At 61.6% G+C, this 114,298-nt stretch carries 107 protein-coding genes and 1 riboswitch (1 of these 108 cut by a window edge); of the genes, 81 read left to right on the top strand and 26 right to left on the bottom strand.

Translation table 11 applies throughout. The annotated features are described in order from the left end of the window. Positions 1-856, bottom strand: partial view of a bifunctional UDP-N-acetylglucosamine diphosphorylase/glucosamine-1-phosphate N-acetyltransferase GlmU gene (glmU, locus tag BW967_RS13525; RefSeq protein ID WP_076485625.1) — the 5' portion only. Its footprint begins 482 nt before the window's first position; the window shows 856 of its 1,338 coding nt (coding positions 1-856); the start codon lies at positions 854-856; the stop codon falls past the left edge of the window. 93 nt (positions 857-949) lie between these two features. Here glmU and BW967_RS13520 point away from each other — a divergent pair, with 93 nt between their 5' ends. The 3 genes from BW967_RS13520 to BW967_RS13510 are packed head-to-tail and all read left to right on the top strand — an operon-like array spanning position 950 to position 4,035. Beyond that, positions 950-1,624 (top strand): HAD-IA family hydrolase, encoded by a 675-nt coding sequence (locus BW967_RS13520; RefSeq protein WP_245826549.1) that lies wholly within the window; start codon positions 950-952, stop codon positions 1,622-1,624. Next, a complete protein-coding gene (locus BW967_RS13515; protein ID WP_076485624.1) occupies positions 1,617-2,849 on the top strand; it encodes an MFS transporter in 1,233 nt (410 codons plus the stop codon). Before BW967_RS13520 ends, BW967_RS13515 begins: the two co-directional genes overlap by 8 nt. Beyond that, a complete protein-coding gene (locus BW967_RS13510; RefSeq protein ID WP_076485623.1) occupies positions 2,842-4,035 on the top strand; it encodes a DegT/DnrJ/EryC1/StrS family aminotransferase in 1,194 nt (397 codons plus the stop codon). The genes BW967_RS13515 and BW967_RS13510 overlap by 8 nt, the downstream gene beginning before the upstream one ends. On the opposite strand, the gene BW967_RS13505 is transcribed toward BW967_RS13510, so the two are convergent. The 3 genes from BW967_RS13505 to BW967_RS13495 form a co-directional block, all read right to left on the bottom strand. After that, the gene (locus BW967_RS13505) at positions 4,032-4,820 is read right to left on the bottom strand and encodes a hypothetical protein (protein ID WP_076485622.1); all 789 of its coding nucleotides are present in this window, start codon (positions 4,818-4,820) and stop codon (positions 4,032-4,034) included. The genes BW967_RS13510 and BW967_RS13505 overlap by 4 nt on opposite strands. A gap of 137 nt (positions 4,821-4,957) precedes the next feature. Further along, the gene (locus BW967_RS13500) at positions 4,958-7,912 is read right to left on the bottom strand and encodes an ATP-binding protein (RefSeq protein WP_076485621.1); all 2,955 of its coding nucleotides are present in this window, start codon (positions 7,910-7,912) and stop codon (positions 4,958-4,960) included. 60 nt (positions 7,913-7,972) lie between these two features. Further along, positions 7,973-8,587, bottom strand: coding sequence for a putative pterin-binding protein (locus tag BW967_RS13495; RefSeq protein WP_139327839.1), 615 nt, complete (start codon positions 8,585-8,587; stop codon positions 7,973-7,975). Between the two features lie 279 nt (positions 8,588-8,866). Here BW967_RS13495 and BW967_RS13490 point away from each other — a divergent pair, with 279 nt between their 5' ends. Then, on the top strand, positions 8,867-9,469 hold the full coding sequence (locus BW967_RS13490) for a response regulator transcription factor (RefSeq protein WP_076485735.1): 603 nt from the start codon (positions 8,867-8,869) through the stop codon (positions 9,467-9,469). 140 nt (positions 9,470-9,609) lie between these two features. Here the strand turns inward: BW967_RS13490 and BW967_RS13485 are convergent, their stop codons facing one another. Then, entirely contained in the window at positions 9,610-9,837 is a 228-nt protein-coding gene (locus BW967_RS13485; protein ID WP_139327838.1) for a hypothetical protein, read from the bottom strand. 233 nt (positions 9,838-10,070) lie between these two features. On the opposite strand from BW967_RS13485, the gene BW967_RS13480 reads away from it, so the two are divergent. The 32 genes from BW967_RS13480 to BW967_RS13325 all read left to right on the top strand — a co-directional run bounded on the left by BW967_RS13480 (position 10,071) and on the right by BW967_RS13325 (position 39,792). After that, positions 10,071-11,231 carry an acyl-CoA dehydrogenase family protein gene (locus BW967_RS13480; RefSeq protein ID WP_076485619.1) on the top strand — a complete coding sequence of 387 codons (1,161 nt, stop codon included), beginning with the start codon at positions 10,071-10,073 and terminating at the stop codon, positions 11,229-11,231. Further along, positions 11,231-11,746, top strand: coding sequence for a lysozyme inhibitor LprI family protein (locus BW967_RS13475; RefSeq protein WP_076485618.1), 516 nt, complete (start codon positions 11,231-11,233; stop codon positions 11,744-11,746). Before BW967_RS13480 ends, BW967_RS13475 begins: the two co-directional genes overlap by 1 nt. A 3-nt stretch (positions 11,747-11,749) precedes the next feature. Beyond that, the gene (locus tag BW967_RS13470) at positions 11,750-13,354 is read left to right on the top strand and encodes a carboxyl transferase domain-containing protein (protein ID WP_076485617.1); all 1,605 of its coding nucleotides are present in this window, start codon (positions 11,750-11,752) and stop codon (positions 13,352-13,354) included. Positions 13,355-13,470: 116 nt separating this feature from the next. Continuing rightward, positions 13,471-15,396, top strand: a complete 1,926-nt coding sequence (locus BW967_RS13465; protein WP_076485616.1) for an acetyl-CoA carboxylase biotin carboxylase subunit — start codon at positions 13,471-13,473, stop codon at positions 15,394-15,396. Next, positions 15,393-16,040: a glutathione S-transferase family protein gene (locus tag BW967_RS13460; RefSeq protein WP_076485615.1), complete on the top strand. Its 648-nt coding sequence runs from the start codon at positions 15,393-15,395 to the stop codon at positions 16,038-16,040. Before BW967_RS13465 ends, BW967_RS13460 begins: the two co-directional genes overlap by 4 nt. Next, positions 16,033-16,893, top strand: coding sequence for a hydroxymethylglutaryl-CoA lyase (locus tag BW967_RS13455; protein ID WP_076485614.1), 861 nt, complete (start codon positions 16,033-16,035; stop codon positions 16,891-16,893). Before BW967_RS13460 ends, BW967_RS13455 begins: the two co-directional genes overlap by 8 nt. Beyond that, positions 16,890-17,672: a crotonase/enoyl-CoA hydratase family protein gene (locus BW967_RS13450; protein ID WP_076485613.1), complete on the top strand. Its 783-nt coding sequence runs from the start codon at positions 16,890-16,892 to the stop codon at positions 17,670-17,672. Before BW967_RS13455 ends, BW967_RS13450 begins: the two co-directional genes overlap by 4 nt. Positions 17,673-17,962: 290 nt before the next feature. Beyond that, positions 17,963-18,328 (top strand): NADH-quinone oxidoreductase subunit A, encoded by a 366-nt coding sequence (locus BW967_RS13445; RefSeq protein ID WP_076485734.1) that lies wholly within the window; start codon positions 17,963-17,965, stop codon positions 18,326-18,328. Beyond that, positions 18,319-18,852, top strand: a complete 534-nt coding sequence (locus BW967_RS13440; RefSeq protein WP_076485612.1) for a NuoB/complex I 20 kDa subunit family protein — start codon at positions 18,319-18,321, stop codon at positions 18,850-18,852. The genes BW967_RS13445 and BW967_RS13440 overlap by 10 nt, the downstream gene beginning before the upstream one ends. Before the next feature lie 12 nt (positions 18,853-18,864). Continuing rightward, complete coding sequence (locus BW967_RS13435) at positions 18,865-19,464, top strand: NADH-quinone oxidoreductase subunit C (protein ID WP_076485611.1); 600 nt, start codon at positions 18,865-18,867, stop codon at positions 19,462-19,464. 44 nt (positions 19,465-19,508) lie between these two features. Next, positions 19,509-20,750: an NADH-quinone oxidoreductase subunit D gene (locus tag BW967_RS13430; protein WP_076485610.1), complete on the top strand. Its 1,242-nt coding sequence runs from the start codon at positions 19,509-19,511 to the stop codon at positions 20,748-20,750. Further along, the gene (locus BW967_RS13425; protein WP_076485609.1) at positions 20,750-22,015 is read left to right on the top strand and encodes an NADH-quinone oxidoreductase subunit E; all 1,266 of its coding nucleotides are present in this window, start codon (positions 20,750-20,752) and stop codon (positions 22,013-22,015) included. Before BW967_RS13430 ends, BW967_RS13425 begins: the two co-directional genes overlap by 1 nt. Positions 22,016-22,120: 105 nt before the next feature. Continuing rightward, positions 22,121-22,753 (top strand): hypothetical protein, encoded by a 633-nt coding sequence (locus tag BW967_RS13420; protein ID WP_076485608.1) that lies wholly within the window; start codon positions 22,121-22,123, stop codon positions 22,751-22,753. A 175-nt stretch (positions 22,754-22,928) separates the two neighbouring features. Further along, positions 22,929-24,224 carry an NADH-quinone oxidoreductase subunit NuoF gene (gene nuoF, locus BW967_RS13415; RefSeq protein WP_076485607.1) on the top strand — a complete coding sequence of 432 codons (1,296 nt, stop codon included), beginning with the start codon at positions 22,929-22,931 and terminating at the stop codon, positions 24,222-24,224. A gap of 5 nt (positions 24,225-24,229) precedes the next feature. Continuing rightward, positions 24,230-24,601, top strand: a complete 372-nt coding sequence (locus BW967_RS13410; RefSeq protein WP_139327837.1) for a hypothetical protein — start codon at positions 24,230-24,232, stop codon at positions 24,599-24,601. A gap of 3 nt (positions 24,602-24,604) precedes the next feature. Further along, positions 24,605-25,015 carry a hypothetical protein gene (locus BW967_RS13405; RefSeq protein ID WP_076485605.1) on the top strand — a complete coding sequence of 137 codons (411 nt, stop codon included), beginning with the start codon at positions 24,605-24,607 and terminating at the stop codon, positions 25,013-25,015. Continuing rightward, a complete protein-coding gene (locus BW967_RS13400; RefSeq protein WP_076485604.1) occupies positions 25,015-25,464 on the top strand; it encodes a hypothetical protein in 450 nt (149 codons plus the stop codon). Before BW967_RS13405 ends, BW967_RS13400 begins: the two co-directional genes overlap by 1 nt. Further along, a complete protein-coding gene (locus BW967_RS13395) occupies positions 25,464-25,736 on the top strand; it encodes a hypothetical protein (RefSeq protein WP_076485603.1) in 273 nt (90 codons plus the stop codon). Before BW967_RS13400 ends, BW967_RS13395 begins: the two co-directional genes overlap by 1 nt. A gap of 61 nt (positions 25,737-25,797) precedes the next feature. After that, entirely contained in the window at positions 25,798-27,798 is a 2,001-nt protein-coding gene (gene nuoG / locus BW967_RS13390; RefSeq protein WP_076485602.1) for an NADH-quinone oxidoreductase subunit NuoG, read from the top strand. A gap of 3 nt (positions 27,799-27,801) precedes the next feature. Beyond that, positions 27,802-28,197, top strand: coding sequence for a hypothetical protein (locus BW967_RS13385; protein ID WP_076485601.1), 396 nt, complete (start codon positions 27,802-27,804; stop codon positions 28,195-28,197). A gap of 32 nt (positions 28,198-28,229) precedes the next feature. Next, entirely contained in the window at positions 28,230-29,267 is a 1,038-nt protein-coding gene (gene nuoH / locus BW967_RS13380; protein ID WP_076485600.1) for an NADH-quinone oxidoreductase subunit NuoH, read from the top strand. A 1-nt stretch (position 29,268) separates the two neighbouring features. Then, on the top strand, positions 29,269-29,532 hold the full coding sequence (locus tag BW967_RS13375) for a hypothetical protein (protein ID WP_076485599.1): 264 nt from the start codon (positions 29,269-29,271) through the stop codon (positions 29,530-29,532). Further along, the gene (gene nuoI, locus BW967_RS13370; protein ID WP_076485598.1) at positions 29,532-30,023 is read left to right on the top strand and encodes an NADH-quinone oxidoreductase subunit NuoI; all 492 of its coding nucleotides are present in this window, start codon (positions 29,532-29,534) and stop codon (positions 30,021-30,023) included. The genes BW967_RS13375 and nuoI overlap by 1 nt, the downstream gene beginning before the upstream one ends. Beyond that, positions 30,020-30,430 carry a carboxymuconolactone decarboxylase family protein gene (locus BW967_RS13365; RefSeq protein WP_076485597.1) on the top strand — a complete coding sequence of 137 codons (411 nt, stop codon included), beginning with the start codon at positions 30,020-30,022 and terminating at the stop codon, positions 30,428-30,430. Before nuoI ends, BW967_RS13365 begins: the two co-directional genes overlap by 4 nt. Next, complete coding sequence (locus tag BW967_RS13360) at positions 30,427-31,035, top strand: NADH-quinone oxidoreductase subunit J (protein WP_076485596.1); 609 nt, start codon at positions 30,427-30,429, stop codon at positions 31,033-31,035. Before BW967_RS13365 ends, BW967_RS13360 begins: the two co-directional genes overlap by 4 nt. Before the next feature lie 43 nt (positions 31,036-31,078). Then, on the top strand, positions 31,079-31,387 hold the full coding sequence (gene nuoK, locus BW967_RS13355; protein WP_076485595.1) for an NADH-quinone oxidoreductase subunit NuoK: 309 nt from the start codon (positions 31,079-31,081) through the stop codon (positions 31,385-31,387). A gap of 3 nt (positions 31,388-31,390) precedes the next feature. Further along, entirely contained in the window at positions 31,391-33,601 is a 2,211-nt protein-coding gene (gene nuoL / locus BW967_RS13350; protein WP_076485594.1) for an NADH-quinone oxidoreductase subunit L, read from the top strand. After that, a complete protein-coding gene (locus BW967_RS13345; protein ID WP_076485593.1) occupies positions 33,601-35,133 on the top strand; it encodes an NADH-quinone oxidoreductase subunit M in 1,533 nt (510 codons plus the stop codon). The genes nuoL and BW967_RS13345 overlap by 1 nt, the downstream gene beginning before the upstream one ends. Before the next feature lie 12 nt (positions 35,134-35,145). Next, the gene (nuoN, locus tag BW967_RS13340; RefSeq protein WP_076485592.1) at positions 35,146-36,585 is read left to right on the top strand and encodes an NADH-quinone oxidoreductase subunit NuoN; all 1,440 of its coding nucleotides are present in this window, start codon (positions 35,146-35,148) and stop codon (positions 36,583-36,585) included. Next, positions 36,575-37,330, top strand: coding sequence for a biotin--[acetyl-CoA-carboxylase] ligase (locus tag BW967_RS13335; protein ID WP_076485591.1), 756 nt, complete (start codon positions 36,575-36,577; stop codon positions 37,328-37,330). The genes nuoN and BW967_RS13335 overlap by 11 nt, the downstream gene beginning before the upstream one ends. A 9-nt stretch (positions 37,331-37,339) precedes the next feature. Beyond that, the gene (locus BW967_RS13330; RefSeq protein ID WP_076485590.1) at positions 37,340-38,119 is read left to right on the top strand and encodes a type III pantothenate kinase; all 780 of its coding nucleotides are present in this window, start codon (positions 37,340-37,342) and stop codon (positions 38,117-38,119) included. A 47-nt stretch (positions 38,120-38,166) separates the two neighbouring features. After that, on the top strand, positions 38,167-39,792 hold the full coding sequence (locus BW967_RS13325) for a ribonuclease J (protein WP_108188582.1): 1,626 nt from the start codon (positions 38,167-38,169) through the stop codon (positions 39,790-39,792). 85 nt (positions 39,793-39,877) lie between these two features. Here BW967_RS13325 and BW967_RS13320 read toward each other — a convergent pair whose 3' ends face one another. The 4 genes from BW967_RS13320 to metZ all read right to left on the bottom strand — a co-directional run bounded on the left by BW967_RS13320 (position 39,878) and on the right by metZ (position 45,550). After that, positions 39,878-42,235: an ATP-dependent helicase gene (locus BW967_RS13320; protein WP_076485588.1), complete on the bottom strand. Its 2,358-nt coding sequence runs from the start codon at positions 42,233-42,235 to the stop codon at positions 39,878-39,880. A 105-nt stretch (positions 42,236-42,340) separates the two neighbouring features. Then, positions 42,341-43,432 carry a GTP cyclohydrolase FolE2 gene (folE2, locus tag BW967_RS13315; protein WP_076485587.1) on the bottom strand — a complete coding sequence of 364 codons (1,092 nt, stop codon included), beginning with the start codon at positions 43,430-43,432 and terminating at the stop codon, positions 42,341-42,343. Positions 43,433-43,555: 123 nt separating this feature from the next. After that, positions 43,556-44,269 (bottom strand): hypothetical protein, encoded by a 714-nt coding sequence (locus tag BW967_RS13310; RefSeq protein ID WP_108188573.1) that lies wholly within the window; start codon positions 44,267-44,269, stop codon positions 43,556-43,558. Between the two features lie 105 nt (positions 44,270-44,374). After that, complete coding sequence (metZ, locus tag BW967_RS13305) at positions 44,375-45,550, bottom strand: O-succinylhomoserine sulfhydrylase (protein WP_076485585.1); 1,176 nt, start codon at positions 45,548-45,550, stop codon at positions 44,375-44,377. A gap of 156 nt (positions 45,551-45,706) precedes the next feature. Between metZ and BW967_RS13300 the strand changes: the two genes are divergently transcribed. The 15 genes from BW967_RS13300 (at position 45,707) to BW967_RS13230 (ending at position 61,713) form a co-directional block, all read left to right on the top strand. After that, positions 45,707-47,587 (top strand): elongation factor G, encoded by a 1,881-nt coding sequence (locus BW967_RS13300; RefSeq protein ID WP_076485584.1) that lies wholly within the window; start codon positions 45,707-45,709, stop codon positions 47,585-47,587. A gap of 248 nt (positions 47,588-47,835) precedes the next feature. Beyond that, a complete protein-coding gene (locus tag BW967_RS13295; protein WP_076485583.1) occupies positions 47,836-49,434 on the top strand; it encodes an ABC transporter substrate-binding protein in 1,599 nt (532 codons plus the stop codon). Between the two features lie 50 nt (positions 49,435-49,484). Beyond that, on the top strand, positions 49,485-50,552 hold the full coding sequence (locus tag BW967_RS13290) for an ABC transporter permease (protein WP_076485582.1): 1,068 nt from the start codon (positions 49,485-49,487) through the stop codon (positions 50,550-50,552). Further along, positions 50,549-51,457 (top strand): nickel transporter permease, encoded by a 909-nt coding sequence (gene nikC / locus BW967_RS13285; RefSeq protein WP_076485581.1) that lies wholly within the window; start codon positions 50,549-50,551, stop codon positions 51,455-51,457. The genes BW967_RS13290 and nikC overlap by 4 nt, the downstream gene beginning before the upstream one ends. Next, entirely contained in the window at positions 51,454-52,287 is an 834-nt protein-coding gene (locus BW967_RS13280) for an ABC transporter ATP-binding protein (RefSeq protein ID WP_076485580.1), read from the top strand. The genes nikC and BW967_RS13280 overlap by 4 nt, the downstream gene beginning before the upstream one ends. After that, positions 52,280-53,059 carry an ABC transporter ATP-binding protein gene (locus BW967_RS13275; RefSeq protein ID WP_076485579.1) on the top strand — a complete coding sequence of 260 codons (780 nt, stop codon included), beginning with the start codon at positions 52,280-52,282 and terminating at the stop codon, positions 53,057-53,059. Before BW967_RS13280 ends, BW967_RS13275 begins: the two co-directional genes overlap by 8 nt. Beyond that, a complete protein-coding gene (locus tag BW967_RS13270; RefSeq protein ID WP_076485578.1) occupies positions 53,056-54,114 on the top strand; it encodes a dipeptidase in 1,059 nt (352 codons plus the stop codon). The genes BW967_RS13275 and BW967_RS13270 overlap by 4 nt, the downstream gene beginning before the upstream one ends. Further along, positions 54,114-55,049 carry an NAD(P)-dependent oxidoreductase gene (locus BW967_RS13265; protein WP_083952239.1) on the top strand — a complete coding sequence of 312 codons (936 nt, stop codon included), beginning with the start codon at positions 54,114-54,116 and terminating at the stop codon, positions 55,047-55,049. Before BW967_RS13270 ends, BW967_RS13265 begins: the two co-directional genes overlap by 1 nt. A 26-nt stretch (positions 55,050-55,075) precedes the next feature. Then, a riboswitch (cobalamin riboswitch) is annotated at positions 55,076-55,269 on the top strand. Between the two features lie 146 nt (positions 55,270-55,415). After that, entirely contained in the window at positions 55,416-57,257 is a 1,842-nt protein-coding gene (locus BW967_RS13260) for a TonB-dependent receptor plug domain-containing protein (protein WP_076485576.1), read from the top strand. Positions 57,258-57,267: 10 nt separating this feature from the next. Beyond that, positions 57,268-58,074 (top strand): ABC transporter substrate-binding protein, encoded by an 807-nt coding sequence (locus BW967_RS13255; protein ID WP_245826551.1) that lies wholly within the window; start codon positions 57,268-57,270, stop codon positions 58,072-58,074. After that, a complete protein-coding gene (locus BW967_RS13250) occupies positions 58,071-59,054 on the top strand; it encodes a FecCD family ABC transporter permease (RefSeq protein WP_076485574.1) in 984 nt (327 codons plus the stop codon). Before BW967_RS13255 ends, BW967_RS13250 begins: the two co-directional genes overlap by 4 nt. Continuing rightward, the gene (locus BW967_RS13245) at positions 59,051-59,815 is read left to right on the top strand and encodes an ABC transporter ATP-binding protein (protein WP_076485573.1); all 765 of its coding nucleotides are present in this window, start codon (positions 59,051-59,053) and stop codon (positions 59,813-59,815) included. Before BW967_RS13250 ends, BW967_RS13245 begins: the two co-directional genes overlap by 4 nt. Continuing rightward, on the top strand, positions 59,805-60,581 hold the full coding sequence (gene exbB, locus BW967_RS13240; RefSeq protein WP_076485572.1) for a tonB-system energizer ExbB: 777 nt from the start codon (positions 59,805-59,807) through the stop codon (positions 60,579-60,581). Before BW967_RS13245 ends, exbB begins: the two co-directional genes overlap by 11 nt. Next, positions 60,581-60,979, top strand: a complete 399-nt coding sequence (locus BW967_RS13235) for a biopolymer transporter ExbD (protein WP_076485571.1) — start codon at positions 60,581-60,583, stop codon at positions 60,977-60,979. The genes exbB and BW967_RS13235 overlap by 1 nt, the downstream gene beginning before the upstream one ends. Then, positions 60,976-61,713 carry an energy transducer TonB gene (locus tag BW967_RS13230; protein WP_139327836.1) on the top strand — a complete coding sequence of 246 codons (738 nt, stop codon included), beginning with the start codon at positions 60,976-60,978 and terminating at the stop codon, positions 61,711-61,713. Before BW967_RS13235 ends, BW967_RS13230 begins: the two co-directional genes overlap by 4 nt. A 44-nt stretch (positions 61,714-61,757) precedes the next feature. Here BW967_RS13230 and BW967_RS13225 read toward each other — a convergent pair whose 3' ends face one another. After that, positions 61,758-62,180, bottom strand: a complete 423-nt coding sequence (locus tag BW967_RS13225) for a tellurite resistance TerB family protein (RefSeq protein ID WP_076485569.1) — start codon at positions 62,178-62,180, stop codon at positions 61,758-61,760. 103 nt (positions 62,181-62,283) lie between these two features. On the opposite strand from BW967_RS13225, the gene BW967_RS13220 reads away from it, so the two are divergent. Next, on the top strand, positions 62,284-63,891 hold the full coding sequence (locus BW967_RS13220; RefSeq protein ID WP_076485568.1) for a lysine--tRNA ligase: 1,608 nt from the start codon (positions 62,284-62,286) through the stop codon (positions 63,889-63,891). Here BW967_RS13220 and BW967_RS13215 read toward each other — a convergent pair whose 3' ends face one another. Beyond that, positions 63,892-64,764, bottom strand: a complete 873-nt coding sequence (locus BW967_RS13215; RefSeq protein ID WP_076485567.1) for a CHAD domain-containing protein — start codon at positions 64,762-64,764, stop codon at positions 63,892-63,894. 265 nt (positions 64,765-65,029) lie between these two features. Between BW967_RS13215 and BW967_RS13210 the strand changes: the two genes are divergently transcribed. The 10 genes from BW967_RS13210 (at position 65,030) to BW967_RS13165 (ending at position 79,109) form a co-directional block, all read left to right on the top strand. After that, the gene (locus BW967_RS13210; protein ID WP_076485566.1) at positions 65,030-67,321 is read left to right on the top strand and encodes a glycosyl hydrolase family 28-related protein; all 2,292 of its coding nucleotides are present in this window, start codon (positions 65,030-65,032) and stop codon (positions 67,319-67,321) included. Between the two features lie 95 nt (positions 67,322-67,416). Then, positions 67,417-69,063: a SulP family inorganic anion transporter gene (locus tag BW967_RS13205; protein WP_076485565.1), complete on the top strand. Its 1,647-nt coding sequence runs from the start codon at positions 67,417-67,419 to the stop codon at positions 69,061-69,063. Positions 69,064-69,427: 364 nt separating this feature from the next. Next, positions 69,428-71,398 (top strand): acetate--CoA ligase, encoded by a 1,971-nt coding sequence (gene acs, locus BW967_RS13200; protein ID WP_108188572.1) that lies wholly within the window; start codon positions 69,428-69,430, stop codon positions 71,396-71,398. 4 nt (positions 71,399-71,402) lie between these two features. Next, positions 71,403-72,086 (top strand): adenylate kinase, encoded by a 684-nt coding sequence (locus BW967_RS13195; protein ID WP_076485564.1) that lies wholly within the window; start codon positions 71,403-71,405, stop codon positions 72,084-72,086. A 64-nt stretch (positions 72,087-72,150) separates the two neighbouring features. Further along, positions 72,151-72,408 (top strand): DUF4212 domain-containing protein, encoded by a 258-nt coding sequence (locus BW967_RS13190; protein WP_076485563.1) that lies wholly within the window; start codon positions 72,151-72,153, stop codon positions 72,406-72,408. A 15-nt stretch (positions 72,409-72,423) separates the two neighbouring features. Then, positions 72,424-74,181, top strand: coding sequence for a sodium:solute symporter family protein (locus tag BW967_RS13185; protein WP_076485562.1), 1,758 nt, complete (start codon positions 72,424-72,426; stop codon positions 74,179-74,181). A gap of 74 nt (positions 74,182-74,255) precedes the next feature. After that, complete coding sequence (locus BW967_RS13180) at positions 74,256-76,082, top strand: DUF294 nucleotidyltransferase-like domain-containing protein (RefSeq protein WP_076485561.1); 1,827 nt, start codon at positions 74,256-74,258, stop codon at positions 76,080-76,082. A 1-nt stretch (position 76,083) separates the two neighbouring features. Beyond that, positions 76,084-76,611 carry a hypothetical protein gene (locus BW967_RS13175; protein WP_076485560.1) on the top strand — a complete coding sequence of 176 codons (528 nt, stop codon included), beginning with the start codon at positions 76,084-76,086 and terminating at the stop codon, positions 76,609-76,611. Between the two features lies 1 nt (position 76,612). After that, positions 76,613-77,005, top strand: coding sequence for a response regulator transcription factor (locus BW967_RS13170; RefSeq protein WP_076485559.1), 393 nt, complete (start codon positions 76,613-76,615; stop codon positions 77,003-77,005). Between the two features lies 1 nt (position 77,006). Continuing rightward, a complete protein-coding gene (locus BW967_RS13165) occupies positions 77,007-79,109 on the top strand; it encodes a 3'-5' exonuclease (RefSeq protein ID WP_076485558.1) in 2,103 nt (700 codons plus the stop codon). Positions 79,110-79,121: 12 nt separating this feature from the next. On the opposite strand, the gene BW967_RS13160 is transcribed toward BW967_RS13165, so the two are convergent. Both BW967_RS13160 and BW967_RS13155 read right to left on the bottom strand, forming a co-directional pair. Continuing rightward, complete coding sequence (locus BW967_RS13160) at positions 79,122-80,180, bottom strand: quinone-dependent dihydroorotate dehydrogenase (RefSeq protein ID WP_076485557.1); 1,059 nt, start codon at positions 80,178-80,180, stop codon at positions 79,122-79,124. Beyond that, positions 80,177-80,515 carry a DUF952 domain-containing protein gene (locus BW967_RS13155; RefSeq protein ID WP_076485556.1) on the bottom strand — a complete coding sequence of 113 codons (339 nt, stop codon included), beginning with the start codon at positions 80,513-80,515 and terminating at the stop codon, positions 80,177-80,179. Before BW967_RS13155 ends, BW967_RS13160 begins: the two co-directional genes overlap by 4 nt. Positions 80,516-80,662: 147 nt before the next feature. Between BW967_RS13155 and BW967_RS13150 the strand changes: the two genes are divergently transcribed. Both BW967_RS13150 and BW967_RS13145 read left to right on the top strand, forming a co-directional pair. Next, a complete protein-coding gene (locus tag BW967_RS13150; RefSeq protein ID WP_076485555.1) occupies positions 80,663-82,231 on the top strand; it encodes a bifunctional metallophosphatase/5'-nucleotidase in 1,569 nt (522 codons plus the stop codon). 94 nt (positions 82,232-82,325) lie between these two features. Beyond that, a complete protein-coding gene (locus tag BW967_RS13145) occupies positions 82,326-83,012 on the top strand; it encodes a D-lyxose/D-mannose family sugar isomerase (protein WP_076485554.1) in 687 nt (228 codons plus the stop codon). Between the two features lie 39 nt (positions 83,013-83,051). Here BW967_RS13145 and BW967_RS13140 read toward each other — a convergent pair whose 3' ends face one another. Beyond that, positions 83,052-83,882 (bottom strand): bifunctional allantoicase/(S)-ureidoglycine aminohydrolase, encoded by an 831-nt coding sequence (locus tag BW967_RS13140; protein ID WP_076485553.1) that lies wholly within the window; start codon positions 83,880-83,882, stop codon positions 83,052-83,054. Beyond that, a complete protein-coding gene (puuE, locus tag BW967_RS13135) occupies positions 83,879-85,294 on the bottom strand; it encodes an allantoinase PuuE (RefSeq protein ID WP_076485552.1) in 1,416 nt (471 codons plus the stop codon). Before puuE ends, BW967_RS13140 begins: the two co-directional genes overlap by 4 nt. A gap of 97 nt (positions 85,295-85,391) precedes the next feature. On the opposite strand from puuE, the gene uraH reads away from it, so the two are divergent. Beyond that, complete coding sequence (uraH, locus tag BW967_RS13130; protein ID WP_076485551.1) at positions 85,392-85,748, top strand: hydroxyisourate hydrolase; 357 nt, start codon at positions 85,392-85,394, stop codon at positions 85,746-85,748. Between the two features lie 6 nt (positions 85,749-85,754). Here the strand turns inward: uraH and BW967_RS13125 are convergent, their stop codons facing one another. After that, on the bottom strand, positions 85,755-88,367 hold the full coding sequence (locus BW967_RS13125; protein WP_076485550.1) for a methyl-accepting chemotaxis protein: 2,613 nt from the start codon (positions 88,365-88,367) through the stop codon (positions 85,755-85,757). Positions 88,368-88,386: 19 nt separating this feature from the next. Further along, positions 88,387-88,956, bottom strand: coding sequence for a hypothetical protein (locus tag BW967_RS13120; protein WP_076485549.1), 570 nt, complete (start codon positions 88,954-88,956; stop codon positions 88,387-88,389). A 219-nt stretch (positions 88,957-89,175) separates the two neighbouring features. On the opposite strand from BW967_RS13120, the gene BW967_RS13115 reads away from it, so the two are divergent. The 5 genes from BW967_RS13115 (at position 89,176) to BW967_RS13095 (ending at position 92,528) form a co-directional block, all read left to right on the top strand. Continuing rightward, positions 89,176-89,805 (top strand): ATP-dependent Clp protease proteolytic subunit, encoded by a 630-nt coding sequence (locus BW967_RS13115; RefSeq protein WP_076485548.1) that lies wholly within the window; start codon positions 89,176-89,178, stop codon positions 89,803-89,805. Positions 89,806-89,922: 117 nt separating this feature from the next. Then, positions 89,923-91,194, top strand: coding sequence for an ATP-dependent Clp protease ATP-binding subunit ClpX (gene clpX, locus BW967_RS13110; RefSeq protein WP_076485547.1), 1,272 nt, complete (start codon positions 89,923-89,925; stop codon positions 91,192-91,194). A gap of 117 nt (positions 91,195-91,311) precedes the next feature. Then, positions 91,312-91,686 (top strand): NADH:ubiquinone oxidoreductase subunit NDUFA12, encoded by a 375-nt coding sequence (locus BW967_RS13105; protein WP_076485546.1) that lies wholly within the window; start codon positions 91,312-91,314, stop codon positions 91,684-91,686. A 21-nt stretch (positions 91,687-91,707) separates the two neighbouring features. Continuing rightward, the gene (gene mlaD / locus BW967_RS13100) at positions 91,708-92,163 is read left to right on the top strand and encodes an outer membrane lipid asymmetry maintenance protein MlaD (RefSeq protein ID WP_076485545.1); all 456 of its coding nucleotides are present in this window, start codon (positions 91,708-91,710) and stop codon (positions 92,161-92,163) included. Next, entirely contained in the window at positions 92,160-92,528 is a 369-nt protein-coding gene (locus BW967_RS13095) for a DUF2155 domain-containing protein (RefSeq protein ID WP_076485544.1), read from the top strand. Before mlaD ends, BW967_RS13095 begins: the two co-directional genes overlap by 4 nt. On the opposite strand, the gene aat is transcribed toward BW967_RS13095, so the two are convergent. After that, a complete protein-coding gene (aat, locus tag BW967_RS13090; protein ID WP_108188571.1) occupies positions 92,492-93,130 on the bottom strand; it encodes a leucyl/phenylalanyl-tRNA--protein transferase in 639 nt (212 codons plus the stop codon). The genes BW967_RS13095 and aat overlap by 37 nt on opposite strands. Positions 93,131-93,194: 64 nt before the next feature. Between aat and BW967_RS13085 the strand changes: the two genes are divergently transcribed. Beyond that, complete coding sequence (locus BW967_RS13085) at positions 93,195-93,902, top strand: class I SAM-dependent methyltransferase (protein ID WP_076485543.1); 708 nt, start codon at positions 93,195-93,197, stop codon at positions 93,900-93,902. A gap of 30 nt (positions 93,903-93,932) precedes the next feature. Here BW967_RS13085 and accC read toward each other — a convergent pair whose 3' ends face one another. The 3 genes from accC to BW967_RS13070 all read right to left on the bottom strand — a co-directional run bounded on the left by accC (position 93,933) and on the right by BW967_RS13070 (position 96,658). Continuing rightward, positions 93,933-95,279 (bottom strand): acetyl-CoA carboxylase biotin carboxylase subunit, encoded by a 1,347-nt coding sequence (gene accC / locus BW967_RS13080; protein ID WP_076485542.1) that lies wholly within the window; start codon positions 95,277-95,279, stop codon positions 93,933-93,935. 7 nt (positions 95,280-95,286) lie between these two features. Continuing rightward, complete coding sequence (gene accB, locus BW967_RS13075; RefSeq protein WP_076485541.1) at positions 95,287-95,787, bottom strand: acetyl-CoA carboxylase biotin carboxyl carrier protein; 501 nt, start codon at positions 95,785-95,787, stop codon at positions 95,287-95,289. 346 nt (positions 95,788-96,133) lie between these two features. Beyond that, positions 96,134-96,658 carry a hypothetical protein gene (locus BW967_RS13070; RefSeq protein WP_076485540.1) on the bottom strand — a complete coding sequence of 175 codons (525 nt, stop codon included), beginning with the start codon at positions 96,656-96,658 and terminating at the stop codon, positions 96,134-96,136. Positions 96,659-96,827: 169 nt separating this feature from the next. Here BW967_RS13070 and BW967_RS13065 point away from each other — a divergent pair, with 169 nt between their 5' ends. The 4 genes from BW967_RS13065 to BW967_RS13050 all read left to right on the top strand — a co-directional run bounded on the left by BW967_RS13065 (position 96,828) and on the right by BW967_RS13050 (position 101,454). Next, the gene (locus BW967_RS13065) at positions 96,828-97,478 is read left to right on the top strand and encodes an ABC transporter ATP-binding protein (protein ID WP_083952235.1); all 651 of its coding nucleotides are present in this window, start codon (positions 96,828-96,830) and stop codon (positions 97,476-97,478) included. Further along, positions 97,475-99,874, top strand: coding sequence for an ABC transporter permease (locus BW967_RS13060; protein WP_076485539.1), 2,400 nt, complete (start codon positions 97,475-97,477; stop codon positions 99,872-99,874). Before BW967_RS13065 ends, BW967_RS13060 begins: the two co-directional genes overlap by 4 nt. Next, complete coding sequence (locus BW967_RS13055) at positions 99,864-100,913, top strand: lipocalin-like domain-containing protein (RefSeq protein WP_076485538.1); 1,050 nt, start codon at positions 99,864-99,866, stop codon at positions 100,911-100,913. The genes BW967_RS13060 and BW967_RS13055 overlap by 11 nt, the downstream gene beginning before the upstream one ends. A 145-nt stretch (positions 100,914-101,058) precedes the next feature. Then, on the top strand, positions 101,059-101,454 hold the full coding sequence (locus BW967_RS13050; RefSeq protein WP_076485537.1) for a hypothetical protein: 396 nt from the start codon (positions 101,059-101,061) through the stop codon (positions 101,452-101,454). A 24-nt stretch (positions 101,455-101,478) separates the two neighbouring features. On the opposite strand, the gene BW967_RS13045 is transcribed toward BW967_RS13050, so the two are convergent. From BW967_RS13045 to BW967_RS13020, 5 genes are all read right to left on the bottom strand, one after another. After that, positions 101,479-102,204: an NAD(P)-binding domain-containing protein gene (locus tag BW967_RS13045; protein WP_076485536.1), complete on the bottom strand. Its 726-nt coding sequence runs from the start codon at positions 102,202-102,204 to the stop codon at positions 101,479-101,481. 25 nt (positions 102,205-102,229) lie between these two features. Continuing rightward, positions 102,230-104,308, bottom strand: coding sequence for a TRAP transporter permease (locus BW967_RS13040; protein ID WP_076485535.1), 2,079 nt, complete (start codon positions 104,306-104,308; stop codon positions 102,230-102,232). 84 nt (positions 104,309-104,392) lie between these two features. Further along, complete coding sequence (locus BW967_RS13035; protein ID WP_076485534.1) at positions 104,393-105,397, bottom strand: TAXI family TRAP transporter solute-binding subunit; 1,005 nt, start codon at positions 105,395-105,397, stop codon at positions 104,393-104,395. A gap of 217 nt (positions 105,398-105,614) precedes the next feature. Then, the gene (lsrK, locus tag BW967_RS13025; RefSeq protein ID WP_076485532.1) at positions 105,615-107,180 is read right to left on the bottom strand and encodes an autoinducer-2 kinase; all 1,566 of its coding nucleotides are present in this window, start codon (positions 107,178-107,180) and stop codon (positions 105,615-105,617) included. Then, the gene (locus BW967_RS13020; protein WP_076485531.1) at positions 107,180-108,136 is read right to left on the bottom strand and encodes a sugar-binding transcriptional regulator; all 957 of its coding nucleotides are present in this window, start codon (positions 108,134-108,136) and stop codon (positions 107,180-107,182) included. Before BW967_RS13020 ends, lsrK begins: the two co-directional genes overlap by 1 nt. Positions 108,137-108,400: 264 nt before the next feature. Here BW967_RS13020 and BW967_RS13015 point away from each other — a divergent pair, with 264 nt between their 5' ends. The 6 genes from BW967_RS13015 (at position 108,401) to lsrB (ending at position 114,119) form a co-directional block, all read left to right on the top strand. Continuing rightward, positions 108,401-108,718, top strand: coding sequence for an antibiotic biosynthesis monooxygenase (locus tag BW967_RS13015; RefSeq protein WP_076485530.1), 318 nt, complete (start codon positions 108,401-108,403; stop codon positions 108,716-108,718). 5 nt (positions 108,719-108,723) lie between these two features. Beyond that, a complete protein-coding gene (locus BW967_RS13010) occupies positions 108,724-109,446 on the top strand; it encodes a beta/alpha barrel domain-containing protein (protein WP_076485529.1) in 723 nt (240 codons plus the stop codon). Next, the gene (locus tag BW967_RS13005; protein WP_076485528.1) at positions 109,439-110,935 is read left to right on the top strand and encodes a sugar ABC transporter ATP-binding protein; all 1,497 of its coding nucleotides are present in this window, start codon (positions 109,439-109,441) and stop codon (positions 110,933-110,935) included. Before BW967_RS13010 ends, BW967_RS13005 begins: the two co-directional genes overlap by 8 nt. Next, positions 110,932-111,963: an ABC transporter permease subunit gene (locus BW967_RS13000; protein WP_076485527.1), complete on the top strand. Its 1,032-nt coding sequence runs from the start codon at positions 110,932-110,934 to the stop codon at positions 111,961-111,963. The genes BW967_RS13005 and BW967_RS13000 overlap by 4 nt, the downstream gene beginning before the upstream one ends. After that, the gene (locus BW967_RS12995; protein ID WP_097081856.1) at positions 111,960-113,009 is read left to right on the top strand and encodes an ABC transporter permease subunit; all 1,050 of its coding nucleotides are present in this window, start codon (positions 111,960-111,962) and stop codon (positions 113,007-113,009) included. Before BW967_RS13000 ends, BW967_RS12995 begins: the two co-directional genes overlap by 4 nt. A gap of 75 nt (positions 113,010-113,084) precedes the next feature. Next, a complete protein-coding gene (gene lsrB / locus BW967_RS12990) occupies positions 113,085-114,119 on the top strand; it encodes an autoinducer 2 ABC transporter substrate-binding protein LsrB (RefSeq protein ID WP_076485526.1) in 1,035 nt (344 codons plus the stop codon). Positions 114,120-114,298 lie beyond the last annotated feature (179 nt).

The raw sequence follows: 114,298 nt of genomic DNA, 5'->3' as shown, positions 1-114,298 counted from the left end.
CGCTTTCCACCGTTACGCCGGGGCCAAAAACCACATTCGGCCCCACCGTCACATCGCGCCCAAGCCAAGTATCCAGCGCGAAATAGACCGTCTCCGGGTCCACCATGCTGACGCCGTTTTCCAGCGCCTCGGCCCGCGCGCGGGTTTGAAAAAGCGCCTCGGCCCGCGCCAGTTCGGCGCGGGTGTTGATGCCAAGCGTTTCCTCTTCGGGGCAGCGTACCACCTCGGCCACAAGACCTTTGGACCGCGCGCCTTCGATGATATCGGTCAGGTAATATTCCCCCGCCGCATTGTCATTTTTCAACTCTCGCACCAAAAGGGCGAGCAGCGAGGCATCGCAACAGATCACACCCGAATTGCACAAGGTAATCGCGCGCTCTTCTTCGCTCGCGTCTTTAAATTCAACGATTTTTTCAAGCCGATCGCCTTCCACCACAAGCCGCCCATAGCGGCCCGGATCAGCGGCTTCAAAGCCCAAAACCACCACATCAGCGGTGCTTTTCACAAGCGCCTCAAGGGTTTCTGGGCGAATAAAGGGGGTGTCGCCGTAAAGAACGAGAACCTTCCCCTCAAAACTGGAAATTTGCAACAAAGCCTGCGCCACGGCATGGCCGGTGCCAAGCTGTTCGGGTTGATAGGCAATCTCTGCCTCGGGGTCGAATTTGCCCACCGCTTTCGCCACGGCTTCGGCCCCATGGCCGACCACCACCACCGATTTCTCGGGCGCAAGCCGTTGGCCGGCCGCCAAAGCATGCGCCACCAGCGGCGCGCCACCAATTTGGTGCAGCACTTTGGGGAGGTCGGAATTCATACGGGTTCCTTGACCTGCGGCCAGGATCACGAGGGCAAGTGCCATAGGGGTGCCTTTTCTTCTGCTCCAGCCTGTTTTACCGATACCATATCTTCTCGCAAGAGGGCGGGCATCACACAATCTTTCGGGGGCGTAACAGTGCAAACCGTGGTTTTCGATCTTGATGGCACATTGGTGGACACAGCCGCCGATTTGGTGGCGGCGGCCAATGCGTGTTTTCGTGCGCGCGACATGGGGAATTTGTTAGACCCGGCGGCGGATGCGCGCACGGCCTTCCATGGGGGGCGCGCGATGCTCGCTTTGGGCCACGCGCGCGCGGGGACAGCGGATGCCGCGCAATTGATTGAGGAAGATTATCTGCGCCTTTTGGGGCATTACGCAGATCATATCTGTGTGCATTCAAGGCTTTACCCCGGGGCTGCGGGCGCGGTTGCGGCGTTGCGCACGGCAGGGTATCGCACCGCGATTTGCACCAATAAGCCCGAGGGGCTGGCGCGCAATCTGCTCGATAAACTAGGGGTGACGGGGCTCTTTGATGCGCTGATTGGGGCAGATACCCTGCCCACCCGCAAGCCTGACCCGGCGCCCTATCATGCGGCAGTGGAACGGGCAGGGGGCGCGGTTGCGCGGTCGCTTTTGATTGGGGACACAAAAACAGACCGAGAGACGGCTTTGGCCGTGGGTGTGCCCTGCGTTTTGGTCAGTTTTGGCCCCGAGGGGCGCGATATCGCGCGCCTTGACCCCGAGGCGATGCTCGACAGCTATGCCGATTTAAGCGCGCTGATCGCGCGTTTCCTGCCGCTTCATGTCTGAAATCACGGACCCTCAGCGCAGCAACCGCCGCGCCACCGCCTTTATTTTGGCGGTGGTGTTTTTAGACATGGCGGGGCTGGGGCTGATCGTGCCGGTGCTGCCGCGCCTGATTGAAGAGGTTGGCGGAATTGCGCTTTCTGAGGCGGTGCAGGTCGGCAGCTGGCTTTATGCGAGCTATGCGCTGGCGCAGTTTTTGGCCGCCCCTTTGATGGGCGCGCTCTCTGATCGCTTTGGCCGCCGCCCGCTGCTGTTGCTCGCGCTGGCGGGCCTTTGCGTGGACTATTTGCTTTATGCGCTGGCGCCGAGCCTTGCTTGGCTTTTTGCCGCGCGGATCACGGCGGGGATTTGCGGTGCGACCCCGGTGATTGCCAATGCCTATATCGCCGATATCACGGTGCCCGCGCAGCGCGCCCGCGCCTTTGGCTGGCTCGGCGCGGCCTTGGGGCTTGGCTTTGTCATGGGGCCCGCCTTGGGCGGCTTGCTGGGCGCGCTGGGGCCGCGTGTGCCATTTTGGGTGGCCGCCGGCCTTGCGGGCGCGAACCTAATTTGGGGCTTTTTCTTTTTGCCAGAAACGCTTGCACGCTCCAAACGCCGCGCGATTGTGTGGCGCGAGGCCAACCCCTTTGGCGTGTTTGCCGTTTTTCGCCGCGCAAAAGGTGTCACGCGGTTGATCGTCGTTTTGGGGATCTATGCCTTTGGTTCCGCCGTTTACCCGGCAATTTGGCCGTTTTGGGGGATCGCCAAATTCGGCTGGTCAGAGGCGGTGATCGGCCTTTCACTCGCTGCTTTCGGGCTTGTCTGGGCATTCTTTCAAGGCGTGCTCACCGGCCCGACGGTCGCTTGGCTTGGGGAGCGACGCGCAGCGCTGTTGGGGCTCACCATCTCCTTCGTCGCGGCAGCGGGCTATGGCTTTGCAGGCGGCATTGGCGCGGTGATCTTGCTCTTGATCTTCCACGGCCCCGAAGGTTTCGCCCAACCCACGTTGATCGCAATGATGTCGCGCGCAGTGCCGGAGGAAGAACAAGGCGCGTTGCAAGGCGGTATCGGCGCGCTCGAAAGCCTTGCGATGTTGGTGGGCACGCTGTTCTTCGCCCAAGTCTTCGGCTATTTCCTCACCGATGCCGCCCCGGTGCAAAGCCCCGATGCGGCCTATTTCATTGCCGCACTGGTGTTGGCTTTGGCTTGCGCGCTGTTTGCCCTGAATAAGGATAAGACCGATGGATGAGATCGAGGTTTTCACCGGCAATTTCACCCAGCAAGAGCCGATTTCAGAGGCTGGGATCGCCGCAGCCCTGGCGGTTTTGCAATCGGGACGCTTGCACAGATACAACGTCGCGCCGGGTGAAATGGGCGAAACAGCGGCGCTAGAAGTTGATTTTGCAACATATACCGGCGCGGCTTACTGTTTGGCCGTGGCCTCGGGCGGATATGCGATGGGCTGTGCGTTGCGCGCCCTTGGCGTGGCACCGGGCGACCGGGTTTTGACCAATGCCTTCACGCTCGCCCCGGTGCCGGGCGCGATTGCAGCACTGGGGGCCGAGCCTGTTTTCGTTGAGGTGACCGAGGATCTGGTGATCGACCTAGATGATCTGGCGGACAAAGCCACCAGTGCGGGCGCCAAGGTGCTGCTGCTGTCGCATATGCGCGGGCATGTCTGTGACATGGATCGGCTGATGGACATCGCCGAAGGGGCCGGGCTCAAGGTGATTGAGGATTGCGCGCATACGATGGGCGCGGCGTGGTGCGGTGTGCCCTCTGGTCGCCATGGGGTGGTGGGCTGCTATTCGACCCAGACCTACAAGCATATGAACTCGGGTGAAGGCGGGCTGTTGATCTCAGATGACCCGGTGGTGATGGCGAAAATGATCCTGCTGTCGGGCAGTTACATGCTCTATGATCGCCACCGCGCCGCCCCCCCGCCGGAGGTGTTTGAGGGGCTGAAATACCACACGCCCAATGTCTCTGGCCGTATGGACAATCTGCGCGCGGCGATCTTGCGCCCGCAAATTGCCGAACTGCCGCAAAAGATTACCCGCTGGAATGCGCTCTACCGGGCGCTGGAAGCGGGACTTTCTGCCACGCCGGGGCTGCGGATCATCCCGCGTCCCCAAGAAGAGGCCTTTGTGGGCTCTTCTTTCCAGTTTTTGCTGCCCGATTGGACAGAGCCGCGCATTCTGTCGCTTATGGCACGCTGCGCTGCCCGTGGGGTCGAGCTGAAATGGTTCGGGGCGGAAGAGCCCGTCGCCTTCACCTCGCGTCACGAAAGCTGGCGCTACGTGCCTGCGCAACTTCTGCCGCGCACCGATCGCATTCTTGCGGGACTGCTCGATCTGCGTCTGCCGCTCACCTTCTCTGAGGTGGATGCGGCGACGATCGCCCGTATTCTGGATCAGGAAATCCGGCGCGCTTAATTGCCCGAGGCCATGCTGGCTTCGGCCATACGCTCTTGCCAGATGGCGTTGTTGATCGGCGCTTCGGCCAGCGCGAATTCGAAGCTCGCGAAAGCACAGGGCAGGCGCAGCGTGATATCGGCGAGCGCCAGACGCTCCAGACCGAAATCATGGCCCGCGACTTCCTCAGACAGAAGCACGATCGAAATGTCGGGGCGGCCTTCGCGCAGCCGCATCAGGCTTTCGGCCATCACCGCCACGCCACCCAGCGTATCAAGGTCCACCAACAGCAGCGCCCCATGCGGCGCCGACCAGATCGGCGAGGTGGGCTGCAGCGCGGCGATCCGGCGGAACGGCAGGCCATGTTCCGAAATCCACTCGATGCAGGGCAATTCAGAGCCCGCGCGCCGCGACAGAAGCAGAACAAGAGAAATTTCATCCGCATCCACGGCGTGGAATTTCGGCGCCGCCCGGACAGACGACGCCGAAGCCAGTTGGGTGGTGCTGCTCGTCGCGGAGAACTCGGCGGTGGGGGCCGCCTCGGGGGAATGCTCGGAGGAGAGTTCCGCGATATTTGCCGGGGCCGAGGGCATCGGCAACCGGCTCAGGGGGGCAACACGGGTGAAGCCCGCGCTGAACCCTTCGCTAAACCCCCGATTGTAGGCGGCGCGCTCTGCATGCGTGCGGCCAGCCGGGGGCGCGGAGGTCGAGAAGGGGGCGCGCAGACGCGCGATCACACGGCCGAGCCACGGACCGAGCGCAGAACCGTTTTGCGCGGGGTGCGGGGTGATATGGAGCCAGACCATGGGAATTTCCTTCCTTAACCTCTGTGCAAGGTTAACTGGCGTTAGGGAAATTCAACAATGTGTCGGAGGTGTGGCGATACACTCATAAGTATAGTTTCACACGGCTAAAGGTAGAAAATCAGCTTTAATCCCTTCGTTTATGCCTCTGCCCCAGCTTGATTTTCTCTTTGTGGTGGGATTTTCGCACTTTGGATAGGCGCAACCCGGGCGCGAGTGGTGGACCAGACCGCTGGCAAAGCGATCAGCGCAGCCACCACCGGGTCGGGGGGCGTCGCACCGGGCACAGCGTGGCGCAGCGGTGTGTCGATGGCCTTAAGCGTGCGGTGGAGACGCTCAGCGCCCATCAACGCGGCGGAGCCTGCGAGTTTATGCGCAAGCGCGGCCGTCGCGGCAGGTTCGGCCTGTGCCGCAGCAATGGTAAGGCGCGGCAACATCGTCTCCGCCTCACTGAGGAATTGGCGCAGGGTTTGCGCCATCAGCTCTTCACCCAAAGATTGTGCCAGATCGGTATGGGTTTCGATGTTGAGAAGCGGCGCATCGGCGGCAGGCGCCTTCGCGGGGGAGCCTCCGGCGGGGCTGCGGCCGGGCGCAATGCGCGGCGGGGCGGCTTTGGGGGCGGCGGGCGCGGGGCTGAGCGGGCGCAGCGTTAGCGGCTCTGCTGCGGTCGCGGGGGGCGTGGCTGTGGCTGGCGCGGGGGCAGGGACGGGTTGCGCGGCCATCGCCATCCGGCTTTCGCACAGCTCATCCGACAGAACTTGCTCAAGAATTTTGCGCGTGATCGGTTTGGAGATCACCCGGCAGACCCCGGCAGCCTCAAGCCGCGCTCGCGCCTCGGGCAGAACGTTGGCGGTCACCGCAATCACCGGCGTGTGCTTGTTCGGGCCATTGCCCGCACGGATCGCCTCGGTCGCTTCAATCCCGTTCATGCGCGGCATATTGAGGTCGATCAAGATCACGTCAAAGCGATGTTTCTCTGCGGCCTCAACACCTTCGCGCCCGTCGCGGGCTTCGTCAAACTTGTGGCCCCCCCGGCGCAGCATTTCGCAAAGCACGACGCGGTTGATGTCATTGTCTTCCACCACCAACACTTCGACCGGGCCTTGCAGATGCGGTTTGCCATCGGTGCCCATGCTGCAGGGGGGCACGGCAGCGGCATCGGGCGGCGGCAGGGGGCGGCGCGGTTTGAGCACCAGCGGCGCATCCGCCGAAACATGGATCGTCGGTTCCGGCTCATCACCCCATTTGAGCGGGGCCTGCGGGCGCGGCGGCACCGTGAGGTCCAGATCTCTGGGCGGGTGCGTCAGCTCTTCGGGCATCGACAAAACCACCGGGACGGGGACGGTAATCCAGAAGGCAGAGCCTTTGCCCTCTTCGCTTTCAACGCCAATTTCGCCGCGCATCGCCCGCACAAGACGGCGCGCAATCGAAAGCCCCAAGCCGGTGCCTGTCGCCTCGCGCGACAATTCCGGGTCGAGCGTCACGAAGTCATCGAAAATCCGCTCGGTCTGGTCGGGCGGAATACCAACGCCGGTGTCGATCACCCGATATTCCAAAAGCCCCTGATCGCGATGATATTCCACCTCGATCGAGACGGTGCCGTTTTCGGTGAATTTGATCGCATTGCCGACGAGGTTGATCAGCACCTGCCGGATGCGCAGTGCATCGCCCTCAACCGCGGTGGGCAGATCACCTTCGACATGGGCGATCAACTGGTTGCCGCGCGCGGCTGCCGTGCCCGATTGCATCTGCACCACCTCATCTGCGAGTGCGATGGGCGCAAAGGGCGCGCGCGTGAGCGAGAATTTCCCGGCATCGAGCCGTTCCACATCAAGCGTGTTGTTGACGTGGCTCAGCAGGATTTCCCCGGCCTTTTGCATCGAATCCACAAAGCGGCGCTGGGTATCGTCAAGCTCGGTTTCGCTCAACAAATCGACGGTGCCCAAAAGCCCGTTGAGCGGGTTGCGCATTTCATGGCTCATCACCGCCACGAATTCCGATTGCGCCCGCTCGCCCGCCATTGCTTGGTCGCGCGCGTCGATCAATTCTTGCTCTGCGGCCACCCGGTCGGTGATGTCGCGCAGATAGCCCACGAAAATCTCGTGTTTGCCGATCCGTGTCGCGGTGACAGACAGCTCTGCCGGGAACAGATCGCCGTTCTTGCGGCGCGCTTGCAACCCGATCAGCCCATGGCCCGCAATCCGCGGCACGCCGCCCGCACGGTAGCGTTTGAACCCGGCATCATGCGCCGTTTTCATATGATGCGGCACAATCAGATCGGTCATCGGCGCGCCGATGGCCTCGTTCCGGCTGTAGCCAAAGACCTTTTCCGCCGCGCCGTTAAACTCCACGACGCGGGCTTCTTGGTCGACCACGATCACCGCGTCAATCGAGGTGGAAATCACGGCTTCAAGCCGTGCTTTCGCGAAATAAAGCGAGCGGGTCTGGTTGCGGCCATAGCGCCAAAGCCACCATGTCGCGACAAAGCCCCCCGACAGCGTCACGAGTAGCGCGGCGGTCAGGCTCGCGAGCCGGATCAGCGAGGCGAAAACCTGTTCGCGCTGCGCCATCGAGCGTTCGGCAAAGGCGCGCACACCGCCGAGCGAGAGGTCCCGCACGATCGGCATGATCTCGTCCGTCGCGTCGCGCAGCGTGGGCAGGGCTTCTGTCAGCGCTTCGGGGCCAGCATCGAAAATCTTTGCGGTCGTATCGGTATAGGTCGCAATCCGGGTGATCGCAGTGATCGCAGGCGCCGAGGTCAGAACCTCGCGGAACCCTTTGCCCTCTCTGATCGTATTCACGCGGGCATAGAAAATATCGAAATCCCGCGAAAGATCGCTTAGCGTTTTCGGCACTGCCGGATCGGCGCGCGTCATCGCCGCCTCAAGGTGAAAATACTCGACCTCAAGCTGCGCCAGCGTCCATTGCAAACTATCGGAATTGGCGATGGCGAGCGTGTCAATCTCACTGCGCACCGAAACGCCGTAGCGGTAGAGCCCCGCCACAGCGCCAAAAATCAACACCACAAGACCCGCGAACAGGAGATTGCGCCAAACCTGCGGGCGTTCGCGAAAAGGGTTTGAGGTGTCGGACATCAGACTTCGGCCAAGCCTTGGTTGAAGGGGCGGTGGAACAGCGCGCGTGCGCCGGGCACTCTAAGGGAGAACCTCGATACGGTCCACCTGCCACACAGAGCGCGCATAGGCCACCTCATTGCGATACTCTGGCAAGCTATCATAAGGATAGACCAACCAAAGTGGCCCCTTTTCCCGGATCGACATTGGCTGGCCATCGCGCCGGTCCGCCAAAAGCGGGCTGCCGGGGCGCAATTCGTCCACGGGAATCTCTGCGATGTAGTCATTGATGGCGCGAATGCGCAGCCGCCCCTCGGTCACGCCGAGCCGGTTCATCAGGGTGAGCAAATCGACCCCTTCAAACTCAATCACGCCGCGGGTCCAGATCGTCGAGGTAGAAAAGCTGTTGCGCGGCATTTCAGCGAGCATCTGGTCATCAAATCGGGCTTGCCGCAGCGGGGGGGCATCGCCAACCGAGGAGGCCACGGCATTGCTGACGGCCAGCGCGCCTTGCACGGTCAAAAGCACCGGGCCTTGCGGTTGCATCAGCGGTGCCAGTGCCGCGTCGCTGCCAATATCTTGGGGCAAGGCGGTTTGCGCGCGTGCAACTGTTGCGGGCAAGGGCAGACCCAGCCCTGTACCAACCAACAAACACACAAAAGCGATGGTAAACGCCCAAATTTTCAAACTGCGCACTCTTCTCCCCCCTCGAACACGCATGATCGCAGGAGTCTTACACAGAGCCTTTGATGCACCACCTAGGAAAAAGAATAAAGACTTATGCCAAAGTATGGCGTTTCTTCTACCTTGGGTGGTATATCTGGTGATTAGGGCGAGAATGCGCAAAACAGTCCCAGCGTTCGCTTGCAATGGCTCTAGTTCTTTAAGAATACGAAAAGGATGGCTGGGGGCCATGGGTAGGGTAAACGTCGCAATCGTGGCCGGGGGGCTGAAGAAAAAATATCGGAGGTGGGCGTGAAACTGTTGATTGCCGACGACCATGACCTTGTGCGCGACGCCATTGCTGCGCTGCTGCGGTCCGGCGGATGCGAAGAAGTCGATGTGGCCGGGAACCTTTCGGAGGCGCTTGAAGAGGTGGCGGCCCGTGGGCCCTTTGATCTTGTGCTGCTCGATTATGATATGCCCGGAATGGATGGGCTGCGGGGCCTGACCGAAATGAAACGTCAATACCCCGATCAGGCGGTGGCGATCATTTCCGGCGTGGCGCGGCCCGCTGCGGCGCGTGAGGCGCTGGATGAAGGCGCGATTGGCTTTGTGCCGAAGGCTCTGCCCGCGCGCTCGATCATTGGGGCGGTGACGCTGATGGCCTCTGGCTCCGTCTTCGCGCCCTTCGATTTCCTCAAGCAAGATGATGCGCCCACGATGGGCGGCTTGTCGCCGCGTGAAACCGAGGTGTTGCGGGGCATTTGTGCGGGCCGCACCAATAAAGAAATCGCGCGCGAAATGGATCTTCAGGAAGTCACCGTGAAGCTGCATGTGCGCACACTGACCCGCAAGATCGGGGCGCGTAACCGCACCCATGCCGCGATGATCGCGCGGGAACATCACTGGTTCTGATTTTCCGTTTTTTGGTGTGATTGCGCATTCGCGAAAATTAGCGGAGGCGGTGCCTGGGACACCGCCTCCTGCCGCCGGATCGAGTTTATCGGCGGGTTCCCGGACCTCTGGTTGGGACGGCGAGAGCCGGAAATTCGGTTTCAGCGGGGCGAGGGGAAACTCACCACTTCGGCAGAGCGTACAGGGGTGCACTCCGCCAACGTCCGGCCCAGAGAAATACGGGGAAACACCACCGGCTCCATCCGTTCGATGGCTTGTTGGAGCGAAGCTGCCACTTCTTCCAGGCCCTCGTTGCGGCAATAATCATTCATTTCGATGAGCACGGCATACATCCAAGCGTGCTGACTGGCTTTGGCGATCGTGCTCACGGCGTCCTCGGTCGTCGGAATGTCCCTTTTATCGTTATTTACCAAAAATTTCTGGGCCTTCCTTGAATCGAGAGGGTAGCCTGTTAACGCAAAAGTGCACGACCTATCCAAAAGGCGTGTGACGTACCGTCAATTTCCCTTGCCCCTTTGCCGTGCTTGACGGAATCGGTTTCCCCTTCCCATAAATGAACATTCGTTCAGTAATGGCGGTTCATAGCTCTGGGGAGGAGAGGATGTTCGCAGGATCGATGCGGTTTGATCTGGGGGAAGACATTGGTGCGCTGCGCGATATGGTGCAGGGCTGGGCGCGTGACCGGCTGGCCCCGATTGCCGCAAAAGTGGACAAAGACAACCTCTTCCCCAATGAACTTTGGGCAGAAATGGGTGAATTAGGCCTTTTGGGGGTCACTGTTCCCGAAGACTACGGCGGTTCTGGCATGGGCTATCTGGCGCATGTGGTGGCGACCGAAGAAATCGCCCGCGTCTCTGCCAGCATTTCGCTATCTTATGGTGCTCATTCAAACCTTTGCGTCAATCAGTTGAAGCTGAATGGCAGCGCGGCGCAAAAGCAAAAATACCTCCCCGATCTGGTGACGGGGGCCAAAATCGGTGCGCTGGCAATGAGCGAAAGCGGCGCGGGCTCCGATGTGGTGGGTATGAAGTTGCGCGCCGAAAAGCGCGGCGATGTCTACATTCTCAACGGCCATAAATACTGGATCACCAATGGCTGCGACGCCGATACTTTGGTGGTTTATGCCAAGACCGACCCCGAGGCGGGCTCCAAAGGCATCACCGCTTTCATCGTTGAAAAGGGGATGGCCGGATTTTCCACTTCGCAACATTTTGACAAGCTCGGGATGCGCGGATCGAACACAGCGCAGCTCTTTTTCGACAATTGCGAAGTGCCTGCGGAAAACGTGCTCGGCCAAGAGGGCAAGGGCGTGCGGGTGCTAATGTCGGGGCTCGACTATGAGCGCGTCGTGCTGTCGGGCATCGGCACGGGCATCATGATGGCCTGCCTTGATGAGGTCGTTCCTTACGCGAAAGAGCGGCACCAATTCGGCCAGCCGATTGGCAATTTCCAACTTATGCAGGCGAAGATCGCCGATATGTATGTCGCGACCAACACCGCGCGCGCTTACACCTATGAGGTGGCCAAGGCCTGTGATCGGGGCGAGGTCACCCGCCAAGACGCGGCCGCAACGGTGCTTTACGCCTCTGAACAGGCGATGGTGCAGGCGCATCAGGCGGTGCAGGCGCTTGGCGGCGCCGGGTTCTTGAATGACACCGTGGTTTCACGGCTTTTCCGCGATGCGAAATTGATGGAGATCGGCGCAGGCACGAGCGAAATTCGGCGTATGCTCATCGGACGCGAACTCATAGGAGCGATCTGATGTATAAGTCATTTTTCTGCGCCGTCCTTGCGGCTTTTCCCCTGACCGCCCAAGCCGATGAGGCTTTCCCGATCCATTACGACGGTCAAGTGCTTGACAGGTGTTTGGCGAATACGGTCCCCGAGGCGCGGCGCGACTGTATCGGGAAGGCGGCTGATGCCTGCATGCAGGCCACGCCCGAAGGCGCCTCCAATGCCGGGATGGGCCTTTGCGCCGGGTTCGAGCATGATGATTGGGATGCGCGGCTCAACGCGGCCTATCAATCCTTGATGGCGGTCGAAAAGGCGCAAGATGCCGACATGGCCGATCTGGGCAGTTCGGTGCCGCAAATGGCGCCTGCACTGCAAGAGATGCAGCGCGCATGGATCGCCTATCGCGATGCGGCTTGCACCTATGAGGTGAGCCAATGGGGCGGTGGCACCGGCAGTGGCCCGGCTTGGGCGTTTTGCACGATGCAAATGACGGGCGAGCAGACGCTCGTGTTGCTGGCGCGTCTGGCAGATAAGGGGCAATAGGGCATGAAGCTTGGCTCGTCTTATATGGCGGGGTCCGAGGCGGCGCAAAAGAACCGCGCCGCCCACCTCGAGATGCTCGCCGTCGCGCGAGAGGCGGCGGAATGGGCCGCCGCAGGGGGCGGGGCCGAGGCGACGGCGCGCCATGTTGCGCGCGGCAAGATGGCCCCGCGTGAACGGGTTGCGGCTTTGCTCGACCCCGGCAGCCCATTTCTGGAGGTGGGCGCCACCGCCGCGCATGGGCTTTATGACGGCGCGGCCCCTTGCGCCGGGGTGATTGCGGGCATCGGCCAGGTGATGGGCCAAGAGGTGATGGTGGTCGCCAATGATGCCACCGTGAAGGGCGGCACCTATTACCCGATGACGGTGAAAAAACACCTGCGCGCGCAAGAGATTGCCGAGGAATGCGCGCTGCCCTGCCTCTATCTGGTTGATAGCGGTGGCGCGAACCTGCCCAACCAAGATGAGGTCTTTCCCGATCGCGATCACTTTGGCCGCATCTTCTACAATCAGGCGCGGATGTCGGCCAAAGGTATTGCGCAAATCGCTGTGGTGATGGGGTCTTGTACGGCGGGCGGGGCTTATGTGCCCGCCATGTCGGATGTGACGATCATCGTGCGCGACCAAGGCACGATCTTTCTGGCGGGGCCCCCTTTGGTGAAGGCGGCGACGGGCGAGGTGGTCACGGCCGAAGACCTTGGCGGCGGCGATGTGCATACGCGGCTTTCGGGCGTCGCGGATTATTTGGCCGAAGATGATGCCCATGCGCTTGCGCTCGCGCGGCGCGCGGTGGGCAACCTTAACCGCACCAAACCCGCAACGGTCGCATGGCAAAGCCCCGAAGAGCCCGCCTATGACCCCGAAGAGATTTTGGGCGTGGTGCCTGCCGATCTGCGCACCCCCTATGACATCCGCGAGGTCATTGCCCGCGTGGTGGATGGCTCGCGGTTTGACGAGTTCAAAGCCCGCTTTGGCGAAACCATCGTCACCGGTTTTGCCCATGTGATGGGTTGCCCGGTCGGCATTGTGGCGAACAATGGCGTTCTGTTCTCGGAAGCCGCGCAAAAGGCCGCGCATTTCATCGAGCTGTGCTCCACACGCTCTATCCCCCTCGTATTTTTGCAAAATATCACCGGCTTCATGGTCGGGCGCAAATATGAAAACGAGGGCATCGCGCGGCATGGGGCAAAAATGGTGACCGCCGTTGCAACGACGTCGGTGCCGAAAATCACCATGCTGGTGGGCGGGTCCTTTGGCGCGGGCAATTACGGTATGGCCGGGCGCGCCTATGGGCCGCGCTTTCTCTGGACATGGCCGAATTCGCGCATTTCGGTCATGGGCGGCGAGCAGGCGGCGGGCGTGCTGGCCACCGTGCGGCGCGATGGGATCGAGCGCAAGGGCGGCACGTGGTCGGCAGGAGATGAGGCCGAGTTTAAACGCCCGACGATCGAGATGTTCGAGCGCCAAAGCCATCCGCTTTATGCCTCTTCCCGGCTTTGGGATGATGGCATCATCGACCCGCGCAAAACCCGGCAGGTGCTGGCGCTGAGCCTTTCTGCAAGCCTGAATGCACCAATAGAGCCAACGAAGTTCGGTCTGTTCCGAATGTAACGAATGCAACTTTCTACCGGGTCTTTTGCGCAAGATGGGGCCAATACCTTTCATCTTGCGACAAATATCCCGGGGGAGCGGGGGCAGAGCCCCCGTCATGGCCAAGGGAGAGCGCCATGTTTTCCAAGATACTGATCGCCAACCGTGGCGAGATCGCTTGCCGGGTGATCGACACTGCCCGCAGCTTGGGCGTGGCGACGGTGGCGGTTTATTCCGAAGCCGATGCAGCTGCGCGCCATGTGGCACTGGCCGATGAGGCGGTGGCCATCGGTGGCCCGCGCCCGGCGAACAGCTACCTTCGGGGCGATGTGATCATTCAAGCTGCCCTGCAAACCGGCGCGCAGGCGATCCATCCGGGCTATGGGTTTCTGAGTGAAAACCCGGAGTTTGTCGAAGCGGTAGAAGCCGCAGGGCTGACCTTCATCGGCCCCTCGGCCAAAGCGATCCGCGCGATGGGGCTCAAAGATGCCGCAAAGGCGCTGATGGCCAAGGCGGGCGTGCCGGTGGTGCCGGGCTATCACGGCGAAAACCAAGACCCCGAGCATTTGGCGGGCGCGGCAGAGGCCGTGGGGTACCCGGTACTGATCAAGGCGGTGGCGGGCGGCGGCGGCAAGGGGATGCGGCGGGTCGAGCGGGCACAAGATTTCATGGAGGCGCTTCAAAGTGCGCAGGGAGAGGCGCAAACCGCCTTTGGAAACCCCGCCGTTCTCATTGAAAAATATATCGAAATGCCGCGCCATATCGAGGTTCAGGTGTTTGGCGATGGCACCCACGCGGTGCATCTTTTTGAACGCGATTGCTCGTTGCAACGCCGCCATCAAAAGGTGATCGAAGAGGCGCCCGCACCGGGCATGACCGAGGAAATGCGCGCCGCGATGGGGCAGGCTGCCGTGCGTGCTGCTGAGGCGATTGGCTACAGCGGCGCAGGCACGGTCGAATTTATCGTCGATGGGGCCGAGGGGCTGCGCCCGGATCGGTTTTGGTTCATGGAAATGAACACCCGCCTGCAGGTCGAACATCCGGTGACCGAGGCGATCACCGGCATAGATCTGGTGGAATGGCAATTGCGGGTGGCCAGTGGCGAGCCGTTGCCTGCGCGCCAAGACACTATTCAAATTCAAGGCCATGCTTTTGAAGCGCGGCTTTATGCCGAGGATGTGCCCGCCGGGTTTTTGCCCGCCACGGGGCAGTTGGCGCATCTTGCCTTTGCGCCGGGTGTGCGGGTGGAAACGGGCGTGCGGCCGGGCGATGTGATCAGCCCGTGGTATGACCCGATGATTGCCAAAATCGTCACCCATGCGCCCACCCGCGCGGCGGCGCTCAACCGTTTGGCAGTCGCGCTTGAGGCGACCGAAGTGGCTGGAACAACGACCAATCTTGCCTTTTTGGCCAGGCTTGCGCGGCATCCCGGCTTTGGCGCGGGGCAGGTGGACACCGGCTTGATTGGGCGCGAGATCGCGGCGCTTTCTGCGCCTGCCGAGGTGCCACCGCAAGCGCGAGCCTTGGCGGTGATTGCGGCGGCCGGGTTGCACGAAATGCCAACCGCGGGGTTCACCCTTTGGGCACCGCTGCGCCGCGCGGTGGCCTTTGAAGACCCCGCCTTTGTACAGGTCACCGGGCCGAACCGGATCACCGTAGAGGTTGGCGGCGGCAGTTATGATTGCGCGCTGCACCCCGATGGCTGGTGGGTGGGGGGCGTTAAAACCAAGGCGCGGTTCCATGTGGGGCCTGATGCCGTGACTGTGTTCATGCGCGGCGCGCATGTGTTCGCGCGGCCCGATCCGCTGGATCGTCAAGCGCATGGTCCGGCCTCAGATCTGACATTGGCGCCGATGCCGGGATTGGTGAAGGCGGTCTTCGTGGCGCCGGGGCAAAGGGTGGAACCGGGCGACCGCTTGGCGGTGCTGGAAGCGATGAAAATGGAGCATACGCTCTGCGCAGCGCGGGCAGGTGAGGTTGCACAAGTGCTGGTTTCGCCCGGCGCGCAGGTGGAGGCAGGCGCGCCCCTTATTCAACTGGCCGAAGAGGAGGCAGCGGCATGACCATCTTGCATCACGTGCCCGGATCGCGCTCGCATCGGGTGCTTTGGCTTTTAGAAGAGCTGGGGGAACCGGTCGATCTGCGCCTTTGGTCCTTGACCGGGGCCGATCTGCGCAGCCCCGAATTTCGCGCGCTCTCCCCCGCGGGGCGCATTCCGGCGCTGGAAATTGACGGGCAGGTGATCTTCGAATCCGGTGCCATCGTGCAATACCTGACCGAGAGCCGTGGGCGCTTTGCCCCCGCGCCGGGCGCGGCGGAGCGGCTGGCCTATCTCGAATGGCTGAACTTCGCCGAAACGCAAGCCAACATCCTGCAAGCGCTCAACATTCACCACATCTTTTTGCGCCCGGATGCGGCGCGCTCTGTGCCGTTGATGAAGCTTGATACCAAACGCTTGGCCGTCACCATGCAGGCCCTTGAAACGCATCTGACGGGGCGGGAGTGGCTCTTGTCTGAGTTTTCGGCCGCCGATTGCATGTTTGGTTTCAATATTGATGCGATGTTCCGCTTCGTGCCGCGCGACGGTTTTCCAGCGCTGGGCGCTTGGGTGGCACGGGCGCAGGCGCGGCCCGCCTATCAGCGCGCCGTCGAAAAGGGCGGGGCGAGCCTTTACGCGCAGGACTTTTACGAGCTGCCCGATGCGTGAGCGTGTGGAAATCGTCGAAATGGCGCCGCGCGACGGGTTGCAAAATGAAAAGCGGCTGATCGCGACGGCGGATAAGATCGCGCTCGTCGATGCGCTTTCCCAAGTGGGGTTTCAGCGGATCGAGGTCGCCTCTTTCGTCAGCCCCAAATGGGTGCCGCAAATGGCCGATGCGGCAGAGGTTCTAGCGGGCATTACCCGTGTGCCGGGGGTGCGCTACAGCGCGCTGACGCCCAATATGAAAGGGCTTGAAGGTGCGATGGCCGCGCGGGTCGATGGCGTTGCGGTGTTTGCCTCAGCCTCCGAGGGGTTCTCACAAGCCAACCTGAATTGTTCGATTGCGGAAAGTTTGGAACGGTTTCGCCCGGTGGTGGAGGCCGCAAAGGCTGCAAATCTGCCAGTTCGCGGCTATGTCTCAATGGTGACCGATTGCCCCTTTGATGGGCCGACGCCGCCCGCAAAAGTCGCACGGGTGGTGGCGCATTTGCGGGTGATGGGCTGCGATGAGGTCAGCCTTGGCGATACCGTGGGCCAAGCGCGCCCCGAAAGTATCACCGCGATGCTGGAGGCGGTGCTGCAAGAGATGGAGCCTTCACAATTGGCCGGGCATTTCCATGACACGGCGGGCCGCGCATTGGAAAATATCGCGGCGAGTTTGGCGCTGGGCCTGCGTGTCTTTGATGCGGCGGCGGGTGGGTTGGGGGGCTGCCCCTATGCGCCGGGGGCTGCGGGCAATGTCGCCACCGAAGCGGTGGCCAATCATCTGGCGTGGCTTGGCTATGACACCGGGCTTGACCGTGAAAAGCTCACCGAAGCCGCCGCGCTTGCGCGGGCGATCAAGGGAGGAAAGGCATGACCGAAACGATCCGGCTGGAACGCGATGCGCGCGGCGTGGTGACCCTGTGGCTTACCCGCGCGCAAAAGCACAATGCGCTTGATGCGCAGATGATTTCGGAAATCACGCAAGTGATCCGACATTTGGGCCATGATGCGAGCGTGCGCGTGCTGGTGCTGGCGGCAGAGGGCAAGAGCTTTTGCGCGGGCGGCGATCTGCGCTGGATGCAGGCCAATATGACCGCGAGCCCCGAAGAACGCGGCGCTTCCGCTCGTGCTTTGGCGGAAATGCTTGAGGCGGTGGACATTTGCCCCAAGCCCGTGATCGGGCGCGTGCATGGCAATGCCTTTGGCGGCGGCGTGGGGATGATTTCGGTGTGCGATGTCGCGGTCGGGGTGCAGGGGGCGCGCTTTGGGCTGACCGAAACCAAGCTCGGCCTGACGCCAGCAACGATCTCGCCTTACGTTGTGGCGCGGATGGGCGCAGCGAAGGCGCGGCGTGTTTTTATGTCGTCACGGCTTTTTGAGGCAGAGGAGGCGGTGGCGCTCAATCTGCTCGCCAAAGTGGTGCCTGAAGCGGATCTGGATGCTGCCGTAGAGGCCGAAGTGGTGCCCTATTTGGCCTGTGCGCCCGGCGCGGTGGCCGAGGCAAAAGCGCTTATTCGGATGCTTGGGGGGCGGTCCGACTCATCTCAGCAAGACGCGACCATCGCCGCACTGGTCAAAAGGTGGGAAGATGAGGAAGCAAAAGCAGGAATCGCCGCCTTTTTTGCCAAGGAACCGCCGCCATGGGCACTATGACCTTGTGAAGTGACGGAATCACAATACACTTTCACCAAGACGCTGATTCTCGACCTTTTCCTGCCTTTTGCGGGGGTGAGACTTGATGCCGCATTGCAGAATTCAGATGCTGCGGTTGCGACGGGCGCAAAAAACAGTGTGCATCGGTATACAAATTGTGCTTTACCCCCCGAAACTGGGCTGCGCTCGGTTGACCGGCATGGGGGGGGAGGCTATTCCTCGCATCAATCGGAAGCCGCACAAGCTGTGGCGGTACGCGACAAGGAGGGGGTCATATGCCAGAGGTGTTGATGCAAGGAATGTTGCGGGAATACCTGCCAATCCTCGTGCTTCTTGCAATGGCGATCGCATTGGGTCTGGTTTTGATCCTTGCAGCCGCAGTGATTGCCGTGCGCAACCCTGACCCGGAAAAGGTCTCGGCCTATGAATGCGGCTTCAACGCGTTTGACGACGCGCGCATGAAATTCGACGTGCGGTTCTACCTTGTGTCGATCCTGTTCATCATCTTCGATCTGGAAGTGGCCTTCTTGTTCCCTTGGGCGGTATCGTTCGGAGAAATCTCGATGACGGCCTTTTGGTCGATGATGGTGTTCTTGGGCGTGCTGACCGTCGGCTTTGCCTATGAATGGAAGAAGGGGGCGCTGGAATGGGCGTGATGACCGGGCCGAACACGGCCGCCGCCGATATGGATGTGGCGGCAGCCGCGCTCAACCGCGACCTGCAAGATAAGGGCTTCTTGCTCACCACCGCCGAAGACATCATCAACTGGGCGCGCAACGGCTCGCTGCACTGGATGACCTTTGGTCTGGCCTGTTGCGCGGTGGAAATGATGCATACCGCGATGCCGCGCTATGACGTGGAACGCTACGGGTTCGCGCCGCGCGCCTCGCCGCGCCAATCTGACGTGATGATCGTCGCGGGCACGCTGACCAACAAAATGGCCCCGGCGCTGCGCAAGGTCTACGACCAGATGCCCGAGCCGCGTTACGTGATCTCGATGGGGTCTTGTGCGAATGGCGGCGGGTATTACCACTACAGCTATTCGGTGGTGCGTGGCTGCGACCGCATCGTTCCGGTGGATATCTACGTTCCCGGTTGCCCGCCCTCGGCAGAGGCGCTGATGTATGGTATCTTGCAATTGCAGCGCAAGATCCGCCGCACCGGCACGCTGGTGCGCTGAGGAGGGCAGAGGATGAGCGAACTGCTGCAAGAACTGGCTGCGCATATCGAATTGAAGCGCGCCGATGATGTTGTCTCGACCAAGGTCGAGTTTGACGAACTGACTGTCACCGTCACGCCGGCGGGGATTTTGCGCTTTATCGAATTTCTGCGCGATGATCCGACCTGCAAGTTTTCGACGTTGATTGACATCACCGCGGTGGACTGGCCCGAGCGTCAGGCCCGGTTTGAGGTGGTGTGGCACTTCCTGTCGATGTGGCGCAACCAGCGCATCCGCGTGAAGGCGAGCGTGCGCGAAGACGAGATGTGCCCCTCGATCGTCGATGCTTTCCCGGTGGCCAACTGGTACGAGCGCGAAATCTTCGACATGTTCGGCGTGATGTTCTCGGGCCACCCCGATCTGCGCCGCTTGCTGACGGATTATGGCTTCCGCGGCCATCCGCTGCGCAAAGACTTCCCGACCACGGGCTATGTTGAGCTGCGCTATGATGAAGTGCTCAAACGTGTGGTCTATGAGCCGGTCAAGCTGACGCAAGAATATCGGCAATTCGATTTCCTGAGCCCCTGGGAAGGCGCGCATTATGTGCTTCCCGGTGACGAGAAACAGGGCTGAGCCGTGGCGAAGGCCCTGGCGGTGACGGAAGAAAGGTGAGGAGCATGGACGGCGACATCCGGCAGAATACCTATGACGACGGTTCGCACGATGTGCTGACTGGCGAGCAAAGCATTCGCAACTTCAACATCAACTTCGGCCCGCAGCACCCTGCGGCGCACGGCGTGCTGCGGATGGTGCTGGAGCTTGATGGCGAGATCGTCGAACGGGCGGACCCGCATATCGGGCTTTTGCATCGCGGCACCGAAAAGCTGATGGAAAGCCGCACCTATCTGCAAAACACGCCCTATTTCGACCGGCTCGATTATGTGGCACCGATGAACCAGGAGCATGCTTGGTGCTTGGCGATTGAGCGGCTGACGGGCACTGTGGTGCCGCGTCGCGCCTCGCTCATCCGCGTGCTGTTTTCGGAAATTGGCCGCGTTTTGAACCACCTTCTCAACGTCACTACACAAGCGATGGACGTGGGCGCGCTGACGCCGCCGGTCTGGGGCTTTGAAGAACGCGAGAAGCTGATGATCTTCTACGAGCGGGCCTGTGGGGCGCGTCTGCACGCGAACTACTTCCGCCCCGGTGGCGTGCACCAAGATCTGCCGCCCGCGCTGATTGATGACATCGAGCAATGGGCGCATGAATTCCCGCAAAAGCTTGATGATATCGAAGGGTTGTTGACCGAGAACCGGATCTTCAAGCAGCGCAACGCCGATATCTGCATCATCACCGAAAAAGAGATCACCCAATGGGGCTATTCGGGTGTGATGGTGCGCGGTTCGGGGCTGGCGTGGGATTTGCGTCGTTCGCAACCCTATGAATGCTATGATGAATTCGACTTCAAAGTGGCCGTCGGCAAAAACGGCGACTGCTATGATCGCTATCTTGTCCGCATGGCCGAGATGCGCGAGTCGACCAAGATCATCTTGCAAGCCGTTGAGAAACTGCGCGCGCCGGAAGGGCAGGGCGATATCTTGGCCCGTGGGAAAATGACGCCGCCGAAACGGGGTGACATGAAAACCTCGATGGAATCGCTGATCCACCACTTCAAGCTTTACACCGAGGGCTTCAAAGTGCCCGCGGGTGAGGTTTACGCCGCCGTTGAGGCGCCGAAGGGCGAATTTGGCGTCTATCTGGTGGCCGATGGCACCAACAAGCCCTACCGGGCGAAGATCCGGGCACCGGGCTATGCCCATCTTCACTCGATGGATGCCGTGGCCAAGGGCCACCAACTGGCCGACGTTTCGGCCATCATCGGCACGATGGATATCGTGTTCGGGGAGGTCGACCGCTAATGCTGCGCCGCTTGCATCATGAACAACCCGAAAGCTTTGCTTTCACGCCCGCGAACTTGGCTTGGGCCGAAGCGCAGATGACGAAATATCCCGAGGGCCGTCAGGCCTCGGCGATCATTCCGCTGCTGTTCCGCGCGCAAGAGCAAGAAGGCTGGCTGTCGAAACCGGCGATTGAATATGTCGCCGATATGCTGGGCCTGCCCTATATCCGCGCGTTGGAAGTGGCGACTTTCTACTTCATGTTCCAACTGCAACCCGTTGGTTCGGTGGCGCATATCCAGATTTGTGGCACGACCTCGTGTATGATCTGCGGTGCCGAAGACCTGATGGCGGTGTGCAAAAGCAAGATTGCCGCGCATCCGTTTGAACTGTCGGAAGATGGCAAGTTCTCGTGGGAAGAGGTCGAGTGCCTTGGCGCCTGCGCGAACGCGCCGATGGCGCAAATCGGCAAGGATTACTACGAAGATCTGACCGAAGAGAGCCTTGCTGGGCTTCTTGATGCGCTGGCCAAAGGGGAAACCCCGCGCGCGGGCTCGCAAACCGGGCGCTTCTCCTCGGAACCGGCGGGCGGTTTGACTGCTTGCATGGAAACCGCAGGCGAGAAAGAGGCGACGAACGGCTCTGTGACGCGTGCACTGTCGATTGGCGATGGCGTGAAGCGGATTGATGGCACCGAAGTGCCGCTGTCCGCACCGTGGCAAGCCGGTGGCCAGCTTGGTCCCATTGGCATGATGACCGCGCGTCCGAAAACGGCGGCGCAGCAGGCCGAAGAAAAGGCGAAAGCCGAAGCGGCGCCCGCCCCGAAGGCCGCGGCCCCCGCGCCGAAAGCGGCGCCGGAGCCGGTGGTGCATGTGGCCAAGGAAGAGGCGCCGAAACCGGTCGCCCCCAAGGCCGAAGAGCCGAAGGTGGAACCGACCCCGGAACCCACCCCCGCAAAGGCGAAAAAAGGGCCGGTGGTGCTGGAAGTCGACGCTGGTGAAGGTGTGCAGCCGCAAGGGCTTGATGCGCCGCGCGGCGACAAAGCCGATGATCTGAAAACGATCGAAGGCATTGGCCCGGTGCTGGAAGCTTTGTGCAATGACCTTGGCATCTATCACTTCGATCAGATCGCCAAATGGGGGGCCGATGAGATTGCTTGGATGGACAGCAACCTCAAAGGCTTCAAGGGCCGTGTGACCCGCGACAAATGGGTGGCTCAAGCCAAAATCATTACAGAGGAAGGCGTTGCGCGCTTCCTCGAACGCGCCAAGACCAACGATTACTAAGACGGAAGACTGAACTGACGAAAGACTTGGAAGACTAAATCAAACCACAAGAGCGGGGGCGAGACGTCCGCCCCAGCGCTCAGGAAGAGGGAAAGGAAAGGCAAAATGTCGATGAACGACGCTGAATGCCAAACTAATGCCCGGAAATTTGGGGGTGTCGTCGGTGCCATTATTTTTGTGGCGCTGTGGCAACTCGGCTCCAACTCGGTCGGCGCCGCCTTCGTGGCTGGCGTGGCCTCTGCGCTGATTGTTGCGCGCACCACCTGCTTCATCATGGGCTGCCTGCCCAAGAAAACCGAAATGACCCCGGACGAGGTGGCCGCCCTGCGCCGCTCGACCCCGGCGCCTGTTGCTGCCGCTGCCACGGCCCCGAAACCCGCCGCGCCCGCGAAACCGGCGGCGCCCGCCCCGAAACCTGCGCCTGTGGCTGAAAAGCCAGCGCCGGCGCCGAAGCCCGCTCCGAAACCGGAAGCCGCGCCGGCCCCGATGGCCAAGGCCGCGCCCGAGCCTGCAAAACCGGCGCCGCAACCCGCGCCCGCGCCGAATCCTGCGCCCGCAGCGGTGAAACCGGCAGCGCCCGCGGCTCAACCGGCACCGAAGCCCGCGCCTGCGGTGGCCGCAAAGCCCGCTTCGGCGCAACCCGCCAAGCCGGTTGAACCGGTTGGTGCGACGCCCGCGCCTGCGCCGAAATCGCCCCCGGCGGGTGGCGGTGCCAAGCGCAAGGGCCGCAAACGCTGACGCGCCAAGCTGCAGCGTAAGATAGCGCCGCTTGCGCCCCTCGGGGCGTGGCGGCACCCCGGGCAGGCGCCCGGTTCCGATCGGGCTTCGGCCCGGAACGGAGAGAGACATTCGCATCGGGCAACCGGTGCGGCGATGGCCGGACCCCGGCCGCGCGTTAATCGAGGGAACAGACATGCTGAAAGATCAGGACCGGATCTTCACCAACATCTACGGGATGCACGACCGCTCCTTGAAGGGCGCGATGGCGCGTGGGCACTGGGATGGCACGGCGGCGATTTTGGCCAATGGTCGGGACTGGATCATCGAGCAGGTCAAGGCCTCGGGGCTGCGTGGCCGCGGCGGTGCGGGCTTCCCCACCGGGTTGAAATGGTCCTTCATGCCCAAGCAATCGGATGGCCGCCCGGCCTATCTGGTGATCAACGCCGACGAATCCGAGCCCGGCACCTGCAAAGACCGTGAGGTCATGCGCCACGATCCGCATACGCTGATTGAAGGCGCGCTGATTGCGGGTTTCGCGATGGGGGCTTGTGCGGCTTACATCTACATTCGTGGCGAATATGTGCGCGAGAAAGAAGCGCTCCAAGCCGCGATTGACGAATGCTATGACGCTGGGCTGATTGGCAAAAACGCTTGCAAATCGGGCTATGACTTTAACGTCTATCTGGCGCATGGGGCCGGGGCCTATATCTGCGGCGAAGAAACGGCCCTTTTGGAAAGCCTTGAGGGCAAAAAGGGCATGCCGCGGATGAAACCGCCGTTCCCGGCGGGTTCGGGCCTTTATGGCTGCCCGACCACGGTGAACAACGTTGAATCGATTGCCGTTGTGCCGACGATCCTGCGCCGCGGCGCGGATTGGTACGCTTCGTTTGGCCGCCCCAACAACACCGGCGTCAAACTCTTTGCCATGTCTGGCCATGTGAACACGCCCTGCGTGATCGAAGAAAGCATGTCGATCTCGATGAAAGAACTGATCGAGAAACACGGCGGCGGCGTGCGTGGCGGCTGGTCGAACCTGAAAGCGGTCATCCCCGGCGGCGCGTCCTGCCCGGTGATCCCGGCGCATCTGTGTGAAGATGCGATCATGGATTACGACGGGATGCGCGAGCTGCAATCGAGCTTTGGCACGGCTTGCCTGATCGTCATGGATCAGCAGACTGACATCATCAAAGCGATCTGGCGGCTGTCGAAATTCTTCAAACACGAAAGCTGCGGCCAGTGCACGCCCTGCCGCGAAGGCACTTCGTGGATGATGCGGGTGATGGATCGTTTGGTGCGCGGCGAGGCCGAGATCGAAGAGATCGACATGCTGTTTGACGTGACCAAACAGGTGGAAGGCCACACGATCTGTGCGCTTGGCGACGCGGCGGCTTGGCCGATCCAAGGCCTGATCCGGCATTACCGCGAAGAGATCGAAGACCGTATCAAAGCCCGCAAAACGGGCCGTATGGGCGCGATGGCGGCGGAGTGATGCGGATGCGGGCCCTCATAACGGCAGCCTTGGTTGCCCTTGCCAGCCCCGCAGCAGCGGGTGTCGATGTGGTGTCGGTCGGTTTTGGCTTCTTCCCGAAGGGGACGAGCTGCCAGGTGTTCAACACCTCGGGCAAGGTCACGATGCGCGAGGGCCGCGACATCAAGTTTAAGATCAAAGGGGATACGGCGCGGCTGGCGTTTCGTTGCACGCAGCCCGATGGGCGCAGCTTTGAGGTGAACGTGGGGCGGTTGTTGCCGCAGGGCAATCATCGGCGTGTTTCTATGCAGATCAATCAAGACAATCACGCGCATGTGTTTTGGGATGACGGCGGCCTTCGCAAGTCGCTCGTTCCGGGCATTTTGGTTTGGAGATAAGCGATGACGTTCGGGGTCGGCATCACAGCAGGGATCGGGGGCGCGGCTTTGGCCGCTGCGCTCGCATGCCCCGCTTTGGCCGGTGCCGATCTGCGCGAGGGCGAATATTTCTTTGCCAACGGCCAATCTTACGTGGTGGCCGCGCAGCAAGAAGAAGACCAGGTTGAGGTGGTTGAGCGCTCTTCCAACGGTTTGTTCGCGGGGCCGGTGACGGTCTTTGTAACCCGTGGCAATGGCGGCTTTTTCACCGAAGCCGACCGGGCCGAGGCGCTGGCCGTGGCAAAACTTTACTGTGCGCGCAACGGACTTGGCATCTCGGATACACCCGAAGAGATCGTGATGAAGCGCGCCACCGCGCATGACAAGCCGGCCTTTGGCATGGTGGGTCTGTGCACTTGGGAAGGGGGGAATTGATGCGTTTTCCTTCTGCCCTGATGGCTCCCGTGCTGGTTGCCGCGCTCGCCACCCCGGCGGTGGCGGAGTACCACCCGCAAAGCGAGGGCGCGCGCGGCCATGAACCCGCGCTCAACCGTCATATCCGTATGAAGGAAGGCGCGACCGGGGCGCAGGTGCAGTATTTCAACAATATCATCACTGGCGGGATGGAGTGCCCAGAAGGCTCCACCAATGATGAAGGCTGCATCTACTGGGACGGTTGGCGCAACGTGTTTGAAGTGACGCTGGAAGGCGTGACCGAAACCGATGAGACCGAGCTGAAACTGGGTGTGATTTCCGCCATCGGCGCGGCCTGTCCCGGTGCCGAGGGTTTCTTGGCCGATGCCGCGCATGTGCAGGTGTTTGACGGGCATTTCTACACGCTGGAAGCCAATTGCCCGAAGATCGACGCAAAGGGGGGCAACTGATGCGCGCCCTTGCTTTGACCTTGCCGCTTGCCGCCTGCGCGCTGCCCGTCGGGCCCGATAGCATCGGGCCTTTGGCGGCGGTTGAGGGCTACACCGGGGCGATTATGGCGGACCATGCTTTGGTGGTCAGCCGCACCGCCCAGCCCTTTGGCTATGACGAAGGGGCCGAGGCGAAACGCGCTGCCAATGCGCTTTGCCGCGGTGCCGTGGCCTCTGGGCCCGAAGATAATTTCAGAGAGGGTCAATGGATCTTCCCGAGGGGCTGCGCATGAGCACCCAAAACGCCATTCACCGCGCGGCCCGCCGCGCCCAAGCCAAGTGACGGACGAGACCATGTCGAACACGCGCAAGATCATCATCGACGGTATCGAGGTCGAGGTCGATCGCAGCCTGACGATCATTCAGGCCTGTGAGCAGGCGGGCATTGAGGTGCCGCGTTTTTGCTACCACGAACGGCTGTCGATCGCGGGCAACTGCCGGATGTGCCTTGTCGAAGTGGTGGGCGGCCCGCCCAAGCCCACGGCCTCTTGTGCAATGCAGATCAAAGACCTGCGTCCCGGCCCCGATGGTGCGCCGAGCGTGATCAAGACCAATTCGCCGATGGTGAAAAAGGCCCGCGAAGGGGTGATGGAGTTTCTGCTCATCAACCACCCGCTCGATTGCCCGATTTGCGACCAAGGCGGCGAATGCGATTTGCAAGACCAAGCCGTGGCCTACGGGGCGGATTTCTCGCGCTACCGCGAGCCGAAGCGCGCGTCGGAAGACCTCAACCTCGGGCCGCTTGTGTCCACCTGCATGACGCGTTGCATCTCCTGCACCCGTTGCGTGCGCTTCACCACCGAGGTGGCGGGGATCACGCAAATGGGCCAAACCGGGCGCGGCAATGACAGCGAGATCACCAGCTATCTGAACTGCACGCTCGACAGCAACTTGCAGGGCAACATCATTGACCTGTGCCCAGTGGGCGCGCTGACCTCGAAACCCTATGCCTTCACCGCACGACCTTGGGAGCTGACCAAGACCGAAAGCATTGATGTGATGGACGCGCTTGGCTCCAACATCCGCATTGATGCCAAAGGCCGCGAAGTGAAGCGGATCGTGCCGCGCAACCATGATGGCGTGAACGAGGAATGGCTGAGCGACAAAGGCCGTTTCATTTGGGACGGTCTGCGCCGCCAGCGTTTGGACACGCCTTACATCCGTGAAAACGGCAAGCTGCGCAAAGCGAGCTGGGGCGAGGCGCTCGCCGCCGCCGCCGCCGCCATGAAGGGCAAGAAGGTTCTGGGTCTGGTCGGCGATCTGGTCTCCACCGAAGCCGCGTTCAGCCTGAAAACCCTGATCGAAAGCCTTGGGGGCAAGGTCGAATGCCGCACCGATGGCGCGCGTCTTCCGGTGGGCAACCGCTCGGCCTATGTGGGCAATGTGGCGATTGAAGACCTTGATGACGCCGAAGAGATCATTTTGATCGGCACCGATCCGCGCGTCGAAGCGCCAGTGCTCAATGCCCGCATCCGCAAGGCTTGGGCGAAGGGCGCGCAGGTTCGCGTGATCGGCCCCGCCGTTGATCTGACCTACGATTACGAACACGTCGGCACCGATCGCGCCGCGCTGGCGGGGCTGAAAGCCGCGCCGGGGGCGATTGTGATTGTGGGCCAAGGCGCTGTCTCGGAAGCCGATGGCGAGGCGGTGATCGCCAATGCGATGGCGCTTTCGGGCAAAATGCTGATGCTGCACACCGCAGCGAGCCGTGTTGGCGCGCTGGATGTGGGCGCGGTGACCGAAGGCGGGCTTCTCGCCGCGCTCGAAGGCGGTGTTGAGGTCATTTACAACATGGGCGCCGACGAGGTGGAAATCACCCCGGCCTCCGAAGGTGGCCCCTTCGTGATCTACCAAGGCAGCCACGGTGACCGGGGCGCTTCGCGCGCCGATGTGATTTTGCCGGGCGCGGCTTACACCGAAGAGCACGGGCTGTTTGTGAACACCGAAGGCCGCCCGCAACTCGCCTTCCGCGCGACCTTCGCGCCGGGCGAGGCGAAAGAAAACTGGGCGATCTTGCGGGCGCTTTCCGCCGAACTCGGCGCGAAACAGCCGTGGGACAGCCTTGCTGGCCTGCGCCGCGCGATGCTTGAGGCGGTGCCGCATCTGGGCCAAGTGGATCAGGTGATCGCCAATGATTGGACCCCGCTGGAGCGGCGCGACATGGGCAAGGCGAGCTTCCGGCTCGCTTTGGGCGATTACTACTTCACCAACCCGATCGCGCGCGCCTCTGTGGTGATGGCCGAATGTTCGGCGCTTGCCAAATCGCGTGGCACCGAAGCGGTGGCGGCGGAGTAAAGCATGAGCCGTTCGCCCCTGATCCTCGCGGCACTGCTTCCCGGCCTTCTGGCCGGGCTGAGCGCCTGCGCGGCAACCGGGGAGGGCGCGACAATCACCTATGAGGGGGTCGAGACGCGTTTGCTCGACAACGACCTTGTGGGGTTTGAGGTGGCGCTTTCGGGCACCACCAACCGGGCAAAGGCCACCGCCTATGCCACCTGTGCCGCCGCGCAATATGCGCAAATCCGCGGCTATGGGTTCGCGCGCCATGTGCGCACGACGGTGCAAAAGCGCGGCAACGGCCTAAGCGCCGACGCCGTATACCTAATTTCGGACGCAATCCCGCGGGGGCTGCGCACGATCGACGCGGAAGTGACGCTCGCCGATTGCGTTGAGCGCGGCATTCCGACGGTTTGAAACGATGAAAGCAAGACGGGCTGAGGGACAACATGGCTGAGTTTTTCGCAACACCGCTGGGCACGGCCTTGTTGATGGTCTTGCAGGGGCTGGGGATCATCGCCTTCGTGATGATTGGCCTTCTTTTCCTTGTCTGGGGCGACCGCAAGATTTGGGCCGCCGTGCAGATGCGCCGGGGGCCGAACGTGGTGGGGGCCTTTGGCCTTCTGCAATCGGTGGCCGACGCCGCGAAATATGTGTTCAAGGAAATCGTCGTGCCCGCAGGCTCGGACAAGGCGGTTTACTTCCTCGCGCCGATGCTCAGCCTGGTGCTGGCGATGGTCGCTTGGGTGGTGATCCCGTTCAACGAAGGCTGGGTGATGGCGGATATCAACGTCGCCGTGCTCTTTGTCTTCGCCGCTTCCTCGCTTGAGGTTTACGGCGTGATCATGGGCGGCTGGGCCTCGAACTCGAAATACCCGTTCTTGGGCTCGCTGCGCTCCGCCGCGCAGATGATCTCCTATGAGGTCTCGATGGGCCTGATCATCATCGGGGTGATCTTGTCCACGGGCTCGATGAACCTTTCGGCCATTGTCGAAGCGCAGCGCGGCTCGTTTGGGTTCCTGAACTGGTACTGGCTGCCGCATCTGCCGATGGTGTTCTTGTTCTTCATCTCGGCTTTGGCAGAAACCAACCGCCCGCCGTTTGACCTTCCCGAAGCGGAATCCGAACTCGTTGCGGGCTTCATGGTTGAATATTCCTCGACCCCCTATCTGCTTTTCATGGCGGGCGAATATATCGCTGTGTGGCTGATGTGCGCGCTCACCTCGATTCTGTTCTTCGGGGGCTGGCTCTCGCCCATTCCGGGCATCCCGGATGGCGCGCTGTGGATGTTCATCAAGATGGTGCTGGTGTTCTTCGCCTTCGCCATGGTGAAGGCCATCGTGCCGCGCTACCGCTACGACCAGCTGATGCGGATCGGTTGGAAAGTGTTCTTGCCGCTCTCGCTCGGCTGGGTCGTGATCGTGGCCTTCTTGGCGAAGTTTGAAGTGTTGGGTGGTCTGTGGGCCCGTTGGGCGATTGGAGGCTGATATGGAAGACAATCGCGTAACCCTGAGCCTGAAGCTCGACGACCGCGAGGTCCGGCTCGTTCCCGTGATCATCGAAGGCTACCAGCTTGAGATTGATGGCAAAAATGTAACCTCCTTTCTGTCGCATGATCCGCCGCTGATGCGGGCTGTGGCTGCGCTTGAAGCGCGTGGCGATTTCGGCGTGGGGGATTTGGAGACCGCCTCTGAACGGGGCAAATGGAAAGTGTCCGGCAACGGCCAGACCGAACCGGCGGAGAACGACTGATGGCTTTCGATTACGTTCGCGCAGCGAAATATTTCGTCCTGTGGGACTTCATCAAAGGCTTTGGGCTGGGTCTGCGGTATTTCGTTGGGCCGAAGCCGACGCTGAACTACCCGCATGAAAAGGGCCCGTTGTCTCCGCGTTTCCGCGGTGAGCACGCGCTGCGCCGCTACCCCAATGGAGAAGAGCGTTGCATTGCGTGCAAGCTGTGCGAAGCGATCTGCCCGGCGCAGGCGATCACCATCGACGCCGAGCCGCGCGATGATGGAAGCCGCCGCACCACGCGCTACGACATCGACATGACCAAATGCATCTTCTGCGGCTACTGCCAAGAAGCCTGCCCGGTCGATGCGATCGTCGAAGGTCCGAACTTTGAATATGCCACCGAGACGCGCGAAGAGCTGTTCTATACCAAGGAAAAACTCCTTGAGAACGGCGCGCGCTGGGAGGCCGAGATCGCCCGTAACATCGAATTGGATGCGCCTTACAGATGACCACGGAGTTTCAGAAGCTTCTCGCGGCGATGATGGAGCAGGGGACCGAGATGGCCCGCCTGTTCAACCCCGCGTTGGAAAGCTTCAACCCCAAGGCCTTTGAGAAGATGTTCCCGACCATGCCGGCAGACATGCTGGAAATGTGGTTTGGCAAGACCTTCAACCGCGATGGGCTGGATGCCCGGACTCGGTTGTTGGTCACGCTGGCAGGGCAGGTGACGCTGGGCGCGCAGGCAGAGGCGGCCTTGCGGCTCACCATCCGCCACGCGCTGGAGGCCGGGGCAACCGAGCGGGAGATCGCCGAGGTGATCTTTCAGATGAGCATGTTCGGCGGCGTGCCCGCCATGACCAAGGCGCTGGAACTGGCGCGCGAGGTCTTCGACGAGAAATCGGGAGAAAACACATGACGGTGTTCGTATTCGCCTTCTACCTCTTTGCCGTGGTGGCAGCGGTGGCCGGGCTCATGGTGGTTCTCTCGAAGAACCCGGTGCACTCGGTGCTCTGGCTGATTTTGACCTTCCTCACGGCGGCGGGGCTGTTCGTGCTGATGGGGGCGGAATTCGTCGCCATGCTGCTGATCATCGTCTATGTCGGCGCGGTCGCGGTGCTGTTCCTCTTTGTGGTGATGATGCTCGATGTCGATTTCGCCGCGCTGCGGGGCCAGATGGCGCGCTACGCGCCGATTGGTGGGCTGATCGCGGTCGTGATGCTCGCCGAACTCGCCACCGGCTTCATGGCCTGGCAATCGGCTGAAGGTGCGGCGGCGCTCCATGCCCTGCCGATGTCGGCTGAGGTCGAAAACAGCCGGGCGCTGGGGCTGATCCTTTACGACAAATACCTCTACCTCTTCCAAGGCGCGGGTCTGGTGCTGTTGGTGGCGATGATCGGGGCCATCTTGCTGACGCTGCGCCACCGCACCGATGTGAAACGGCAAAATGTGATTGCCCAGATGCACCGCGACCCGGCGAAGGCGCTGGAGATGATCGACGTCAAACCGGGGCAGGGGCTGTGAGACAAGAAAAAGCGAAAACGGGGTCGGGCCCGGAGGGAAAGCGATGACGATCGGACTTGAACATTACCTTGCTGTGGCGGCGATCTTGTTCGTCACCGGCATTTTCGGGATCTTCGTGAACCGCAAGAACGTGATCGTCATCCTGATGTCGATCGAACTGATGCTGCTCGCGGTGAATATCAACATGGTCGCCTTCTCCACCCATATGGGCGACCTTGTGGGACAGGTTTTCACCATGTTCGTGCTGACCGTGGCAGCGGCTGAAGCGGCCATTGGTCTGGCGATCCTCGTCGTGTTCTTCCGCAACCGCGGCTCGATCGCGGTGGACGATGTCAACGTGATGAAGGGGTAAGCCATGACGACGATCATCCTTCTGGCGCCTCTGATTGGCGCGATCATCGGCGGCTTCGGCTGGCGTTACATTGGCGAGAAGGGCGCGATGGTGCTGACCACCGGCCTTCTGTTCCTGTCCTTCCTGCTGAGCTGGATTGTGTTCCTGACGCTTGATGGCGACACGCAGCACATCCACCTTCTGAACTGGATCCAGTCGGGCACGCTCGACACCGCTTGGTCGATCCGGCTCGACCGTCTGACCGCGATCATGCTGATTGTGGTCACCACGGTCTCGGCCTTCGTGCACCTGTATTCGTTTGGCTACATGGCGCATGACGACAACTGGACCCATGACGAAAGCTATAAGGCGCGCTTCTTCGCCTATCTTTCGTTCTTCACCTTCGCCATGCTGATGCTGGTCACCGCCGATAACCTCGTGCAGATGTTCTTTGGTTGGGAAGGCGTAGGCGTTGCCTCTTATTTGCTGATCGGCTTCTACTACAAGAAACCCTCGGCCAACGCGGCGGCGATCAAAGCTTTCGTGGTCAACCGGGTTGGTGACTTTGGCTTCTCGCTCGGCATCTTCGCGCTCTTTTTCTTGGCGGGCTCGATCAAGATGGACGACGTCTTCGCCTATGCGCCGACGCTCGCCGATACCCAGCTTCATTTCCTGTGGACCGAGTGGAACGCGGCCAACCTGATTGCGGTGCTGTTGTTCATCGGCGCGATGGGTAAATCGGCGCAGCTTTTCTTGCACACTTGGCTTCCCGACGCGATGGAAGGCCCGACGCCGGTTTCCGCCCTCATCCACGCCGCCACCATGGTGACCGCGGGTGTGTTCTTGGTCTGCCGGATGTCGCCGCTCTTTGAATATGCGCCCGAAGCGAAGATGTTCGTGGTCTATATTGGTGCTGCGACGGCGTTCTTTGCCGCCACCGTGGGCCTTGTGCAAAACGACATCAAGCGCGTGATCGCCTATTCGACCTGTTCGCAGCTGGGCTATATGTTCGTGGCCGCGGGCGTGGGCGTTTACTCTGCGGCGATGTTCCACCTGCTGACGCACGCCTTCTTCAAAGCGATGCTCTTCCTTGGCGCGGGCTCGGTGATCCATGCGATGCACCACGAGCAAGACATGCGCAACTATGGCGCGCTGCGGAAGAAAATCCCCTTCACCTTCTGGATCATGATGATCGGCACCTTCGCCATCACCGGCGTGGGTATCCCCTTCGTGACGCTGTTTGGCATTCCGGTCGGCTTTGCGGGCTATCTGTCGAAAGATGCGATCATCGAAAGCGCTTTTGCCTCGGGCAGCGGTTTTGCCTTCTGGTCGCTGGTGATCGCGGCGGGTATGACCTCGTTCTACTCGTGGCGCCTGATCTTCATGACCTTCTTTGGCAAGGAACGTGGCGATCATCATGCGCATGACCACGCGCATGAAAGCCCGCGCGTGATGCTGATCCCGCTTGGTGCGCTTGCGGTTGGCGCGGTGCTTTCGGGCATGGTGTTCTACCCCTCGTTCTTTGGCGATCGGGTGAACAGCTTCTTCAACATGCCGGAAACGGCGGCGGCGCATGGCACCGAACACGGGACCGAGCACGCCACCGACGCGGTGGAACATGCGGCGGTGGAGCCCACCGAGGCGATGGAAAACCACGAAGCCGCGATGGCAGGCACCATGGCCGAGGAAGGTCATGAAGCGGATGCCGCGCGGATTGCAGAAGCCGATCATGGCGCGGTGGAAAACACCGAAGCTGGGCATGAAGCGGTTGTTGCCGTCGCCCCGCAAGGCGCGATCTTCATGGCGGAAACCAACCACGTTCTGCATGAAGCCCACCTTGTGCCGGCTTGGGTGAAAATCTCGCCCTTCATCGCGATGATCACCGGCTTTGTGCTGGCCTGGGTCTACTACATCGCCGTGCCGCGTCTGCCGGCCATGACCGCGAATGCGATGCCTTGGGCGCATCGGTTCTTGCTCAACAAATGGTACTTCGACGAGCTTTACGACATGATCTTCGTGAACCCCGCCAAGGCGCTTGGCCGGATGCTGTGGAAGGGCGGTGACGGTGCCGTCATCGACGGGGCGATCAATGGCCTTGCTTTGGGCTGGATCCCCTTCTTCACCCGTGTCGCTGCACGCCTGCAATCGGGCTATCTCTTCCACTACGCCTTCGCCATGGTGATTGGCATCGTCGGCCTCATGTTCTGGGTCATGCAGGTCGGGGGGACGAACTGATGAACAACCTCCTTTCCATCATCACCTTCATGCCGCTGGCGGCGGCTGCGATCCTTGCGGTCGTCTCGCGCTCGGGCACGGAGGCGGCGGACCGCAATGCCAAATGGCTGGCGCTCACCGCCACCACGGTGACCTTTCTGGTGTCGCTCTTCTTGCTGGCGGGCTTTGACCGCCACGATACGGCGATGCAATTCGTGGAAGACCGCGAATGGATCATGGGTCTGCGCTACAAATTGGGCGTCGATGGGATCTCGATCCTGTTTGTGCTGCTGACCACCTTCTTGATGCCGATCACCATTGCCAGCGCTTGGCATGTGAAAAGCCGCGTCAAGGAATACATGATCGCCTTCTTGGTGCTTGAAACGCTGATGATCGGCGTCTTCGTGGCGCTCGATCTTGTGCTCTTTTACCTGTTCTTTGAAGCGGGCCTCATTCCGATGTTCCTGATCATCGGCATCTGGGGCGGCAAAGATCGCATCTATGCCAGCTTTAAGTTCTTCCTCTACACCTTCCTTGGCTCGGTGCTGATGCTGGTGGCGATGGTTGCGATGTATATGATGGCGGGCACCACCGACATCGTGCAGTTGATGGTATTTGACTTCCCGCACCAAGACCTGCCCTATCTACGCTATGTGCTGCCGGGCGGGGTGCAAACGCTGCTGTTCCTTGCGTTCTTCGCCTCTTTCGCGGTGAAAATGCCGATGTGGCCGGTGCACACTTGGTTGCCCGATGCCCACGTGCAGGCCCCCACCGCAGGTTCGGTCGTGCTGGCGGCGGTGCTGTTGAAAATGGGCGGTTACGGTTTCCTGCGCTTCAGCTTGCCGATGTTCCCGGTGGGCTCGGAAGCGATGACGGGCTTTGTCTTCACGCTTTCGGCCATTGCGATCGTTTACACCTCGCTGGTGGCGCTGGCGCAGGCCGATATGAAGAAGCTGATCGCTTATTCCTCGGTCGCGCACATGGGCTATGTGACGATGGGGATTTTTGCCGCGAACCAACAAGGGATCGATGGCGCGATCTTCCAGATGCTGAGCCACGGCTTCATCTCGGGCGCGCTCTTCCTTTGCGTTGGCGTCATTTATGACCGGATGCACACCCGCGAGATCGAGGCCTACGGCGGCCTTGTGAACCGGATGCCCGCTTACGCGCTGATCTTCATGTTCTTCACCATGGCGAACGTCGGCCTTCCGGGTACCTCGGGCTTCATTGGCGAGTTCTTGACCTTGGTCGGTATCTTCCAAGTCAACACTTGGGTGGCGGCTGTGGCGACCTCGGGCGTGATCTTGTCGGCGGCCTATGCGCTTTGGCTTTACCGCCGCGTTGTCTTTGGCGAGTTGGTCAAAGAAAGCCTGAAAACGATCACAGATATGACCACCCGTGAAAAAGCGATCTTCGCGCCGCTTGTCGCCATGACGCTGATCTTGGGCATCTATCCGAGCCTTGTGACCGGGCTGATCGGGCCTTCGGTGAAAAGCCTTGTGACCACCTATCATGCCGACATCGCCGCTGCGGCGATGGTTGCGGGCAACTGAGGAGAAACACCGATGACGTCTTCTGATTTCTCCATTGTTTTGCCCGAGTTCCTGCTTGCGGCCTTTGCAATGGCCGCGCTGCTCGGCGGGGTTTGGACGGGCAAAGACAAGGTCGCCAAGCCGATCTTGTGGCTCTCCACCGCGGTCATGCTGATCTTGGGCCTGACCATCGCCGTCGCGGGCGGCGGGGCGGACAACGCCTTTGATGGGCTGTTCATCTCCGATGGCTTCGCGCGCTTTGCCAAGGTGATCATTCTGGTTTCGGCGGCTGCCGTCTTGGCGATGAGCGCCGATTACCTCGACCGTCGCGGCTTGCTGCGGTTTGAGTTCCCGGTGCTGATCGTGCTTGCGGTCACCGGCATGATGATGATGGTTTCGGCCAATGATCTGATGTCGCTTTACATCGGGCTCGAGCTGCAATCGCTCGCGCTTTATGTGGTCGCCGCGCTGCGCCGCGACTCCGCGCGCTCCTCGGAAGCGGGTCTGAAGTATTTCGTGCTCGGCTCGCTCTCCTCGGGTCTGCTGCTCTACGGGGCATCGCTCGTCTACGGCTTCGCGGGTACGACCTCGTTTGCGGGCATCATCACCGTGGTGGAACAAGGGCATCTGCCGATTGGCCTGCTGTTCGGTCTGGTGTTCTTGCTGGCCGGTCTTGCCTTCAAAGTCTCTGCCGTGCCGTTCCATATGTGGACGCCCGATGTTTACGAAGGCTCGCCCACCCCGGTGACCGCTTTCTTTGCCACCGCGCCGAAACTGGCCGCGATGGCGCTGATTGCGCGGGTTGTGCATGACGCCTTTGGCCAAGTGCCGGGCGAATGGGGCCAAGTGCTGGCCGCGCTCGCGCTCGCCTCGATGTATCTGGGCTCGATTGCCGGTATTGGGCAAACCAACATCAAGCGCCTGATGGCCTATTCCTCCATCGCGCATATGGGCTTTGCGCTCATGGGCTTGATGGCGGGCACTGTGGCGGGTGTGGAAGCGATGCTGCTTTACATGACGATTTACATCGTGATGAACATCGGCACCTTTGCTTTCATCTTGTCGATGGAGCGCGATGGCGCCCCGGTGACCGATATTGCCGCGCTCAACCTGCTGTCCAAATCTGAACCGCTCAAAGCGGCGGCGCTGATGGTGCTGATGTTCAGCTTGGCCGGTGTGCCGCCGATGCTGGGCTTCTGGGCCAAGTTTTCGGTGCTGAAAGCGGCTGTGGATGCGGGCTTTGTTTGGGTGGCCGTGGGCGCGGTGATCGCCTCGGTGATCGGTGCCTTCTACTACCTGCGCATCGTCTACTACATGTATTTCGGCACCGAGACCGATCCGCTCGACCGCCGCATGCCGTTCGTGCAACTGGCAATGCTGGTTTGTGCGGCGCTGATCATGGTGGTGGGCTCGATCTCGATGTTCGGGCTTGAGGGTGCGGCCACGGCGGCGGCAGTGTCTCTTGTCAACTGAGCCTGATTGGCCCGAGGGGGTGGCGCGCCACGTCCTTGGGCAAACCGACAGCACAATGTCTGAAGCTTCCCGACTGGCTCCGCATCTTGCGGGGCCAGCTTGGGTTTTTGCGCATCGCCAAACGGCGGGCCGGGGGCGGCGTGGGCGCGATTGGCTCGCGCCAGAGGGCAATTTTGCCGCCACTTGCGTGTTTCGCCCGGCTGTGAGCCCCCCCATTGCCGCGCTCTATTCCTTTGTCGCGGCGCTGGCGCTTTATGACGCGCTGGCCGAGGTCGCGCCGGGGGCGGATTTGGCGATCAAATGGCCCAATGATGTGCTTCTGAGCGGCGCGAAGGTCGCGGGGATCTTGCTCGAAAGCGTCTCCTCTGGGGCTTCGGTCAGCCATTTGGCGATTGGCATTGGCGTGAACCTTGCCGCCGCGCCACCTGTGGAAGCATTGGAAGAGGGGGCGCTTCGCCCCGTCTCGCTGCGCGGTGAAACTGGGCAGGTGATCGCGCCGCTCGATTTCCTCTTCCCGCTTGCGCGCGCTTTTGCGTGCCATGCCGCGACCTTTGAACGCGACGGATTTGCCCCCATTCGGGCTGCATGGCTTGCCCGCGCCGCGCGGATCGGGCAAAGGGTGACCGCCCGCACCGGAACCGAAACCCGCACGGGCCTATTTGAAACGATCGACGAGACCGGCGCGCTGATCTTGAACACCGGAGAGACGCGCCTGCCGATCGCGGCGGCGGATATCTTCTTTTAAGGGGGCGACATGCTTCTGTGCATCGACTGCGGCAACACCAATACGGTCTTTTCCGTCTGGGACGGGGCCGCGTTTCGCGCCACATGGCGGATTGCCACCGATGCGCGGCGCACGGCGGATGAATATTTCGTCTGGCTCTCCACGCTGATGGGCCTCAAGGGACTGACCATCGACGCGATCCATGAGGCGATCATTTCCTCCACCGCGCCGCGCGTCGTGTTCAATTTGCGGGTGCTGTGCAACCGCTATTTTGACTGCCGCCCGCTCGTCGTGGGCAAGCCCGATTGCGAATTGCCCGTGGCCCCGCGCGTGGATGTGGGCACGACCGTTGGGCCGGACCGCTTGGTCAACACCGTTGCGGGCTATGACCGCCACGGCGGTGATTTGATCGTGGTGGATTTTGGCACCGCGACCACCTTTGACGTGGTCGCCCCCGATGGCGCCTATATCGGCGGGGTGATTGCGCCGGGTGTCGCGCTCAGCCTTGAGGCGCTGCATATGTCGGCAGCAGCGCTGCCGCATGTCGATGTAACCAAACCGCAAGGTGTCATTGGCACGAATACGGTGGCCTGTATACAATCGGGGGTGTATTGGGGCTATATCGGCCTTGTCGAAGGCATCGTGCGGCAAATTCGGATGGAACGAGACCGCCCGATGAAGGTGATTGCAACGGGTGGGCTTGCCTCGCTCTTCGATCTGGGGTTCGATCTATTCGATAAGGTCGAAGACGACCTGACCATGCATGGGCTGCGTCTGATCTTCGATTATAACAAGGGGCTTGAGGCGTGAGCGACAGACTGATCTATCTTCCCTTGGGGGGTGCCGGCGAAATCGGCATGAACACCTATGTCTACGGCTATGGGCCGGAAGGGAAGGAGCGGCTGATCGTCGTCGATCTGGGGGTGACCTTCCCGGATATGGAAAGTTCGCCCGGTGTGGACCTTATTATGGCCGATGCGGCTTGGCTTGAGGCCAATGTGAACCGCATCGACGCGATTTTCCTCACCCACGGCCATGAAGACCACATCGGCGCAATGGCCCATCTGTGGCCGAAGCTGAAAGCGCCGGTTTACGCGCGCCGCTTCACCGCGCATCTGGTGCAGTTGAAGATGGAAGAGGCGGGGCTGCCTTCGGATATGATCCGCATCGTCGAGCCGCGCCCGAAAGCGGTGGAAATCGGCCCGTTCACGGTGCAATTCGTCCCCGTCAGCCACTCGATCCCGGAAAGCTCGGCTTTGGTGATTGATACGCCCGCGGGCCGCGTTGTGCATACGGGCGATTTCAAGCTTGATGGCAACCCGGTGGTGGGCGAGGCGTTTGACCCGCTTGAGTGGCACGAGATCGCGCATGAAGGCGCGGGGATCAAAGCGCTGATCTGCGATTCCACAAACGTCTTCACGCAAACGGCGGGGCGCTCTGAATCCACGCTGGTCTCGCCGCTGAAAGATCTAATTTCGGAGCAAAAAGGGATGGTGGTCGCCACCACCTTCGCTTCCAACGTCGCACGTCTGAAAACGCTGGCCGAGGCCGGGCGTGAGGCAGGGCGTTCGGTGTGCCTCTTGGGCCGCGCGATGCGCAAAATGGTGCATGTGGCCGAAGAGACCGGGGTTTTGAAAAACTTCCCCAATGTGCTTAGCCCTGAAGATGCGGTTGAGGTTGGCCGGGACAATCTGATGCTGATCGTCACCGGCAGCCAAGGCGAGCGCCGCGCCGCGACCGCGCAGCTTAGCCGTGGCAAATATCTGGGCTTTGAGATGAAGGACGGGGATACGTTCCTGTTTTCATCGAAAACCATTCCGGGCAATGAACGCTCGGTCATTCGCATCATGAACGCGCTTTCAGAAATGGGCGTGGATGTGGTGGATGACAAAGGCGGGCTCTATCACGTTTCGGGCCACGCGAACCGCCCCGATCTTGAGGCGGTGCACGACCTTCTGCGCCCGCAAATGCTGATCCCGATGCATGGCGAACACCGCCATCTGCGCGAACATGCGAAGATTGCTGCCGCCAAGGGCATTGCCACCGAAGTGGCGACCAATGGCACGATGATCGACCTCACCGGCGTGGTGCCGAAAGTGGTCGAATACATCGAAACCGGGCGACATTATCTCGATGGCACGGTGCTGATTGGCGCGCTGGATGGCGTGGTGCGTGAGCGGATCCGCATGGCGCTGAACGGCCATGTGCTGATCACCGTAATCATCGACGAAGATGATGTGCCGCTGGGCGATGCTTGGGTCGAGGTGATGGGCCTGCCCGAGCGTGGCAAATCGGGCGGCGATATGGTGCGGATCGTTGAAGACGAGCTTTCCGCCTTCCTCGAAAGCGCGCCCGATAAGGTCGTGCGCAACGATGACAAGCTTGATGAAGCGCTGCGCCGCATCGCGCGGCAGGTGGCGATGGAAGAAGTGGGCAAAAAGCCCGAGGTCACCGTGGTCGTCAGCCGCTTGATGGCGGAATAAGGAGCGCCCCGTTGGGGACCCAAACGCCTAGAAGATTTGCACTCAGTCGAAGGGGCCCGCGATGGGCCCCTTTATCGTTTGCGGCTTAAAACGGCACGTCATCCGCCGCATTGGCGGGTTTCAAAAAGCCCGCTTTGACGTGCTTAGAGCCCGCCTTTTCAAATTCGACCATCGCCGTATCGCCCTCAAGGTCGATCACTTCGCCATAGCCGAATTTGACATGAAACACCCGGTCGCCCACGCCAAAGGCGACAGAATCCACCGTGGTGACGGTGCGCGCCTTGGGTTTGGGGGCGCCTGTGGCGCGGCTTTCCATCCGCTTCCAGCCCGGCGAATTGTAAACATCGGCCCGCGCGGCGCGGTTTTCTAGGCTGCCAAAACCGGTGACCGGTGCCGCCGCCCCCGCGCCGCCACCGTAAAGGCCGGGGGGGGTGAGCACTTCCACATGGCGCGCGGGCAATTCATCAATGAAACGCGAGGGGAGTTGGCTTTGCCATTGCCCATAGACGCGGCGGTTGCCGGCAAAAGAAATGGTGCAAATTTCCTCCGCGCGGGTGATGCCGACATAGGCGAGCCGCCGCTCTTCCTCCAAGGCACGTTGGCCGCTTTCATCCAACGCACGCTGGCTCGGAAACAGCCCCTCTTCCCAGCCGGGCAGGAAGACGGCAGGAAACTCCAAACCCTTGGCGGCATGAAGCGTCATGATCGAGACTTTGTCTTCCGATTCAGACTTATCATTGTCCATGATCAGCGCGACATGTTCGAGAAACCCTTGCAGGTTTTCAAACTGTTCGAGCGCTTTGACCAGTTCCTTGAGGTTTTCCAGTCGTCCGGGTGCTTCGGGCGTTTTGTCGTTGAGCCACATCTCGGTGTAGCCCGATTCCTCCAAGATCGTCTCGGCGAGCCGCACATGATCGGCGTCTTCCAGCACCGCCGCATGCCAGCGCCCGACGCCTTCAATGAAGTTGCGCAAGCCGCCCGCCGCTTTGCCGCCAAGCGCGCCCTGCTGCAAGACCGCCTTCGCCCCCATCACAAGGCCCGATTGCGCCGCGCGCGCCTCGGTCTGGATTTTCGCCTGCGCCTTGTCGCCCAAACCGCGCTTGGGCACATTCACCACCCGCTCAAAGGCAAGATCGTCGTCGGGCGAAACGGCGAGCCGGAAATAGGCCATCGCATCGCGAATTTCTTGGCGCTCATAAAAGCGCGGGCCGCCGATCACGCGATAGGGCAGACCGATGGTCAAAAAACGGTCTTCAAAGGCGCGCATCTGATGGCTGGCGCGCACCAAAATCGCTTGGCCGTTGAGCGGCACCGGGTCATGGCCGCGGGTGCCACGCGAGAGCGCCTCGATTTCTTCGCCGATCCAGCGCGCCTCTTCCTCGCCATCCCAATGGCCAATCAGCCGGACCTTTTCACCGCCCTGTTCCTCGGTCCAGAGCTCCTTGCCCAAACGGTCGCTATTGGCGGCAATCAGCCCCGAGGCGGCGGCCAGAATATGTTCGGTGGAGCGGTAGTTTTGTTCCAGCCGCACCACGACCGCGCCCGGAAAATCCTTTTCAAACCGCAAGATATTGCCCACTTCGGCACCGCGCCAGCCGTAGATCGACTGGTCGTCATCGCCCACACAGCAGACATTGCGGTGCCCCTGCGCCAAAAGCCGCAACCACAAATACTGCGCGGTATTGGTGTCTTGGTATTCGTCAACAAGGATGTATTTGAACCAGCGCTGATATTGCGCAAGCAGATCTTCGTGACGCTGGAAGATCGTCACCATATGCAGCAGCAAATCACCAAAATCGACCGCGTTGAGCGTTTTGAGGCGCTCTTGATAGGCGGCATAGAGTTCGCTGCCACGGTTATTGAAATGCGCCGTCTCCGCGCCGCGCACCCGCTCAGGCGTCAGCGCGCGGTTCTTCCAGCTGTCGATCAGATTGGCCAATTGCCGCGCGGGCCAGCGCTTTTCATCCATATTGGCGGCGATGATCAGCTGCTTCAGCAGGCGGATTTGGTCATCGGTGTCCAAAATGGTGAAGTTCGACTTCAGCCCGACAAGCTCGGCATGGCGGCGCAACAGCTTCACGCAAACCGCGTGGAAGGTGCCGAGCCACGGCATCCCCTCAAGCGTTTGCCCGAGCAGGCGCCCGACACGCTCTTTCATCTCGCGCGCAGCCTTGTTGGTGAAGGTCACAGCCAGAATTTCATTGGGGCGCGCGCGCCCTGAATGGATCAGATGCGCGATCCGCGTGGTGAGCGCCTTGGTTTTGCCAGTGCCCGCACCGGCAAGCATCAGCACCGGGCCATCCATCGCCTCAACCGCGCGGCGCTGTTCGGGGTTTAGCCCGTCAAGATAGTCGGGCACACCCATCGCTGCGCGCGCGCCCATCATGGCGCGCTGCGAGAGGCTCAGGTCGCTGAAATCGTCGTCATCATCCAGAATGCTCATGCCTGCACTTTATCTTGCGGCACGGCCGAGGGAAAGACCCATGTTCTAGCTCTGTTCTTGTTTTTGCCGGGGCAAAAGGAGGGGGCTGTGCGCCCCCAGACCCCGTTAGCCGCGATGAATGAGCGTGCCGAAAAGCTGCGGATCAAGGCTCGTTTGCGCGAAGGTCGGGCCTTCGGTCAACAGCGCCACCGCATCATGGCTGTGCAGGCTTTCTTGGTGGCTCGCAATCACGCGGAAATCGCCCACGCGCGGTTCCGCCATCAGCCCCGCCGCAAAAGCGCGCACGGCATCTTCCACGAAGATCGGGTTCGCGGCATTCAGTTCCGCAAAGGCTTGCTCGTCTTCGCGCTTCACCATCACCTGCGTTTCCGTCGGCACATTGGCGCGGGCCAAATCGATCAGGTCTTCAAACCAGAGCGTTTTGCCCGGCTCAATCACCGCCGAAATCCGCGCGACCGAGCGTTGAGAATGCGGCGTCGCCAAACGGCCCCGGCGGATGCGCGCATCTTCGGAAAGTTCGAGCGAGCAGGGGCAGGTCGAGGAATAGACGAAATCGAGATGCACGATCTTGGTGCGCACGCCCGCCTGTTCAACAAGCTCCAGCGCGATATCGTAATATTGCCAGCCGGTGAGGCCGGAACGCAGGCTATCCACTTGCAACGGCAGCGAAAACCGCATCATCAGACGCGCGTCAAAGCTTTCAAGGTTTTCAACATAATCATCAAGCGCGGCGGCCATTACCTCAAACGAGAACTCGCATTCCGCATGGGTGTAGAAGCTGCGCAGGATGCGGCTCATGTTGATGCCTTTTTTCTCCGCCTCAAGGCTCACTGAGCCGGTGACCGAGGTTTCCAGCACCACTTCACCACCGTCGCGCAGCCGATATTTGATCGGCAGTCGGAAGTTGGAAATGCCCACATGTTCAATGCGGGTCTTCGCGCCGACGATCAGCGAAGAGGGCCCATTTTGCAGATCGGGCATCGCGGCCTTATAGGCGGCGTCGGGGCGGAATTCGGCATCATAGCTGCGCGCGAGTTCGGGGTAGCTTTCCGGCGCGCCGGGCAACAGCCGCGCAATGGCCGGATCAAGTGCCGTGACCTCTGCCGGATGGGCCTCGGCAGCCCAGAGGCGCAGTACCTCCAGCGCGGCTTTCGCCTCGTCGGTGTCGGGGGTTCCGATGCGTCCCTGAATATTCATGGCCTCTCCCTTTCGCCTCTTGGCGCATGGTTTCGATATGGGAGTGAGACGGGGAAAGTCCAAGGGAAGTTGCACCCGAAACGACATTATTGCCCGAATTTGCGGCGGGGCAGGTGTAAGGCCTTAATTTTTCAAATCACTGGCGGCATTGGAGAGGCTGACCTGTGCCTCAAGGCAATTTGCCAAAAGATCCGTGTAGCGCTTGAGCGCATTGATATCGAACGCCCCCGCGTCGCGCCCTTTGGTGTTCTCGGCGCGCGAGGGGCTGAGGTCGATTGCATCGGTCATGGCGGTGACAAGGGCTTTGTAATCGGCTACCTCGCGCACCAACCCCTCGCGGCTGGTGATCATCACCTCTTGCACCGCACCAAAGGTAAAAGCGCGGGCGGCGCGGATTGTGGTGGGATCTTCGCTGCTCAAAAGCGGCACGCCCACTTGCGCGACCGTCGCCACGCAATTGAGCCGTTTCGCCCCGGTGTAAATGCCCTGAATCGCGGTTTTGGGCACCGTGCGCTTGGCGCCTTGCTGGAGCGTGGCCCCGGTGATGGCGCGCCGCGCCACAACCGTATCGCTTGCCGTGCCAATCGCCCCATCCACGGCAGAGGCCGCCGCCAAAAACACCCCGAACGAGGCGATGTCTTGCGCGGTGGTGGTGCGGCGCGCGGCGCTCACATAGGCGCTGGACATGCGGCGCGCGAAATCGGCTTGGGCGGAAAGCGTGCTGGTGGCGGTGATTTGGCCGGTGGCCACCACGCTGGCCTCGCTTTCATCCAGATAGCGATCGGCGCAAGCAGAAACGGCCAAAAGGCCCGCAAGGGCCAGAAAGATCGGTTTCATGATGTCCTCCCCGGCGGGGTCCGCCACCTTCAGGAAAGGCAGGGGGCCGGATTCGGGCAAGGAAAAAGGCCCTTGCCCGGTTTGGGGGTGACATCGCGCCGCAGCTTAAGCGGCGTCGAGTGCAGTCTTGATATCGGCCAAAAGGTCGGCGGTATCTTCGATGCCGAAGGAAACCCGCACCAGCCCCGGCGTGATGCCGATCGTGGCGCGTTCTTCTTCCGAAAGGTTCTTGTGCGTGGTCGTGGCCGGGTGGGTGGCGATCGACTTCGCGTCGCCCAAGTTGTTGGAGATGCTCACAATCTCAAGCGCGTTGAGGAAGCGGAAGGCCGCCTCTTTGCCGCCAGCCAGATCCAGCGCCAGCATCGTGCCGCCCGCGCCCATTTGCGCCATCGCCAGCGTGTGTTGCGGGTGGCTCGGCAGCCCCGGATAGACGCAGCGCGTAAGGCTCGCATGCCCCTCCACTGCTTCAGCCACGGCGGCGGCACTGGCGGCCTGTGCACGCACGCGCAGATCGAGCGTTTGCAGTCCCGACAGCAGCACCCACGCATGGAACGGGCTCATCGCGCCGCCAGTGTGTTTGACATAAGTCTCCAGCGGGCCACGAATAAACTCTTTCGTGCCGCAGACCACACCGCCGAGCACGCGCCCGCCGCCATCAATATGCTTGGTGGCCGAATACACCACCACATCGGCGCCCAGCTCCACCGCGCGCGAATAGATCGGCGAGGCAAAGGCATTGTCGATCACCACAAGCGCGCCAACGGCATGGGCAATCTCGGCCACGCCCTTGATGTCGATCACCTCAAGGCCGGGGTTCGACACGCTTTCAAAGAAACAAATCTTGGTGTTTTCGCGCACGGCGGCGCGCCAGTTTTCCAGATCGGCCCCGTCAATGATCGTCACATCCACGCCAAAGCCAGCCAGAACTTTGAGTACATGCAGGCAGGAGCCAAACATCTGCCGCGCGCCCACGACATGGTCGCCCGATTTGAGCGTGCACATCAGCGCGCCATTGATCGCCGCCATGCCAGAGGCACAGGCAAAGGCGTCTTCGGTGCCCTCAATCGCGGCCATGCGGTCTTCAAACATCCGCGTGGTCGGGTTGCCGTAACGGGCATAGATGAATTCGTCATCGGTCGAAGAAATGAACCGCGCTTCTGCGGCCTCTGCCGAGGGGTAGATGAAGCCTTGGGTCAGGAACATCGCCTCGGCCATCTCGCCATACTGGCTGCGGCGAATGCCCTCATGCACCAGTTTCGTGCGGATTTTACGGTCGGCCATGTCTTTCTCCTGCGCTCCTGCGGCGGTCTGTCACGCAGTGCCCGATACGCTCCAGTTTGGCATGGGTCAAGGTGGGGGGGGATTCGGCGCGCTAAGAATAGAGCGAAGCGCCCCGCAATTTGGCGCGGCGCGGATCCAGTCGAGGAGGATTCCCAAATGAAAGTCGTCTCCATCGTAGGCCCATCTCAGGCCGGCAAATCGACGCTGGCCGATGCCCTGGCGACCCTGGAAGGCGGGAAGCCGCGCAAGCACACCCTTTTCGGCGATGCCGCCGTGACCAAGTTTAGCTTCATGGAGGAAGACTGGGCGATTTTGGATGCGCCCGGCGGTGCGGATCATCTGCCGCAATTGGCGCCGATGCTGGCCGCATCTGATGCGGTGGTGCTGTGTGTGCCCGCCGATGCCGAAGCGGCGGTGCTGGTGGCCCCCTATCTGCGGCTGGTGGAAGAGGCGGATCTACCGACCTTCATTTTCATCAACAAAATCGACACCGCGCAGGATCGCACCAGCGAGATTGTGGCGGCGTTGCAGAATTTCTGCCCGCATGGGATCGTGCTGCGGCAAATCCCGATCCGCGAAAACGGGCAGGTGATTGGCGCGGTTGATCTGATTTCCGAGCGCGCTTGGGAGTATCATGATCATGCGCGTTCCTCGCTGATGGAACTGCCTGCCTCGGTCAAAGACCGCGAGGAAGAGGCGCGGACCGAGCTGTTGGAACACCTTGCCGATTTTGATGAAGTGCTGCTGACGGAACTGATCGAAGATCAGGCCCCCATGACCGATGAGGTCTATGACGTTTCGACCAAGGTCTTGCAGCACCACGATCTTTTGCCCGCGCTTTTGGGCTCGGCCAGCCACGGCAATGGCATGATGCGGCTGATGAAAAGCCTGCGCCACGAAGTGCCGGGCGTCGACGAAACCGCCGCAAGGGTGGGGGCTTTGGCTGTTGGCGCTTTGGCTGATAACGTCAAACACCTTGGCAAAACCGTGCTGGTGCGGGCTTTGAGCGAAGGCGTGGCACCGGGGGCGAAGCTTGCGGGGGCGAATATCGGCTCGATCACCGATATTGATGCCAAAACGCAACTTAGCGCTTTGGCGCCCGGTGAAATTGGCCTCACCGTGAAGACCGATCACCTGTCTTTGGCCGCGCCGCTTTACACTGCCGAGGGCAGCCTTGAGAGCCTGCCGTGGATGGCCTGCCATGCCGCGAACCATGCGCTGCTAATCGAGCCCGAAAATGAGCGCGATGAAACCCGGCTTGCCGCCGCTTTGCCGAAGCTGATGGAAATTGACCCGGGGCTTTCGGTGCAAACCGACCCGATCACCGGCAAAACGCTTTTGGGCACCCAAGGCCCGCTGCATCTGCGCCGCGTGCTCGAAAAGCTGGAGGGCGACTTTGGCATCAAGGCCGTCACCGCGCCGCAAGGCACCGCGCTTTGCGAAACCATCACCGGCACCGCGCAAAAGCAATATCGCCACCGCAAGCAATCGGGCGGGGCGGGGCAATTTGCCGATGTGGTGATTGAGGTCAAACCGCTGGGCCGGGGCGAGGGCTTCCAGTTCACCGAAACGGTGAAAGGCGGGGCCGTGCCGCGCAACTATATCCCCTCGGTCGAGGCGGGCGCGCGCGATGCGCTTACCGCCGGGCCGAAAGGGCATCCGGTGGTCGATTTGGCGGTGAACCTTTCGGATGGGAAACACCATGCGGTGGATAGCTCCGACCATGCCTTCCGCACGGCAGGCAAAATGGCCCTGCGTGAGGTGCTGACGGAACTGGGCACGGTGGTGTTGCAGCCGGTATGCAAAGTGGTGATCTCGGTGCCCTCGGTCTACTCGGGCGGGCTGTCGCCGCTGGTTTCTGGCCTCAAGGGGCAGGTGCTGGGCTTTGAAGCCGATCCGGGCGCGAAAGGCTGGGATTTGTTTGAGGCGCTGATGCCCGCCTCTTCGCTGACGGAATTGTTCCAAAGCCTTGGCGGGGCGACGCGCGGCACGGCGAGTTTCACCGCCACGCTCGACCATTACGAGGAACAATACTGAGTCAAAGCTTCGGGGGCGCAAGCATGGGCGCGCCCCCGTGTGTCGGGCGGGGCGGTTCACCTGAGCCGCCCCCTTCGGCACGTTTGCTCAAATTTTGAGCGGCCAATATATCCTATTCGAACAATATGTTGCGCGGCGCGTGCTGCGGTCGTTCGGCCTTGCGCCCATCTTTTAAACGCGTCACCTTGTCCCAAGGCATGGCGGCCACTTGGCACGGTTCATGCAAGAAACTGACAGGGAGTCCCCTTATGACCTCACCCCGTATCGTTCCCAAAGCGCTTGCCGTTGCCGCGCTGATGGCCTGCACCGCGCCCGCCGCGCTGTTTGCGGAAACTCCCGCCAACACGCTCGTTGTGGCGGATGCGATTGACGACATTGTCTCCATCGACCCGGCCGAAGCCTTTGAATTTTCGGGCACGGACCTGACCAACAACCTTTATGACACGCTGATTGAACTGGATCCGGCGCGTTCGGGAGAATTGGTACCGGGTCTGGCCGAAAGCTGGAGCGTTGCGGATGACGGGGTGACCTATACGTTCAAGATCAAAGAAGGTGTCACTTTCTCTTCGGGCAATCCGGTGACCGCACAAGTCGCGGCCGACTCGCTCAAACGCGTGGTGAAGCTGAACAAAACCCCGGCTTTCATCCTGACCCAATTTGGCCTTTCGGTTGAAAACATGGATCAAACGATCCGGGCCGAGGGGGACAGCGTGATCATCACCACCGACAAACCCTATGCGCCGAGCTTTGTGTACAACTGCTTGACCGCGGGCGTGGCCGAGATCGTCGATATGGAGACGGTGATGGCGCATGACGTCGATGGCGACATGGGCAATGCTTGGCTGCAATCCAACTCGGCGGGCACGGGGGCTTATGTGCTGCGCAGCTTCAAGCCGAATGAAGGCTATATGCTGGAAGCCCGCGAAGGCCATTGGCGGGGCGATGCGCCGATGAAATACGTGATGATGCGCCACATCCCCGAAGGCGCGACCGAGCGGCTGCTGTTGGAAAAAGGCGATATCGACGTGGGCCGCAAGCTCAGCCCGACCGATATTGCAGGCGTTGAGGGCAACCCCGAGATCACCGTGCAAAATGACGTGGGCGGGCAGATCTACTACCTCGCGCTGAACCAAAAGGTTGAAGCGCTGACCAACCCGAAAGTGCGCGAAGCGATGCGCTGGGCGGTGGATTACCAAGGCATGACCGACACGATCTTGAAAGGTCAGTGGGTCGTGCACCAAGCCTTCTTGCCGCAAGGTTTCTTGGGCGCGGTCAATGAAACGCCCTATCACCTTGATCTTGATAAGGCGAAAGAACTGCTCGCCGAGTCTGGTGTGGAATTGCCGCTGACCTTCGCGATCAATGTGCGCAACGTGCAAGAGCGGATGGATATCGCGCAATCGGTACAAAACACCTTTGGCCAGATTGGCATTGAAGTGACGCTTGATGCCGCCGATGGCAAACAGGTGCTTGGCAAATATCGCGCCCGTCAGCACGATATCACGCTGCAAACTTGGGGCCCGGATTATCCCGACCCGCATACCAATGCCTCCACCTTCGCCGAAAACCCCGATAACTCGGATGAGGCGAAAGCCACCGGCTATCTGGCATGGCGCACGGCATGGGATCCGGGTGAGTTGGGCGCGATGGCCGAAGCCGCTGTGACGGAACGCGACACCGCCAAACGCGCCGCGATCTACGAAGAGATGCAGCGCATCCACCGTGACAGCTCGGCCTTTGTGCTGATGTTCCAGCAAGCCCGCCAAAGCGCGATGCGCGCGAATGTGTCGGGCTTCTACACCGGTGGCGCGACCGATTCCGCGACCTACTGGCTCGTGACGAAGTAAGAAAAGACATTCCCGCCGCGCGGTCTTTCGCGCGGCGGGGCCTTCCCCTCATGTCCGTATCCGAGACCACCGCCCCCGCCGCGTCTCGCTGGCCCGACCTTTTGCGTCGTGTGGCTGGCGGGATTGTCACCCTTGCCATTACTGTTTTGGGCCTGTTGCTGGTCACCTTTGTGATCGGCCGCGTTGTGCCGATTGACCCGGTGTTGTCGATCGTTGGCGAGCGCGCCACGCAGGAACAATATGAGGCCGCGCGTCAGGCGCTGGGCCTTGATGCGCCGCTTTGGCAGCAGTTTTACATTTATGTCCGCGATGCGCTGCACGGCGATCTGGGCATGTCGATCCGCAGTCAGCAACCGGTGCTGACGGAAATTGCCCGCCGCTTCCCCGCGACGTTGGAACTGGCCACGCTCGGCACGATCCTTGGTGTGATTTTGGGTGTGCCTGCGGGCGTGCTGGCCGCCACCAAACCGGGTTCGATTGCCGACCAAGTGGTGCGGCTGGTGGGCCTTGTGGGCTATTCGATGCCGGTCTTCTGGCTTGGTCTGATTGGGCTTTTGGTCTTCTACGGCAAGCTCGATTGGGTCGGCGGGCCGGGGCGGCTCGACGCCAGCTATGAGATGATGCTCGAATTCACCCTGACGCGCTACACCGGGGCGATTTTGATCGATTCCGCGCTTAATGGCGCGTGGGATATGTTTGCCAATGCGGTCACCCATATCATCCTGCCCGCCGGGCTTTTGGGTTATGTGTCCATGGCTTACATCAGCCGGATGACGCGCAGCTTCATGCTGGGCGAGTTGAGCCAAGAATATATCACCACCGCGCGGGTCAAAGGGATGCCCGAATGGCGGGTGATCTGGGTGCATGCGATGCGCAATGTCTCGGTGCCGCTGATCACCGTTGTGGCGCTTTCGTATGCCTACCTGCTTGAGGGCTCGGTGCTGACCGAGACGATTTTCGCGTGGCCGGGCTTGGGCAGCTATATCACAGATGCGCTTTTTGCCGCCGATATGCCCGCTGTGCTGGGCGGCACCGTGGTGGTGGGGGTGGTTTTTGTCACGCTCAACATGGTGTCTGACATCGTCTATCGCCTTGTCGACCCGAGGGCGCGCACATGACCCAATCGCTTTTTCAGTGGCTCTCTGACCCGTCGCCTTCCTCGCGTGCGCAGGCCCGTTTGGGGCAAGCTTGGCTCGCGTGGCTGCGGCTAAAACGCAATCATTTGGCGATGCTGGGGCTGGCCATCATCGTGCTCTTGTGCGCGATGGCGGCTTTCGCGCCGCTCTTTGCCACGCATGACCCGTTTGTGCAAAACCTCGCGCAACGGCTGTTGCCGCCGGGCACGCCCGGCCATTGGCTCGGCACCGATGATTTTGGTCGCGATATCTGGTCACGCATCGTTTATGGCGCGCGGATCACGCTTTACATCGTTGCGCTGGTCGCGGTGACGGCTCCGGTGATTGGGCTTTTGATCGGCACGGTCGCGGGCTATTTCGGCGGCATCGTCGATACCGTTTTGATGCGGATCACCGATATCTTTCTGGCCTTCCCGCGGCTGATTTTGGCGCTTGCCCTCGTGGCGGTGCTGGGGCCGGGGATTGTGAATGCCGTGCTGGCCATCGCGCTCACCGCTTGGCCGCCCTATGCCCGTGTCGCGCGGGCCGAAACGCTGACCGTGCGCAATTCGGATTACATCGCCGCGGTGCGGCTGCAAGGTGCGGGCGCGGGGCGGATCATTTGGGGCCATGTGATGCCGATGTGTCTGCCGTCCGTCATCATCCGCGTCACGCTGGATATGGCGGGGGTGATCTTGATCGCGGCGGGGCTTGGCTTCTTGGGCCTTGGTGTGCAGCCGCCGCTGCCCGAATGGGGGCTGATGATCTCTTCGGGGCGCAAGTTCCTGTTTGAGCAATGGTGGGTCGCCACCATGCCGGGCCTTGCGATCTTTGCGGTTTCGCTTGGCTTCAACCTTCTGGGCGACGGTCTGCGCGATGTGCTGGACCCGCGGAGTGCCTCGCGATGAGCTTGCTAGAGATTGAAAACCTGCGCGTCACCTTTGAAACCGAGACTGGCCCGGTGCAGGCGGTGCGCGGCGTCAGCTTTGGCCTTGGCCGCGAACGGCTGGGGATCGTGGGCGAAAGTGGCTCCGGCAAAACCATCACCGGGCGGTCGGTTTTGCGGCTCATTCGGCCCCCGGGGCGGATTGAGGCGGATCGGATGGTCTTTGATGGGATTGATCTGACCACCGCGAGTGAAAAGCAAATGCGCGCCCTGCGCGGGCCGCGTTTGGCCATGGTGATGCAAGACCCGAAATATTCGCTCAACCCGGTGATGCGGGTCGGCGCGCAACTGATGGAGGGGCTTTTGCGCCGCGACCGGCTGGGCCGGGCCGAGGCGCGCAAAAAAGCCATTGCCGCGCTCGAAGCCGTGCAAATCCGCGACCCGGAACGGGTGATGGAGGCTTGGCCGCATGAGCTTTCGGGCGGCATGGGCCAGCGCGTGATGATTGCGATGATGCTGATCCCGGAACCCGACCTTTTGATTGCCGATGAGCCGACCTCGGCACTTGATGTCACGGTGCAAGCCGAGGTGATGGCAATTTTGGACAATCTTGTGCGCGAGCGTGGCATGGGGCTGATTTTCATCAGCCACGATCTGCGGCTTGTCGCGCAATTCTGCGACCGGGTTTTGGTCATGTATCACGGCCGTATCGTCGAGGAATTGGCGGCGGGCGATCTGATGAATGCACGCCATCCCTATACCCAAGGGCTGTTGAATTGCTTGCCAAAAATCGGCGGCAGCCGGGAGCCTTTGCCGGGGCTCGACCGCACGGGGGACTGGGCCAATGTCTGATTTTATCGAGATCGACAACCTCTCCGTCACCTTCGCGGCCAAGGGGCGGCAGGTGCAGGCGGTGAAAAACGTCAGCCTCAGCGTCGGTGCCAAGGAAAGTTTTGGCCTTGTGGGCGAAAGCGGTTCGGGCAAATCGACCATCCTGCGCGCGATTTGCGGGCTTGCGCCTATTTCGGGCGGGGAAATTCGCATTGCGGGCGAAAAGCTGACCGAGAAGCGGGCGAAAAACTTCGTCACCCGTGTGCAGATGGTGTTCCAAGACCCTTATGCCAGCCTGCATCCGCGCCACACGATTGACCGCACGCTTTCTGAGCCGTTGGCGATCCACGGGATCGGCAATTCCGATGCCCGCGTGGTGCGCGCGCTCGAAGATGTGGGCCTGCCGAGTTCGTTCCGGTTTCGCTACCCCCACCAGCTTTCGGGCGGGCAGCGCCAGCGTGTGGCGATTGCCCGTGCGCTGATGCTGGAGCCAGAGATTTTGCTGCTCGATGAACCGACCTCGGCGCTGGATGCCTCGGTTCAGGCCGAAGTGCTGAACCTGCTTAATCGGCTGCGCGATGAACATGGGCTGACCTTCTTGATGGTCAGCCATGACCTCGCCGTGATCGACCATATGTGCGACCGGATTTTGGTCATGCAGCATGGCGGCGCGGTGGAAGAACTGGCCCGCGCAGACCTTGCCAGCGCCAATATGAAGACAGACTACGCCCGCTCCCTCTTTGCCGCTTCGGCAAACCGGATGCTGGAAACACCCCCGAAGGAAACCGCATGACGCCCGTGTTTGATGGCCATAACGACATTCTCTACCGCATCCTGCAAGCGCCCGAAAAGCGTGAGGAAATTTGGCTGACGGGGGAGGGGAAAGGGCATCTCGACCTGCCGCGGATGCAGGCAGGCGGCTTTGCGGGGGGCTTCTTTGCGATCTATGTGCCGTCCCCCGTTTCGCATGACTTTGCGGAGGTCATGACGCAGATGGACAACCCGCCCTATGCGTTGCCGCTGCCCGATTTGATTGATTTTGAGGGCGGTCTTCCGGTGGCGTTTGCGGCGGCGGGGCATCTTTTGTGGATGGAGCGCGCCGCGAAGGGCGCGTTCCGGCTGTGCCGCACGGCGGGCGAGATCCGCGCCGCGATGGCTGAGGGGGTGATTGCGGGCCTGATGCATATGGAAGGGGCCGAGGCGATTGATGAAGACCTTGATGCGCTGCACAGTTTCCATGCGATGGGGCTGCGCTCGCTCGGCCCCGTCTGGTCGCGGCCCACGATCTTTGGTCACGGCGTGCCGTTTTGCTTCCCCTCCTCGCCCGATACTGGGCCGGGGCTGACCGAGGCAGGCAAAAGGCTTGTCAAAGAATGCAATGCGCTCAAAGTTTTGGTGGATTTAAGCCATCTCAACGAAAAAGGCTTTGACGATGTGGCGCGGCTTTCTGATGCGCCGCTGGTCGCCACCCATTCCAATGCCCATGCAATCTGCCCCTCGTCGCGCAACCTGACCGATCGGCAGTTGGAGATGATCCGTGAAAGCCGCGGCATGGTTGGGGTGAATTACGCGGTCAACTTCCTCAATGAAGATGGGCTGAAAGCGGCGGATCGCGGCTGGGTGCCCACCTTGCGCCACCTTGATTACCTGCTCGAACGGCTGGGCGAGGATCATGTGGGCCTTGGCTCCGATTTTGATGGGGCCGATGTGGCCGAGGTTCTGGGTGATGTGGCGGGGCTGCAAGGGCTGATTGGCGCGATGCGCGAACATGGCTATGGCGAAGAGCTGATCACCAAAATCGCCCATGAAAACTGGCTTGGCGTGTTGGAGCGCACCTTCGGCGCCTGATGCGGCACCCTGTCGTGTGGCGCAGCCGCCCGCATGCGCCACACTGCATCGAAGCGATGGAGGGCAGGATGGACAAGATTGGTGTGATCGGGCTGGGCCGGATGGGCGCAGCCATTGCCGAACGGTTGGCGGGGCAGGGGGGCACGGTTTGTGGCTGGACCCGCAGTGGTCGCGCGGTGGAGGGTGTGCCCTTCGCCGAGACCTTGGCCGATCTGGTGGCGCAAAGCACGGTTTTGGTGCTGAGCCTTTATGACGATGCCGCCGTGGGCGAGGTGCTGGATGCGCTTTTGGCTCTGCCGCTGGAGGGGCGGTTGATCATCGACACCAGCACCGCGAACCCGCAGGTGCTACAGGCCCGCGCCGCTGCGCTGGCCGCCAAAGGCGCGCGCGCGGTCGATGCGCCAATTTCGGGCGGGCCGGAACTGGTGCGCGCGGGCAATTGCGGCATTTTCATTGGCGGCACAGAGGCGGATGCAGAGGCCGCGCGCGCGGTGCTGACGCCGCTTTCCGCGCGCATCTTCCACACCGGGCCTTTGGGCGCGGGGCTGGTGATGAAAGTGATCAATAACGGGATGTTGCAAGCCTATTGGGCGGGCCTTGCCGATATGATGCCGCTTGCGCGGCGTGCCGGGCTGCCGCTGGAAACGGTGCTGAATATCTTGGCGGGTGGCCCGGCAGGTATGCCCGCTTTGCGCGACCGTCTTCCCAAAGTGCTGGGGGAAGATGAGGCGGTGGGCTTTCCGGCCCGTGGCGTTTTCAAAGACAACGCGCTTTTCCGCGCGATTGTGCAGGCGCATGGGCTAACGGCCCCCACGCTTGAACGGCTGGCAGCGGAGCAAGAGGCCGCCACAGAAACCGGGGTGATTGACCAAGACCTCGCCCGTCTGATCTGGCTCGCCTATGACCGCGGCGCGGAGAATCTGTCGCAGCCGTGAACGCTTGACTGAAACGGTAAATTATTATCCCTTGTGCGCGTTCAAGTTCCGGTGGGAGCCGGATGAAAAGGGAACACGGAACGGCCCCAAGCCGAAGCCGTGGCTGCCCCCGCAACTGTGAGCGGTGAGCGACATCGACATGCCACTGGGCAATGCCCCGGGAAGGCCGATGAAGCGACGACCCGTGAGCCAGGAGACCTGCTTGAGCGATCACCCTTTCCGGGCGCGGGGCGTGCCATGGAAGCGGCTTGATCCGCAGTGGTGACATGTCGCCGTCTGCGGGTTTTTTCCCCGCAGCATTCGCATTGCAGGCCCTTGGCCTGCGCTTGTCATGTCGGGCCGTTGGGGGCCCGGGGGGAATAGTCTATGACGTTCTATCCAGCGCTTCGGCGCTTTCTTTGCGTATCCACCTGCCTAAGCTTGCCGGGGCTTGCGGTGGCGCAAGACTTTATGATGCTTGATGATATTTTGGTGCGCGCCAATTTGGAGGCGACCGACCCGGACCGTTCGGGCAGCACGGTGCATGTGGCAACGGGCGAAGATTTGGCCGCGGCGCCTTACACGCGGCTTGGTGCAGCGCTGGCGCAAATGCCGGGGCTCAGCTTCAAATCCAACGGCCCGGCGGGAACGGCTTCGACCATCACTTTGCGCGGCGCGCCGGCGCAATATGTGCCTGTTTTGCTGGATGGGATCGACATGGGCGATCCCGCCGCAGGCAAGGGCGATTTTGACTTTGGCACTTTGGGGGTGGCAGGGATTGACCGTGTCGAAGTGCTGACCGGCGCGCAATCGGCGCTTTACGGGTCAAATGCGGTCGGTGGGGTGATCAACCTGACAAGCTTCCGCGCGCAAGAGCTTGGCACCGCGCAGCGCTTTGCGGTGGAATACGGCAGCTATGCCACGCAAAAGATCAGCTATGCCTATGCGGCCAAAACCGAACGGGGTGAGGTTTCGGTTACGCTGTCGCATCTGTCTTCAAACGGCTTTTCCGCCAAGGAGGAAAACGACGGGAATTTTGAGCCCGATGGTTTCCGTGCGAACCGGATTGGCTTCTTTGGGCAATATCAGGTGACCGATGCGGTGACGGTGGGGCTCAACGGCTTTTTTGAAGACAGCCGGGGCGAGAATGATGTGTGGTCGGGCGATACCGCAGCCAATATCGGCCAAGATTACACCGACCGCCGTGCCACCGGGTTGCGCGCTTTTACCGAAATCACCGCAGGCGCTTTCGACCATAAGATCGAGGCGAGCTATTACCGATCAGACCGGCAAAGCTATTCTTACGGGGCGACAGCGCCTTCGGATTTTGACGGCAAGCGGGTGAAACTGTCTTACACGGGGGCGGCCGATCTGGGCGCCTCTGCACGGGTGATCTTTGGGGCGGATCGCAAGCGGGAATCGGTGGAAGGCGAGGGCAGCGTCACCACTTTGGGCGTGTTTTCTGAGCTGAACTGGGCGGTGAGCGACCGGGCCGACCTTTCGGCCACGCTGCGCCATGACGATCACGAAACTTATGGCGGTTTCACCTCGGCGCGGCTCTCTGGTGTCTATCGGCTGCAAGAAGATCTACTGTTGCGGGCTTCGCTGGGGAACGGTTTCCGCGCGCCCTCGCTTTATGAGCTTTACGGCCCCTATGGCGATGCGGCGATGGCGGTTGAAAAAAGCACCAGCGCCGAGCTTGGGGTCGAAAAACGCTGGGGAGAGGCGGCCAGCCTGAGGGCCACCGCGTTTTGGCTTGAGGCGAAAAACCTGATTGGGTTTGATTATGCCGCGACCTCTTGCGGGCAGGCTTTTGGTTGCTATGCGCAAGTGCCCGGCACCACCCGGCGCAGCGGGCTAGAGCTTGAGGCCGAGGCGGCGGTGAGCGAGCCGCTCACGCTTAAGGGCAATTACACCTATACCCAAAGCGCGGGCACAGGCATGGCGGCCAATGCTTGGGCGGGCGTTGCGCGCCATGATCTGAACCTAAGTGCCGAAATGGCGCTGACGCCGGACTGGACCGGGCTTCTTACGGTTGAACGGGTGATCGACCGGCCCGGCACGCTGGCCAATTACACCGTCGCCAACGCAGGCGTCCGCTATGACTTTGGCGCCGGGAAACAGGCCTATCTGCATATCGAAAACCTCTTCGACGAAGAATATCAAACGATTAGCGGGTACGGCACCTCGGATCGGGCGGTGTATGTGGGCTTCCGTGCGCAGTTCTAGTTTGGCTTTTATGCTGGCGGCGGGGCTCGCCGCCAGTGTTCCCGCTTGGGCAGAGCCCGCGCCTGCGCGCGTGGTCTCCATCAACCTGTGCACCGATCAATTGGCGATGCTTTTGGCTGCGCCGGGGCAATTGCGCTCGGTCACGATGCTGGCGCGCGATCCCTCTGTTTCGGTGCTGGCCGAGCTGGCGCAGGGCTACAAGGTGAACCACGGCAAGGCGGAAGAGATCTATCTGGACCGCCCCGATCTGGTGCTGGCGGGGCGATACACCGCGCAAACCACCGTCAACATGCTGCGCGATCTGGGTATCCGGGTGGAGATTTTTGAACCCGCGCAAAGCTTTGCCGATCTGCGCGCGGATATCCTGCAGATGGGGCAGGTGTTGGGGCGTGACCGGGCCGCGGCGGAGATCGTGGCGGCTTTTGACACACGGCTGGCGCAGTTGCAGGCCAAGCAGCCCGAGGGGCCGCGCCCGGTTGCCGCGACTTGGTCGGCGCGGGGCTATATGTCGGGCAGCCAAAGTCTGGCGGCAGAGATCATTTCCACCGCCGGATATGATCATTTGGCGGAACGCTTGGGGCGCAAAGGGGGCAGTTTTCTACCGCTAGAGGCCTTGGTGCTGGCCGACCCCGATCTGGTGATTGAGGGGCATAGCCGCGCAGGTCATGCCCGCTCAGAAGAGGTCTTGGCCCATCCCGCGTTGCATGTGCTGACCGGGCGCAAGGCTGCGGTGCAAACGCCCGATTGGGTGTGCGGCCTGCCTGCTGTTTTGGACGCGGTCGAGGGGCTGCGCACTGGGCAGGAGGGCGCACAGTGAACCGTAAGCTTTTGGCTGCGCTGACCTTTGCTGTTTTGGCGCTGTTTCTTTTGTCGCTTTTGACAGGCGTTGCCGATGTTGGACCGATCCGCAGTCTGAAGGCGCTCTTTTGGGGCGGCGAAGGCCCGCTTGATATTGTGATGCGCGAAATTCGGCTGCCGCGCGCGATTTTGGCGGTGATGGTGGGGGGGAGCCTTGGCTTGGCGGGCGCGGCGATGCAGGGGCTTTTGCGCAACCCTTTGGCCGAGCCCGGGGTGATCGGCATTTCCGCTGCGGCGGCTTTGGGGGCGGTGCTGGCGCTGCAAACCGGGCTGGCCGCCACTGTACCGCTCGCTTTGCCGGGGGCGGCCCTTTTGGGCGCGCTTCTTGGCGTTGGCGCGATCTTGTTTTTGGCGGGCGCAGGCGGCGGCACTTTGGCGCTGATTTTGGCCGGGATCGCGCTTTCGGCGCTCGCCTCGGCGCTGACTGCTTTGGTGCTTAACCTCTCGCCCAACCCCTTTGCCGCGCATGACATCGTGTTTTGGATGATGGGCTCGCTTGCCGATACCTCTTTCACGCAGGTGGCGGTTGCCGCTCCGGTGATGGCGCTTGGCTGGCTTTTGCTGGCGCGGTCTGCGCATGGGCTTGAGGCGCTGACCTTGGGAGAAGAGGCGGCTGCCTCGATGGGGGTGAACCTTCGGCGGTTGCGGCTGGCAATCACCCTTGGCACGGCAGCCGCAGTGGGGGCGGCCACGGCGGTGGCGGGCACGGTGGGCTTTGTGGGGCTGGTGGTGCCGCATGTTCTGCGCCCGCTTGTTGGCGCGAACCCGGCGCGGCTTTTGCCAGCTTCGGCTTTGGGCGGGGCGCTTTTGGTGCTCGCGGCCGATATAGCGGTGCGCAAGGTGCTGCCGGGGCAGGATCTGAAACTTGGCGTCTTGATGGCTTTGGTCGGCGCGCCGGTTTTCTTTCATCTGATCTGGCGAATGCGGGGGGCAGCATGACCGATCTGGTGCTTGAAAACCTCTCTGTCTTGCGGGGCAAACGGCGCGTGCTCCAACAGACCAATTTGCATCTGCATCCGGGGGAGTTTGTTGGGCTGATCGGCCCGAATGGTGCGGGCAAATCCACGCTGTTGCGCGCGGCGCTCGGCTTGGTGGGGGCCGAGGGGCATAGCTCGCTTGCACGCCTGTCGCCTGCCGTGCGCGCCCGCATCGCGGCATGGCTGCCGCAGGCGCGCGAGATCGCTTGGCCGATGCCGGTGATTGACCTTGTCGCTTTGGCGCAAAACGGGCGTCGCGATGCGCCGCAGGTGCAAGCCGCGCTGGCACGAATGGATGTGGCGCATTTGGCCGAGCGGCCTGCCACCGCGCTTTCGGGCGGGGAACAGGCGCGGGTGCTGATGGCGCGGGCTTTGGCGCAAGACACGCCGATTTTGCTGGCGGATGAGCCGATCGCCGGGCTCGACCCGGCGCATCAGATTGCCTGCATGAAGCTTTTTGCCGCCCGCGCCGCAGAGGGGCGGGTGGTGATGGCCTCGCTGCATGATCTGGGGCTGGCGGCGCGGTTTTGTGCGCGGATCGTGGTGCTAGATCACGGCCAGATCGTTGCCGATGGTGCGCCCGAAAAGGTGCTGACGCCCGATCTGTTGGGCCGCGTCTTTGGCATTCATTGCCACATCGCCACGGTCGAGGGTGGTCTTGTTCTGCACCCGCTTGAGAGCTGTAACCATTTGACGTGGAAGGAGGGTTCCGATGCCGGTTGATATGATGTTGATCGCGGTTCTGGAGCGTTTAGGCCTAGGTGCCGTGGCAAGTGCCCTGCGCGGCGCGCAGGAGGCCGAGGCGCTCACCCCCTTGGCGATGTTCATGGCGGCGGGTGATCTGGTGCAACTGGTGATGCTGGGGCTGATCGCGGCCTCGGTTCTGGTCTGGGCGCTTTGGGCGGGCAAGCTGCTGCAGATCGCCATGGCGCGCCGCGCGCTGGCGCGGGATTATCGCGCGCTTGCCAAAGCGGGGCAGCTGCAGCTGGAGTTGCGCTTGCCGCGCGGGGGGATCGTGGCGCGGATGCTGACGGCGGCGCAGGCGGAAATGCACGCCTCGCAAGGGCTGCCCGGCGTCGGGGTGAAAGACCGCGCGGCAAGCGAACTCGCCCGTATCGAGGCAGGGGCCGCGCGGGCGATGCAATCTGGTGCAACGGTGCTGGGGTCTGTGGGGGCGACTGCGCCTTTTGTGGGGCTCTTCGGCACGGTTTGGGGAATTATGGGCGCTTTTGTGGGGATTGCGCAAAGCGGCTCTTCAAGCCTTGCCGTGGTCGCCCCCGGCATTGCCGAAGCCTTGATGGCCACCGCCTTGGGCTTGGTGGCGGCGATCCCGGCGGTGCTGCTTTACAACCATCTGACGCGGGCTTTGGGCGGTTATCGCGTCGCGCTCGCCGATTGTCGCGCGCTGGTTGAACAGCACTTGTCGCGGGATTTGGACCGGGCGCGGATGCTCGCCCGCCCCGCTGCGCTGCATCTGGTGGCAGAGTGATGGAGGACGATCTTTCTCCTTCGGTGGGGATCAACCTCACGCCGTTCATTGATGTGATGCTGGTATTGCTGATCGTTTTCATGGTGGCGGCACCGCTTTCCACCGTGGATGTGCCGGTTGATTTGCCCCCCGCTTCCGCCATACCCATGCCGCGCCCGGCAGAGCCGGTGCTGGTGAGCCTGCAAGAGGATGGGCAACTGATGCTGGGGCGGAATTTGGTGACCGCCGAGGACTTGCCGAAGCGGCTGGCCGAGGCGATGGCGCGCGACCCAGAGGCGCGGATCTACGTGTCTGGCGACAAAGCCGTGCCCTATGGCGAAATGATGCGCCTGCTTGATACCTTGCGGGCGGAGGGGTTTACCCGCATCGGCCTTGTCGGGTTGGAGCAGGCCCCGTGAGTTTGGCTTTGGGCGCAGAGCGGCCTGCGAGCGGTGGGCGGGTCGTGCTCTTGGGGCTGGGGCTTTCACTTGCGCTGCATGGGGCGGTGATGGCGGGGTTTGGCGCGCGCACCGTGGTGCCGGAGGGGGCCGAGGCGGCGGGCGCGGGCGGTGCAGAGCTTGCCAGCCTTGCCGCAGTGGCCTTTGTTGATTTGATGCCCGAGATGCGCTTGCCCGCGCCAGCGATGGTTTTGCCGCTTGCCCCGCCCGTGGTCGCCGCGCCCGATCCTTTGCGCCTGGCGGAACCTGCGCAGGAAGTGCCGCGTAAACCCATGCCAAAGCCCCGAGCAAAGCCCGAGATTCAGGCGGAAATGCGTGCTGAAAGTCGGGCTGCGGGGCAGGGCGGTGGCGTGCAAGCGGGGCGCAAGGCGCCTGCCGCCGCGCGCGCAAGCCTTGCGCCGGGGCAAGAGCAAAGCCTGTTGCGGCAATGGGGCGCAGAGCTGCGCGCGCGGATTGAGCGGCGCAAAAGCTACCCCAAAGCGGCAGGCCGCGCTTCCGGCCGGGTGGTGGTGCAGGTGACGGTAGGGCGCGATGGGCGGCTTATCGCGGCACAGGTCGCGCGCAGTTCGGGCCATGCGGCGCTGGATACGGCGGCGCTTTCTGCTGTGAAACGCGCGGGGCGGTTTCCCGCCGCGCCCAAAGGGCTGAGCAAGCCCAGCTACGGATTTGCCGTGCCGATCAGCTTTGCACGCTAGTCCTTGGCCCGGAGGGGAGCCCGGACCAAGGGGCGCAGCGGTGCTTAGAGCTTCATGTGGCGCACCCGCGCGCCCCATTCGATGGCCACGGCATGCAGCCGATCAATCGCCAGTTCAGAGCGGATTTCCTCAAGCATGCGCAATTCGGGCTGGTGCAAAATACCATCCGCCGCCGCAACATCGCAGGCGAGCGCATAGGCGGTTTCAAAGTATTTTTCGGGCAGGGCTTCGCGGACAAGGCCAAACAAAGCCTCTAGCCCTTCTTCTTCTTCAAACAGCGCATAGACCGTTTGTGCAACGACGCGGATGCGATCGATGTCGTAGCTGGCGAAAATCGGCATGTGGTTCACCATCCGCTCGATGGCGATCAGTTCCGAGGTGCGGATCGCTTCGTCGGAGACCGAGACCGCCACCATCACGGCGACGAGCGCATCTTGCGGCGAAAGCGAGGGAAGGGTGTCGGTCACGGGCGTTGATCCTTATGCTGTGTCCCCAAGAATTATTGACCTTCGCGCGCCCGTTCAATAGTGCAAGCGCGAGGCGCATGGGGCGCCTGTATGAGGATAGACCATGACCACCCTGCGCGACGCTGCGATGAACTCCAAAGCCTGGCCTTTTGAGGAAGCGCGCCGGGTGCTGAAACGCTACGAAAAGGAACCGCCCAAGAAGGGCTATGTTCTGTTCGAAACGGGCTATGGCCCGTCGGGTCTGCCGCATATTGGCACCTTTGGGGAGGTGCAGCGCACCACGATGATCCGCCGCGCCTTTGAGATTATCTCGGATATTCCGACCAAACTTCTGTGCTTTTCCGACGATATGGACGGGATGCGCAAAGTGCCGGAAAACGTGCCGCAGCAGGATTTGCTGAAAGCCAATATCCAAAAGCCGCTGACCGCCGTGCCGGACCCGTTTGGCGAGTTTGACAGCTTTGGCAACCATAACAACGCGATGTTGCGCCGGTTCTTGGATACGTTCGGGTTTGAGTATGAATTCGCGAGCGCGACCGATTACTACAAATCGGGCAAGTTCGATGACATGCTGATGCTGTGTGCCGAGCGTTATGAACAGATCATGGCGATCATGCTGAAATCGCTCCGTGAGGAACGCCAGCAGACCTATTCGTGCTTCTTGCCGATCCACCCGGAAACGGGGCGCGTGCTTTACGTGCCGATGAAGAACGTCGATGCGAAAAACGGCGAGATCACCTTTGACGATGAAGAAGGCCGCGAATGGACGCTGCCCGTCACCGGCGGCAATGTGAAGCTGCAATGGAAGCCCGATTTCGGCATGCGCTGGGCCGCGCTTGATGTCGATTTCGAGATGTATGGCAAGGACCACTCCACCAACACGCCGATTTACGATGGCATTTGCCGCGTGCTGGGGGGCCGTGCGCCGGAGCACTTTACCTATGAGCTGTTCTTGGATGACCAAGGTCAGAAGATTTCCAAGTCGAAAGGCAATGGCCTGACGATTGATGAATGGCTGAGCTATGCGGCGACGGAAAGCCTCGGTTATTTCATGTATCAAAAGCCGAAAACCGCGAAACGGTTGTGGTGGGATGTGATCCCGAAAGCGGTGGATGAATACCACCAGCAACTCCGCGCCTTCCCGACGCAGGACGTTGCCAAGCAAATCGACAACCCGGTGTGGCACATTCACGGTGGCCAGCCGCCCGAGTCGAATATGGTGGTGCCGTTTGCGATGCTGCTCAACCTTGCCTCGGTGGCGGGGGCGACGGATAAGGCCGGGCTTTGGGGCTTTATCAAACGCTATGCGCCCGAAGCCAGCCCCGAAACCCACCCCGATCTGGACGCCGCCGCAGGCTATGCGGTGCGCTACTTCCAAGATTTCGTGGCGCCGACGCTGACCTTCCGGCTGCCCAATGACCAAGAGCGCGCGGCGATTGAAGACCTGCTTTCCCGGCTTGAAGCATTGCCGGCGACCGATCTGCATGAGCAGTTTGAAGATCCGGCGGATGCGCTGCAAACGATGGTGTTTGCCGTGGGCAAAGACCATGCGTTTGAGCCGCTGCGCAATTGGTTCACCGCGCTTTACGAGGTGCTGCTGGGGCAATCCCAAGGCCCGCGTTTTGGCGGCTTCATCGCGCTTTATGGCGTGAATGAGACCATTGCGCTGATGCGCCGTGCTTTGGCGGGTGAGTTGGCGAATAAAGCCTGATCAGCGCGGCGCGGTTTCGCGCCGCCACAGCTTGTACCATTTGCCCCACCGCGCGGCGAGCGCCTCTGGCGGGTCGGCAAAAAGCCGGGCGCCGATGGCAAAGCTTTGAAGTTCCAAGATATCCTTGCGCGCGGTGATTGCCGCGCCAAGGGCTGCGGCCTCTGCTTCGGTCAGCGGGCCGGGGAGGGCGGCTTCCAGCGCGCAGAGGTCATGATGCAGGCCCAAAGCCTCGCCCAATGTGTCGGCAGCGCTGGCTTGGGCGGCCATCATCTCGGGCCAGATCGGCGTGAGCAGCCGTGTGTGATACCAGTGATGCTTGACCCGCGAGCGCCACGCATGCAGGTTTTCGGCCGTGGGGTGCTTGCGCGCCACTTTCATCCGGCGTTGCGCTTGATGCAGTGTGCGGGTGAGCCCTTGGGAAAGCAGATCCCAGCCCTCTGCCTCAAATTCCCACGATTTCACGCGCGATTGGATCGCCTCAACCTGTTCGGCAAATTGGATGATGGCTTCCGGGTCGGGGGCAGTAACCGACGCGGGCAAGGCGCGCGAGAGCTTGCGCGCGGCCGTGTCGGTTGCCGGATCGCCCATGAAAAAGCCGAGCGTGACATGCAGCACCTCTGCATCGCGCAGGTTTGAGATGCCCGCTGCCGCCTCCCGCAGGGCTTTGTTTTCGATGTCGAAATCCGAGAAGGCAGGGGCGGTGAGCCGCAACAGGCCACGGGTTTTCTTGATATGTTTGCGCAGCCGATGCAGCGGCGAGCTGTTCGGTTTGGCGTTGCGCGCGCGCTTGGCGGCAAGGGTCAGTTCCGTGCAGGCAAGGGCGCGGATCGTGTCGGAAACCGTGTGCGTATCGGGGGTAAAAACGAAGGCCATCAACCAATCCTTGGGTCTTTTGGCGCGACCCCATCATGACGCTGTGACGCTCATGTGACAAGCGCGCGACAGATGCGCAAAGGCCGCAGGCGCACGCTGGTCTCAGAAGTTCTTTAACCTTTCTCGCTAGTTCTGCTGGAGCCGAGGGCGGGGTGCGCCCGGCAAATTTCCAGATCAGATGTGGCCCAAAGGGCTGCGCGGGGCCCTGTGGCGCCGCGCTCGGAGCCGTTTGCCATTTGGCAAAGCCAAGCAAGAGGAGAGGCGGATGAATATTGCGATTACCGACGGAGTGACCCTTATGCCGCCCCTGTTTGAAGCGGGGCTTGATCACTGGTCGAGCGAAAACGGGACGGCGGGGTCGGCCACTTATGCCGGGGCGGCCAATGCGGCTTTGGTGGCGGCGGATGCCAATTTTGGCTCCTGCCTTGAGATGGTGAAGACGCAAACCACGCAAAAGCTACGCTACATGGGGCAAACGCCGATCCTGCCCGGCGTTTATTTGCGGATCACGGCCAAGGTGAAGGCGGTTTCGGGCAACCTTTGTTCAGTGCGGATTGCGGGCTATGCGATGAGCGCATCGGGCACCCATGTCAGCGGGCTGGATGAGGTGGGGCCAAGCGTCGATCTGACGGCCTATGGGCGGGTTGAAACGGTGAGCGCGATTGTCGGCACCGGCGCGCGCGGCGGCGTTGATATGAACTGGGGCACCGGGGTGGCTTATGGCCATTTTGGGCTTGATCTTACCGGGCTCAACAACGGCGTGGTACGGATTGAAGACATCGAGATTGAAGACATCACCGAGGCGTTTTTGCGCGAGATGATGGACTGGGTCGATGTGCGCGATTTTGGCGCTGTCGGAGATGGGGTGACCAATGATCGGGCGGCTTTTGCCGCCGCAGATGCTGCCGCCGCAGGGCGCGCAATTTTGGTGCCGGAGGGGAGCTATTACATCGGTTCGTCACTGTTTTTGAATGCGCCGATGCGGTTTGTCGGCACTTTGGTGATGCCCGATGCGGCGCGGCTTGCATTGGCGGGCAGCTTTGATTTCCCGACCTATGCGCGCGCCTTTGGCGATGAGGAACTGGCGCTGAAAAAGGGGATACAGGCGCTTTTGGGCTATACAGATCACAACAGCTTTGATCTGTGCGGGCGCCGGGTGGAATTGAGCGGGCCGATTGATGTGGCCGCGATCTGCCCCGATGTGACGAGTTTTGCGAACCGCCGGGTGATTACCAATGGCCAGATCAATGTGATTGAAGATCCGGCTTGGGTGTCGAGCGTTGTGACCTCGCAGGCCACCTATAACAGCGCGCAGGCTTATCAACTGACCGGGGTTGCGAATATCTCCAATATTCCGGTGGGGGCGCGGATCTCCGGCACTGGCGTTGGGCGCGAGGTTTATGTGCGGGCGCGCAATGTGGGGGCGGGGTCGCTCACCTTGTCGGAGCCGCTTTACGGCGGCTCGGGCACCCGGACACTGACCTTTACCCGCGACCGCTACATCTTTGATTTTTCCGGCTTTGATGCGCTGTCGCGCTTCACGCTCGATAATATCGAGTTTTTGTGCAACGGCTGGGCCAGCGTGGTGATGCTGGCACCCAATGGCGAAAACTTTCAGATGCGCGATTGCTGGGTGGTGCGGCCCAAAGACCGGGTGATTAGCTCGCCCGGGCGGGGCTGCCAGAACCTGACGGTGGATCGGTGCAATGTCCTGTCAAACGAGATGTCGGTGCCTGCACAGGACCGCACCAGCGTTGCGCTGAACGTCAACGCCAATGATGCGAAAATCCGCGAGTCTGTCTTTGTGCGCTTTGGGCTGACGATGATCTTCAACGGCTCGGGGCATTTGATCATCGGGAACCATTGGTTTCAGGGCGATGATGAAAGCAATGCCACCCGGCTGCCGGGGCTCGTGTTCGCCCAGACCAATGTGCAATCGGCGGTGACGGGCAATTACATTGACGACAACATCATTGAATGGACGAACGAATATGACGCCACGCCCGATCTGGGGACGGATTATTCCTTTGGCGGGCTGACGGTGACGGGCAACACCTTCGTGCATATCAACTGCGCGCCTTGGGTGACGTGGTTCTCGGTCAAGCCCTATGGGACCGGGCATTTCGTGCATGGGTTGAGCGTGACGGGCAATGTGTTCAAATCGCTCAATGGGGCGATTGACCGGATTGAGAAGGTCGATACCAGCTTTGCCACGCTCGACTATTGGCGGATGCGCAACGTTGTTTTTGAAAACAATATGTTCAACGCGGTGAACCAGATCACGGTGAACCCGGTCTTTGTGCAGACCACTGTGGCAAGCGTGCAGGCGGTTTGGACGGTGGATGCGGCGGCCTATTTGCCCTTTGGCGGTTGGGCGCGCAATGTCGAAAGCTTGGTGGCGGTGGGCGCGGTGACCAATGGGGCGAATGCGCGGGTGACGGCGATGCCTTATGTGACTGTGGAGCAAGGGGCGAACCATGATTTGGTCACCGTCACGTGGCCCGAGGCGGCGAAGGGCAAGATCAACACCGTGATCCGCATGGATACGCCGAATTAAACGGGCGAGATAATCGCGCAAGCGTGAGTTGTGCGTGCTTGACAAGGGCGGGGGCGGGGCGTTTGGTCCCGCCATCCTGAACGAAAGCACCGTCCATGCATACCACCCGTTCGCCTGCCAAGGCTGGGGTTGAGCCCCTTTTGCCGATGTCTGTTACCGCTTTTGCCGAGGGCTATGGGCTGGCGGCGCTGCGCCAGGACGTGGTGGCGGGGTTGACGGTGGCAATTGTGGCGCTGCCGCTTTCGATGGCGATTGCGATTGCCTCGGGTGTGGGGCCGGAGCGCGGGCTTTTCACCGCGATTGTGGGCGGATTTTTGATTTCCGCGCTGGGCGGGTCGCGCTTTCAGATCGGCGGGCCAGCGGGGGCGTTTATCGTTTTGGTGCTCGCCTGTGTGACGCAAACCGGGGTGTCCGGGCTGGTGCTGGCGACCTTTCTGTCTGGCATTATGCTGGCGATTTTGGGGCTGCTAAGGCTTGGGCAGACCATTCGCTACATGCCTTACCCGGTGACGGTCGGTTTCACGGCGGGCATCGGCGTGATTATTTTCGCAAGCCAAATCAAAGACATGATGGGGCTGACGCTGGCGGGCGGCGAGCCGGGGTCGATTTTGGAAAAGCTGGGGGCGCTTTGGGCGGCGCGCGATACCGTGACGCCCGCCGCGATTGGAGTCGCGCTTACGACCGTGGTGGTGATTGAGGCGATCAAGCGCTTTGCGCCGCGCCTGCCCAGCCTGTTGTTGGGGATTGCGCTGGTCACCGTGGTGGCGACGCTTTTGCATTTGCCGATTGAGACGATCCATTCCCGCTTTGGCGCCTTGCCGCGTTTGTTGCCCGCGCCGAGCCTACCTGATGTCAGCCTTGAGGCGTTGCGCGCCGCGCTGCCTTGGGCGGCGAGTTTCACGCTGCTGGGGGCGATTGAATCGCTTCTGTCGGCGATTGTGGCCGATGGTATGTCGGGCACGCAGCACCGTTCCAATACCGAACTTGTCGCGCAGGGCGTGGCCAATATGGGCGCGGCGCTGTTTGGTGGGTTTTGCGTCACCGGCACGATTGCGCGGACCGCCACCAATGTGCGTGCGGGCGCGCATGGGCCGGTGGCGGGCGTGTTTCATGCGCTGTTCATTCTCGCCTTCATGCTGATTGCCGCGCCTTTGGCGGGGTATATTCCGCTTGCCGCTTTGGCGGGGCTTTTGGGCATTGTCGCTTGGAACATGATCGAGCGGCATGAGATGGCGGCGTTGATCCGTTCATCGCGCGGCGATGCTTTGGTGCTGATCGTCACCTTCTTGGTGGTGACCTTCCGCGATCTGGCCGAAGGGATTGTGATTGGCTTCGCGCTGGGCGGGCTCGTCTTCATTCGGCATATGGCAGAGATGACGCTTTTGGCCGAGGGCGCGACCCATGCAAGCGATGCGGAGACCCAGCGCCCGGATGTGGTGACCTATCACCTGCGCGGCGCGGTTTTCTTTGGCTCGGTCGCGCGGCTTGGCTCTGTGCTGGATCGGATCGTGCAGCACCCGCGCGCGATTTTGCTCGATATGTCCGAGGTCGGCTTTGTCGATAGCACTGGGGCGCGGATGATCTTGCAACTGGCGCAAAAGATGGCGCGCAAGGGCGGGCATTTGGTCATTGTGGGCGCGGCTCCCGGGCTTGAGGCGGCGATGCGTGCGCAGGGGCTCGAAGAGCCCGCTTTGCGCTACAGCGCCGATGCCGGGGCCGCCTTGGCGCAACTCGACGGCTAGGGCCGAATCACCTGCGAATCTGCTGGAAAACCGCCACGCACCCCATAGGGGTTGGCCGGGGGCTGCGATACTGTGTTTGCCGCACATGCAGTGCTGCATCGCAGCGGTTGCGCTATCGACTTTTGCCACCCGTGAAGGGCGAAACGGCAAAGGGTTGAAACGCAATGCCAAATCTCTGTGCCTTTTCAAAAAATTTACAAGCTTATCGCCTTATCAGTCAATAAATTTACAAAAAAAGTCATTGCACGTAGGGGCTTACATGAACGCTCACAATTGGTTTACAGTGTGTGTGGGGTAGAGCGCCGCGGGAGTGACCTTGCGGCAGACGGCGGCCACGGGCCGCATCATCTTGGGAGGAGAGGCCATGAACACCCAGACGCAGCCCATCACCGCGCCCGAAATGCGCGAGGTTCCGGCAGGGTTCGAGAACGCGCATGCGGATCATCAGAAATACCTGGAGATGTATCGGGAATCGATCGAGAACCCGGACGCCTTCTGGGCCCGCGAAGGCAAGCGTCTTGATTGGATGACGCCTTACACCAAGGTCAAAAACACCGATTTCACCTTTGGCAAAGTCTCGATCAAATGGTTCGAAGATGGCGTGCTGAACGCCTCGGTGAACTGCATCGACCGCCACTTGAAAGACCGCTCGCTGCAAACCGCGATCATCTTTGAACCCGATGATCCGAATGAGCCCGCCCAGCACATCACCTACAAGGAGCTGTCCGAGAAGGTGAACCGGATGGCGAACGTGCTGCTCAGCCAAGGCATCATGCGCGGCGACCGGGTTGTGATCTACCTGCCGATGATCCCCGAAGCCGCCTATGCGATGCTGGCTTGCGCGCGGATCGGTGCGATCCACTCGATCGTGTTCGCGGGTTTCTCGCCGGACGCGCTGGCGAACCGGATCAACGACTGTAACGCGAAGCTGGTGATCACCGCTGACACCGCGCCGCGCGGGGGGCGCCGCACGCCGCTCAAAGCCAACACCGATGCCGCGCTGCTGCACTGCTCGGACAAGGTGCGCTGCTTGGTGGTGAAACGCACCAATGACCAAATTTCGTGGGTGCATGGCCGCGACGTTGACCTGCTCTACCTCATGGATCACGTCTCGCCCGAATGCCCGCCGCGCCCGATGAACGCCGAAGATCCGCTGTTCATCCTCTACACCTCGGGCTCGACCGGCAAACCGAAGGGCGTGGTGCACACGACCGGCGGCTATCTCGTTTATGCCGCGATGACGCATCAATACACCTTCGACTACCATGACGGCGATGTGTTCTGGTGCACCGCCGACGTGGGGTGGGTCACCGGTCACAGCTACATCATCTACGGGCCGCTCGCGAATGGTGCGACCACGGTGATGTTCGAAGGCGTGCCGACTTACCCGGATGCGGGCCGGTTCTGGGCCGTGTGTGAAAAGCATAAGGTGAACCAGTTCTACACCGCGCCGACCGCGATCCGCGCGCTGATGGGCCAAGGTCCGGAATGGGTTGAGAAATATGACCTTTCCAGCATCAAAGTGCTGGGCTCGGTGGGCGAACCGATCAACCCCGAGGCGTGGACTTGGTATGATACCTATGTCGGCAAAGGCAAATGCCCGATCGTCGATACCTTCTGGCAGACCGAAACCGGCGGCCACATGCTGACGCCGCTGCCGGGCGCCACGGCGACCAAGCCGGGCTCGGCCACCAACCCGTTCTTTGGCGTGAAGCCGGTCGTGCTGGACCCGCAAACCGCTGTGCGGATTGGCGAAGTCGAATGCGAAGGCGTGCTGTGCATCTCCGATAGCTGGCCGGGCCAAATGCGCACCGTTTGGGGCGACCATGACCGGTTCCAAGAAACCTACTTTGGCCAATATCGCGGCTACTACTTCACCGGGGACGGCTGCCGCCGCGACAAAGACGGCTACTACTGGATCACCGGCCGCGTCGATGACGTGATCAACGTCTCGGGCCACCGTATGGGCACCGCCGAGGTCGAAAGCGCGCTGGTGGCGCATCAGCAAGTGGCCGAGGCCGCCGTGGTGGGCTACCCGCACGACATCAAGGGCCAAGGCATCTACGCCTATGTCACGCTGATGAACGGCGTCGAACCGAGCGATGAGCTGCGCAAAGATCTGGTGAAATGGGTCCGCACCGAAATCGGCCCGATTGCCTCGCCGGATCTCATTCAATGGGCGCCGGGCCTGCCGAAGACCCGCTCGGGCAAGATCATGCGCCGCATTCTGCGCAAGATCGCCGAGAACGACTATGGCGCGCTTGGCGACATCTCCACCTTGGCCGATCCCTCGGTGGTGCAAGAGCTGATCGACAACCGTATGAACCGGGGCTGATCCGGTGGACGCACAGGCGACCACCAAACCCGCCGTGCTGATCTTGCTCGGGCCTCCGGGCGCGGGCAAGGGCACGCAGGCGCGGATGCTGGAACAGCGCTTTGGCCTGATCCAGCTGTCCACCGGGGATTTGTTGCGCGCGGCGGTGGCCGCGGGCACGCCCGCGGGCCTTGCGGCGAAAGCGGTGATGGAAGCGGGCGGGCTTGTCAGTGACGAGATTGTGCTCGCGATCTTGCAAGACCGCATGGCCGCGCCGGATGTGAAAGCCGGTGTGATTTTGGATGGCTTCCCCCGCACTGCGGGGCAGGCCGCCGCTCTTGACGATTTGCTGGCCGCTGCGGGGCAGGGAGTGACCGCCGCGATCAGCCTAGAAGTCGATGATGCGGCGATGATTGCCCGCGTGGCTGGGCGCTATACCTGCGCCATTTGCAGCGAGGGCTATCACGATCAATTCAAGCTGCCCGTGGAGCCGGGCACTTGTGACAAATGCGGCGGCACGGTGTTCAAACGCCGCGCTGACGATAATGCCGAGACGGCGCGGGCCAGGTTGGAGGCCTACCACGCGCAAACGGCGCCGCTGATTGCCCATTATCGGGCGCTCGGCGTTTTGGAGACGGTCGATGCGATGGCACCCATCGCGACGGTTGCCTCTGACCTTGGGTCGATCGTGACACGCGTCTCGGCCTGAATTGGGGAGGGATGGGCTCCGGGAGGGGGCCCGTCTGGAGAGATAAAAACAGGGAGTAACGCTCATGGCGGACAATTCTTCGTCCAATGCCTATTGGAAAGCGAACATCCAGACGATCTTGGTCTTTCTGGTGATCTGGTTCGTCTGTTCGTTCGGCTTCGGCATCTTGCTGCGCCCGATGCTCGCGGGCATCGGTATTGGCGGCACCGACCTTGGCTTCTGGTTCGCCCAGCAAGGCTCGATCCTCGTGTTCCTCGTGCTGATCTTCGCTTACGCGTTCCGCATGAACAAACTCGACCGTGAACACGGCGTGGATGAGTAAGGGAGGCTCGGAAACATGGATCAATTCGTTCTTAACCTGATCGTTGTGGGCGCGACCTTCGCGCTTTACATCGGTATCGCGATCTGGGCCCGTGCGGGCTCGACCGCTGAGTTCTATGCTGCGGGCCAAGGGGTTCACCCGGTGCTCAACGGTATGGCCACCGGTGCGGACTGGATGTCTGCGGCCTCCTTCATCTCGATGGCTGGTATCATCGCCTTTGGTGGCTATGACACCTCCGCCTATCTGATGGGCTGGACCGGCGGCTATGTGCTGCTCGCCATGCTGCTTGCGCCTTACCTGCGCAAATTCGGCAAATTCACCGTGCCGGAATTCATTGGCGACCGCTTCTACAGCCAAGCCGCGCGGACTGTGGCCGTTGTCTGCCTGATCATCGCGTCGATCACCTATGTGATCGGTCAGATGACCGGTGTGGGCGTCGCCTTCTCGCGCTTCTTGGAAGTGTCGAACACCACCGGCCTCTTCATCGGTGCGGCGATCGTGTTCATGTATGCCGTTCTTGGCGGCATGAAGGGCATCACCTACACGCAGGTTGCGCAATATGTTGTGCTGATCATCGCCTACACGATCCCGGCGGTCTTCATCTCGCTCAACCTGACCGGCAACCCGATCCCGGCGCTGGGCCTGTTCTCGAACGACGTTTCGACCGGTGCGCCGATCCTCTCGACGCTTGAGGGCCTTGTCACCGATCTGGGCTTCAAATCCTACCTTGAACAGTCCGACACCACGCTGAACATGTTCTTGTTCACCGTTTCGCTGATGATCGGCACCGCGGGTCTGCCGCACGTGATCGTGCGCTTCTTCACCGTGCCGAAAGTGGCCGATGCGCGCTCGTCGGCGGGCTGGGCGCTGGTCTTCATCGCGCTGCTTTATCTGACGGCTCCGGCCGTGGGGGCTATGGCGCGTCTGAACCTGATCAACACCTTCTACCCTAACGGGGTTGACGGCCAAGCTCTGTCGCTGGCGGAAATCGAAGCCGGTCAAGATGCTTCGGGCGCTGATCTGGAGTGGGTCAACAACTGGGCCAAAACCGGCCTGCTGACCTTCGACGACAAAAACGGCGACGGCCTGATCACCTATGTCGGCAATGCCGATGCCAACGAACTGACCGTGAACCGCGACATCATCGTGCTTGCTAACCCGGAAATCGCCCGTCTGCCGGGCTGGGTGATCGCGCTTGTTGCTGCCGGTGGTCTTGCGGCCGCTCTGTCGACCGCTGCGGGTCTGTTGATGGCGATTTCCTCGGCCGTGTCGCACGACCTCATCAAAGGGCAAATCAACCCCAACATCTCGGAAAAAGGCGAGCTTATGGCTGCCCGTGTCGCGATGGCGGTGGCGATTGCTGTGGCCACTTACCTTGGCCTCAACCCCCCGGGCTTTGCGGCGCAAACCGTGGCTCTGGCCTTCGGCCTTGCCGCTGCCTCGATCTTCCCGGCGCTGATGATGGGGATCTTCTCGAAGAAGGTGAACAACGTGGGCGCTGTGGCGGGGATGCTCGCCGGTCTGTTGACCACCGTTGTCTACATCTTCTTGCACAAAGGCTGGTTCTTCATCGCCGATACCGCCAGCTTCTCGGATGCGGACCCGCTGCTGCTTTCGATCAAATCGACCTCCTTCGGTGCCGTGGGTGCGGCGATCAACTTCGCGGTGGCCTTCATCGTGTCGTCGATCACCAAACCGGTCCCGGCCAATGTGGTCGAACTGGTGGAATCGATCCGCGTGCCGAAAGGCGCTGGCGCGGCCACCGGCCACTAAAAACCAAGGCGGGCGGGGCGTTTGCCTCGCCCGCACCCTCTACGAACGAATGCCTTTTCACCAAGGGAGCTGTCATGGAAACCGATCGTGCGGCCATCATCGCCTTTCTCGAAACGGTTCACCCCTACGACACCCTGCCGCGTGACGAGCTGGTCGATGTGGCCAGTTCCTTCCGCCGCATGGAATTCCGCCCCGAAGCGCTGATCTATGTTTATCAAACGCCGATTGGCGGGCTTTACCTGATCAAACAAGGCGCGGTTGAAATTACCGATGGCAATGGCGGGCTGGTCTCGCTGCTTGGTCCGCGCAACTCTTTTGGCGAGCGGGGCATCATGCGGGACGGCTTGGCCGCGACGCAGGCCAAAGCGACCGAGCAGACGGTTTGCCTTGTGCTGCCGACCCCCACGTTCAAACGGCTGATCGAGACCTATCCCTCGTTCGAGCGGTTCTTCAACCGCAAGCGCGGCGAAAAGGTTTCCAACGATATTGCCACGCAAAAGGTCGCTGACCTCATCGCCCGTAAGCCGCTGTCTTGCCCGCCGGAAACGACGGTTGTGAGCGCGGCGCAAATGATGCGCGATGCGCATGTGTCTTCGCTGGGCGTGGTTGGTGGCGATAAAAAGCTGCATGGCATCATCACCGTGCGCGACTTGGCCAATAAGGTGTTGGCGGGGGAAATGCCGGGCACGACGCCTGTGAATGCGGTGATGACGCCCGATCCGGTGAGCCTGCCGCCGACGGCTTTGGGCTCGGATATTTTGCACATCATGCTCGAGCGTCGTATCGGCCATTTGCCGATCATCGAAGAGGGGCGCTTTGTCGGCATGATTACGCAAACCGACCTGACGCGCTTCCAAGCCGTTTCTTCGGCGGTGCTGATCCGCGATGTGGTGAGCGCGGACAATGTATCGGAAATGGCGGCGGTGACCGCGCGCATTCCGCAACTGCTGACCCAATTGGTGGGCGGGCACCATAGCCATGAGGTGGTGACGCGGCTGATCACCGATATCGCCGATGCGGTCACCCGCCGCCTTCTGGTGATGGCGGAGCGTGAATTGGGCGCGCCGCCGGTGCCGTATCTGTGGCTTGCCTGCGGCTCGCAAGGTCGCCAAGAGCAAACCGGGGTCTCGGATCAAGACAATTGCCTGATCATTGATGATGCCGCGACGCCCGAGGATATGGAATATTTCCAAGCGCTTGCGAAGATCGTCTGCGACGGGCTCAACACCTGCGGCTATGTCTATTGCCCCGGTGACATGATGGCGACGAACCCGCGCTGGTGCCAGCCCGCCCGCGTTTGGCGCGACTATTTCAACGGCTGGATCAACACGCCCAACCCCGAGGCGCAGATGCTCGCTTCGGTGATGTTTGACCTGCGCCCGATCGGCGGTGGCGGCATTGCGATGTTTGAAGAGATACATGCGCAAACGCTTGGCATGGCGGCGAAAAATTCGATTTTCGTCGCGCATATGATCTCCAATTCGCTCAAGCATACTCCGCCTTTGGGCCTTATTCGCGGCTTTGCCACGATCCGCTCGGGCGAGCATCGCAATCATATCGACCTGAAGATGAACGGCGTGGTGCCGGTCGCCGATTTGGCCCGCGTCTATGCGCTGCAAGGCAAGCTGACCGAGGCCAACACCCGCGCGCGGCTCAAAGCCGCCGAAGCAACAGGGGTGATCTCAGCCTCGGGTGCGCGCGATCTGATTGAGGCTTATGATCTGATCGCGACGATGCGGCTGGAAAACCAAGCCACGCTGATCAAATCGGGCCGCGCGCCGGATAACTTCCTCGCACCCTCTGATCTGAGCGATTTTGAGCGCGCGCATTTGCGCGATGCCTTTGTCGTGGTGCGCACGATGCAATCGGCCGTGGGCCATAATAAGGCGGTGGTGAGCTGAAATGACCAATGATTTCATTATCATGCTCGCCGCAGGTGCGTTTGCGGGGTTGATGGCCTTTTTGATCCGCCATTCCGCGCGCAAGCTGCTACGCCTTGAGGTGCCGAAATGGATCATGCCTGCTGCCGCGGGCCTTGCGATGCTCGGCATCACGATCTGGGGCGAATATAATTGGTACGCGGCAGCCCGCGACGGCCTGCCCGAAGGCACGGTGGTGTTGCAAACCAACTCTGAATCGATGCCCTGGCGCCCGTGGAGCTATATTTGGCCGGTGACGAACCGTTTTGTTGCGCTTGATACAGCCAACCGGGCCAAGCCCGCCCCTGATGTTGTGGTGGCCAATCTTTACCTCGTGGCGCGCTGGCGGCCGGTCCAGCCTGTCACTGTTGCTTACGAGTGTACCGGCCACCGCCAAGCCATTCTGGGAGGAGAGGCGGCGGTGAACGCGGATGGGTCTTTGAGTGCAGGCGAATGGTTGCCCGCGCCGATGCCAGACGCGGGGTTAAATGCCGCCTGCACGGGAGGATAAGATGGCAGACGGGGGGAGAAAACGGCGCGTTTTGATTGTCGAAGATGAAGACAATATCGCGATTGCGCTGGACTATCTGATGAGCCGCGAAGGGTTTGAGCATGACCGGATCGCAAGTGGCCGAGGCGCGCTGGAACGCATTCGCACCGAACAGCCCGATTTGGTGCTGCTTGACGTGATGCTGCCCGAGGTGTCGGGCTATGAGATTTGCCAAGAAGTGCGCGCGGATCGCGGCTTGGCAGATGTGAAAATCCTGATGATGACGGCGCGCGGCTCGGCGATGGAGCGGCGCAAAGGCTTGGCGCTTGGGGCCGATGGCTTCATCGCAAAACCCTTTGAGCTCAAGGAACTGCGCGACGAGGTGCATAGGCTTTTGGACGCAGAGGGGGCGTGAGATGAACCTTGCCCGGCTGAGCCTGCGTCTGCGCGTGTTTTTGTTTTTCGCGGCGCTCGCCTTGGGCAATATTGCGGCGCTGGTAGCGGGGCTGGTCTTTGGCTTTGAAAAGCTGGGCGAGCCAGAGGCGCTGGATGGGTTCATCATTGGTGGCGTGGTGGCGGGCTTTGTGATCACCGGGCTGATCACCGCTGTTTGGTTCTTGTTCGATGAAAACCTTGCCAAGCCGATTGAGCGGCTGGCGGGGGGCATTCGCGCGCGCACCCATGCGCAGGTGGAAACCGAGCTTGATGCCGAAACCGCGCGCTATTTGGGCGATTTGGCCCCGGCAGCGGCGGCGATCACCCAGCATTTGAACGAAACGCGCTCTGCGCTGACCGAATCCGTGCAACGCGAAACGACGCGTCTTGCGCAGGAAAAAGAGCGGCTGGAAACGCTCTTGAGCGACGTGCCGGTGGGAGTGCTGCTTTGCACCGCCGAGCACCAGCTTGTTTTCTATAATGGCCAAGCGACCGATCTTTTGGGCGGGACCCATGCGCCGGGGCTTGACCGCCGGGTGTTTGATTATTTGCACCGCGCGCCGATTTGCCATGCCTATGAGCGGCTTTTGGAAACCGATGACCCGGATGCCGCCTCGGATCTTTTGTGTGCCAGTGTGGCGGATGGCAAAACGCTTGCCGCGCGGATGCGGCTTATTTCTGAGGGCGAAGACCATCACGTGACCCGCCGCGCGGGCTATGTGCTGACGTTGCGCGATGTGTCGTCTGACATGCGCGCCCATGCGAGCCGCGAAGCGCTGATGGATGAGTTGTTTGACCGCATCCGCCGCCCTGCCGCCGCGTTGCAATCGCTAACTGGCGTGTTGATTGCCGATGATGGCCCGACGGAACCCGAGGCGCGCGCGCAATTTCGTGGCGCGGCGCGGGCCGAAGCGGCCAACCTTGGCGCGGCGATCCACACGCTTTTTGAGCGGCACGAGGCGATGCGGGCCGATTGGTGGCCGCTTGCGATGATCCGCGCCTCCGATTTGGGCGAGGCGGTGCGCGCGCGCCTCGCCGCGCAAGAGGGCCCCGATCTGATGGCGGTGACCGCGCCCTTGATGCTGCGGCTTGAAGGGTTTGAGATGGTCTCGCTTTTGGCCATGCTGGTCGCACGGCTGGGGCCGGAGCGGGGCGATATGCGCCTTGAGATCACCGAAGAGGGCGCGGGTGCGTTGATCGCGCTGGAGTGGCGCGGCCCCCAGGTGCCGATTTCAGAGCTGGAAAGCTGGCTCGATGATCCGCTGCAAGTGGGGATGGAAGATGTCACCGGGCGGCGGGTGATTGCGGCCCATGCCTCTGAAATCTGGCCCGAAAATATGGGCGATGGGCGCGGGCGGATTTGCCTGCCATTGCGCGAGGCGCGCCGCGTGTCCAAACGCCCGCCGCCGGTGCCGCGCGCTGTGGTGTATGACTTTGACCTGCTTGGCCGCGCGCGCGAGGGCGAGGTGGCCAAGACGCCGCTGGAGAACCTGAATTTTGTGGTCTTTGACACCGAGACCACCGGGCTCTTGCCCAGCGAAGGCGATGAGATCGTGCAAATCGCGGCGGTGCGGATTGTGAATGGCCGCCGGGTCGAGACCGAGGTGTTTGACACTTTGGTCAATCCGGGCCGCCATATCCCCGAAGTTTCGACCGCGGTGCATGGCATTTCCGATGCGATGGTGGCCGAAGCCCCGGATATTATTGATGTTGGGCGGCGGTTTCACAAATTTGCCGAAGGCGCCGTGCTCATTGCCCATAACGCCCCGTTTGATATGGAGTTTTTGCGCCGCAAAGAGGGCGCGATTGGGCTGAGTTTTGACAACCCCGTGCTCGATACGGTGCTGCTTTCGGCGGTGGTGTTTGGCCAGTCAGAGGTGCATAGCCTTGATGCGCTGACCCATCGGCTCGGCATCACCATCCCCGAAGAGGCGCGCCATACCGCGATTGGCGATACCGTCGCCACGGCGGATGCGTTTTTGAAACTGCTGCCCGCGCTCAAATCGCGGGGGCTGTTGACCTTTGGCGATGTGGTGGCCGAGGTGCGCAAACACGGGCGCTTGCTGAAAGACCTGAACGGTTAGGGGCGCGGCGCCTTAAAGCCAGCGGTCGCGCCCGGTCCCCACCGCCTCAGACAGATTGGCAAAACCATCGCGGGCCAGCAGCGCATCAAGCCCGCGCGCAATATCGCCCGCAAGGCTTAGGCCGTGATAGACCATCGCAGAATAGATCTGCACCGCGCTCGCACCAGCGCGGATTTTTTCATAGGCATCTTCGGCTGAACCAATGCCGCCCACGCCGATGATCGGCAATTTTCCCTCGGTCAGTTTGGACAGCTGCGCAAGGATGCGAGTGGACTTTTCAAACAAAGGTGCGCCCGAAAGCCCGCCCATCTGGCTTGAATGTGCACTTTTCAAACCTTCGCGCGAAAGCGTGGTGTTGGTGGCGATCAGCCCATCAATGCCAGAGGCGCGCGCCACCTCGGCCACATCTTCCAATTCTGCCGGGGCAAGATCGGGGGCGATTTTCAAAAACACCGGGATCGGTTTGGCCAAACCATCGCGTGCGGTGATCACCCCCGCAAGCAGCGCGGAAAGCGCGTCTTTGCCTTGCAAATCGCGCAGTTTCTCGGTGTTGGGCGAACTCACGTTCGCCGTGGCAAAGTCGATCTGCGCGCCTGCGCGGGTCAGAACCTGCGCAAAATCGGCGGCGCGGTCGGCGCTGTCTTTGTTGGCGCCAAGGTTGAGCCCCACCGGGATGCCCGCAGGCCGCGCGGACAGCCGGGTGGCGATTGGCTCCACGCCTTCGTTGTTGAAGCCAAAACGGTTGATCACCGCGCGATCTTCGCTCAGCCGCCAAAGGCGCGGGCGCGGATTGCCCTCTTGCGCGCGCGGTGTGGCCGCGCCCACTTCCAAAAAGCCAAAGCCCGCGCGCATCAGCGCAGGCAGCGCGACGGCGTTTTTGTCAAAGCCCGCAGCAAGTCCCACCGGATTGGGCAGATCAAGCCCCGCAAGCTTGGTGGCCAGCCGCGCGCCCGTCACCGGGCCGGGCAGCGGCACCGCGCCCATGCGCAACGCCGAAAGGGCCAGCCCATGCGCGGTTTCCGGGTCGAACTGGTGCATCAGCTTGAGACCCAGTTTCTCGATCATGCTCATAGCAAGCCCTCGGGGAAAATATGGCCCGAGACGCCCAGCGGAAGCGCGGTATCCCATGCCACGTCTTCGCGGCGCAAGGCCCGGTAAAGATGGGGGAAAAGCGCGCCGCCGCGCGACACTTCCCATTTCAGCGCGGCGCCCAAAGGCTCAGCGGCGACGGCCACCAGAACCAGATCGCTTTCGGAAGCGAAATGTTTTGCGGCGGTTTCCACCACCTGCGCGGCGGTGGAGAAATGAATGAACCCATCGGCCAAATCAATCGGCGCGCCTAAGGTCTTACCTGCGGCGCAAAGGGCATCCCATTCGGGGCGGCGGAAGATCTTGTAGATCAGCATGGGCTTTTCATGGACCTTGCCTTGAAAATCGTCAATCCCGACGATGCATTGGGCAGCAGATGAAAAGGCAGGCAGTGGCTGGCACGGGCTTTGACAGCGCTGCGGCTTCACGCCACACTCAGCCCATTCCCAACTCCGGAGGATTTCATGACCCGCCGCCTTTTGCTGAGTTCCGCAGCGCTGGTGCTGATGGCTGGCACCGCGCAAGCCGATTACACGCTGCATGTGCTGCACACCAATGACCTGCACAGCCGCATTGAATCGATCAACAAATATGACAGTACCTGCTCGGCAGAAGATGAGACCGAGGGCAAATGCTTTGGCGGTATTGCGCGGGTGGCGGCCAAGGTGGCCGAGATGCGTGCGGACCTTGCGGGCGAGAATGTGATCTTGCTTGATGCGGGCGACCAGTTCCAAGGCTCGATGTTCTACACCACCTATAAGGGCAAGGACACGGCCGAGTTCATGAGCGCCATTGGCTATGATGCGATGGCGGTGGGCAACCACGAATTTGACGATGGGCCAGAGGCTTTGGCGGCCTTTGTGGATGCGGTGCCGTTCCCGCTGGTCTCAGGCAATTTGGATGTGAGCCAATCTGATCTGTTGAAAGACCGCATTCACGGCACATACGTGCTGGAGGTCGGCGGCGAGAAGATCGGCATTATCTCGGCGCTGGCAACCGATACGGTGGAGACCTCTTCGCCGGGGCCGAATGTGCTCTTTCAAGATGAGATTGAAAGCCTGAAGGCCGATGTGGCTGCGCTTGAGGCCGAGGGCGTGACGAAAATCATCGCCATCCCGCATACGGGCTTTGTGAAAGACCAAGAGATTGCCGCCGCCGTGCCGGGGCTGGATGCGGTGGTGGGCGGGCATAGCCACACGCTGTTTGGCGAGGGCGGCGAAGCTTACCCGACGATGGTGGGCGATGTGCCGGTGGTCTCTGCCTATGCCTATTCGAAATACCTTGGCCATTTGGTGCTGACCTTTGACGATGCGGGCCATCTGAAATCGGCCACGGGCGAACCGATTTTGCTTGATGCTTCGGTGACGCCGGACCCGGTTTTGGCGGCGCGGGTGGCCGAACTGGCGGTGCCGATTGCCGAGGTGCGCGAGGAAGTGGTGGCCGAGGCCGCCGCCGCGATTGAGGGCGCGCGCGAGGTTTGCCGTGCGGGCGAATGCGCGATGGGCAACCTTGTGGCCGATGCGATGCTTGACCGGGTGAAAGACCAAGGCATTTCCATCGCGATTGCCAATGGCGGCGGGCTGCGCGCCTCGATTGACGCGGGGCCGGTGACGATGGGCGAGGTGTATACCGTTCTGCCGTTCCAAAACACGCTTTCGACCTTTGAGGCGAAAGGGTCGGTAATTTTGGCCGCGCTGGAAAACGGGGTGAGCGAAATTGAAGAAGGCGCAGGGCGTTTTCCGCAGGTGGCCGGGCTGAAATACAGCTTTGACCCCGCCGCCCCCGCAGGCAGCCGGATCAGCGATGTGATGGTGGGCGCGGGCGAGGCTTGGGCGCCGCTCGACCTTGAGGCCAGCTATGGCGTGGTGACCAACAACTTCATGCGTGGCGGTGGCGACGGCTATAAGATGTTCGCGACCGAGGGGATGAACGCCTATGACTTTGGCCCTGATCTGGCCGATGTCACGGCGGAGTATTTGGCCGCGCATGCGCCCTACACGCCCTATACCGATGGCCGCATCACCCAGAAATAAGCCTTTCCAAAGGCTTGAAAGGCGGGGGCTTCGGCCCCCGTTTTTTGTTGCGGGGCGGGGCGCTTTCGTCAAGGCTGGTGCCAAGGAGGCCCCCATGAAACGCTCAGAAATCAATGAAATCATCCGCGATGCGGATCGGTTTATCCGTTCTTTTGGCTATATTTTGCCGCCCTTTGCCTATTTCTCGCCCGCAGAGATGCAGGCCCGGCGGGGCGAGATTGAGGGGATCGTCTCGGCCCGACTGGGCTGGGACATCACCGATTACGGGCAGGGGGATTTTGCCAATCTGGGGCTCTTTTTGTTCACCACCCGCAACGGGCGCGCGGAGGATTTAGCGCGCGGGTCTGGCATGTGCTACGCCGAGAAGATCATGATTTCGCGGCACAATCAGATCTCGCCTATGCATCGGCACGTTGTGAAGGCGGAAGATATCATCAACCGCGGCGGGGCCAGTTTGGCGATTGAGATGTTTGCCTCCGATGCCGCGGGGCAGATTGATCCGGGGGCCGAAGTTTTGGTGGCCTGCGATGGCGTCACCAAGCGGCTTGCGGCGGGGGAGGTGCTCTACCTGTCGCCCGGAGAAAGCGTGACGCTGATGCCCGGCAATTGGCACAAGTTCTGGGGCGAGGGCGGCGATGTGCTGATTGGCGAGGTTTCGACCGTCAACGACGACCGCACCGACAATATCTTTCGCGAGCCGATCGGGCGCTTTGCCCAGATCGAGGAAGATGAAGACCCGCTTTACCTGCTGGTTTCGGATTACGAGGCTTGGTTGGGCTAAAGTGCGGTTGGCCCGGACTGGTCGCCCGGGCCAATAGGTTTACCGCCCCAAAACACCGCCCAAACGGGCGTGGCGGTTGACGTCTTTGTAAAGCAGGTAGCGGAACGGGCCGGGCCCGGCGGCGTAACACGCCTGCGGGCAATAGGCGCGGAGCCACATGAAATCGCCGGCTTCCACCTCGACCCAATCGCGGTTGAGTTTGTAGACCGCTTTGCCTTCCAGCACGTAAAGCCCGTGCTCCATCACATGGGTTTCCTCAAACGGAATGAGCCCGCCGGGTTGGAAGGTGACGATATTCACATGCATGTCGTGGCGCAGATCGGTCGGGTCGACAAAGCGCGTGGTGGCCCAGCGGCCTTGGGTGTCGGGCATCGCCACCGGGGCAATTTCGCGCTCGTTCGTCACGAAAGCTTCGGGGGTCTCGATCCCCTTGACGGGCTCGTAGCGCTTGCGAAGCCAGTGAAAGCGCAAAGGATCATCGGCGCCGTTTTTCACCGCCCAGTCGCAGCCCGGCGGAATATAGGCATAGCCGCCCGCCGAGAGTTCATGCTCCTGCCCATCAAGGGACAGCCACATCGCGCCTGAGGTGATGAACAGCACATGCTCCACGCCCTCTTCGGTTTCGGGGCTGTCAGAGCCGCCATCGGCGCCCACTTCCATCACATATTGGCTGAAAGTTTCCGAAAAGCCGGTCATCGGGCGGGCGATGAGCCACATTTTCGTTTCGCTCCAACCCGGCAAGAAGCTGGTCACAATGTCAGAAAAGCAGCCCTTCGGGATCACTGCATAGGCCTCGGTGAAGACCGCACGGCCTGTCATCAGCGCGGTTTGCGGCGGCAGCCCGCCGGGGGGGGTGTAATAGTCACTCATGCGAAAACCTCTTTCAGGCGGTGCCAAGCGATGCGCTCCACTTGCGCGCAGGCCTCGGCAAATTCGGTGGCGCGGTCGTTTTCGAGCCGGCGTTGGAAGGCGGCAAGGATCGTGGCCTTGGTGTTGTCTTTCACCGCGATGATGAAGGGGAAGCCGAGTTTCGCGGTATAGGCGGCATTCAGCCCCTCAAAGGTGGCGCGCTCGTCATCCGTCAGCGCATCCAGCCCGGCGGAGGCTTGCTCGGCGGTGCTTTCTGCTGTCAGTCGTTTGGCCTGGGCGAGCTTGCCCGCAAGGTCCGGGTGGGCTTGCAACACGGCCAAGCGCTTGTCTTCGGGCGCGGCGCGGAAGGCACGGGCCAGCGCGCTCGCCACGCCTTCATGACAATCATGCGCGGGGCCAAGCTCCAACCCATGCGCGACCTCGGCCACCCAAGGGGAATGTTCGTAAATGCCGCCAAAGGCTTGGACAAAATCCGCTTGGCTCATTTTGCTGGGGCGGTCGAGCGCTTTGGGCGGATGGGTCGCGGCCCAATGGGCGGCAATCTCGCCGCGCGTGGCAAACCAAACGCCTTCATGGCTGCGGGCATAGTCCAAGAACCGCTTCAGGCCAGCCACTTTGCCGGGGCGACCAATCAGCCGACAATGCAGCCCGATCGAGAACATCTTCGCCGCGCCCGCCTCGCCCTCGGCATAAAGCGTATCAAAGGCGTCGCGCAGGTAGGTGAAGAACTGCTCGCCCTCAATATAGCCCGGGGCCGTGGCAAAGCGCATGTCATTGGCTTCCAGCGTATAGGGGATGATCAATTGATCACGGTCGCCGACGCGCTTCCAATAGGGAAGATCGTCGTCGTAAGTGTCTGAAATCCAATCAAAACCGCCTTCTTCGGCGGTGAGCCGCACGGTGTTGAAGGAACAGCGCCCCGTATACCAGCCGCGCGGGCGTTCGCCCACCACTTCGGCGTGCAGGCGGATCGCCTCGGCAATCTGGCGGCGTTCTTCTTCTTCGGGCATGTCGCGGTGTTCGACCCATTTCAGCCCGTGGCTGGCAATCTCCCAGCCCGCCGCTTTCATTGCGGCCACCTGTTCCGGGCTGCGGGCCAGCGCGGTCGCCACACCGTAAATGGTGATCGGAAGGCCCATCTCGGTGAACAGGCGGTGCAGGCGCCAAAAGCCCGCGCGCGCGCCGTATTCGTAAATCGATTCCATATTCCAATGGCGCTGGCCGGGCCATTGCGCGGCGCCCGCAATATCGCTCAGAAACGCTTCGGAGGCCGCATCGCCATGCGCCACGCAGTTTTCGCCGCCCTCTTCATAGTTCAGAACCAACGAAATCGCGACCTTTGCGCCCCCCGGCCATTGCGCATTGGGGGGATGGGCGCCGTAACCGCGCATGTCTCTGTCGTATCGGGTCATTGTTATCTCCACGGCAACCGCTTGCCGTGGCGAGGATTTCAGGTTTTTCTCGGAAAGGAAATCAACAGTTTGCGCTTGCGCGCGCAAAGGAGACCCAATGGCAGGATATCTGACAACGCATGTGCTGGATACGGCGCGGGGCTGCCCGGCGGCGGGGCTGCGCATCGTGCTCAGCCGGATCACGGAAACCGGGGCCGAGGTGTTGGCCGAGCGGGTCAGCAATGCCGATGGCCGCACCGATACACCGATTTTGCCTGCCCAAGACTTCGCCTGCGGGGTCTATGAGCTGATCTTTCATGCGGGCGATTACCTGCGCGGCAGCGGGCAAGGCGGGGCCGAGCCGCTGTTTTTGGATGTGGTGCCCATTCGCTTTGGCATCAATGATGAAGGGGCACATTACCATGTGCCCCTACTTCTCTCGCCTTACGGCTATTCGACCTATCGCGGTAGCTGACGCGGCTTAGAAATCTTCCCAGTTGTCCTCAGCCGGGGTGGATTTCACCGCCACAGCGGTCAGGCCACCGCCACCAGCGCGGCGCGCCGGTGCGGGCGGCGGCGGGGCCGGGGCCTTATTGGCCGGGGCAGGCGGTGCCGCCGGTTTGGCTGCCGCTGCTGCGGGGGCCGGAGCAGGCGCAGCCGCGGGCATTTTCGGCGTGTTCGCGGGCATCCCGACGTTGAACCGGCCCATCGTCATCGCCAGACCATCGGCCTCGCGCACCAGCGATTGGCTGGCCGCCGAGGTTTCTTCGAACATCGCGGCATTGTGCTGGGTCACCTGATCAAGCTGGGTGATCGCGGTGTTCACCTCGCTCAGGCCCGCCGATTGTTCGGAGGTGGCCGAGGTGATTTCCGACATGAAGGTCACGATCGAACCGACCGAGCCCTGAATGCCTTCAAGCGCATTGCCCGCTTGGCCCACAAGATCCACACCGCGTTTGACCTGCGCCGAGCTGTCAGAGATCAGCGCTGCAATTTCACGCGCCGCTTCCGAGGAGCGTTGCGCCAGCGCACGCACTTCCGAGGCGACAACGGCAAAGCCGCGCCCAGCCTCGCCCGCGCGGGCGGCCTCGACCCCGGCGTTCAGCGCCAGAAGGTTGGTTTGGAACGAGATTTCCTCGATCACCGAGGTGATTTTGGAGATTTTGTTCGAGCTTTCCGAAATCTCGCCCATCGCTTGCACCGCTTCGCGCACCACTTGGCCGCTTTCTTCGGTGTTGCGGCGCGCTTTCGTCACCATGTCATTGGCTTTGAGCGTGCGTTCGGCCGCCGATTTCACCGAAGCGGTGAGTTCGTTCAGCGCGGCGGCGGTTTCTTCCAGCGTGGCGGCCTGTTGTTCGGTGCGACGCGACAGATCATCGGCGGCGCGCGAGATGCTGCCCGACTCGGTGTGGATCGTTTCCGAGTTTTCCATCACGATCTGCATCGCATCGCGCAGTTTCGCGGTGGCTTCGTTGAAGTCGAGGCGCAGGGTTTCGTAGTCGCCCGGGAAGGCTTCCGCGATTTTATACGTCAGATCGCCACTCGACAGCGCATTGAGCGCGGCGCGCAGCTTCTCAACGACTCGGCGCTGTTCGGCCACGACGCGTTCGCGTTCGGCTTGGCTACGGGTTTCGCGCGCTTCCACATCGGTCACATCGGCGCCAATGCCAATGACACGCTGAATTTTGCCAGCGCGGTCACGCACCGGGGTCATGGCGCCGTTAAGCAGCACTTCGCCCATCGGCAGTGCCACTTTGAGGCGGCCAATCACGGATTCGCCGCGCGCAATCACCTCAAAGGCCGGTTCGCCCGTGGCGGCGACGGTGATTCCTTGCGAGAAGTCCTGCCCGATCAGCTCGGCTTCGTCCATTTGCGTCATCATGCACATGGCGACGTTGGCAGCGGTCATTTTGCCATCGGGGGTGAATTCCACCCGCAGCTGGGTCGCGTCGATCGCCTCGGTGGTGGCGGCGTTGCGTTTTTCTTCGGTGACATTTTTCCACTCCACCGCATAGCCGAGCACAGAGCCATCGGTATCCGGGATCAGGCTGATCGACAGGCTGTAAAAACCTTTGCCAATCGGGAACTCGCCCGACATCGGCATTCTGTCGGGATTCAGCGCCATATGCTGCTTGGAGCCTGCGCGGTGGAAATAGGTGAAGGGACGGCCCACCAGTGTTTCCGGGGCAAAATCCGGTTTGACGGAGCGGAAATCATCAATGTTCTCGGCAAAAAGCGCCATCAACGCGGGGTTGGTGGCTTTCACATTGCCTTCGCCGTCGAGCAGCATCATCGCCGCGGAGGAGTAGTTATAGGCCGCGCCGCGGAACAAGCCCTCGCGGCTGTCTTCCTCAGACTTGGCGAGTTTTTCGCGGAACGATTCGAGCGATTGCGCGATTTTGCCGATTTCATCCTTGCCGTTGGTCTCGGGCACTTGGGTTTGCAGCGCGCCCCCGGCGATAGAGGCCATGGCATTGGTGATCCGACCAAGACGGGTCGAGATCATCGACCGGAACACGAGCGAGGTGGCGACAAGCGCCACGACCAGAATCGAAATTGCCACGATCAGGCTGTGCCGTATGGAGGCAGAAATCGCGGCGACGGTCGGGTCATCCGACCAGGTCGAAGCGAAATAACCCACCGTGGTGCCATTGGGCAGTTTGACCGGATGGACGTTGGTCAGGTGATCGTCTGAGAAGATTTCCTCTCCCGTTGCGATCGATTCTTGGATCAAGGCGTGCATCGGTGCCAGATCGGAATCGTGGATCACGTAGCTGGCGAGTTCATTGCCTTCTGCATCGGTGGCAATCATCCCGTTCGCCGGGTTGGAGGGATCGTCGATCACCGAAGTGAAGATATTCGAGATTCGCTCGCCATCGCCGAAGCGCACGGGCGCGACAAGCTGCTTGATGATGATCTCGCTCGACCCATGCGCCTGATCTTGCAACTGGTGCATCGCAATATCGGTGGTCGAACGGAGGTTGAGCCAGGTCATCGCAACCACGATGGCCGAGGCCGACAGCAGCACCAGAAGGGCCGCTCGGAAGAAGCTGGAATTAAAGAACGGGACGGATCCGGTCGATTTGGCGCTCATCGCTGGCCTCATGTACTAGTTATTCGATCATTTCGGCGTTGAGGCCGACGGTCATGGCGCCGATGGGCGCGCCGGTTTCAGGGTCGTTGACGGTAAAGGAGGCCTGCACCTGATAAGTCTGCGTGGATTCATCGAATTCCACCTCGCTGACATGCACGGCACCGGCACCTTTCGGGTAGGTTTCTTGGAATTTCGCCTCATCGCCCTGCCAAAAGTCTGAGGTGGGCATGGCTTGCACGACGTTGAGGCCATTTTTGTCCATCACAAAGATTTCGGAGATATGGCCACGCGATGCATGCACCTTATCGCGCAGCGATAGTGACACCGGCAGCGCCAGAATCGCGTCGATCATCGGTTGTTCTGCCCCGTCAATCTCGGCGCGCCATGTTTGGTCGAGCGCGTCGATCTCTTCTTGCGGAATATCCCCGCGTTCGGCATTGGCGGCTTTGACGGCCTCAATCAAAGCGGGATCTTTGGCCCAGCCGCGAAGGTCTTTTTCGACGGTGGCCGCGACCTGCGCCGAAAAATCTTCGGCCAGTACGGGCGCCGCCACAAGGATCAGCGCAAGGGAGAAGAGACGGGTCTTCATGCAGTTGCTCCGGTTTGGGGAACGGATTCCCCGTGTAGAATTGTCGCACAGACTAGCCAGCAACTCTTTACGGGCCGTGAATCGCCAAGAATCATTCCAAAGCGGGGGAGCGGATGCGCTTTTCCTGTGGCCGCCCTTGCAGGGTGGGCGTGGCAACACTAAGACTCAGGTAAGTATCTCGCGCTAAAGCTGTGCGAGCATTATCAGGAGAGGCAGCAGATGAAAGATCCGGTCGACCTTTACATGAACACGCTCGTGCCGATGGTGGTCGAGCAAACCTCGCGCGGCGAGCGGGCCTATGACATCTTCTCGCGACTGCTCAAGGAACGGATCATCTTCCTTGCGGGCCCGTTCCATGATGGCATGTCGAGCCTGATCTGCGCGCAGCTTTTGTTCCTTGAGGCCGAGAACCCGTCGAAAGAGATTTCGATGTATATCAACAGCCCCGGCGGCGTTGTGACCTCGGGTCTCGCGATCTATGACACGATGCAATACATCCGCCCGAAAGTGTCGACGCTGGTGATTGGCCAAGCCGCTTCGATGGGCTCGGTGATTTCTTGCGCGGGCGAAAAGGGCATGCGCTTCTCGCTGCCGAATTCGCGGATCATGGTGCACCAGCCGTCCGGCGGGTTCCAAGGTCAGGCGACCGATATCATGATCCATGCGCGCGAAACCGAAAAGATTCGCCAACGTCTCTACGAAATCTACGTGAAGCACACCGGCCGCACGATGGAAGAAGTGGGTGAGGCTCTGGAACGTGACCGCTTCATGTCGCCCGAAGAGGCGCTGGAATGGGGCCACATTGATGAAATTCTCGCCGCCCGCCCAGGCTTGGATGGCGAAAAGTAACAGTAGGATGACCCGCCTTAACCGGAGTGGGGAATTTACGATTGAGAACAACGTGGGGCTGCCCTAGACTTTAAGGACAGCCCACCACAGCCCCTTGGGGGCATTTTGAGGATGACGATGGCGAACAATCAAGGCTCCGACAGCAAGAACACGCTCTACTGCTCGTTCTGCGGCAAGAGCCAGCATGAGGTGCGCAAACTCATCGCCGGCCCGACGGTGTTCATCTGCGACGAATGTGTCGAACTGTGTATGGACATCATCCGCGAGGAGACGAAAACCACCGGCCTGAAGGCCACCGATGGCGTGCCGACCCCGCGCGACATTGCCAAAGTGCTTGATGATTACGTGATCGGCCAAATGCATGCCAAGCGCGTGCTCGCCGTGGCCGTGCACAACCACTACAAGCGTCTCAACCACGCCTCCAAGCAGGATGTGGAACTGGCGAAATCGAACATTCTGCTGATCGGCCCGACGGGCTGCGGTAAAACGCTTCTGGCGCAAACGCTGGCGCGTATTCTGGATGTGCCCTTCACGATGGCCGATGCCACCACGCTGACCGAAGCGGGTTACGTGGGCGAGGATGTGGAAAACATCATCCTCAAGCTTCTGCAGGCGTCGGAATATAACGTCGAGCGGGCGCAGCGCGGCATCGTGTATATCGACGAGGTCGATAAGATCACCCGCAAGTCGGACAACCCCTCGATCACCCGCGACGTGTCGGGCGAGGGCGTGCAGCAGGCCCTTCTCAAGATCATGGAAGGCACGGTCGCTTCGGTGCCGCCGCAAGGGGGCCGCAAGCATCCGCAGCAGGAATTCCTGCAAGTGGATACGACCAACATCCTGTTTATCTGCGGCGGCGCTTTCGCTGGCTTGGATCGAATCATCGCGCAACGCGGCAAAGGCTCGGCGATGGGCTTTGGCGCGGATGTGAAAGATCCGGAATCGCGTGGTGCGGGCGAGCTGTTCAAAGAGCTCGAACCGGAAGATCTGCTGAAATTCGGCCTGATCCCGGAATTCGTTGGCCGTCTGCCGGTGATTGCGACGCTGGAAGACCTTGATGAAGCGGCACTGGTGACGATTTTGACCGAGCCGAAAAACGCTTTGGTCAAGCAATACCAACGTCTCTTCGAGATTGAAGACGTGAAGCTGACCTTCACCCCCGATGCGCTTAATGCGATTGCCGCGCGGGCGATCCAACGCAAAACCGGGGCGCGGGGGCTGCGCTCGATCCTCGAAGACATCCTGCTCGACACGATGTTTGAACTGCCCGGCATGGAAAACGTGCAAGAGGTGGTGGTCAACGAAGAGGCCGTCGAAGTGGGTGGCAGCGCCAAGCCGCTGTTGATTTACGCCGACGACGCGAAAAAAGAGCCGAAATCGGCTGGTTAAGCCCCGAAGCTTGGGGAAAAGGGCGGGGAAACCCGCCCTTTGTTTTTGCCGCCCGCGCGAGGGGCTGGACGTAATTGTCGCACCCGCTATAAGGGGGCAAATGCTGGGAGAGAGACGATGAAATTCCTGCTGCGCCTGCTGACCTGGTGGAACGACCAGACCCTTGGCACCCAGATCTATACCGCCCGCAACGGCGTGAAGGTCGGGGAAGATGCCGAAGGCAACCGCTATTTCCAAAGCAAAGACGGCAAGCGCCGCTGGGTCATCTACAATGGCGAATGCCAAGCCAGCCGCATTCCGCCGGATTGGCATGGCTGGATGCACCACACCTGGGACGAGCCGCCGACCACCAAGCCCTTGGCGCATAAGGGGTGGGAACTGCCCCACCAAGAAAACCAAACGGGTTTGGCCTCGGCCTATATTCCACCGGGGTCGCTGCGCCGCGCCGCGCCGGTGGAGCGCCGCGACTATGAGGCATGGCAGCCGGAGTGATCCGGCAACAGGATCTTTAAGATGAGCGAGAATCGCGTCGAAGTGCTGACCGGTGCGGCTGTTTTGGCCGTTGCGGTCGGCTTTTTTCTTTGGGCCGGGCAGGGGCATGGGCTCTCGACCGGGGCGGGGAGTTATCCGCTGAAAGCCTCTTTCCGCTCGGTGGAAGGGGTGAGCCTTGGCACCGATGTGCGGATGGCGGGCGTCAAGATCGGCACGGTCACCGATATCGCGCTTAACACCCAGACGTTTTTTGCCGACACCACCTTTAGCGTGCAAGACGGGATCGAGATCCCGGATGATTCCCAAGTGATCGTTGCTTCTGAGGGGCTTTTGGGCGGCGCTTTCGTCGAAATCCTGCCCGGTGGTAGCTTGATCAACCTTGGCCCCGGCGAAGAGGTGATCGACACGCAGGGCGCGGTCTCGACGCTCGGGCTGCTGATGAAATTTGCGGGCGGCGGCTCGGAGGACAGCCAATGATCCGCAAGGCCTTGATGGCGATTGTTCTTTCGGGCTCTGCGCTTTGCGCGCAAGAGGCGCCCGAGGGCTTGGCCGATGCGCCCGGCGCCTATCTGCGCGGGTTGGATAAAATCGCCGCTGCGGCGAGCGATATCACGCTCTCAGTGGGGGATACGGTCGATTACGGCTCGCTGTCGGTGCGCTTGGTGCAATGCCGTTACCCGGCAGAAGACCCGGCCTCAAACGCCTATGCCTACTTGGAAATCACCGACCGTTCGGTTGATGAGGTGGTGTTTCAGGGCTGGATGATCGCGCAAAACCCGGCACTTTCGGCGCTGGATCATCAGCGCTACGATGTTTGGGTTCTGCGCTGCAAGATTGACTGAACATCGGGGATCTCGGGCGCGGTGAAATCCGCTGTCACCGCCAGTGCCTCTGCCAACCGCTGGCGATAGATCGCCCGGGGGATTTCCACCCCGCCCATGCTTTTGAGATGCGGCGTCAGATATTGCGTATCAAACAGCACAAAGCCTGCGCGAAGCAGCCGGTCCACCGTATAGGCGAGCGCGATTTTTGAGGCGCTGCGGCGGCGCGAGAACATGCTTTCACCAAAGAAGGCCCCGCCCAAGGTGACGCCGAAAATGCCGCCCACGAGCGTTTCGCCCTCCCACACCTCAAGCGCATGGGCCGCGCCCATCGCGTGTAGCGCGTCATAAAGCTCAAACAGCGCGTCGTTGATCCAAGTTTCGTCGCGCTCCGCGCACCCTTCCACCACGGCGCGAAAGGCGGTGTCGGTGCGAATTGTATAAGGCATCTGGCGCATTTCGCGGGCCAGCGAGCGTGAAATGTGGAGATTGTTCAAGGGAATGATCCCACGCAGGCGCGGCTCAAACCAATGCAACTCGGTCGCGTCGCGCGCGGCCGCCATCGGAAAAATGCCCTGCGCATAGGCCGAGATCAGAAGGTCTGGGCTGAGCTTCACCGCCATTTGTTGCCAATTGCCACTGTTGCCCCTAGTCTTCCCGAAATAGACAGGAAAAAGCGGCAATACCATGGGATTTTTCAATTTTCTTCAGGGTCTCGACCGTTACGCCGAAGATAAGCCGGGGATTAAGCGGCTCAATCTGCGCCATGATTACCTGATCGAACCAATCCGCAAAGAGTTGCAAGGCGCACGTGTTCTGGACCTTGCCGCCCATGACGGGCGCTGGTCTTACGCTTTTGCCTCTGCGGGCGCGCGCGAGGTGGTGGGGATCGAGGGCCGCCCGCATCTGGTGGAGCGCTTTCAGCAGTTTCCCGAAGGGTTGGCGAAGGATCGTGTTGATCTGCGCGTCGGCGATATTTTCGAGGGGCTGGAAGCCGAGCTAAAGGCTGGCGAAGCCTATGATGTGATTGGGGTTTTGGGTATTTTCTATCACATCATGGACCATTTCCGGCTGCTGCAGTTGGTGACCCGGTTCAAGCCGAAGCTGATCGTGATTGATAGTGAATTTGCGCTGCGCCCCGGTCAGGTGATCATGCTGATCCGCGAAGACCCATCGAAAGACCTCAATGCGCTGCCGCAGACCGAGGGACAGGAAAAGGCGCTGATCGGCATCCCGAGTGTGACGGCGCTGGAGGCGATGGCCGATGTCTTGGGCTACACCGTGGAATGGGCCGATTGGGAACTGGTGCCGCAGGGCAAGCGCGGGCCGGTCTTTGATTATTACCGCCCCGAAACGAAGCGCCGCGGCACAGCGTATCTGCGCCCGAGAGCCTAAGAAAAACGCCCCCTTTCGGGGGCGCTTTCGTTAGCCGTAGGTGCGGGCGAGCCATTTCTCGAGCCAGTGGATCGAGTAGTCGCCGCCCTGAATATCGGGCTCTTCCAGAAGCTGGCGGAACAGCGGGATCGTGGTGTCCACGCCATCCACGATCAGCTCGCCCAAGGCCCGGTTGAGCCGCGCCAAAGCCTCTTGCCGATCAAGCCCATGCACGATCAGCTTGCCGATCAAGCTGTCGTAATAGGGCGGGATTTTATAGCCGTCATACAACGCCGAATCGATCCGCACGCCCAGCCCGCCGGGGGCATGGTATTGCGTGATCTTGCCGGGGCAGGGCGCGAAATTCGGCAGCCGCTCCGCGTTGATCCGCACTTCAATCGCATGGCCGCGGATTTGCAGGTCTTCTTGACGGAAGCTCATTTCCTCGCCCGCCGCGACGCGGATTTGCTCGCGCACGAGGTCCACGCCAAAGATGCCCTCGGTCACCGGATGTTCCACCTGCAAACGGGTGTTCATCTCGATGAAGTAGAACTCGCCATCTTCGAACAGGAATTCGATCGTGCCCGCGCCCGAATAGCCGAGCTCGCCCATCGCATTGGCGCAGATCATGCCGATCCGGTCGCGCTGTTCGGGGGTGATGCAAGGGCCGGGGGCCTCTTCAAACACCTTTTGGTGGCGGCGTTGCAGCGAGCAATCGCGCTCGCCCAAATGCACCGCGCGGCCACGGCCATCGCCAAAGACCTGCACCTCGATGTGACGCGGTTTTTGGAGATATTTCTCCATGTAAACCTCGTCATTGCCGAAGGCGGCTTTCGCTTCCGAGCGCGCTGTGCGGAAGGCGATCTCGATCTCATCGGCGTTGAGCGCGACTTTCATGCCGCGCCCGCCACCACCCGCGGTGGCTTTGATGATCACCGGATAGCCAATCTCGGCGGCAACTTTCTTCGCGGCCTCGACATCGGGCACACCGCCATCCGAGCCCGGCACAACCGGAATACCCAGTTTCTTGGCCGTGTCTTTCGCGGTGATCTTATCGCCCATGATGCGGATATGCTCCGCCTTGGGGCCGATGAAGGCGATGCCGTGATCTTCAAGCACCTGCACGAAGGTCGCGTTTTCCGAAAGGAAGCCGTAGCCGGGGTGAATCGCTTGCGCGCCGGTGATTTCACAGGCCGCCACAATCGCCGGGATCGACAGATAGCTTTCCGACGACGGGTTCGGCCCGATGCAGACGCTTTCATCAGCCATGCGGACATGCATCGCATCGGCGTCCGCGACGGAATGCACCGCGACCGAGGCGATCCCCATCTCGCGGGCGGCTCGGATCACGCGCAGCGCGATCTCGCCCCGGTTGGCGATCAGGATCTTGTCGAACATGGGCGCCTCACTCGACGATCATCAGGGGCGCGCCGAATTCGACGGGCGCGCCATCATCGACGAGAATGCGTTTCACCGTGCCCGATTTCGGCGCCGGGATGTGGTTCATCGTCTTCATCGCTTCGACGATCAAGAGCGTTTGGCCTTCTTTGACCGTATCGCCCACTTTCACAAAGGCGTCCGCACCCGGCTCGGGGGCCAGATAGGCGGTGCCGACCATCGGCGAGGTCACGGCGCCCGGGTGGTTGGCCGGATCATCATTGGCCGGGGCGGCCGCTGCCGCCGAGGCTGCTGCCGGAGCAGCGGCCACAGCAGGCGCGGCTGCCGGGGCAGCGTAGACAGGCGCCGGGGCGGCGACAACGGTGGCTTGTTTCACCACGCGCACCTCAAGGCTGTCATCTTCGCCGTATTCCCGCACCACCGCGATTTCGGTCAGTTCGTTTTGGTTCAGAAGTTCCGCCAACGCCTGGATGAAGGCGACGTCGTTTTCATGCGATTGTTTGGTCATGCGGTCCTCGAGGTCTCTCGGTATGCCGCGGTCAGCGCCAGCGGCGGTCTTCATTGGCCGCTTATACGCGAGGCGCGCAGGGGAGGAAAGCGCGAACGGATGACGCAGGGGCACTGCGCTGCCGTGGCACATGACATGGCAAAAGCCACTGCCGCGCGCCGAGCGCTGCAATGGGCACAAAATGCACGCGCGGTGACGTGGGGCGCGCCAACCGGGTGCGAGATACAAAGATCACGACAAGCCGCGCGATCGGTCGATCGGCGGCCACAGCAAACCAATCCGGAGGGACAGCCTCCGGGCAGGGCGCAAACGCCCTCGACACTAAGCGCGGCGACAAGCGTCGCGCTTAGCGGGTCACGTCAAGATGCGGTTCGGCGGTGTCACTGCCCGCTTGCCAGTCGGTGCTCGGCATCGGTGCAGGCGGCGCTTCCGGCGCGGCTTCCTTGGGGGCCGCGTCTTGCGTTGCGGCGGCTTCCGGTTCGGCTTCCGGGGCGCGCGTGTCTTCGCTTTCTGCGGTGTAGGCCACCTCAGTACCTTGACGCGGGACAGAACGCAGTTCGGCGGCTTTCGCCTCAAGCGGTGTCACGTCGAAGGTCGGCGGCGGGCCGGTCGGCGCATCCGGGTCAGGCATCGCCTGCGCGCGGCTTTGTGCGAGCACAGCCGTTTCCAGCGTCACGTCGCGGCTGCGTGCTTTAAGCTCTTGCACGCGTTGCGCTTGCGAACTGGTATCGACATCGGCGCCAAGTTGCGAATTGGTGTTCGCGGCGTTCGATGCCGGTTCAACCGTGGTTGCTGGCGGTTTTTTCGGTGCCACTGCGCTTAGCAGTGGTGACCATCCGGTTTGGGGCATCAGCCCCGATATGCGGTCCATTCCCCACTCTCCTCATTACTATACCCCCAAGGAAAACGATGCGCCCGACAGGTTACACAAAGGTTACCAAACAGGGGTTTTCACACGCAGGGTTAACAGCGTGCAAACTGCGCAAGGCGGGCCTTTTCCTTGTGGCACGGGGACATATCTTGAAGGCGCAGGAGGGATCATGCTGCTTGAACTTTGTGATGTGGTAAAGCGCTACCCCGGGGCCGAGGCTGCGGTGCTGCGAGGCGTGTCGGTGCAAGTGCAACCCGGTGAGATGCTGGCACTTACGGGCGAGTCTGGCTCTGGCAAAAGCACGCTTTTGCATTTGGCGGGCGGGCTGGATGTGGCCGATTCCGGGCGCGTTTTGGTGGCTGGGCAGGATCTGACCGGGCTGACGGATGCCGGGCGCGCGGCTTTGCGGCGCACCACGGTGGGGGTGATCTTTCAGCAGTTCAACCTGATCCCCTCGCTTGATGTGGCCGATAATATTGCCTTTCAGGCGCGCTTGGCGGGGCGGCATGACCCGGCGCGGGCGGCGGGCCTGGCGGAGCGTTTGGGCTTGGCGGCGCAGTTGCGCAAATATCCAGAACAGCTTTCGGGCGGGCAGCAGCAGCGCGTGGCGATTGCCCGCACGCTTGCCGCCGCGCCGCGATTGGTGCTGGCCGATGAGCCCACGGGCAATTTGGATGAAGCCACGGCGGATGCTGTGTTCGATCTTTTGTGTGATCTGGTGCGCGAAACCGGGGCAGGGTTGGTCTTGGTCACCCATTCGGAACGGCTTGCCGCGCGCCTGCCGCGTAGGCTGCATCTGCAGGCTGGGGTGGTGCGGTGACCCGCGCGATCTGGGCGGCTTTGTTGGGGCATTGGCGGCGCAATCCGCTGCAATTGATCACGCTGCTCGCAGGTTTGGCGCTTGGCACGGCGCTTTGGTCCGGCGTGCAAGCGATCAATGCCGAGGCGCGGGCGAGTTATGCGGCGGCTGCCGCCACTTTGGGGGAGGGGCAATTTGCAAGTCTTGCCCCGTCGCAGGGCGGGAGCATTGCGCAATCCACCTATATCGCCTTGCGCCGCGCGGGCTGGCTGGTCTCTCCGGTGATCGAGGGGCGCTTGCGGCACGGCGCACAGACGGTGCGGATCGTCGGGATTGAGCCGTTGAGCGCCCCTTCGGGCATTATCCCCATGCCCAATGGCGTGGCCCCCGATCCTTTGCCCTTCATGTCTGGCGCGGGCCAAGTTTTTGGGCGGGCTGAGGCCTTGGCGGCCTTGCCTGATACCGTGACCGCACAGCGTGTCGCGGTGCCCGAAATCGCTCCCAACACCGTGCTGACCGATATTGGGCTCGCGCAAAGGCTTTTGAACCGTGCGGGCGAAGTGGATCGGCTACTCGTCGCATCCGATCAGCCGCTGACGCGTCGCTCGCTTGCCGAGGTGGCGCCGGGGCTGAGCGAGGTCGCCCCACAGGCCGAGGCCGATATGGCGCGGCTCACCGATAGTTTTCACCTCAACCTCACCGCCTTTGGGCTTTTGTCCTTCGCGGTGGGGCTTTTTATCGTGCATGGGGCAATTGGGCTCGCTTTTGAGCAGCGCCGGGCCATGGTGCGCACGCTGCGCGCGCTCGGTGTGCCGCTGACGCGATTGATTGGCTTGATGGCGGCGGAACTGGCACTGCTGGCGATCGTGGCGGGCGCTTTGGGCGTGGCTTTGGGCTATGCGGTGGCGGCGGCGCTTTTGCCCGATGTGGCGGCCAGCCTGCGCGGCCTTTACGGGGCCGAGGTCTCGGGCAGCCTGTCTTTGCGGCCCGCGTGGTGGCTTTCGGGGCTCGCGATTGCTTTGGGCGGCACCGCCTTGGCGGGGGGTGGTGCGCTGATTTCGCTGGCGCGTATGCCGCTTTTGGCGAGCGTACAGCCGCAAGCCCGCGCCCGTGCGCGGCGTGACCCGTGGTTGGCCGCGCTTGCTGTGGCGCTTTTGCTGCTTGCGGGCAGTTTGGCGCTGTGGGGCCATGGCTTGCGCGCGGGCTTTGTCATGCTCGGCGCGCTTTTGTTGGGCGGCGCGCTGGCGCTGCCGCCGCTTTTGGGGCAGTTTCTGCGGCTTGCTCAATCCCGTGCGCAAGGCCCGGTGGCACAATGGTTTTGGGCCGATAGCCGCGCGCAATTGCCCGGCCTCTCGCTCGCGCTGATGGCGCTTTTGTTGGCGATGGCGGCGAATGTGGGCGTGTCTACCATGGTTTCGTCGTTCCGGCTGACCTTTACCGCCTTTCTGGACCAACGCCTAGCGGCAGAGCTTTATGTGACCGCCGCGACGCCCGAACACGCGCGCGCGATCGAGGCGCTTGGTCCTCCGGTGCGGGCGGTGTTGCCGTTGATGAGTGTGGAGACCGAAATCAGCGGCCAGCCCGCCACGCTTCACGGGCTGCACGATGATGCAACCTACCGGGATAATTGGCAGTTTTTGCGCGCTGTGCCGCAGGTTTGGCGGGCTTTCGCACAGGGCGAAGGGGTGCTGATCAACGAACAGCTTTACCGCCGCGCGGGGCTGGGTTTGGGCGACGCCATCCCCATCGCGCCGGGGCTGCGCCTACCCGTCTTGGGGATTTACGGCGATTACGGCAATCCGGTCGGGCAGGTGAGCCTTTCGGAGCCGCTTTTCCGCGCCGCCTTTCCCGATGTTGCGCCGCGCCGTTTTGGCCTGCGGGTGCCGCCCGATCAGCTGCCATCGGTGCGCAGACATCTGGTGGAGGAACGGGGCATCGCACCAGATGCGATGATCGACCAATCGGGGCTGAAGGCGCTCTCGCTCACGGTGTTTGAACGCACCTTTGCCGTTACCGCGGCCCTCAATGTGCTGACGCTGGCGGTCGCGGGGTTTGCAATGCTGATGAGCCTGCTCACGCTGGCCGCGATGCGCTTGCCACAACTCGCCCCGGTTTGGGCTTTGGGGCTGACGCGGCGCTCTTTGGCAGGGCTCGATTTGCTCCGCGCTTTGGTGTTGGCCGCGCTCACGGGCGTTTTGGCGCTGCCCTTGGGGCTGGCGCTGGCTTGGGCGCTTTTGGCGGTGGTCAATGTCGAAGCCTTTGGCTGGCGCTTGCCGATGTATCTCTTTCCTGCCGATTACGCGCGGCTCACGCTGCTCTCCTTGGGGGCTGCGGGCTTGGCCGCGCTTTGGCCCGCGTGGCAGCTTTCGCGGATGGCGCCTGCGCGGCTTTTGGGGGTGTTTCGCAATGAACGCTAAGGCTTTGCTTTTCGCGCTTTTCCTGCCTCTCCCCGCCGTCGCGCAGGGGTTTGCCGGGCTTGGGGCTGAGGCCGATGGCTTTGCCTACCCGCAGCCCGGAGTGGCCTTGACCTTCCCGCAAGATCATGGCGCGCATCCCGATTACCGTATCGAGTGGTGGTATCTCACGGCGAATATGACGGGCCCCGATGGCACATCCTACGGCTTGCAATGGACGCTTTTCCGTTCTGCCCTCGCGCCCGAGCCAGCAGAAGATCAACGCGAAGGCTGGCAGAGCCCACAGCTTTGGATGGGGCATGCGGCGGTTACCACGCCCTCCGCGCATTACGTGGCCGAACGGCTGGCGCGCGGCGGCATTGGGCAAGCGGGGGTGACTGCGGCCCCATTCGAAGCGTGGATTGATGATTGGCAAATGGCGGGGCCGGGGCTGGATGATCTGCAGCTCACGGCTTCGGGTCACGACTTCGCTTATGATGTCAGGCTGACTGCCCAAGGCCCGCTTGTCGAACATGGGCAGGGGGGCTATTCGGTCAAATCCGGCGCGGGGCAGGCGAGTTATTATTATTCCCAGCCGTTTTATGCGCTGACGGGGGAATTGACCTTGCCGGAAGGGCGCGTGCCCGTCACTGGCACGGCCTGGCTGGACCGGGAATGGTCCTCGCAACCGCTCGCAGCAGATCAAAGCGGGTGGGATTGGTTCTCGCTCAGTTTCAAAGATGGTGCGCGGCTGATGGGTTTTGTGTTGCGCGGGGCTCAGGATTTCACCGCCGCCACATGGATCGCCCCCGATGGCACGCCCACAGCTTTCAAAGATGGCGCGTTTCAGGCCACGGCGCTGAAACTGCACCGCGTGGCAGGGCGAGAACTGCCAGTTTCATGGAACATCACCCTGCCCGAAAAGGGCGTTGCCGTCACTGTGCAAGCCTTAAACCCAAAGGCTTGGATGGAGGTCTCGGTGCCGTATTGGGAGGGGCCGGTGACGGTCTCGGGCAGCCATGAAGGTGTGGGCTATTTGGAAATGACGGGTTACGGGAATTAGGCGCATTTGGGCCTGCGTCTTCGCGACGCGGGACGTTTTTCCGAGCCTTGCGCTAAGCTTCTGGCGCTGCCTTGCCCTGTTTGGCTGGGGCGGTATCTCCACGGCACTATCCCAACCCATGCACGCCCCGCCAATGGAGGCTAGGATGACCGAACTCCCCGTCTTGTCTGAAGATCGCAAATGGTGGGTGATTGAGAGCCTGCGCAGCAAAACCAGCAGCGGCGAGAAGTTTCGCGCGTTTCAGGTGGCGATTGGGCAGAACTCGAAAGAGGCGCTCGCCCATGTGCAAAAGGCCGATCTGGCGCAGGAAAGCGCTTTGATGGAACAAGCGATCAAATCGGGCCAGATCGAAGATGAATGGGCATGGGAGCCGCCCAGTTGCCTGATTTCGCGCATGCAAGTGGTGTCTGTGCGCAGCGAAGAAGAGATCGCCGCGCTTGACCCGGATTTGCTGAGCATGCTGAAAGGGCACGCATTCTTTATGCAGGACTTCGAAGCCGATCCCGCCACCGCGATTGGCGGGGGGATTTATCCGGCGTAAGCGGGGGCCTTTTCGAAGAAGTGGCTAGCGGGTCAGCGCGTCAAGCCCCTCATGCAGGGCCGTCACCATGCCCGCCCGTTCCATATGCTGGCGCAGGCCTTGGTTATAGCCGCCCTCGGTATTGAGCGACGCAAGCAGCTCCGCCCCCGGGCCTGCGGCAAGGCTTGAAGAGACCAGCATCCGCAAGAAGGCCTCGCCTCGCGCGGGGTCTTGCAAATGGGGCGCGAGCCAGTTTGCGGCTTCGGCCACGAGTTGCGTGGCGGGCGAAAGCACCGCTTGCGCAGCAAGGTAAGCGCCAAGCTCGGCCCGGTCGCGCAGGGCAAAGACGGTGTTGCGTGCGCCCAAAAGCGTTTCCACCAGCGCCGTTTCCCCAAGCACCATGATCGGCGTGCCGCCTGCGGGCAGGCTGGGGTAGGGCAGCATCACGGTTTTGACAGAGGCCGGGGCAACCAAAGTGGCCACTTGATCGAGCGGCACATCTGCCATGAGCGAGATCACCTGTTGCCCCTCGCGGAAGGTGAGCGTGCCAAGGGCGGCCTCGGCATGCTCAGGCAAGAGGCCGATCAAGATCAGATCGGCGGCTTCGACCACCTGCGCATTGGCGGCAACGGTGACATTGGCAAATTCTGCTGCCAGCGCCGCCGAATAGGCCCGCCCACGTTCCGAGACCGTAATCTCATGCCCCTCGGGCGCAAGCGCGCGCACCACGGCGCTGGCAATGCTGCCCGTTCCAATCACGCCAATGCGCATGTGATCCCTCTCTCGGTTCGTTTCGTTAGGCGGTGGCCGCGTTCGGCCCGCGTGGCCATTTTTGGCGGACGATGATCGGCGCAACCAGCGCAAGCCCCACCGCCGTGGCCCCAAGGTTGGGGGCGACCAGCAAGAAGGCGGCAATCACCAAAACGATCCGCTCAAACCAGTAAAGCGGCGCGAAAAGCCAGTTGGAGACTGCCGAGGCGAGCACCCAAATGCCCAAGACCGCGCCAGAGAAGGCGAGCGCGAAAGCCTGCCATGTAAAGCCATCGGTCACGATCAAAAGTGCCGGTTGGAAGGCAAAGACAAAGGGCACCAGCGCCTTGCCCATGCTGAGCCGGAACGCGGTATTGCCCGCCTTAAACGCATTGGCGCCTGCAATGCCCGCGCCCGCATAGGCTGCCATTGCCACCGGTGGTGTCACATCGGCCAAAACCCCGTAGTAGAAGACGAAGTAATGCGCCACCATCTGCTGCACGCCCAGCATGCCCAAGATCGGCGCGGCCACGGCCACCATGATGATGTAGTTCGCGGTCGTCGGGATGCCGCAGCCCATCAAGATGCAGACAATGGCGGTGAGGATCAGCGTGAAAAGCAGCGTCAGCCCCGCCACCGTCATCACTTCAAAGGGCAGGAAGGCCAGCGTGTCGTGCAGCGATACCGCCCAGCCCTGCGCAATCGAGGTGACCATATAGGCGATTTTGAAGCCCACGCCAGTGAGTGTCACAACGCCAATCACCACGCCCACAAGCGCGGCGGCGGCGGTGACCGAAAGCGATTGTTTGGCGCCCAGGATGAAGCCCTCAATCACACCATCAAGCGTGCCGCGCAGGCCCTCAAGCAGGCCCGATTTCATCACTTGCTGGATCGCCAGCACGATGATCGACGACGAGATCGACCAGAAAGCGGCGGCAAAGGGCGTGCGGCCCGAGAGCAGCACCGCGACCAGAACCGCGAGCGGCAGCACCGAGAGCCAGCCCTTTTTCAGCACTTTCCACGCATTGGGCAGTTCTGCCGCCGACAGACCGCGCAGGCCCAGACGGCGCGCTTCAAGGTGCACCTGCACCAGCACCCCAAAGAAGTGCATGAAGGCGGGCACAAGGGCGGCGGTCAAAATCGTGGTGAGCGGCACGCCCAGATATTCGATCATCAAAAACGCCACCGCGCCCATCACCGGGGGGGTGATTTGCCCGCCGGTGGAGGCCGCCGCTTCAACAGCGGCTGCGAAATGGCGCGGGTAGCCGATGCGGATCATCGCCGGAATGGTCAGCGCGCCGGTGGTCACGGTATTGGCAATCGAGGAGCCCGAGATCGAGCCCAAAAGCGCCGAAGAGAGCACCGACACTTTGGCCGGTCCCCCGGCGTAGCGCCCCGCAAGCGCCGAGGCGATGTCGATGAAAAGTTGCCCCAGCCCGATGCGCGTGGCCATCACGCCAAACAGCACGAAGTGGAAGACATAGGTCGCAATCACCCCCAGCGCGGTGCCGTAAATCCCCTGCGAGGTCAGATAAAGGTGGTTGACGATGTTGGACCAGCTTGCGCCCGGATGCACCAAAATCCCCGGCATGGATTTGCCGAAATAGGCGTAAGCGATAAAGAGAATCGCAATCACCGGCAGCGGCCAGCCCATTGAGCGGCGTACGGCCTCCAGCAACACGCCGATCAGCACCGTGCCCATGATGATGTCGATCGGCAGCGGGTTGCCCACCCGGAAGGCCAGATCGCTATAGATCCACGGCACGTAAAGTGCGGCCACCAACCCCGCGAGGCCCAAGAGCCAATCGCTTAACGGTAGCCCCCAAGGAGCGAACACGCTGGGCCGCAGGTGTTTGCGGCCAAACGCGGCAAAACTGAGGAAAACCAACAAGATGGTGACGCCAAGGTGGAAGCCCCGGTGCACCGTCGCCTGCGGAATGCCAAAACCCGCCGTGTAGTAGTGATAGCACGATAGCAAAAACAAAATGGCGGCAGAGGCCACCATCAAGGGGCGCGCTAGAACGCGAAACCGCAATTCAGGGTCGAATTTTTCCTCGATCGCCTTCAGTTCCTCGGCGCTCAGATGACGGATCTCTTCGCTTTCGCTGTTGCGGTTTTCGGCCATGGGCGCGCTCCTTCGCATTGGGCGAGGGGGGCGCGATGGTCTTCGCGCCCCCCTGAAGGTCATAGGGTCAAGGTTTGGGGCAGCTTATTGCAGCAGGCCCGCTTCCTTGTAGAATTTTTCTGCGCCCGGATGCAGCGGGATGCCGATGCCGTCAAGCGCGGTTTCGGCGGTGATCATTTTGCCTTTGGCATGGCCCGCATCCAGTTGTTTGCGGGTGTTGGCATTCCAAAGGGCTTTGGTGATCTCATAGATCAGCTCTTCGGGTTGATCGGCGCTGGTCACCCATTGCGCGCCCACCGACAGGGTCGCGACGTCATCGGGGTTGCCTTCATAGGTGCCGCCCGGAACGGTGTCGGGGGCGAAGAATTTGTAGTCTGCGCAGATCGAGGGGGCCTCGTCGCACGAAATCGGCACCAGTTTCACGTCGTGTTGGCTGGCAAGCTCGGCAATCGCGCCAGCCGGGTAGCCGCCCACAAAGAAGAACGCATCCATCGCGCCATCGCGCATCCGGTCGGCGGCTTGGTCGGGCTTGAGGAATTCTTCTTCGATCTCATCTTCGCTCAGGCCATAACCCGCGAGGATGATTTTCGCGTCCACCAGCGTGCCCGAGCCGGGTTCATCCAGCGACACGCGCTTGCCCGCAAGGTCCGCCACGCTCGAAATGCCGGAATCGGCGCTTGCCACAAGGTGGATGCTCTCGGGGTAGAGGTTGGCAATGGCGCGCAGTTTGTCGACCGCCGGTTTGCCTTCCCAGATGCCGGTGCCGGTATAGGCCCAGGTGGCGACGTCGGATTGCGAGAAGCCGGATTCGAGCGAGCCGCCCGCAATGGCGTTGATGTTGGCAACCGAGCCGTTGGCCGAAAGCGCCGAGGCGATCAGGCCGGGCACGCCGCACGAGCCGCCTTCATCGCAAGGGCGCGAGCCGGGCGGGTTGGAGATCGCATTCGCCAGCAGGCCGCCGATCGGGTAGTAGGTGCCCGCGGTGCCGCCGGTGCCGATGCGGAAGAAGGACATGTCTTGGGCTTGCGCGACCGGGGCGGCGAGGCCAGCGGCCAGCACAAGGCCAGCAAAGAGCTTGGTATGTTTCATTGGCAGATCCTTCCTGCTGTTTTTTAGATGGCGGATGCTACCGCTATCTGCGGCAAAACCGCAACCCGTGAAAGGCGGCTGAAAGGGCCCTCTGGGCCGAACAATCTCCGAAAAATTTGCGTTTTGACGCAAGCTTCTAGCGCGAAGGGCTGCAAGAAGAAGGGCCCCGTCCCGATCTGGGGCAGGGCCGTCTTGTTTTCGGAGGCGCTGGCTGGAATCAACTGCCCGGCGCGCGCCACATCGAGGTGGTGAGCCCTGCATCCACCAGCGCTTTTTGTGCGGCATAGGCCTGCTGCCAGCGTTCGCGCGCCTCGTCATAAAGCGCGCGGTTCGCGGCATTGGGGGTTAGCGTGCGATCCCAGCGCACAAAGGCGCGGCCCGCTTCGGCGATGTTGGAAAACTGGCCCACACCCGTTGCCGCAGCGGCGGCCCCCCCCAAAGCGGTGGCTTCGCGCACTTGCGGAATGTGGATCTCGCGCCCGGTCACATCGGCCAGAATTTGCGGCCACAGCACGCCTTTCGCCGCGCCGCCCGCCAAAATCAATGGCCCAGTGCCGCCCACGCCCGCAAACGCCTCCACCCGCGCAAGGTTCACCGCAGCGACAATGGCCGCATTTTCCTGAATCGCCCGGAAGATCGAGCCTTTATTGGCGACGGCGGGGTCAATCGACAGGTTCAAAAGCGAAGGCGCGGCGTGGTACCAATTGCCGAAATCCATCGCATCCGAGAAGACCGGGATGATGCCATTGGCGCCGGGCGGCACCTGCATCGCCAATTCTTCCATCAGCGCATAGGCATCGCGGCCCGTTTCAGCGGCGATCCGCATTTCTTCTTGGCAAAAGGCGTCGCGGAACCAGCGCGCGGTAAGACCGACAAAAAAGCTGATCGCCTCGGCTTGGTTCATATCGGGGAGCGCCGCGGCATTGACCCGAAGGCGCATCGTGTCATCGACCTTACCTTTGGGGATGTTCACCACCTGCTGCCAGAAGGTGCCGCCCAAAACGGCGGCAGAGCCAAGCTCCACCACGCCAAGCCCGATGGAGCCAAGCTGCACATCGCCACCGCCCGCAACCACCGGGGTGCCCTCGGCCAGCCCTGTATCGGTGGCAGCCGCGCCCGTGACATGGCCCACAATGGTGCCGGGTTCGACGATGCGCGGGAAGATCGCGCGATCCAGCCCTGCCTTGGCGATAAGCTCATCGGACCATTGCCGGGTGGCGAGGTCCAACAGCCCGTTGGTGGAGCCATTCGTCGGTTCCACCGTGATCTCATCCGTCAGCCGTTTCGCGATCCAGTCATTGACCATGGAAATCGCGCGAACCTGCGCAAAGATTTCGGGCGCGTGTTTGCGCACCCAATTGAGCCGGGGCAGGGCGCCCAAAGCAAAAGCCTCGCCCGAGACATCATAAAACTCGCGCTCAAAAGTGTCTGACCGCGCACGCAATTCCGCCACTTCGGCGCTGGCGCGGCTGTCCACGTTGGCGCAGGCCCAAATTTCTTGACCCTTGCCATCATAAAGCACAATCGCTTCGCGCATCGAGGTGGAACTGATCGCGGCAATATCGCTGCCTTTCAGCCCGCAGCTTTCCAGCGCGCCTTTGATGCAGCGGCGCAGCAAAGCCCAGCCGCCCTCGATATCAAAGGCCATCGAGCCGGGAACACCCTCTTCGGGCAAATGCCGCCACTCTTCCTGTGCCACGCCAACTTGGCGCCCTTCACGATCAAAAATCACAGCGCGCCCGGAGCCGGTGCCGGCATCCAGAACTAGCAGGTGAGTGGACATCATTTCCTCCGCAACAATTCCCTTGCTGTTGGTTCGTCGGTCACCAGAATATTGGCGAGCCTTCCGCGCAACAGACCAAGGATAGCTTCCACTTTCTCCGGCCCCGCCGCCGCGCCGATCACCGAAGGGATCTGGCGCAGGTCATCGGGCGTGACGGCCACAACATGGCGGTGCACATCAAGGTCGAGAATCTGCCCGTCACGGTCGTAGAAATAGCCCAGCACATCGCCCACCGCGCCGCGCCGAGTGAAAAGTTCGATCTCGGCACCGGTGCAGTAGCCATAGCGCACCAAGGTCGCCGAACGCGCCACCGACCCCACGCCGATCAGCGCGGTTTTGGCGGTCAGCGCCATATCAAGAACATTGCGCACATAGGGTTCAAGCCGCAGCATCTCGGCCAATTCGGTCGAGGAAACGCGCAGCGGCGTGGGGATCAGATGCGCAAAGCCCTGCGGGCCGTAAAGCCCGGTATTGCCGATATAGGCCGAGACGCCGCCCGTCAGGCTGACAAGCGAGATGTTATTTTGCGGAAAGACCGGCGCCATATAGCGCAAGGTGGTCGAAACCGCTTCGCCCCAGCCAATTGCCAGCAGATCATTGGGGCAAAGCCCTTGCGTGAGCAGGCTTGCCGCCGCGCGACCGATGCGCGGGCCCGCCGCCAAGCCCTCTGCTTGCGGCACAACACGCGCCTGCGTTAGCCCAAAAGCGCTGACAAGTTCCTCTTGCAGGCCAAGGCTGCCCTCATGCGGGGAGTTGATGCGCAATTCGATCAACCCGGCCTGTCGCCCCTTTTCCAAAAGGCGCGAGACCTTGATACGCGAAACCCCCACCAGATCGGCGATCTGATTTTGGGTCAGCCCATCATTATAATAGTACCAAGCGGCGCGACTGATCTGCTCGACCTCCTCGGCATCGAGCAAAAAGCCGTTGTCTTGTGGCGTAGAGACCTGGCTCATGGCTGCCTCCTCCTGGCGCACAAGGGATCATTTGATCGTCATTCTGTCAACCGCCAAGCATGGCCCGATGTGTGAATGCGCAATAATTTCCCTTATTTTGCAGGTGCAGAAAGAAATGTTAGCGCTTTTCGCTGCTTGACAGGTTTGTTCAAAAGGTTTTCCATGGAACAAATGATCGGCAAACGAGTCCCGGGCCGCAGGCCTGCCGCCGATCTTCCGGGGAGCCGGAAATTAGGAGGAGGGACTCGCATAAGGAGGAGTGCGATGTTCGTTCAACTTGTCCACATTCGGGTGAAACCGGGCTGTGTAGAGCGGTTTCTCGAAGTGTTTCGTGTCAATTTTGAAGGCACCCGCGCCGAACCCGGCAACTATCGGTTCGACGTGCTGCAAGACCCCGAGGACGATCATCACTTCGTCATCTATGAGGGCTTCGTGAATGAAGCTGCGGTCGATGAGCACCGCAAAACCGCCCATTACGCCGAAGTGGTGAAGGGCCTTGCCGAGATTCAAATCGGTGGACGCGAAAAACAATTCTTCCGCATGGTCATGCCCGATCACGCTGCGGCGCTGGCCGGGGAGTAAGTCCCATGGATAGCGTTGAGCGCGCTGCGCTACAGGCCCGTGCCAAAGGCATCGGGGTCGGGATCTTTGCTGCGCCTGCCATGGCGATCGGCGCGGCGCTTGAGGCGCTTCAAGCTGCCGAAGTGCTGCATTTCGACATTATGGATGGGGTCTGGGTGCCGCAATTCACCGGCGGGCCGGGCTTTGTCTCTGCGCTGCGGGGGCAAGGGTTCTTGGATGTCCATCTGATGGTGGCGGAACCGGAAAACCAGATTGATGCTTTTGCCGCAGCGGGCGCCGATTTGATCACCGTTCATGCCGAAGCGCTGAATGCGGCCGGGGCACTGGCTGCAATCCGGGCGGCAAGCGCCTGTTTGGAAAGGCCGATCCTTGCGGGGCTGGGCGTGATGCCCGGCACTTCGCTCGAAAGCTTGGCACCGCTTTTGGCGCAAAAGCCTGATGTGATCTTGGTGCTGGCGATTGATCCGCGCGATGGTGCGCCGGCGGATGTGCCCGCCGCGGCCGAGCGGTTGGCGCAATTGCGCGCGCTTTGCGCCGATTTCGCCCCCGTAATGGCGATTGATGGCGGCATCACCGCCGACAGCATCAAAGACGCCTGTGCCACCGGGGCTGATCTGGTGGTTTCGGGTTCTGCGATTTTCAAAGCTGCCGATCCTTCGGCCATGCTGGCGCAGCTTGAAGCGGTGCGCCAAGCCGGACAAGCGGCAGCGGAGCAAGCCAATGACTGACACAACTCCCCCACTTGTGGCGCTGCGTGGCATCTGGAAGGTGTTTGAAAGCGTCACCGTTTTGCGCGGGATCGACTTTGAAATCGCCCCCGGTCAGGTGCATGCGCTTTTGGGCGGCAATGGCTCGGGCAAATCCACCATCGTCAAAATCATCTCGGGCGCTTACACGCCGACCGCTGGGACGGTTGAGGTGAATGGCACGCCGGTGGCGCTGAAAAAGCCCTCCGATGCGCATGAAAAAGGCATCTATATGGTGCCGCAAGAGCCGCATATCTTCCCCAATCTTACGGTTTTGGAAAACCTGACCATGGGGCTGGCGGGCGACCGGGCGGAGAACGCGCGCCGGGCCGAAAAAGCCGCGCAGGAAATCGGGCTCGAGGCGGATTTCTCCGCCCCCGGTGGCGAGCTTTCAATTGCCAACCAGCAATTGGTCGAGATCGTGCGGGGGCTTTTGCGCAACGCCCATGTGCTGATTTTGGATGAACCCACCTCGTCGCTCACGCGGCGCGAAGTGGCGAGCCTTGCGGCGCAGATCAAACATCTGACCGCGCAGGGGATCGGCATCCTGTTCATCTCGCACCGCCTGAATGAAGTGCTCGATTTCTCGGATCGCGTCAGCGTTCTGCGTGATGGGCATTTTGTGCTTTCGCGTCCGGCCTCAGAGCTGACCGCCGAGCAATTGGTCGAGGCGATGCTGCCCGAAGATTTCACGCCCCATGATGCCGATGCCCGCAAATGCTACCGCATCGAAGGCGCGCATCCGGTGCTGCAAGTGCGGCATCTGTCGGGCCAAGCCTTCCGCGATGTCAACTTTGACGTCTATCCCGGTGAGGTTGTGGGGATTTCGGGCGTGGTCGGCTCTGGCCGCACCGAATTTGCCGAGGCGATCTTTGGCATTGATACCGAAGCCACGGGCGAGGTGGTGATTGCGGGCAAGCCCGCCCCCGAACGCTCGCCGCAGATCTGCCAAGAGATGGGTCTGTCTTACGTGCCAGAGGATCGGCACGCGCATGGCATCTTTTTGGCACTGCCTTCGGCGCAGACCATTTCTTCTGGCGTGATGTCGATGCCCGAAGGCCGCTTCATGTCGAGTGCGGAAGAACGCAACCTTGCGACCCGTTTTATCGACAAGCTGCGCATCAAGCTCTCGTCACCGATGCAATCGGCCAAAACGCTTTCGGGCGGCAACCAGCAAAAGATCGTGCTGGCCAAAACTCTCGCGCCAGAACCGCGCGTGGTGATTTTGGACGAACCCACCCGCGGGATCGACGCGCGCGCGCGCCAAGACGTTTACCGCATCATTCGTGACCTCACCGCCGATGGCGTGGGGGTGGTCGTGATTTCCTCGGAAGTGGGGGAAATCTCGGAGGTGAGCGACCGGGTGCTGATTATGAAACGCGGGCGACTGGTCGAATTGGCCGCCGGTGTCACGGGGGTCGAGCAAATCTCGGCTGCCACCTTCGATGCGACCGGAGGCGCAGGGGCATGATGAAAATTCTCAAAAGCCGTGAGCTTCTGGTTCTGTTTTTGCTGGTGGCGATGATCTTAGCCGTCGCCACGCAAAACAAAGCGGTGCTCTATCCGTTCACGCTGATCAATATCGTGAACTCGTCTTTGTTCCTGATGCTGATCGCTGTGGGGCAGATGTTTGTGGTGCAAACACGGGGCATTGACGTCTCGGTCGGTGCGATTGCGGGCCTGTCTGCCGTGATCTTTGGCTTTGCGCTGAATGCCGGGATGCCTTTGCCGCTGGCGATGATCTGCGCACTTATCACCGGGGCCTTGGCGGGCGCGGTGAACGCTGTGGGCGTGGTCTTCATTGGCATTCCGCCGATCATCATGACGCTTGGGACCTTAGGGGCCTATCGCGGCTTCATGCGGGTGCTGACGGGTGGCAGCTGGATTGAATCGATCCCGCAAAACATCAAAAGCTTCGCCGTGACCCGTTACATGAGCATTCCGCTGATGGTTTGGGCCGTGGCGGTGCTGGTGATCGTGGTGGCCGTGCTGTTGTGGCGTATCCGCGCCGCGCGCAACTTCTATGCCGTGGGCGATAATGCCGATGGCGCTTACCTGCTGGGCATCAATGTGAAGGCCACGCGCTTTGCCGCCTTCACGCTTTCGGGCCTTTTCGCGGGGGCTGCGGCCATCGTCTTTGTCGGCCAAATTGGCTTTGTGCCAATGCAGACCGGCAACGGCCAAGAGCTGAAAGCCATCGCGGCGGTGGTTTTGGGCGGGGTCAGCCTGATGGGCGGCACGGGGTCCATTTGGTCCGCCGTCATTGGCTCTCTGTTCCTCACGGCGGTCGATAGCATGATGATCTTCCTGCATGTGCCGGGAAGCTGGAACAATGCCGTCGCAGGTGCCGTGCTTCTGGGCATCGTGGTCTTTGACTACCTGATCCGCCGCACCGTGCATAACCGCCAACTGGCTGCCCGCGCTGCCGAAATGCGCCGCGCAGAGGCCGACCAAGACCGCTCCACCAACACCACCGAAACGCGGGAGATGGCATCGTGAAAGCTTCTGTCTTTAAAAGCTGGGAATTCATGCTGGCGGCTGTGCTGGTGGTGGAACTGATCGTGCTTGGTCTGATCAACCCGGCCTTCCTCAATATCGAAAACCTGCTCTTTTCCACCTCGGACTTTGTCCATGTGATCATCGCGGCCGTGGGGTTGACGCTGGTCATCATGACCGGAGGGATGGATATTTCGGGCGTGTCGATCATGGGGCTTGCCTCGATCGTGCTGGGGCTGTCCTTCGTGGCGGGCGTGCCGATCGGCGCTTGCGCGGTGCTGGCGCTTGCCGTTGGTGTGGGGGCTGGGGCTTTCAACGGCACGGTGATCGCGAAGACCGACGTGAACCCGCTCGTCATCACGCTCGCGATGCTCTTCTTCTACGCGGGTGTCGCCTCTGGCCTGCCCACGCTGCTCGATATGATGGGCTTTGCGGTTGCCGGGGCCGGGGGCTTTGAGGCTTACCAATATGAGGGTATCTCGGGCCTGCCGAAAAGCTTCACTTGGATTGGCACAGGGGCTTTGGGCTGGGTGCCGGTGCCGCTGATCATCACCGTGGTGATCGCGGCCGGGGCGACTTATCTCATGCACCGCACCCGCTTTGGCCGGTTTTTGAAGCTGATTGGGGTTAGTGCTGATGTGGCGCGCTTCACCGGCGTTCCGGTCACGCGCACGCTTGTCACCGTCTATGCGCTCAATGGCTTTGCGGCGGCTGTCGCGGGGCTAGTGCTGACGGCTTACTTCACCTCGGCGCGCTCTGACCTTGGGGCCGAGGCACTTTTGAACATCATCACCGCCGTGGTTCTGGGCGGCTCGTCAATCTACGGCGGGCAGGGCTCGGTGCTGGGCACCTTCCTTGCGGGGCTGGTGCTGGGCTTCCTGCGGCAAGGTTTGCTGGCACTCGGCATCAGCTCCGATGTGGTGCCGGTGATCGTCGGCGCGCTTCTGATCGGATCGGTCGCGCTGAAGATCGGCATGGGTGTGCTGGGCACCCGTCGCGCCAACCGCTTGGCCTATGAGACCGAGCGCGCGGCGGTCGCGAATGGCTAACGCCCGTGGTGGGCGTGGCTAAAGAGGCCGGGGCGCGCGGCGCCTCGGTGGGAAGAACTAAGTGGAGGAACTACCATGACTTTCGGACGTATCGTGACGGGGCTTGCGATTGCATCGCTCACCACGGCGCTCACCACTTTCGCGGCCAGCGCTGACGGTGCACGCGTCGCTTTCATTCCGAAACTGACCGGTGTCGGCTTCTTCGAAAGCGGTGGTAAAGGTGCGCTTGCGATGGGCGAACAGCTTGGGATCGACGTGAAATACGACGGGCCGAGCGAAGCCTCTGTCTCGGGTCAGGTCGAGTTTATCAACAACTTCGTCAACCAAGGCTACAACGCGATCGCGATTTCCTCGCTCTCGCCCGAAGGCCTGTGTGAATCGCTCAAACGCGCGATGGACAAGGGCGTCAAGGTTCTGACCTGGGACAGCGACGTGAACCCGGAATGCCGCAGCTATTACATTGACCAAGGCACGCCCGCGCAATTGGGGGCACTCTTGGTGCAGATGACGGCCGATCAAATGGATGATCCGACCGCGCCGAAGAAAGTGGCTTTCCACTATTCCTCGCCGACCGTGACCGACCAAAACCAATGGGCCGAAGAAGCCAAGGCGCTGATCGCGAAAGAATATCCGAGCTGGGAAATCGTCGCGACCGAGTTCTCGAACCAAGATGCGCAAAAAGCCGTGCAGGTGCCGACCGCGCTTTATCAGACCTATCCTGATCTTGACGCGATCATCTGCCCCGATGCGAACGCCCTTCCAGGCTCGGCGCAAGCGGCTGAAAACCTTGGTCTTGCGGGCAAAATCATCGTCACCGGCTTCTCGACGCCGAACACGATGCGCCAATATGTGAAATCGGGCACGGTTGCGCAGTTCGGTCTGTGGGACGTGGTCACGCAGGGCAAACTCTCGGTCTATATCGCCGACCAACTCGCCAATGGGGCGACGTGGCAAGTGGGCGACACGATCGACGTTCCCGGCATCGGCACCGTCGAAGTGAGCCCTAATGCCGTGCAAGGCTATGATTATGAAGCCGAAGGCAGCGGCGTGATCTTGCTGCCCGAACGCACCGTCTTCACCGCTGAAAACATCGACGACTACGATTTCTAAGCGAAACACACGCGCGCGCCCTTTTTGAAGGGCGCGCGTACTCAAGAAGGCCGGTGCTTTGGCGCCGGCGACAACGCGCCAGCGAAAGGAACCCCTCATGGCCGATCTCGACGACATCAAGGAAGGCAAGGATTTCGGGCTCGACCAGCCTGCCGACCTGCAAGGCTTCTACCTGAAAG

This window comes from Rhodobacter aestuarii (genome assembly GCF_900156655.1).
Lineage (GTDB): Bacteria > Pseudomonadota > Alphaproteobacteria > Rhodobacterales > Rhodobacteraceae > Rhodobacter > Rhodobacter aestuarii.
Note: the sequence above shows the minus strand (reverse complement) of the source record. Positions and strands in the feature narration are given on the sequence as shown.

Coding starts and splice junctions, on each gene's coding strand:
- BW967_RS13505 (WP_076485622.1), bottom strand. CDS start 4,820: ATGGTCTGGCTCCATATCACCCCGCACCCCGCGCAAAACGGTTCTGCG.
- nuoN (WP_076485592.1), top strand. CDS start 35,146: ATGACGTCTTCTGATTTCTCCATTGTTTTGCCCGAGTTCCTGCTTGCG.
- BW967_RS13410 (WP_139327837.1), top strand. CDS start 24,230: ATGCGGGCCCTCATAACGGCAGCCTTGGTTGCCCTTGCCAGCCCCGCA.
- BW967_RS13050 (WP_076485537.1), top strand. CDS start 101,059: ATGACCGAACTCCCCGTCTTGTCTGAAGATCGCAAATGGTGGGTGATT.
- BW967_RS13330 (WP_076485590.1), top strand. CDS start 37,340: ATGCTTCTGTGCATCGACTGCGGCAACACCAATACGGTCTTTTCCGTC.
- BW967_RS13405 (WP_076485605.1), top strand. CDS start 24,605: ATGACGTTCGGGGTCGGCATCACAGCAGGGATCGGGGGCGCGGCTTTG.
- BW967_RS13400 (WP_076485604.1), top strand. CDS start 25,015: ATGCGTTTTCCTTCTGCCCTGATGGCTCCCGTGCTGGTTGCCGCGCTC.
- BW967_RS13345 (WP_076485593.1), top strand. CDS start 33,601: ATGAACAACCTCCTTTCCATCATCACCTTCATGCCGCTGGCGGCGGCT.
- BW967_RS13280 (WP_076485580.1), top strand. CDS start 51,454: ATGAGCTTGCTAGAGATTGAAAACCTGCGCGTCACCTTTGAAACCGAG.
- BW967_RS13420 (WP_076485608.1), top strand. CDS start 22,121: ATGTCGATGAACGACGCTGAATGCCAAACTAATGCCCGGAAATTTGGG.
- BW967_RS13395 (WP_076485603.1), top strand. CDS start 25,464: ATGCGCGCCCTTGCTTTGACCTTGCCGCTTGCCGCCTGCGCGCTGCCC.
- lsrK (WP_076485532.1), bottom strand. CDS start 107,180: ATGTCCACTCACCTGCTAGTTCTGGATGCCGGCACCGGCTCCGGGCGC.
- BW967_RS13035 (WP_076485534.1), bottom strand. CDS start 105,397: ATGAAACATACCAAGCTCTTTGCTGGCCTTGTGCTGGCCGCTGGCCTC.
- BW967_RS13180 (WP_076485561.1), top strand. CDS start 74,256: ATGGAAACCGATCGTGCGGCCATCATCGCCTTTCTCGAAACGGTTCAC.
- BW967_RS13470 (WP_076485617.1), top strand. CDS start 11,750: ATGAAGCTTGGCTCGTCTTATATGGCGGGGTCCGAGGCGGCGCAAAAG.
- nuoF (WP_076485607.1), top strand. CDS start 22,929: ATGCTGAAAGATCAGGACCGGATCTTCACCAACATCTACGGGATGCAC.
- BW967_RS13000 (WP_076485527.1), top strand. CDS start 110,932: ATGATGAAAATTCTCAAAAGCCGTGAGCTTCTGGTTCTGTTTTTGCTG.
- BW967_RS13440 (WP_076485612.1), top strand. CDS start 18,319: ATGGGCGTGATGACCGGGCCGAACACGGCCGCCGCCGATATGGATGTG.
- BW967_RS13265 (WP_083952239.1), top strand. CDS start 54,114: ATGCGGCACCCTGTCGTGTGGCGCAGCCGCCCGCATGCGCCACACTGC.
- accC (WP_076485542.1), bottom strand. CDS start 95,279: ATGTTCGACAAGATCCTGATCGCCAACCGGGGCGAGATCGCGCTGCGC.
- BW967_RS13310 (WP_108188573.1), bottom strand. CDS start 44,269: ATGAAACCGATCTTTCTGGCCCTTGCGGGCCTTTTGGCCGTTTCTGCT.
- BW967_RS13275 (WP_076485579.1), top strand. CDS start 52,280: ATGTCTGATTTTATCGAGATCGACAACCTCTCCGTCACCTTCGCGGCC.
- BW967_RS13120 (WP_076485549.1), bottom strand. CDS start 88,956: ATGAAGACCCGTCTCTTCTCCCTTGCGCTGATCCTTGTGGCGGCGCCC.
- BW967_RS13095 (WP_076485544.1), top strand. CDS start 92,160: ATGATCCGCAAGGCCTTGATGGCGATTGTTCTTTCGGGCTCTGCGCTT.
- BW967_RS13385 (WP_076485601.1), top strand. CDS start 27,802: ATGAGCCGTTCGCCCCTGATCCTCGCGGCACTGCTTCCCGGCCTTCTG.
- BW967_RS13270 (WP_076485578.1), top strand. CDS start 53,056: ATGACGCCCGTGTTTGATGGCCATAACGACATTCTCTACCGCATCCTG.
- BW967_RS13235 (WP_076485571.1), top strand. CDS start 60,581: ATGGAGGACGATCTTTCTCCTTCGGTGGGGATCAACCTCACGCCGTTC.
- BW967_RS13210 (WP_076485566.1), top strand. CDS start 65,030: ATGAATATTGCGATTACCGACGGAGTGACCCTTATGCCGCCCCTGTTT.
- BW967_RS13300 (WP_076485584.1), top strand. CDS start 45,707: ATGAAAGTCGTCTCCATCGTAGGCCCATCTCAGGCCGGCAAATCGACG.
- BW967_RS13375 (WP_076485599.1), top strand. CDS start 29,269: ATGGAAGACAATCGCGTAACCCTGAGCCTGAAGCTCGACGACCGCGAG.
- BW967_RS13480 (WP_076485619.1), top strand. CDS start 10,071: ATGTTCGCAGGATCGATGCGGTTTGATCTGGGGGAAGACATTGGTGCG.
- BW967_RS13445 (WP_076485734.1), top strand. CDS start 17,963: ATGCAAGGAATGTTGCGGGAATACCTGCCAATCCTCGTGCTTCTTGCA.
- BW967_RS13430 (WP_076485610.1), top strand. CDS start 19,509: ATGGACGGCGACATCCGGCAGAATACCTATGACGACGGTTCGCACGAT.
- BW967_RS13255 (WP_245826551.1), top strand. CDS start 57,268: ATGCTGGCGGCGGGGCTCGCCGCCAGTGTTCCCGCTTGGGCAGAGCCC.
- BW967_RS13475 (WP_076485618.1), top strand. CDS start 11,231: ATGTATAAGTCATTTTTCTGCGCCGTCCTTGCGGCTTTTCCCCTGACC.
- BW967_RS13500 (WP_076485621.1), bottom strand. CDS start 7,912: ATGTCCGACACCTCAAACCCTTTTCGCGAACGCCCGCAGGTTTGGCGC.
- puuE (WP_076485552.1), bottom strand. CDS start 85,294: ATGACCCGATACGACAGAGACATGCGCGGTTACGGCGCCCATCCCCCC.
- nuoL (WP_076485594.1), top strand. CDS start 31,391: ATGACGACGATCATCCTTCTGGCGCCTCTGATTGGCGCGATCATCGGC.
- BW967_RS13215 (WP_076485567.1), bottom strand. CDS start 64,764: ATGGCCTTCGTTTTTACCCCCGATACGCACACGGTTTCCGACACGATC.
- BW967_RS13145 (WP_076485554.1), top strand. CDS start 82,326: ATGAAACGCTCAGAAATCAATGAAATCATCCGCGATGCGGATCGGTTT.
- BW967_RS13140 (WP_076485553.1), bottom strand. CDS start 83,882: ATGAGTGACTATTACACCCCCCCCGGCGGGCTGCCGCCGCAAACCGCG.
- BW967_RS13010 (WP_076485529.1), top strand. CDS start 108,724: ATGGATAGCGTTGAGCGCGCTGCGCTACAGGCCCGTGCCAAAGGCATC.
- BW967_RS13085 (WP_076485543.1), top strand. CDS start 93,195: ATGGGATTTTTCAATTTTCTTCAGGGTCTCGACCGTTACGCCGAAGAT.
- folE2 (WP_076485587.1), bottom strand. CDS start 43,432: ATGAATATTCAGGGACGCATCGGAACCCCCGACACCGACGAGGCGAAA.
- BW967_RS13005 (WP_076485528.1), top strand. CDS start 109,439: ATGACTGACACAACTCCCCCACTTGTGGCGCTGCGTGGCATCTGGAAG.
- BW967_RS13290 (WP_076485582.1), top strand. CDS start 49,485: ATGTCCGTATCCGAGACCACCGCCCCCGCCGCGTCTCGCTGGCCCGAC.
- BW967_RS13455 (WP_076485614.1), top strand. CDS start 16,033: ATGCGTGAGCGTGTGGAAATCGTCGAAATGGCGCCGCGCGACGGGTTG.
- accB (WP_076485541.1), bottom strand. CDS start 95,787: ATGACCAAACAATCGCATGAAAACGACGTCGCCTTCATCCAGGCGTTG.
- nuoI (WP_076485598.1), top strand. CDS start 29,532: ATGGCTTTCGATTACGTTCGCGCAGCGAAATATTTCGTCCTGTGGGAC.
- BW967_RS13220 (WP_076485568.1), top strand. CDS start 62,284: ATGACCACCCTGCGCGACGCTGCGATGAACTCCAAAGCCTGGCCTTTT.
- nuoG (WP_076485602.1), top strand. CDS start 25,798: ATGTCGAACACGCGCAAGATCATCATCGACGGTATCGAGGTCGAGGTC.
- BW967_RS13170 (WP_076485559.1), top strand. CDS start 76,613: ATGGCAGACGGGGGGAGAAAACGGCGCGTTTTGATTGTCGAAGATGAA.
- BW967_RS13325 (WP_108188582.1), top strand. CDS start 38,167: ATGAACACCTATGTCTACGGCTATGGGCCGGAAGGGAAGGAGCGGCTG.
- BW967_RS13070 (WP_076485540.1), bottom strand. CDS start 96,658: ATGGACCGCATATCGGGGCTGATGCCCCAAACCGGATGGTCACCACTG.
- nuoH (WP_076485600.1), top strand. CDS start 28,230: ATGGCTGAGTTTTTCGCAACACCGCTGGGCACGGCCTTGTTGATGGTC.
- BW967_RS13190 (WP_076485563.1), top strand. CDS start 72,151: ATGGCGGACAATTCTTCGTCCAATGCCTATTGGAAAGCGAACATCCAG.
- mlaD (WP_076485545.1), top strand. CDS start 91,708: ATGAGCGAGAATCGCGTCGAAGTGCTGACCGGTGCGGCTGTTTTGGCC.
- BW967_RS13155 (WP_076485556.1), bottom strand. CDS start 80,515: ATGCTGATCTACAAGATCTTCCGCCGCCCCGAATGGGATGCCCTTTGC.
- BW967_RS13045 (WP_076485536.1), bottom strand. CDS start 102,204: ATGCGCATTGGCGTGATTGGAACGGGCAGCATTGCCAGCGCCGTGGTG.
- BW967_RS13205 (WP_076485565.1), top strand. CDS start 67,417: ATGCATACCACCCGTTCGCCTGCCAAGGCTGGGGTTGAGCCCCTTTTG.
- BW967_RS13260 (WP_076485576.1), top strand. CDS start 55,416: ATGACGTTCTATCCAGCGCTTCGGCGCTTTCTTTGCGTATCCACCTGC.
- BW967_RS13360 (WP_076485596.1), top strand. CDS start 30,427: ATGACGGTGTTCGTATTCGCCTTCTACCTCTTTGCCGTGGTGGCAGCG.
- BW967_RS13460 (WP_076485615.1), top strand. CDS start 15,393: ATGACCATCTTGCATCACGTGCCCGGATCGCGCTCGCATCGGGTGCTT.
- BW967_RS13425 (WP_076485609.1), top strand. CDS start 20,750: ATGCTGCGCCGCTTGCATCATGAACAACCCGAAAGCTTTGCTTTCACG.
- BW967_RS13450 (WP_076485613.1), top strand. CDS start 16,890: ATGACCGAAACGATCCGGCTGGAACGCGATGCGCGCGGCGTGGTGACC.
- nikC (WP_076485581.1), top strand. CDS start 50,549: ATGACCCAATCGCTTTTTCAGTGGCTCTCTGACCCGTCGCCTTCCTCG.
- BW967_RS13040 (WP_076485535.1), bottom strand. CDS start 104,308: ATGGCCGAAAACCGCAACAGCGAAAGCGAAGAGATCCGTCATCTGAGC.
- uraH (WP_076485551.1), top strand. CDS start 85,392: ATGGCAGGATATCTGACAACGCATGTGCTGGATACGGCGCGGGGCTGC.
- lsrB (WP_076485526.1), top strand. CDS start 113,085: ATGACTTTCGGACGTATCGTGACGGGGCTTGCGATTGCATCGCTCACC.
- exbB (WP_076485572.1), top strand. CDS start 59,805: ATGCCGGTTGATATGATGTTGATCGCGGTTCTGGAGCGTTTAGGCCTA.
- BW967_RS13515 (WP_076485624.1), top strand. CDS start 1,617: ATGTCTGAAATCACGGACCCTCAGCGCAGCAACCGCCGCGCCACCGCC.
- BW967_RS13015 (WP_076485530.1), top strand. CDS start 108,401: ATGTTCGTTCAACTTGTCCACATTCGGGTGAAACCGGGCTGTGTAGAG.
- BW967_RS13150 (WP_076485555.1), top strand. CDS start 80,663: ATGACCCGCCGCCTTTTGCTGAGTTCCGCAGCGCTGGTGCTGATGGCT.
- BW967_RS13435 (WP_076485611.1), top strand. CDS start 18,865: ATGAGCGAACTGCTGCAAGAACTGGCTGCGCATATCGAATTGAAGCGC.
- BW967_RS13510 (WP_076485623.1), top strand. CDS start 2,842: ATGGATGAGATCGAGGTTTTCACCGGCAATTTCACCCAGCAAGAGCCG.
- BW967_RS13175 (WP_076485560.1), top strand. CDS start 76,084: ATGACCAATGATTTCATTATCATGCTCGCCGCAGGTGCGTTTGCGGGG.
- BW967_RS13055 (WP_076485538.1), top strand. CDS start 99,864: ATGAACGCTAAGGCTTTGCTTTTCGCGCTTTTCCTGCCTCTCCCCGCC.
- BW967_RS13465 (WP_076485616.1), top strand. CDS start 13,471: ATGTTTTCCAAGATACTGATCGCCAACCGTGGCGAGATCGCTTGCCGG.
- BW967_RS13125 (WP_076485550.1), bottom strand. CDS start 88,367: ATGAGCGCCAAATCGACCGGATCCGTCCCGTTCTTTAATTCCAGCTTC.
- BW967_RS13165 (WP_076485558.1), top strand. CDS start 77,007: ATGAACCTTGCCCGGCTGAGCCTGCGTCTGCGCGTGTTTTTGTTTTTC.
- BW967_RS13185 (WP_076485562.1), top strand. CDS start 72,424: ATGGATCAATTCGTTCTTAACCTGATCGTTGTGGGCGCGACCTTCGCG.
- BW967_RS13065 (WP_083952235.1), top strand. CDS start 96,828: ATGCTGCTTGAACTTTGTGATGTGGTAAAGCGCTACCCCGGGGCCGAG.
- acs (WP_108188572.1), top strand. CDS start 69,428: ATGAACACCCAGACGCAGCCCATCACCGCGCCCGAAATGCGCGAGGTT.
- BW967_RS13160 (WP_076485557.1), bottom strand. CDS start 80,180: ATGAGCATGATCGAGAAACTGGGTCTCAAGCTGATGCACCAGTTCGAC.
- BW967_RS13115 (WP_076485548.1), top strand. CDS start 89,176: ATGAAAGATCCGGTCGACCTTTACATGAACACGCTCGTGCCGATGGTG.
- BW967_RS13320 (WP_076485588.1), bottom strand. CDS start 42,235: ATGAGCATTCTGGATGATGACGACGATTTCAGCGACCTGAGCCTCTCG.
- BW967_RS13295 (WP_076485583.1), top strand. CDS start 47,836: ATGACCTCACCCCGTATCGTTCCCAAAGCGCTTGCCGTTGCCGCGCTG.
- aat (WP_108188571.1), bottom strand. CDS start 93,130: ATGGCGGTGAAGCTCAGCCCAGACCTTCTGATCTCGGCCTATGCGCAG.
- BW967_RS13020 (WP_076485531.1), bottom strand. CDS start 108,136: ATGAGCCAGGTCTCTACGCCACAAGACAACGGCTTTTTGCTCGATGCC.
- BW967_RS13245 (WP_076485573.1), top strand. CDS start 59,051: ATGACCGATCTGGTGCTTGAAAACCTCTCTGTCTTGCGGGGCAAACGG.
- metZ (WP_076485585.1), bottom strand. CDS start 45,550: ATGGCCGACCGTAAAATCCGCACGAAACTGGTGCATGAGGGCATTCGC.
- BW967_RS13365 (WP_076485597.1), top strand. CDS start 30,020: ATGACCACGGAGTTTCAGAAGCTTCTCGCGGCGATGATGGAGCAGGGG.
- nuoK (WP_076485595.1), top strand. CDS start 31,079: ATGACGATCGGACTTGAACATTACCTTGCTGTGGCGGCGATCTTGTTC.
- clpX (WP_076485547.1), top strand. CDS start 89,923: ATGGCGAACAATCAAGGCTCCGACAGCAAGAACACGCTCTACTGCTCG.
- BW967_RS13105 (WP_076485546.1), top strand. CDS start 91,312: ATGAAATTCCTGCTGCGCCTGCTGACCTGGTGGAACGACCAGACCCTT.